The organism is Streptomyces sp. NPDC026394 (genome assembly GCF_055567735.1).
In genome coordinates this window covers 115344-229608 of the sequence record NZ_JBVHPX010000011.1, presented here as the reverse complement: position 1 = coordinate 229608, position 114265 = coordinate 115344, and the positions used below count along the sequence as shown (strand labels likewise).

The 114265-nt window shown below is 72.9% G+C and carries 101 protein-coding genes, 1 pseudogene and 2 riboswitches (2 of these 104 only partly in view); of the genes and pseudogenes, 58 read left to right on the top strand and 44 right to left on the bottom strand.

Annotation, left to right across the window (positions count from 1 at the left end; genetic code table 11):
* Both lpdA and ACZ4QV_RS25160 read right to left on the bottom strand, forming a co-directional pair.
* Positions 1–573, bottom strand: the 5' end (the start) of a protein-coding gene (gene lpdA / locus ACZ4QV_RS25165; RefSeq protein WP_031004163.1) for a dihydrolipoyl dehydrogenase. The gene continues 816 nt to the left of window position 1, outside the view; 573 of the gene's 1389 nt are visible here — the first part of the coding sequence; the start codon lies at positions 571–573; the stop codon falls past the left edge of the window.
* A gap of 331 nt (positions 574–904) precedes the next feature.
* A complete protein-coding gene (locus tag ACZ4QV_RS25160) occupies positions 905–2452 on the bottom strand; it encodes a leucyl aminopeptidase (protein WP_361143147.1) in 1548 nt (515 codons plus the stop codon).
* A 365-nt stretch (positions 2453–2817) separates the two neighbouring features.
* Here ACZ4QV_RS25160 and ACZ4QV_RS25155 point away from each other — a divergent pair, with 365 nt between their 5' ends.
* The 5 genes from ACZ4QV_RS25155 to ACZ4QV_RS25135 all read left to right on the top strand — a co-directional run bounded on the left by ACZ4QV_RS25155 (position 2818) and on the right by ACZ4QV_RS25135 (position 10458).
* Complete coding sequence (locus tag ACZ4QV_RS25155; protein WP_467763433.1) at positions 2818–4911, top strand: hypothetical protein; 2094 nt, start codon at positions 2818–2820, stop codon at positions 4909–4911.
* A gap of 705 nt (positions 4912–5616) precedes the next feature.
* Positions 5617–7194, top strand: a complete 1578-nt coding sequence (gene pelF, locus ACZ4QV_RS25150) for a GT4 family glycosyltransferase PelF (protein WP_467763432.1) — start codon at positions 5617–5619, stop codon at positions 7192–7194.
* Positions 7191–8657 carry a hypothetical protein gene (locus tag ACZ4QV_RS25145; protein ID WP_467763431.1) on the top strand — a complete coding sequence of 489 codons (1467 nt, stop codon included), beginning with the start codon at positions 7191–7193 and terminating at the stop codon, positions 8655–8657. Before pelF ends, ACZ4QV_RS25145 begins: the two co-directional genes overlap by 4 nt.
* Before the next feature lie 176 nt (positions 8658–8833).
* Complete coding sequence (locus ACZ4QV_RS25140; RefSeq protein ID WP_361143138.1) at positions 8834–9529, top strand: spherulation-specific family 4 protein; 696 nt, start codon at positions 8834–8836, stop codon at positions 9527–9529.
* Positions 9526–10458 (top strand): endo alpha-1,4 polygalactosaminidase, encoded by a 933-nt coding sequence (locus tag ACZ4QV_RS25135; protein ID WP_361638970.1) that lies wholly within the window; start codon positions 9526–9528, stop codon positions 10456–10458. Before ACZ4QV_RS25140 ends, ACZ4QV_RS25135 begins: the two co-directional genes overlap by 4 nt.
* A gap of 74 nt (positions 10459–10532) precedes the next feature.
* Here ACZ4QV_RS25135 and ACZ4QV_RS25130 read toward each other — a convergent pair whose 3' ends face one another.
* Positions 10533–11345 carry an adenosylcobinamide-GDP ribazoletransferase gene (locus tag ACZ4QV_RS25130; RefSeq protein ID WP_361143133.1) on the bottom strand — a complete coding sequence of 271 codons (813 nt, stop codon included), beginning with the start codon at positions 11343–11345 and terminating at the stop codon, positions 10533–10535.
* Between the two features lie 78 nt (positions 11346–11423).
* Here ACZ4QV_RS25130 and ACZ4QV_RS25125 point away from each other — a divergent pair, with 78 nt between their 5' ends.
* The gene (locus tag ACZ4QV_RS25125; RefSeq protein ID WP_361143130.1) at positions 11424–12161 is read left to right on the top strand and encodes a hypothetical protein; all 738 of its coding nucleotides are present in this window, start codon (positions 11424–11426) and stop codon (positions 12159–12161) included.
* 20 nt (positions 12162–12181) lie between these two features.
* Here the strand turns inward: ACZ4QV_RS25125 and ACZ4QV_RS25120 are convergent, their stop codons facing one another.
* The 5 genes from ACZ4QV_RS25120 to ACZ4QV_RS25100 all read right to left on the bottom strand — a co-directional run bounded on the left by ACZ4QV_RS25120 (position 12182) and on the right by ACZ4QV_RS25100 (position 17889).
* Entirely contained in the window at positions 12182–12880 is a 699-nt protein-coding gene (locus tag ACZ4QV_RS25120) for a hypothetical protein (protein WP_361143127.1), read from the bottom strand.
* Positions 12877–14646 carry a phosphatidylglycerol lysyltransferase domain-containing protein gene (locus ACZ4QV_RS25115; RefSeq protein ID WP_361638967.1) on the bottom strand — a complete coding sequence of 590 codons (1770 nt, stop codon included), beginning with the start codon at positions 14644–14646 and terminating at the stop codon, positions 12877–12879. Before ACZ4QV_RS25115 ends, ACZ4QV_RS25120 begins: the two co-directional genes overlap by 4 nt.
* A 90-nt stretch (positions 14647–14736) precedes the next feature.
* Positions 14737–15783: a nicotinate-nucleotide--dimethylbenzimidazole phosphoribosyltransferase gene (gene cobT / locus ACZ4QV_RS25110; RefSeq protein WP_361143120.1), complete on the bottom strand. Its 1047-nt coding sequence runs from the start codon at positions 15781–15783 to the stop codon at positions 14737–14739.
* A gap of 10 nt (positions 15784–15793) precedes the next feature.
* Entirely contained in the window at positions 15794–16540 is a 747-nt protein-coding gene (locus ACZ4QV_RS25105; RefSeq protein ID WP_467763430.1) for a class I SAM-dependent methyltransferase, read from the bottom strand.
* Between the two features lie 83 nt (positions 16541–16623).
* Complete coding sequence (locus tag ACZ4QV_RS25100; RefSeq protein WP_361143114.1) at positions 16624–17889, bottom strand: bifunctional adenosylcobinamide kinase/adenosylcobinamide-phosphate guanylyltransferase; 1266 nt, start codon at positions 17887–17889, stop codon at positions 16624–16626.
* A 224-nt stretch (positions 17890–18113) separates the two neighbouring features.
* Between ACZ4QV_RS25100 and ACZ4QV_RS25095 the strand changes: the two genes are divergently transcribed.
* Positions 18114–18320, top strand: a complete 207-nt coding sequence (locus ACZ4QV_RS25095; protein WP_361143111.1) for a hypothetical protein — start codon at positions 18114–18116, stop codon at positions 18318–18320.
* Between the two features lie 127 nt (positions 18321–18447).
* Here the strand turns inward: ACZ4QV_RS25095 and ACZ4QV_RS25090 are convergent, their stop codons facing one another.
* The 3 genes from ACZ4QV_RS25090 to ACZ4QV_RS25080 form a co-directional block, all read right to left on the bottom strand.
* Positions 18448–19113 (bottom strand): rhodanese-like domain-containing protein, encoded by a 666-nt coding sequence (locus ACZ4QV_RS25090; RefSeq protein WP_361143108.1) that lies wholly within the window; start codon positions 19111–19113, stop codon positions 18448–18450.
* Positions 19114–19242: 129 nt separating this feature from the next.
* Complete coding sequence (locus tag ACZ4QV_RS25085; RefSeq protein ID WP_361143105.1) at positions 19243–20349, bottom strand: S1C family serine protease; 1107 nt, start codon at positions 20347–20349, stop codon at positions 19243–19245.
* Between the two features lie 15 nt (positions 20350–20364).
* On the bottom strand, positions 20365–22245 hold the full coding sequence (locus ACZ4QV_RS25080; RefSeq protein ID WP_467763429.1) for an ABC transporter ATP-binding protein: 1881 nt from the start codon (positions 22243–22245) through the stop codon (positions 20365–20367).
* A 142-nt stretch (positions 22246–22387) separates the two neighbouring features.
* On the opposite strand from ACZ4QV_RS25080, the gene ACZ4QV_RS25075 reads away from it, so the two are divergent.
* Complete coding sequence (locus ACZ4QV_RS25075; RefSeq protein ID WP_361589539.1) at positions 22388–23515, top strand: hypothetical protein; 1128 nt, start codon at positions 22388–22390, stop codon at positions 23513–23515.
* Between the two features lie 15 nt (positions 23516–23530).
* Here ACZ4QV_RS25075 and ACZ4QV_RS25070 read toward each other — a convergent pair whose 3' ends face one another.
* Both ACZ4QV_RS25070 and ACZ4QV_RS25065 read right to left on the bottom strand, forming a co-directional pair.
* Entirely contained in the window at positions 23531–24268 is a 738-nt protein-coding gene (locus ACZ4QV_RS25070; RefSeq protein ID WP_361145169.1) for a class I SAM-dependent methyltransferase, read from the bottom strand.
* 86 nt (positions 24269–24354) lie between these two features.
* A complete protein-coding gene (locus ACZ4QV_RS25065) occupies positions 24355–24951 on the bottom strand; it encodes a DUF3043 domain-containing protein (protein WP_361143096.1) in 597 nt (198 codons plus the stop codon).
* Between the two features lie 304 nt (positions 24952–25255).
* On the opposite strand from ACZ4QV_RS25065, the gene ACZ4QV_RS25060 reads away from it, so the two are divergent.
* The 5 genes from ACZ4QV_RS25060 (at position 25256) to ACZ4QV_RS25040 (ending at position 31838) form a co-directional block, all read left to right on the top strand.
* On the top strand, positions 25256–26056 hold the full coding sequence (locus tag ACZ4QV_RS25060) for a PspA/IM30 family protein (RefSeq protein WP_361143093.1): 801 nt from the start codon (positions 25256–25258) through the stop codon (positions 26054–26056).
* 93 nt (positions 26057–26149) lie between these two features.
* A complete protein-coding gene (pspAA, locus tag ACZ4QV_RS25055) occupies positions 26150–26428 on the top strand; it encodes a PspA-associated protein PspAA (RefSeq protein ID WP_361143090.1) in 279 nt (92 codons plus the stop codon).
* A gap of 91 nt (positions 26429–26519) precedes the next feature.
* Positions 26520–27824, top strand: a complete 1305-nt coding sequence (locus tag ACZ4QV_RS25050) for a sensor histidine kinase (protein WP_467763428.1) — start codon at positions 26520–26522, stop codon at positions 27822–27824.
* Entirely contained in the window at positions 27821–28507 is a 687-nt protein-coding gene (locus ACZ4QV_RS25045) for a response regulator transcription factor (protein WP_361638949.1), read from the top strand. Before ACZ4QV_RS25050 ends, ACZ4QV_RS25045 begins: the two co-directional genes overlap by 4 nt.
* 157 nt (positions 28508–28664) lie before the next feature.
* Positions 28665–31838, top strand: coding sequence for an efflux RND transporter permease subunit (locus ACZ4QV_RS25040; RefSeq protein WP_361589548.1), 3174 nt, complete (start codon positions 28665–28667; stop codon positions 31836–31838).
* Positions 31839–31900: 62 nt separating this feature from the next.
* On the opposite strand, the gene ACZ4QV_RS25035 is transcribed toward ACZ4QV_RS25040, so the two are convergent.
* Positions 31901–32047: a DUF397 domain-containing protein gene (locus ACZ4QV_RS25035; RefSeq protein ID WP_361638946.1), complete on the bottom strand. Its 147-nt coding sequence runs from the start codon at positions 32045–32047 to the stop codon at positions 31901–31903.
* On the opposite strand from ACZ4QV_RS25035, the pseudogene ACZ4QV_RS25030 reads away from it, so the two are divergent.
* Positions 31993–32244: pseudogene (locus tag ACZ4QV_RS25030) on the top strand (Uma2 family endonuclease); the annotation flags it as partial. The gene ACZ4QV_RS25035 and the pseudogene ACZ4QV_RS25030 overlap by 55 nt on opposite strands.
* Positions 32245–32304: 60 nt before the next feature.
* Here ACZ4QV_RS25030 and nadA read toward each other — a convergent pair.
* Complete coding sequence (nadA, locus tag ACZ4QV_RS25025; RefSeq protein ID WP_361638943.1) at positions 32305–33492, bottom strand: quinolinate synthase NadA; 1188 nt, start codon at positions 33490–33492, stop codon at positions 32305–32307.
* 293 nt (positions 33493–33785) lie between these two features.
* On the opposite strand from nadA, the gene ACZ4QV_RS25020 reads away from it, so the two are divergent.
* Entirely contained in the window at positions 33786–34139 is a 354-nt protein-coding gene (locus ACZ4QV_RS25020) for a HesB/IscA family protein (RefSeq protein WP_031004115.1), read from the top strand.
* Between the two features lie 114 nt (positions 34140–34253).
* On the opposite strand, the gene ACZ4QV_RS25015 is transcribed toward ACZ4QV_RS25020, so the two are convergent.
* The gene (locus ACZ4QV_RS25015; protein WP_467763427.1) at positions 34254–35798 is read right to left on the bottom strand and encodes a hypothetical protein; all 1545 of its coding nucleotides are present in this window, start codon (positions 35796–35798) and stop codon (positions 34254–34256) included.
* Positions 35799–35920: 122 nt separating this feature from the next.
* Entirely contained in the window at positions 35921–36142 is a 222-nt protein-coding gene (locus ACZ4QV_RS25010; RefSeq protein WP_361143076.1) for a hypothetical protein, read from the bottom strand.
* Between the two features lie 141 nt (positions 36143–36283).
* On the opposite strand from ACZ4QV_RS25010, the gene ACZ4QV_RS25005 reads away from it, so the two are divergent.
* The gene (locus tag ACZ4QV_RS25005; RefSeq protein ID WP_467763426.1) at positions 36284–37258 is read left to right on the top strand and encodes a carbohydrate kinase family protein; all 975 of its coding nucleotides are present in this window, start codon (positions 36284–36286) and stop codon (positions 37256–37258) included.
* A 104-nt stretch (positions 37259–37362) separates the two neighbouring features.
* Here ACZ4QV_RS25005 and ACZ4QV_RS25000 read toward each other — a convergent pair whose 3' ends face one another.
* The gene (locus ACZ4QV_RS25000; protein ID WP_467763425.1) at positions 37363–38766 is read right to left on the bottom strand and encodes an aminotransferase class V-fold PLP-dependent enzyme; all 1404 of its coding nucleotides are present in this window, start codon (positions 38764–38766) and stop codon (positions 37363–37365) included.
* 279 nt (positions 38767–39045) lie between these two features.
* On the opposite strand from ACZ4QV_RS25000, the gene ctaC reads away from it, so the two are divergent.
* The 4 genes from ctaC (at position 39046) to ACZ4QV_RS24980 (ending at position 43515) form a co-directional block, all read left to right on the top strand.
* Complete coding sequence (ctaC, locus tag ACZ4QV_RS24995; protein ID WP_361143067.1) at positions 39046–40008, top strand: aa3-type cytochrome oxidase subunit II; 963 nt, start codon at positions 39046–39048, stop codon at positions 40006–40008.
* Complete coding sequence (gene ctaD, locus ACZ4QV_RS24990) at positions 40005–41735, top strand: aa3-type cytochrome oxidase subunit I (RefSeq protein WP_125047521.1); 1731 nt, start codon at positions 40005–40007, stop codon at positions 41733–41735. The genes ctaC and ctaD overlap by 4 nt, the downstream gene beginning before the upstream one ends.
* Positions 41732–42130, top strand: coding sequence for a cytochrome c oxidase subunit 4 (locus ACZ4QV_RS24985; RefSeq protein WP_030593216.1), 399 nt, complete (start codon positions 41732–41734; stop codon positions 42128–42130). The genes ctaD and ACZ4QV_RS24985 overlap by 4 nt, the downstream gene beginning before the upstream one ends.
* Before the next feature lie 110 nt (positions 42131–42240).
* Entirely contained in the window at positions 42241–43515 is a 1275-nt protein-coding gene (locus ACZ4QV_RS24980) for a L,D-transpeptidase (RefSeq protein WP_361143061.1), read from the top strand.
* Between the two features lie 31 nt (positions 43516–43546).
* On the opposite strand, the gene ACZ4QV_RS24975 is transcribed toward ACZ4QV_RS24980, so the two are convergent.
* Positions 43547–43948: a hypothetical protein gene (locus ACZ4QV_RS24975; RefSeq protein WP_031004098.1), complete on the bottom strand. Its 402-nt coding sequence runs from the start codon at positions 43946–43948 to the stop codon at positions 43547–43549.
* 298 nt (positions 43949–44246) lie between these two features.
* Here ACZ4QV_RS24975 and ctaE point away from each other — a divergent pair, with 298 nt between their 5' ends.
* The 6 genes from ctaE to ACZ4QV_RS24945 all read left to right on the top strand — a co-directional run bounded on the left by ctaE (position 44247) and on the right by ACZ4QV_RS24945 (position 51469).
* Entirely contained in the window at positions 44247–44867 is a 621-nt protein-coding gene (gene ctaE, locus ACZ4QV_RS24970) for an aa3-type cytochrome oxidase subunit III (RefSeq protein ID WP_030020850.1), read from the top strand.
* Between the two features lie 79 nt (positions 44868–44946).
* On the top strand, positions 44947–45756 hold the full coding sequence (qcrC, locus tag ACZ4QV_RS24965) for a cytochrome bc1 complex diheme cytochrome c subunit (RefSeq protein WP_030020851.1): 810 nt from the start codon (positions 44947–44949) through the stop codon (positions 45754–45756).
* Positions 45753–46817 carry a cytochrome bc1 complex Rieske iron-sulfur subunit gene (gene qcrA / locus ACZ4QV_RS24960; protein ID WP_238783199.1) on the top strand — a complete coding sequence of 355 codons (1065 nt, stop codon included), beginning with the start codon at positions 45753–45755 and terminating at the stop codon, positions 46815–46817. Before qcrC ends, qcrA begins: the two co-directional genes overlap by 4 nt.
* Positions 46814–48451, top strand: coding sequence for a cytochrome bc1 complex cytochrome b subunit (qcrB, locus tag ACZ4QV_RS24955; protein WP_361143056.1), 1638 nt, complete (start codon positions 46814–46816; stop codon positions 48449–48451). The genes qcrA and qcrB overlap by 4 nt, the downstream gene beginning before the upstream one ends.
* Before the next feature lie 177 nt (positions 48452–48628).
* Positions 48629–49693, top strand: a complete 1065-nt coding sequence (gene trpD / locus ACZ4QV_RS24950) for an anthranilate phosphoribosyltransferase (RefSeq protein WP_361143053.1) — start codon at positions 48629–48631, stop codon at positions 49691–49693.
* Between the two features lie 84 nt (positions 49694–49777).
* A riboswitch (SAM riboswitch) is annotated at positions 49778–49895 on the top strand.
* A 173-nt stretch (positions 49896–50068) separates the two neighbouring features.
* On the top strand, positions 50069–51469 hold the full coding sequence (locus ACZ4QV_RS24945) for an aminotransferase class V-fold PLP-dependent enzyme (RefSeq protein ID WP_361882370.1): 1401 nt from the start codon (positions 50069–50071) through the stop codon (positions 51467–51469).
* A 77-nt stretch (positions 51470–51546) separates the two neighbouring features.
* Here the strand turns inward: ACZ4QV_RS24945 and ACZ4QV_RS24940 are convergent, their stop codons facing one another.
* Both ACZ4QV_RS24940 and ACZ4QV_RS24935 read right to left on the bottom strand, forming a co-directional pair.
* A complete protein-coding gene (locus ACZ4QV_RS24940; protein ID WP_030020856.1) occupies positions 51547–51828 on the bottom strand; it encodes an Lrp/AsnC ligand binding domain-containing protein in 282 nt (93 codons plus the stop codon).
* Complete coding sequence (locus ACZ4QV_RS24935; protein WP_361145158.1) at positions 51825–52544, bottom strand: rhomboid family intramembrane serine protease; 720 nt, start codon at positions 52542–52544, stop codon at positions 51825–51827. The genes ACZ4QV_RS24940 and ACZ4QV_RS24935 overlap by 4 nt, the downstream gene beginning before the upstream one ends.
* 337 nt (positions 52545–52881) lie before the next feature.
* Between ACZ4QV_RS24935 and ACZ4QV_RS24930 the strand changes: the two genes are divergently transcribed.
* From ACZ4QV_RS24930 to ACZ4QV_RS24910, 5 genes are all read left to right on the top strand, one after another.
* Positions 52882–53121: a hypothetical protein gene (locus tag ACZ4QV_RS24930; RefSeq protein WP_030020858.1), complete on the top strand. Its 240-nt coding sequence runs from the start codon at positions 52882–52884 to the stop codon at positions 53119–53121.
* 31 nt (positions 53122–53152) lie between these two features.
* Positions 53153–54529: an NYN domain-containing protein gene (locus ACZ4QV_RS24925; protein WP_467763424.1), complete on the top strand. Its 1377-nt coding sequence runs from the start codon at positions 53153–53155 to the stop codon at positions 54527–54529.
* 420 nt (positions 54530–54949) lie between these two features.
* Entirely contained in the window at positions 54950–55993 is a 1044-nt protein-coding gene (locus ACZ4QV_RS24920; protein WP_361143046.1) for a C40 family peptidase, read from the top strand.
* Between the two features lie 264 nt (positions 55994–56257).
* A complete protein-coding gene (locus tag ACZ4QV_RS24915) occupies positions 56258–57286 on the top strand; it encodes a C40 family peptidase (protein ID WP_361143043.1) in 1029 nt (342 codons plus the stop codon).
* A 40-nt stretch (positions 57287–57326) separates the two neighbouring features.
* Positions 57327–58604, top strand: coding sequence for a hypothetical protein (locus ACZ4QV_RS24910; protein WP_361589578.1), 1278 nt, complete (start codon positions 57327–57329; stop codon positions 58602–58604).
* On the opposite strand, the gene ACZ4QV_RS24905 is transcribed toward ACZ4QV_RS24910, so the two are convergent.
* Complete coding sequence (locus ACZ4QV_RS24905) at positions 58561–59820, bottom strand: glycosyltransferase family 87 protein (protein ID WP_361143038.1); 1260 nt, start codon at positions 59818–59820, stop codon at positions 58561–58563. The two genes, ACZ4QV_RS24910 and ACZ4QV_RS24905, sit on opposite strands and share 44 nt — an antisense overlap.
* Before the next feature lie 146 nt (positions 59821–59966).
* Here ACZ4QV_RS24905 and ACZ4QV_RS24900 point away from each other — a divergent pair, with 146 nt between their 5' ends.
* Entirely contained in the window at positions 59967–61109 is a 1143-nt protein-coding gene (locus tag ACZ4QV_RS24900) for a glycosyltransferase family 4 protein (RefSeq protein ID WP_361143035.1), read from the top strand.
* A 74-nt stretch (positions 61110–61183) separates the two neighbouring features.
* Here ACZ4QV_RS24900 and ACZ4QV_RS24895 read toward each other — a convergent pair whose 3' ends face one another.
* Positions 61184–62980, bottom strand: a complete 1797-nt coding sequence (locus ACZ4QV_RS24895; RefSeq protein WP_361143033.1) for an AMP-dependent synthetase/ligase — start codon at positions 62978–62980, stop codon at positions 61184–61186.
* A gap of 313 nt (positions 62981–63293) precedes the next feature.
* Here ACZ4QV_RS24895 and ACZ4QV_RS24890 point away from each other — a divergent pair, with 313 nt between their 5' ends.
* From ACZ4QV_RS24890 to ACZ4QV_RS24865, 6 genes are all read left to right on the top strand, one after another.
* Positions 63294–64070 (top strand): metallophosphoesterase family protein, encoded by a 777-nt coding sequence (locus tag ACZ4QV_RS24890; RefSeq protein WP_361143030.1) that lies wholly within the window; start codon positions 63294–63296, stop codon positions 64068–64070.
* 175 nt (positions 64071–64245) lie between these two features.
* Positions 64246–64719, top strand: a complete 474-nt coding sequence (locus ACZ4QV_RS24885; RefSeq protein ID WP_467763423.1) for an SRPBCC family protein — start codon at positions 64246–64248, stop codon at positions 64717–64719.
* Between the two features lie 2 nt (positions 64720–64721).
* Positions 64722–65930, top strand: a complete 1209-nt coding sequence (locus ACZ4QV_RS24880; protein ID WP_467763422.1) for an ArsA family ATPase — start codon at positions 64722–64724, stop codon at positions 65928–65930.
* A 101-nt stretch (positions 65931–66031) separates the two neighbouring features.
* Entirely contained in the window at positions 66032–66571 is a 540-nt protein-coding gene (locus tag ACZ4QV_RS24875; RefSeq protein ID WP_467763421.1) for a DUF5304 domain-containing protein, read from the top strand.
* 89 nt (positions 66572–66660) lie between these two features.
* Positions 66661–67602, top strand: a complete 942-nt coding sequence (locus tag ACZ4QV_RS24870; RefSeq protein ID WP_030020869.1) for an ROK family glucokinase — start codon at positions 66661–66663, stop codon at positions 67600–67602.
* Between the two features lie 101 nt (positions 67603–67703).
* Positions 67704–68411 (top strand): endonuclease/exonuclease/phosphatase family protein, encoded by a 708-nt coding sequence (locus ACZ4QV_RS24865; protein ID WP_361589592.1) that lies wholly within the window; start codon positions 67704–67706, stop codon positions 68409–68411.
* A gap of 24 nt (positions 68412–68435) precedes the next feature.
* On the opposite strand, the gene ACZ4QV_RS24860 is transcribed toward ACZ4QV_RS24865, so the two are convergent.
* The 3 genes from ACZ4QV_RS24860 to ACZ4QV_RS24850 all read right to left on the bottom strand — a co-directional run bounded on the left by ACZ4QV_RS24860 (position 68436) and on the right by ACZ4QV_RS24850 (position 71423).
* A complete protein-coding gene (locus ACZ4QV_RS24860) occupies positions 68436–69662 on the bottom strand; it encodes an SGNH/GDSL hydrolase family protein (RefSeq protein ID WP_467763420.1) in 1227 nt (408 codons plus the stop codon).
* 197 nt (positions 69663–69859) lie between these two features.
* On the bottom strand, positions 69860–70639 hold the full coding sequence (locus ACZ4QV_RS24855) for a hypothetical protein (RefSeq protein ID WP_361143012.1): 780 nt from the start codon (positions 70637–70639) through the stop codon (positions 69860–69862).
* The gene (locus tag ACZ4QV_RS24850) at positions 70626–71423 is read right to left on the bottom strand and encodes an alpha/beta hydrolase (protein ID WP_361876048.1); all 798 of its coding nucleotides are present in this window, start codon (positions 71421–71423) and stop codon (positions 70626–70628) included. The genes ACZ4QV_RS24855 and ACZ4QV_RS24850 overlap by 14 nt, the downstream gene beginning before the upstream one ends.
* Before the next feature lie 291 nt (positions 71424–71714).
* Here ACZ4QV_RS24850 and ACZ4QV_RS24845 point away from each other — a divergent pair, with 291 nt between their 5' ends.
* From ACZ4QV_RS24845 to ACZ4QV_RS24825, 5 genes are all read left to right on the top strand, one after another.
* Positions 71715–72518 carry a lysophospholipid acyltransferase family protein gene (locus ACZ4QV_RS24845; RefSeq protein WP_361143007.1) on the top strand — a complete coding sequence of 268 codons (804 nt, stop codon included), beginning with the start codon at positions 71715–71717 and terminating at the stop codon, positions 72516–72518.
* A gap of 108 nt (positions 72519–72626) precedes the next feature.
* Positions 72627–73862: a MacS family sensor histidine kinase gene (macS, locus tag ACZ4QV_RS24840; protein WP_467763419.1), complete on the top strand. Its 1236-nt coding sequence runs from the start codon at positions 72627–72629 to the stop codon at positions 73860–73862.
* A 23-nt stretch (positions 73863–73885) separates the two neighbouring features.
* Positions 73886–74530 carry a response regulator gene (locus ACZ4QV_RS24835; protein WP_467763449.1) on the top strand — a complete coding sequence of 215 codons (645 nt, stop codon included), beginning with the start codon at positions 73886–73888 and terminating at the stop codon, positions 74528–74530.
* Between the two features lie 231 nt (positions 74531–74761).
* Positions 74762–75790, top strand: coding sequence for a 6-phosphofructokinase (locus ACZ4QV_RS24830; protein WP_361142999.1), 1029 nt, complete (start codon positions 74762–74764; stop codon positions 75788–75790).
* A 245-nt stretch (positions 75791–76035) separates the two neighbouring features.
* Positions 76036–77052: a 2-hydroxyacid dehydrogenase gene (locus ACZ4QV_RS24825; RefSeq protein WP_361142996.1), complete on the top strand. Its 1017-nt coding sequence runs from the start codon at positions 76036–76038 to the stop codon at positions 77050–77052.
* Here ACZ4QV_RS24825 and ACZ4QV_RS24820 read toward each other — a convergent pair.
* From ACZ4QV_RS24820 to ACZ4QV_RS24810, 3 genes are all read right to left on the bottom strand, one after another.
* Positions 77018–78976 carry an anthranilate synthase family protein gene (locus ACZ4QV_RS24820; RefSeq protein ID WP_467763418.1) on the bottom strand — a complete coding sequence of 653 codons (1959 nt, stop codon included), beginning with the start codon at positions 78974–78976 and terminating at the stop codon, positions 77018–77020. The genes ACZ4QV_RS24825 and ACZ4QV_RS24820 overlap by 35 nt on opposite strands.
* A gap of 93 nt (positions 78977–79069) precedes the next feature.
* Positions 79070–79132, bottom strand: a complete 63-nt coding sequence (locus ACZ4QV_RS24815) for a trp operon leader peptide (protein WP_361145153.1) — start codon at positions 79130–79132, stop codon at positions 79070–79072.
* Between the two features lie 10 nt (positions 79133–79142).
* A complete protein-coding gene (locus ACZ4QV_RS24810) occupies positions 79143–79964 on the bottom strand; it encodes an alpha/beta fold hydrolase (protein WP_361142990.1) in 822 nt (273 codons plus the stop codon).
* A 135-nt stretch (positions 79965–80099) separates the two neighbouring features.
* Here ACZ4QV_RS24810 and ACZ4QV_RS24805 point away from each other — a divergent pair, with 135 nt between their 5' ends.
* The 3 genes from ACZ4QV_RS24805 (at position 80100) to ACZ4QV_RS24795 (ending at position 83419) form a co-directional block, all read left to right on the top strand.
* Positions 80100–81605 carry an aminotransferase-like domain-containing protein gene (locus tag ACZ4QV_RS24805; RefSeq protein WP_467763417.1) on the top strand — a complete coding sequence of 502 codons (1506 nt, stop codon included), beginning with the start codon at positions 80100–80102 and terminating at the stop codon, positions 81603–81605.
* Entirely contained in the window at positions 81602–82951 is a 1350-nt protein-coding gene (locus tag ACZ4QV_RS24800; RefSeq protein WP_467763416.1) for a class II 3-deoxy-7-phosphoheptulonate synthase, read from the top strand. Before ACZ4QV_RS24805 ends, ACZ4QV_RS24800 begins: the two co-directional genes overlap by 4 nt.
* A 144-nt stretch (positions 82952–83095) precedes the next feature.
* Complete coding sequence (locus ACZ4QV_RS24795) at positions 83096–83419, top strand: (2Fe-2S)-binding protein (RefSeq protein WP_361145149.1); 324 nt, start codon at positions 83096–83098, stop codon at positions 83417–83419.
* A gap of 120 nt (positions 83420–83539) precedes the next feature.
* Here the strand turns inward: ACZ4QV_RS24795 and bfr are convergent, their stop codons facing one another.
* Positions 83540–84019 (bottom strand): bacterioferritin, encoded by a 480-nt coding sequence (gene bfr, locus ACZ4QV_RS24790; protein ID WP_030020883.1) that lies wholly within the window; start codon positions 84017–84019, stop codon positions 83540–83542.
* 155 nt (positions 84020–84174) lie between these two features.
* On the opposite strand from bfr, the gene ACZ4QV_RS24785 reads away from it, so the two are divergent.
* On the top strand, positions 84175–84798 hold the full coding sequence (locus ACZ4QV_RS24785; RefSeq protein WP_467763415.1) for a sulfite oxidase-like oxidoreductase: 624 nt from the start codon (positions 84175–84177) through the stop codon (positions 84796–84798).
* Positions 84799–84828: 30 nt separating this feature from the next.
* On the opposite strand, the gene ACZ4QV_RS24780 is transcribed toward ACZ4QV_RS24785, so the two are convergent.
* From ACZ4QV_RS24780 to thiO, 5 genes are all read right to left on the bottom strand, one after another.
* Positions 84829–85716: a deoxyribonuclease IV gene (locus ACZ4QV_RS24780; RefSeq protein WP_361145146.1), complete on the bottom strand. Its 888-nt coding sequence runs from the start codon at positions 85714–85716 to the stop codon at positions 84829–84831.
* Positions 85717–85855: 139 nt separating this feature from the next.
* Positions 85856–87865 carry a Stk1 family PASTA domain-containing Ser/Thr kinase gene (gene pknB / locus ACZ4QV_RS24775; RefSeq protein ID WP_361589624.1) on the bottom strand — a complete coding sequence of 670 codons (2010 nt, stop codon included), beginning with the start codon at positions 87863–87865 and terminating at the stop codon, positions 85856–85858.
* A 223-nt stretch (positions 87866–88088) separates the two neighbouring features.
* Positions 88089–88883, bottom strand: coding sequence for a thiazole synthase (locus ACZ4QV_RS24770; protein ID WP_361638376.1), 795 nt, complete (start codon positions 88881–88883; stop codon positions 88089–88091).
* Positions 88884–88893: 10 nt separating this feature from the next.
* Positions 88894–89112, bottom strand: a complete 219-nt coding sequence (thiS, locus tag ACZ4QV_RS24765) for a sulfur carrier protein ThiS (RefSeq protein ID WP_030020888.1) — start codon at positions 89110–89112, stop codon at positions 88894–88896.
* Positions 89109–90410 (bottom strand): glycine oxidase ThiO, encoded by a 1302-nt coding sequence (gene thiO, locus ACZ4QV_RS24760; RefSeq protein WP_361876159.1) that lies wholly within the window; start codon positions 90408–90410, stop codon positions 89109–89111. The genes thiS and thiO overlap by 4 nt, the downstream gene beginning before the upstream one ends.
* Before the next feature lie 84 nt (positions 90411–90494).
* Positions 90495–90610, bottom strand: a riboswitch (TPP riboswitch).
* 155 nt (positions 90611–90765) lie between these two features.
* Here thiO and ACZ4QV_RS24755 point away from each other — a divergent pair.
* The 5 genes from ACZ4QV_RS24755 to ACZ4QV_RS24735 all read left to right on the top strand — a co-directional run bounded on the left by ACZ4QV_RS24755 (position 90766) and on the right by ACZ4QV_RS24735 (position 95663).
* Entirely contained in the window at positions 90766–92046 is a 1281-nt protein-coding gene (locus ACZ4QV_RS24755) for an NAD(P)/FAD-dependent oxidoreductase (protein WP_467763414.1), read from the top strand.
* Between the two features lie 248 nt (positions 92047–92294).
* Positions 92295–92660 carry an Rv2175c family DNA-binding protein gene (locus ACZ4QV_RS24750; protein WP_030020891.1) on the top strand — a complete coding sequence of 122 codons (366 nt, stop codon included), beginning with the start codon at positions 92295–92297 and terminating at the stop codon, positions 92658–92660.
* A gap of 155 nt (positions 92661–92815) precedes the next feature.
* Positions 92816–93466, top strand: coding sequence for a thiamine phosphate synthase (thiE, locus tag ACZ4QV_RS24745; protein WP_361638378.1), 651 nt, complete (start codon positions 92816–92818; stop codon positions 93464–93466).
* A 126-nt stretch (positions 93467–93592) separates the two neighbouring features.
* Positions 93593–94510 carry a methylenetetrahydrofolate reductase [NAD(P)H] gene (gene metF / locus ACZ4QV_RS24740; RefSeq protein WP_361142973.1) on the top strand — a complete coding sequence of 306 codons (918 nt, stop codon included), beginning with the start codon at positions 93593–93595 and terminating at the stop codon, positions 94508–94510.
* A 52-nt stretch (positions 94511–94562) separates the two neighbouring features.
* Complete coding sequence (locus tag ACZ4QV_RS24735) at positions 94563–95663, top strand: hypothetical protein (RefSeq protein WP_467763413.1); 1101 nt, start codon at positions 94563–94565, stop codon at positions 95661–95663.
* Positions 95664–95706: 43 nt separating this feature from the next.
* Here the strand turns inward: ACZ4QV_RS24735 and ACZ4QV_RS24730 are convergent, their stop codons facing one another.
* From ACZ4QV_RS24730 to ACZ4QV_RS24710, 5 genes are all read right to left on the bottom strand, one after another.
* Positions 95707–97257: a phytoene desaturase family protein gene (locus ACZ4QV_RS24730; protein WP_361142968.1), complete on the bottom strand. Its 1551-nt coding sequence runs from the start codon at positions 97255–97257 to the stop codon at positions 95707–95709.
* A gap of 176 nt (positions 97258–97433) precedes the next feature.
* A complete protein-coding gene (locus tag ACZ4QV_RS24725) occupies positions 97434–98054 on the bottom strand; it encodes a DUF4126 domain-containing protein (RefSeq protein WP_361142965.1) in 621 nt (206 codons plus the stop codon).
* 599 nt (positions 98055–98653) lie between these two features.
* Positions 98654–99265: a TetR/AcrR family transcriptional regulator gene (locus tag ACZ4QV_RS24720; protein ID WP_361142962.1), complete on the bottom strand. Its 612-nt coding sequence runs from the start codon at positions 99263–99265 to the stop codon at positions 98654–98656.
* Between the two features lie 35 nt (positions 99266–99300).
* Entirely contained in the window at positions 99301–101508 is a 2208-nt protein-coding gene (locus ACZ4QV_RS24715; RefSeq protein WP_467763412.1) for a YhgE/Pip family protein, read from the bottom strand.
* Positions 101480–102304 carry an ATP-binding cassette domain-containing protein gene (locus ACZ4QV_RS24710; RefSeq protein WP_467763411.1) on the bottom strand — a complete coding sequence of 275 codons (825 nt, stop codon included), beginning with the start codon at positions 102302–102304 and terminating at the stop codon, positions 101480–101482. Before ACZ4QV_RS24710 ends, ACZ4QV_RS24715 begins: the two co-directional genes overlap by 29 nt.
* A gap of 227 nt (positions 102305–102531) precedes the next feature.
* Here ACZ4QV_RS24710 and ACZ4QV_RS24705 point away from each other — a divergent pair, with 227 nt between their 5' ends.
* From ACZ4QV_RS24705 to ACZ4QV_RS24695, 3 genes are all read left to right on the top strand, one after another.
* Positions 102532–103017 (top strand): SAV_6107 family HEPN domain-containing protein, encoded by a 486-nt coding sequence (locus ACZ4QV_RS24705; protein ID WP_361142955.1) that lies wholly within the window; start codon positions 102532–102534, stop codon positions 103015–103017.
* Positions 103018–103116: 99 nt separating this feature from the next.
* The gene (locus tag ACZ4QV_RS24700) at positions 103117–103872 is read left to right on the top strand and encodes a methyltransferase (protein ID WP_361142952.1); all 756 of its coding nucleotides are present in this window, start codon (positions 103117–103119) and stop codon (positions 103870–103872) included.
* A 256-nt stretch (positions 103873–104128) separates the two neighbouring features.
* Positions 104129–104551: a DUF3040 domain-containing protein gene (locus tag ACZ4QV_RS24695; RefSeq protein WP_361142949.1), complete on the top strand. Its 423-nt coding sequence runs from the start codon at positions 104129–104131 to the stop codon at positions 104549–104551.
* 972 nt (positions 104552–105523) lie between these two features.
* On the opposite strand, the gene ACZ4QV_RS24690 is transcribed toward ACZ4QV_RS24695, so the two are convergent.
* The 4 genes from ACZ4QV_RS24690 to ACZ4QV_RS24675 all read right to left on the bottom strand — a co-directional run bounded on the left by ACZ4QV_RS24690 (position 105524) and on the right by ACZ4QV_RS24675 (position 111384).
* Positions 105524–108064 carry a transglutaminase TgpA family protein gene (locus ACZ4QV_RS24690; protein WP_467763410.1) on the bottom strand — a complete coding sequence of 847 codons (2541 nt, stop codon included), beginning with the start codon at positions 108062–108064 and terminating at the stop codon, positions 105524–105526.
* Positions 108061–109497: a DUF58 domain-containing protein gene (locus ACZ4QV_RS24685; RefSeq protein WP_361142942.1), complete on the bottom strand. Its 1437-nt coding sequence runs from the start codon at positions 109495–109497 to the stop codon at positions 108061–108063. The genes ACZ4QV_RS24690 and ACZ4QV_RS24685 overlap by 4 nt, the downstream gene beginning before the upstream one ends.
* Positions 109497–110555, bottom strand: a complete 1059-nt coding sequence (locus tag ACZ4QV_RS24680; RefSeq protein ID WP_361142939.1) for an AAA family ATPase — start codon at positions 110553–110555, stop codon at positions 109497–109499. The genes ACZ4QV_RS24685 and ACZ4QV_RS24680 overlap by 1 nt, the downstream gene beginning before the upstream one ends.
* Before the next feature lie 271 nt (positions 110556–110826).
* Positions 110827–111384 carry a beta-class carbonic anhydrase gene (locus tag ACZ4QV_RS24675; RefSeq protein ID WP_361142936.1) on the bottom strand — a complete coding sequence of 186 codons (558 nt, stop codon included), beginning with the start codon at positions 111382–111384 and terminating at the stop codon, positions 110827–110829.
* A 493-nt stretch (positions 111385–111877) separates the two neighbouring features.
* Between ACZ4QV_RS24675 and rsmH the strand changes: the two genes are divergently transcribed.
* The 3 genes from rsmH to ACZ4QV_RS24660 form a co-directional block, all read left to right on the top strand.
* Positions 111878–112837, top strand: a complete 960-nt coding sequence (gene rsmH, locus ACZ4QV_RS24670; protein ID WP_361142933.1) for a 16S rRNA (cytosine(1402)-N(4))-methyltransferase RsmH — start codon at positions 111878–111880, stop codon at positions 112835–112837.
* The gene (gene ftsL, locus ACZ4QV_RS24665; RefSeq protein WP_467763409.1) at positions 112834–113514 is read left to right on the top strand and encodes a cell division protein FtsL; all 681 of its coding nucleotides are present in this window, start codon (positions 112834–112836) and stop codon (positions 113512–113514) included. The genes rsmH and ftsL overlap by 4 nt, the downstream gene beginning before the upstream one ends.
* A 515-nt stretch (positions 113515–114029) precedes the next feature.
* Positions 114030–114265 carry the start of a peptidoglycan D,D-transpeptidase FtsI family protein gene (locus ACZ4QV_RS24660; RefSeq protein WP_467763448.1) on the top strand. Its footprint extends 1786 nt past the window's final position, so the window shows 236 of its 2022 coding nt (coding positions 1–236); it begins with the start codon at positions 114030–114032; its stop codon lies off the right edge, out of view.

Genomic DNA, 114265 nt, shown 5'->3' with positions numbered 1-114265 from the left:
CCACGCGGAGGCGAACTCGACGCCGATGACGCCGCCGCCCAGCACGATCGCGGACTTCGGCACGCGGTCCAGCTTCAGCGCGTGGTCCGAGGAGATGATCCGGTCGCCGTCGATGGTCAGGCCCGGCAGGGACTTCGGCACGGAGCCGGTCGCCAGCAGGATGTGGCGGCCCTGGACACGCTGGCCGTTGACGTCGACGGAGGTGGGGGAGGACAGCCGGCCCTCTCCCTCGATGTAGGTCACCTTGCGGGAGGCGACCAGGCCCTGCAGCCCCTTGTACAGGCCCGAGATGACCTCGTCCTTGTACTTGTGGACGCCCTCGATGTCGATGCCGTCGAAGGTGGCCTTGACACCGAACTGCGCGGCTTCGCGGGCCTGGTCCGCGATCTCGCCGGCGTGCAGCAGGGCCTTGGTGGGGATGCAGCCGTTGTGCAGGCAGGTGCCGCCGAGCTTGTTCTTCTCGATCAGGGCGACGTCCAGGCCCAGCTGCGCCCCGCGCAGGGCAGCGGCGTAACCACCGCTACCGCCTCCGAGGATCACTAGGTCGAAAACGGTGCTGGCGTCGTTCGCCACGTCACGTCCTCCATGCATGGGTACGCCGGAGCCGGTCGTCGGTGACCGGGCGGCGGCTGTTGATCGGCCGCTTCTTGGATCGGCCCTGGGTAAGGGGGGCCCTGTCCTGCCAAGAACCCATCTTCGCACTTGTTGAACGCGACCGGGACGGCGGGCCGGGCCAGGGGACGGCACGACGGCCGTTCCGAGGGGTTGCGCGCGCGGTTACTCAGGCGTACGGGCGTACGGATTTCGTCGAGGGCGAACACGCGCGTACGGCCCCGGGCGCCGGGCCCGGGGCCGTACCGACGAATACGTCACCACCGCCATGAACGCGGCAACCGCGTCAGGGTCAGCCGAGGTCCCCGTCCGCGGTGTGCTCGGCCAGCCGCACCAGGGTGCGGACCGCGGAGCCGGTGCCACCCTTGGGGGTGTAACCGAACGGCGCGCTCTCGTGGAAGGCCGGGCCGGCGATGTCCAGGTGCGCCCAGGTGATGCCCTCGCCCACGAACTCCTGGAGGAAGACCCCGGCCAGCAGGCCGCTGCCCGCCCGCTCGCCGACGTTCTTCAGGTCGGCCACCGGGGAGTCCATGCTCCGGCGCAGCTCGGACGGCATCGGCATCGGCCAGGACGGCTCGCCGGCCGCCTCCGCGATCTCGTGCAGGCTCGCCCGGAAGGCGTCGTCGTTGGACATGATCCCGAAGGTCCGGTTGCCCAGCGCCATCACCATCGCGCCGGTCAGCGTCGCGACGTCCACGATCGCGTCGGGCTGCTCCTCCGAGGCGCGGGTCAGCGCGTCGGCCAGCACCAGGCGGCCCTCGGCGTCGGTGTTCAGCACCTCGACGGTCTTGCCGTTGTACATGGTCAGCACGTCGCCGGGGCGCATCGCGTTGCCCGAGGGCATGTTCTCGGCGAGCGCCAGCCAGCCGGTGACGTTGACCCGCAGGCCCAGGCGGGCGGCGGCCACGACCGCGGCGAACACCGCGGCGGCGCCGCTCATGTCGCACTTCATGGTCTCGTTGAAGCCGGCCGGCTTCAGGGAGATGCCGCCCGAGTCGTAGGTGATGCCCTTGCCGACGAGCGCCAGGGTCTTTTCGGCCTTCGGGTGGGTGTAGGCGATCCGCACCAGCCGCGGCGGGTTGTCCGAGCCCTGGCCGACGCCCATCAGGCCGCCGTAGCCGCCCTTCTTCAGGGCCTTCTCGTCCAGCACCTCGACCTTGAGGCCGAACTCCTTCGCGGCGGCCTGGGCCTGCGCGGCGAACGACTTCGGGGTGAGGTCGTTGGAGGGGGTGTTGATCAGGTCGCGGGCGCGGTTGACCTCGGCGGCCAGCGTCTCGGCGCGCTCGGCGGCGGCCTTGTAGGCCTTGTCGCGCGGCTTGCCGCCGAGGATCGCGATCTCGGCCAGCGGCGCCTTGCCGTTGCCCTCGGTCTTCTTGGTCCCGCGGGCGGTCTTCGCGTCGCCGCCGCTGCGGTACGCCGTGAAGGCGTACGCGCCGAGCAGCGCGCCCTCGGCGACCGCCGCGGTGTCCCCGGCGTCCCCGGCGGGCAGCGCGAAGGCCGCCTTCTTGGTGCCTGCCAGGGCACGGGCGGCGGCGCCGGCGCCGCGGCGCAGCACCTCGGGGTCGTACTCCTCGTCCTTGACCGGGGCGTCGCCCAGGCCGACCGCCAGGACGACCGCCGCCTTCAGGCCGGACCCGGCCGGCAGCTTGGTGACCTCGCCCTCGGCACCGCTCGCACCGAGGGTCTCCAGGACGGCGGCGAGCCCGCCGTCGAACGCCTTGTCCACGGCTTCGGCGCCGGGGGCCAGTACGACGCCCTTGGCGCCCTTGGCCACGCCGACGACAACGGTGTCCGCACGCAACGTCGCGGCGGAGGATGTGCTGAGGGTCAGTGCAGTCACGGTGATGAGAGTCCTGTTCCGTCCGGTTGTCCGTTCGCGCCGAGGGCGCTGCTGCGGCCGAGCCTACGCTCGGGGGCGCCGGACGTAACCGCTTGATGCCGTATCGGCCCGGCCTGTCACATCTTCACCACCTGTCGCAGGAGCCCCAACACTTCGGTGAATCGGGGGAGTTGGCGGTTCCGCGGGTCGCCCGGCCCGCCCGTACGCCGGGTCCCGCCGTCAATCTCCGTGCGCCGGATGAGACGTGCGTCACAGTAGTGGCGACTGCGGGATAGACGGACGCGAACCTTCGCATGATGTCCACGAGCCTGCCCGGTGCCGCTTCCGGAAGCAGGGGGGACTTCCGGGGGGAAGGGACTGCGCCCATGGGCAGTAACGGCACGCCGGTCACCGGACCGGCCAAGGTTTTGACCGCACTCGCCGCAGCGATGATCACGGCACTGCCGCTGGCGGTGAGCACCCCCGCCGCCGCACGGGACGCGCCCGCGGCGGCGGACCTGACACCCCGTATCGACCTGCGGGTCCTGGTCGTGAGCGACGGCGGCGAGTCCACCGACGCGATCGTCGCCGAACTGCGCGGCCAGGGCGTCCCGTACACCACCGTCGACCTGACGAGCCCCGGCCGCCCGGTGATCGACGCGGCGTTCCTCGGCGACACCGTGGACGGCCGGCCGCGCGCCAAGTTCCAGGGCGTCGTACTGCCGAACGACAACCCCTTCGGCACTGCCGCCTCCACCGAGCTGGCCGCCCTGAAGGCGTACGAGACCACGTACAAGATCCCGCAGGTGGACGCGTACACCTACGCCCGGCCCGACGTCGGCCTGCGCACGCCCGACGACGGCGGTTACGCCGGGGTGCTGGACGGTTTCGCCACCCGCACCACCGCTGCGGGCAAGGCGGGCCCCTTCGGCTACCTCAAGGGCGCGGTGCCCTTCGAGGACGCCGACCCGCAGGTCTCCGAGAGCTATGGCTACGTCGCGCAGCCGCTCGCCGACCCGCCCGCCGGGGCCACGTTCACGTCGTACCTGGACGCGGCGGTGCCGGGCACCTCAGCGCGCGGCTCGCTGATCGGCGAGTACGCCCGCGACGGCCGCCGCGAACTGGTCGTCACCTTCGCGCAGAACCGCTACCAACAGCAGTTCCGGCTGCTCGCCCGCGGCATCGTGGACTGGCTCACCCAGGGCGTCCACCTGGGTCGCAGCCGTAACTACTTCTCCGTCCAGGTCGACGACGTCTTCGCCCCGGACGCCCGCTGGGACGTCGAGAACAACTGCACCCCCGGCGACTTCGACTGCCCCTCCGGCGTCCCGGACACCACCCCGGTCCGGATGAGCGAGGCGGACGCCGCGTACGCCGCCCAGTGGCAGCGCGACAGCGGCTACCGGCTCGACATGGTCTACAACGCGGGCTCCGGCGAGGAGTGGAAGGCGGAGCACGGCGGGGTGGACGCGATGGCCGACCGGCTGCTCGCCGACAAGGGCGAGTACCGCTGGGTCAACCACACCTGGACCCACCCCTTCCTCGGCTGTGTCCAGGACACCTCGACCGTGCCCTGGCGCTGCGCCAAGGACTTCTTCGGCAACACCCGGTGGACCGGCCGCGGCGAGATCACCGCCGAGATCGAGAAGAACCACGCCTGGGGCGTGGCCAAGGGCCTGGACGTGGACCCCGCGGAGCTGGTCACCGGCGAGCACTCCGGCCTGAAGACCCTGCCGCAGCAGCCGCAGGACAACCCCAACCTCGGCCCCGCGCTCGCCGCCACCGGCGTCAAGTGGCTGGCGAGCGACAACTCGCGGGAGTCCGCGCAGCGCCCGGCCGGTGCGGCGCTGACCGTACCGCGCTACCCGATGAACGTGTACTACAACGTGGGCACGGCGGCCGAAGAGGTCGACGAGTACAACTGGATCTACACGAGCAAGGCCGACGGCGGCAGCGGGATCTGCGAGACCGACCCCCACTCCACCTGCATGCCGGCGCCGCTGCCGACGGACACCGGCTACGCCTCGTACATCGTCCCGCAGGAGGCGCGGACCGCCCTCGGACATGCACTGGCCAACGATCCGCGGCCGCACTACATCCACCAGTCGAACCTCGCCGAGGACCGGATCGCCTACCCGGTTCTGGACAAAGTTCTGGCCGACTATCGGGGGTTCTTCGAGGACAGCACCCCGGTCGTCAATCAGCGGCACCGGGACATCGGGCGCGAGATGCAGCAGCGTGCGGCCTGGCAGCAGGCCCTGGACGCCGGTTCGGTGACGGCGTACAGAATCGGTGACGTTGTCACCGTCACGTCGCCGGCCGGGGTGGCGGCTGCGGCTACGATGCCCGACGGAACCAGAAAGCAACTCGCCGACGGGACCGCGGAATTCGGCGAACGCTACGCCGGACGGGTATCGGAGTGGGCCACAGCGCAGTCGCCCGGAGCGGCCATCACGCTCAAGCTTCCGACGACCGCCTGACACGTCCCCGGCTCCGCCCGGCCCGCGCACCCGGCCGGGCGCGCCGGGACCGGGCGGCCGGTGACCGCCGCATCCCCTCACCGCCGCATCCCTCACCGCCACCGCCGATGTCCCGCACCGACCCCTGCCCGCCCGCCACCGTCCCCGAGGGCGCACGGCGGCCGTGCCCGCGCACCGCACACGCGCCCGGCCGCACCCGCGCCCGCACCCCAGCGCGTCGCACCACAGCACTCCCCACCACAGCACTCCCCACCACGGCACGCCGCGCCCGGTACGCAGCAGCACAGCAGGTCGCAGCACAGCACCGCGCACCACAGCTCCCGCACCGATGGACCCGCACGGAACCACCGCGCCCGCACCGAAGCACCGGTGCACGACGGCGCACCGCACCCGTACACCTGGACGGACGCGCAGGTACGGACGCGTCCGCACAGGCGTCCCGCGGCCGTGCCCGCACACCGGCGCCGGCCCACCGCACCCCCGCCCCCGCAGCACCGCACGCTCCCACGCCTCGCACCCGCACGTCCCCGCACGTCAGTACCGCACGTCAGCGCGTGCACGTCCCCGCAGTTCCGCACGCGCGCACCGCACCAGGCCGGCACGGCCGCCGGCCGCGCGACGCGCCCGCACGGTGCCCGCAGCACCCGCGCCGCCCGCGCTTTCCGTACCGCTCCAATCAGCACTCACTCCCGGGGGGAAATCGCCATGAACGCAACCCTGTACGAGGTCGGCAGCCCACATCGGCAGCCCGACGACGGGCCGCAGCCCGGCAGGCACGTCACCATGCTCACCGAGGGCACCTACCCGCACGTCCACGGCGGCGTCTCCACCTGGTGCGACCAGCTCGTACGGGGTATGCCCGAAGTCCGCTTCAACGTCATCGCGCTCACCGGCAGCGGCCGTGAGCCGGTGACCTGGGACCTGCCCGACAACGTCTACGCGCGCTCCTCCGTACCCATGTGGGGCCCGCCGCCGGGCCGGCGCACCGCCGGGCTCCTCCGGGGGCGCGACCGCCGCCGCTTCGTCGACACCTACGAGCGCTTCCTGCTGTCCATGCTGGACCCGCAGTCCTGCACCGACTTCGGCACCGAGCTGTACGCACTGGCCGCGCTGGCCCGCGAGGGGCGCCTGAGCGCCGCGCTGCGCACCGAGTCCGCGCTGCGTTCCCTGATGTGGATCTGGACGCTGCCGCACGTCGCCACGCGCGCGGCCGACCCCACCGTGCACGACGCGCTGACCGCCACCGACCTGCTCGAACACGCGCTGCGGCCGCTGTCCGTACGGGTGCCGGAGGACAGCGTCGCGCACGCGGTCAGCAACGGGCTGGCCTGTCTGCCCGCGCTCGCCGCCAAGGAGTTCGACGGCGTACCGTTCCTCCTCACCGAGCACGGCATATACCTGCGCGAGCGCTACCTCGGCTACCGCTCCGACGCCCAGCGCTGGCCCGTCAAGGCCCTGATGCTCGGCTTCTACCGGCAGCTCACCATCGAGAGCTACCGGGCCGCCGACCTCGTCACGCCGTGCAACAAGTACAACAAGCGCTGGGAGGAGCGCGGCGGCACCCCGCCCGAGAAGATCCGCACCGTCTACAACGGCGTCGACGTCCAGCAGTTCCCGCACGCCGAACAGGAGCCGGACACGCCGACGCTGAGCTGGGCCGGGCGGATCGACCCGATCAAGGACCTGGAAACCCTCGTCCGCGCCTACGCGCTGTGCCGCGCCGAGGTCCCCGACCTGCGGCTGCGCCTGTTCGGCGGGGTGCCGGCCGGCGGCGAGGCGTACCGGACCCGCTGCGAGAAGCTGGCCGCCTCGCTCGGCGTGACCGACGGGCTGAGCTGGGAGGGACGCATCGACGACGTGGCCCGCGCCTACGCGGCCGGCAGCGTCGTCATGCTCTCCAGCATCTCCGAGGGCTTCCCGTTCAGCCTGATAGAGGCCATGTCCTGCGGCCGCTCGACCGTCTCGACCGACGTCGGCGGGGTGCGCGAGGCGGTCGGTGACACCGGGCTCGTCGTACCGCCCCGCGAACCCGAGGCGATGGCCAAGGCCACCCTGGAACTGCTCAAGGGCGGCTGGGAGAAGCGCGCCGAACTGGGCAGCCGGGCCCGGCAGCGGGTCATCGACCAGTTCACGCTGCGCCGCTCCGTCGACGGCTTCCGCACCATCTACCGCGAACTCGACGGCGCGGGCCGACAGGCCGCCGAACAGCAGCAGGACGAGTGGACCCGCCAACTGCGCGGGCCCTGGAACGCCCCCCTCGCCGCCGACGGGGCCGGCTGGTGAGCGGATCCCTGTGGCTGGTGCCGGGGGAGGGCGGCACGGACCGGGTGGACGACCTGCCGGACGTACCGCGGCCCCGGCGCCCGCACTGGGCCGCCCCCGACCCGGTCGACGAACTCGCGGGACGGATGGGCGGCCTGATCGCCGCCGCCGTGCACCCCGACGAGATCGCCGCCATCATCGAGTCCGACGGCATGAGCGACGACCAGATCAAACTCACCTACGGGCGGGAGAACTCCTTCGCCCTCGCCGAGGATCTCTACGCACGGGTTCCGCGCAGCTACCCGGAGCCGGACCGCGCGGTCACCGACCCCTGGCGGGTCAGCCTGCTCGGCTGCCTGCTGCGCGCCCTGGTCTTCGCTCTGCCAGGACTCGCCTACGTCGTCGGCTCCCACCTGCTGTCCGGCCCGCCGGACGCCCGCGGGCTGCCCGCCGGAACGATGCCGCTGCTCGCCGGCGCCCTGGCCGGCTGGGTCTGGAACCAGGCGCTCGCCCACCGCGCGTACTCCTGGCTCGGCCTGGGCGCCCGGCGGGCCGCCGCCCGGGCCCTGGCCGTCGGCGCGCCGCTCGGCGCGCTGGCCGGTGCGGCGGTCGCCTGGGGCGTCGGCGCCGCCGACGCGGACGCGCCCGGTGCGGTGGCGTTCGCCGCGGGCCAGGCGGCCTACTTGGGCGCGGCCACCACCCTGCTCGTCTTCGGCCGGGAGCGGTGGCTGCTGTGCGCCCTGGCCCCGGTCGCGCTCGGCGCCGTGCTGATGGCGGTGTACGTGCCGCCGGACGCCGTACGGGCCGCGCTGCTCGTCCTGTCGCTCGGCGCGGCCGTCGCGCTGGCCGCCGTCACCGTCCTGCGCTGCCGCCGTGAGCCGCGGCAGGACGGGCCTGCGCCGCGGGCCGTGGCGTCCGTGCCGTACGGGGTCTTCGGGCTGGCCATCGGGGTGCTGGTGCTGCTCACGGCGCTCGGCGACGTGCTGCGGTACGGGGCCCACGCCGAGGTCGCGGCACCCGCGGCGGTGGCCCTCACGCTCAGCATGGGCCCGGCCGAATGGCTGCTGTACCGCTACCGCAGCCGGGCCGTCGCCGGGCTGCGCGCGAGCACCACCCCGGCCGGGTTCCGGCGCGCGACCTCCGGCGCGCTGGCCCGGTGCCTGGCCTGCTACCTCGCCGTGCTCGCCCTCCTCGGCGGCGTCGGCAGCCTGCTGTGGCGGCAGGGGCCGCCGATGGACGCGGCACACGGCCTGGGGCTGCTGTGCCTGGGCGTGGTGCTGTGGACCGCGCTGCTCCTCCAGGCGTTCGGGGCGGTGCCGGTCGCGGCGGCGGTGTGCGGGCCGGCCGCGGCCGTCCAGACCGTGGTCCTGGTGACCGGCCCGCTGTCCCCGGCCGTCGCCCAGTTGACGGTCTGCGGCGCCGCCGCGCTCGTCCTGGCCGCCGCGGGTTCGGTACTGCTGGGACGGGCCACGGCGCACCGCTGAGGGGGCCGGGGGAGGCACCGTAGAGCCGGGAGACGCCCGCCGAGGGGGCCGGGGCCGAAGGCCAACCCGCCCGGAAATTTCCCCCCTTGGCCGGTGACGGGTACCGGGTCGGGGTGCCGTCGTGGGTCCTCGTATGCTCAGCATCTCGTCCCATTTCCGACAGGAGCCACCGAACCATGACCCGGCCGTCCTCGCGGCAGCCCCGGCCGTCCTCCCGCCGCCTGCTGGTCCCGCTCTACGAGCACCCGGCCGAACGCCCGGACGTCTGGCGGCGGCTGATCGCGGCGGCGCCGGATCTCTACGGCGTGGTGCTCAACCCGGCCAGCGGCCCCGGTACCGCCCCCGATCCGGAATTCGCCGCGGTCGCCGGGCGGTTACGGGAAGCGGGCGTACGCGTCCTGGGCTACACCGACACCGCTTACGGGCGCCGCCCGCACGCGACCGTCGTCCAGGACCTGTTGCGGCACCGCGACTGGTACGGGGCCGACGGCGCGTTCTTCGACCAGGCCGCCGCCGAGGCCGGACTGCTCGCGCACTACCGTCGTCTGGCGGTCGCGGCGCGCGCCGCCGGGGCCGGCACCGTGGTCCTCAACCACGGTCTCCATCCGCACCCCGGTTACCTCGACTTCGCCGACCTCCTGGTCACCTTCGAGAACACCTGGGCGGCGTACGAGAACGCCGAGGTCCCGGAGTGGACGGCCCACCACCCGCCCGAACGGTTCTGCCATCTCGTCCACGGCCTCCCCGCGTCCTGCGCGGAGGCCGCATTCGAGCTGGCCCGGCAGCGTGGGGCCGCCGTGCACTGCGCCGTCACCGGCACCGCGCCGCACCCCTGGGACGCCCTACCCCCCTTCCTGGAGATCGCCCGATGACGCCCCCGCACCTCCGCAAGAACCCCCTGCGCAAGGGCCTTCTGCGCAAGAGACGCCCCGTCTCCCTCTCGCTCCTCCTCGGCTCGCTGCTGCTCGTCACCACCGCCTGCTCCCAGGCACCGGCCGGCTCGGGCGACCAGCCCGGCCACGGCGCGAGCACCGGCCCCACCAGCTCGAACAGCGCCAGCCAGGCGAGCAGTTCGGGCAGCTCAGGAGGGGGCAAGTCCCGCACCGTGTGGCACCCCGAGGTCGGCGTCGACTGGCAGTGGCAGCTCACCGGCACGTTCGACCCGTCCGTCGATGCGCCCGTCTACGACATCGACGGTTTCAAGCAGGACGCCTCCGTCGTCGCCGACCTCCACAAGCGCGGCCGCAAGGTCATCTGCTACATCAGCGTCGGCGCCCACGAGGACTTCCGCCCGGACGCGTCCCGCTTCCCCAAGGACGTCATCGGCGAGGAGAACGGCTGGGAGGGCGAGAAGTGGCTCGACATCCGCCGCCTGGACGTGCTGCGCCCGCTGATGGCCAAGCGCTTCGACATGTGCCGTGACAAGGGCTTCGACGCGGTCGAGCCGGACAACGTCGACGGCTACAAGAACGACACCGGCTTCGACCTGGACGAAGAGGACCAGCTCGCCTTCAACCGCATGATCGCCGAGCTGGCCCACGACCGCGGCATGTCCGTCGGCCTCAAGAACGACCTCGACCAGATCCCCCAGCTCGTCGGCGACTTCGACTTCGCCGTCAACGAACAGTGCGCCGAGTTCGACGAGTGCGCCAAGATGACCCCCTTCATCAAGGCCGGCAAGCCCGTCTTCCACGTCGAGTACAAACTCCAGGCCGCCCAGTTCTGCCCGGCGACGAAGCGCCTGCACTTCAGCTCGTTGCAGAAGCGGAAGGACCTGGACGCCTGGCGCAAGGCCTGCTGACCCTGACACCGGGCCGGAAGGCGTGAAGCGGGCCCCGCCCATGGCGCGGGGCCCGCTTTCTGCTGTGTGGGCCCTCAGCCCAGCGCCAGCACCACCACCGCCGTCAGCCCCGTCGTCTCCGCGACGGCGCCGAAGACGTCGCCGGTGATACCGCCGAAACGGTGGCGGCAGCGGCGCAGGGCCGCCTCTCCGACGGCGAGGGCGAGGAGGGCGGCCAGGGCGGTGTGGAGGGCGCCGTGGCCGCCGGTGCGAGCACCCAGGGCCGCGGCGAGGGCGACGACGGTGGCGGCCGCGACGGCCGCCGCGGGCAGCGGCACCGTGCCGGCCACGGCGGCGCCCAGTCCTTCGGGGCGGGCCGGGGGGACGCCGGGGCGGGCGGCGAGGGTGAGGGCGCAGCGGGCGGTCACCGCCGCGACCACGGCGGCCGTCGCGCCGTCGGCCCAGCCCTGTTCGTACAGACGGGCGAGGGCGGCCACCTGGGCCAGCAGGGTGAAGAGCAGGGTGATGACGCCGAACGGACCGATGTCGGACTGCTTCATGATGCGCAGCGCGTCCTCGGCGGGCTTGCCACTGCCCAGTCCGTCGGCGGTGTCGGCGAGCCCGTCCAGGTGGAGGCCGCGGGTGAGGACGGCGGGGACGGCCGCGGTGGCGACGGCGGCGAGGAGGGGGCCGCTGCCCAGGAGGAGGAGCCCGGTGCCCAGGGCGGCCGCGGCCAGGCCGATCACCAGCCCGGCGACCGGCGCGCACAGCATGCCGCCGCGTGCCGCCGGCCGGTCCCAGCGGCGGAGCCGTACGGGCAGCACGGTCAGCGTGCCGAAGGCGAAGCGCATGGCGTCCCCGAGGGTGGGGGAAGGCGAGGGGCCGGACGGGGCGGCGGCGTCGTTCATCGCGGCAGGCTAACCCGGCTGCCGTGGACCGGACGGCGCTAAATTGCCCCTATACGCGACAAATGGGGAGTACGTGGCATGGGTCACTGGTGGTTCCGCAACATCATCGAGCCGGGGAAGCTGCCCCTGCTGCTCGCGCTCGTCTCCTTCATGCTGACCTTCGTCGTGACCCGGATGATCACCCGGCTGATCCGGGCCGGGAAGGGCCCCTTCCGGAACATCTCGCCGGGCGGCCTGCACATCCACCACGTCGTGCCGGGCGTGGTGCTCATGGTGGTCGGCGGGTTCACCGCGCTGGCCGGCGGGCGCCACGGCTACGGGTCGGGCATAGCGGCGGTGCTGTTCGGGATGGGGGTCGGGCTGGTGCTGGACGAGTTCGCGCTGATCCTGCACCTGGACGACGTGTACTGGAGCGAGCAGGGCACCAAGAGCGTGGAGATCGTGATCGTCACGGCCGCGCTGGTGGCGCTGATCCTGGGCGGCGCCCTGCCGTTCGGGGTGAACGAACTGGGGCCCGACGAGTTCCACAACCGCTTCCGGGTGGTCCGGACGGTGGGGGTCAACTTCCTCTTCGCCCTGGTGGCGCTCTTCAAGGGGAAGGGCCGGATGGCGGTGATCGGGGTGTTCGTACCGTTCGTCGCGCTGTTCGGCGCCGTCCGGCTGGCCCGGCCGAACTCACCGTGGGCGAAACGGTTCTACCGGCGGCGCCCCAAGGCCCGCGCCAAGGCGAAGGTCCGTGCCTTCCGGCACGACCGGCGCTGGAACGGGCTGCGCCGCCGGGTGAACCACGTCATCGGCGGGGCGCCGACCCACTGAGGGCCGGCGCCCGCCCGCCGTCAGCCGCCGGCCCGCACCTGCTGCTCGCCCCGCGGCTTGCGGCGCCGGTGCAGCGCCTCCCAGACCCCGCACAGCGCCAGCACCGCCACGACCGCGGCGATGTGCTCCCGGCCCGCCAGGTTGTTCTTGATGAACACCACCTCGTAGATCATCGAGAGCACCACCAGCGCACAGGTGAACCACGCCCGGTAGACCCAGCACACGAAGATCCCGAGGCCGACCACCGCCGCCGACGGGCCGGTGTCGTGCACGAACGCGTCCGTCGGCGGCAGGCCGAGCGGATGGTCCGGGCCGAGCCAGATGCCGATCCGCGCGTACATCGTCCCGGCGAGCGTGGCCGCGTACGCGATCAGCAGCGTCCGGGCCCGGCCCAGACAGATCTCGCAGATCCCGAAGACGATCAGGAGCTGCGCCAGCGCGCCCCACACCGGCAGGTCCAGGGCGGGCACGAACAGCGACAGCGGCGTACGCAGCAGCGCCAGCCACAGGTGCTCGTGGGCCTGGACCGAACCGATGTCCTGGACGAACTGATACCCCCAGGACTGGTTCTGGACGATCTGGAAGAGGGAGGTGAGCAGGACCGCGGAGATCGTCATCGGGATCGCCAGCAGCTTCTTCCTGCGGAGCCCCGACCACACGGTCCGGAACAGCAGGCCCCACTCGGCACGCACGGCGCGGCGCAGGACCGGCTCGCTCATCTCTTCGTCTCCAGGTGTTTGCGGTTGAGCCACTTCGGCAGCCCGGGAGCCTCCAGGAAGCCCTCGGCGCGGGCACTGGCGAGGCCGATGCGCAGCAGGTCGGTGCTCTTTTCGAAGAGCATGTACCGGGGCTCCCAGATGGGCCGGTATTTCGCGTTGGCGCGATAGAGCGATTCGATCTGCCACCACCGGGAGAAGAAGCTGAGCAGCGAGCGCCACAGGCGCAGCACCGGGCCCGCGCCGAGCCGCGAACCGCGTTCGAAGACGGAGCGGAACATTGCGAAGTTCAGTGACACCTGAGTGACGTCCACCTCCTTCGCCCGCTGGATCAGCTCCAGCACCATGAACTCCATCAGCCCGTTCTCGGACTCCCGGTCGCGGCGCATCAGGTCCAGCGACAGGCCCTTGGCGCCCCACGGCACGAAGCTGAGCAGCGCGCGCAGCGCACCGTCGGCGTCGGTGCATTCGAGCATCACGCAGCGGCCGTCACCGGGGTCGCCGAGCCGGCCCAGCGCCATGGAGAAGCCGCGCTCGGTCTCGCCGTCGCGCCAGTCGTCGGCCAGTTCCAGCAGCCGGTCCATCTCGGCCTCGGGAATGTCCTCGTGGCGGCGGATGCGGACGGTGTAGCCGGCCCGCTTGACGCGGTTGTACGCCTGCCGGACGGTGCGCATGGCGCGCCCTTCCAGCGTGAACTCCCCGGTGTCCACGATCGCCTCGTCGCCCAGCTCCAGCGCGTCCAGGCCGTGCCGGGCGTAGATCGTGCCGCCCTCCTCGCTCGCGCCCATCACGGCCGGTGCCCAGCCGTGCGAGCGGGCCTCGGCGAGCCACAGGTCGATGGCGCCGGGCCACGCCTCCGGGTCGCCGATCGGGTCGGCGGAGGCGAGCGAGACCCCGCCGACGACGCGGTAGGTGACGGCGGCCTTGCCGGTGGGGGACCAGATGACGCTCTTGTCGCGGCGCAGCGCGAAGTAGCCCAGCGAGTCCCGGTCGCCCTGGCGGGCCAGCAGGCCGCGCAGCCGCTCCTCGTCCTCCGGGGTGATCGGGTCGGTGCTGCGTACGGAGCGGAAGGCGGCCCACAGCACGAGCAGCAGCAGGAGCGTGCTCATGACGTTGATGACGACGTTGGCCCAGTTCGGCGTGGCGATGCCGGGGAAACGGTCCTCCTCGGCGGCGATGGAGACCAGCCGCATGACGCCGTAGCGCCAGCGGTCCGCGAACGTCGAGTGGTGGCTGTCGTGCGCGGCGTTGGCGACGGTGACCAGCAGCGCCGCGAGCAGCGAGGTGACCAGCAGGCCGCCGAGCGCGACGGCCGCGGCCAGCTTGGGGTTGGAGCGGTCGCCCTTGGCGTAGAACTCCTTGCGGCCCACCAGCAGCGAGACGACGAACAGCAGCGTCACGACGAAGGAGAACCAGTTCTGCCCGTGCTGCCGGAACTCCGGCGCGGCCACCATCGCGAGCGCGAACAGCGCGAGGAACAGCCCGGACAGGATCAGGTTCAGTATCCACGCGGCGCGTTTGCGGCGCCGCATGGTGACCGCGAAGAACAGCGAGAAGACGCCGGACGCGAAACCCGCGGTGAGCAGGTAGGGGGTGAAGAACTCATCGACGTTGTGCCGGCGGATGTCCTGCCCGACCGACACCCACACGGCGCTGAGGACATTGATGAAGGTGACGGCACGCAGGTACCAGACGGCGTACGCGGCGCCGCGTCGTGACCACCGACCGCGGGTGCGGTCCTCATCCGGGCTCAAACGGACTTCTCCCATGAAGCTTGATCATATGGGGGCGCCGTCGACCCCCGGATCCACTGGAATCCGGTCGGCACAGGGCCGCGAGCCGTTGCCGGCCGGCGTCCCTCAGTCGCGTACGGGCAGGTCTGCCGCCAGGGCCGCGGCCGCCTGCACCAGTGGCAGAGCGAGCAGCGATCCCGTCCCCTCGCCAGCAGTGACGCCGTGATCGAGCAAAGGGTTGAGTGCGATCCGGTCCAATGCCTTGGACTGGGCGGGCTCGCCGCTGACCTGCCCGGCCAGCCACCAGTCCGGAGCCCGGAACGCCACCCGCTGCGCCACCAGCGCGCAGGCCGCCGAGACCACCCCGTCCAGGATCACCGGGGTGCGCCGGACCGCGCTCTGCAGCAGGAAACCGGTGATCGCGGCCAGGTCGGCGCCGCCGGTGGCGGCCAGCAGCTCCAACTGGTCGCCGAGGACCGGCCGGGCCCGGCGCAGCGCGTCGCGGATCGCCGCGCACTTGCGCATCCACGCCAGGTCGTCGATGCCCGCGCCGCCGCGCCCGGTGACCACCGAGGCGTCGGTGCCGCACAGGGCGGCGATCAGCGCGCTCGCCGGGGTGGTGCCGCCCACGCTCAGGTCGCCGAGCGCGACCAGGTCCGTACCGGCGTCCGCCTCCTCGTCGGCGACCGCCATGCCCGCCCGGAAGGCCCGCTCGGCCTCTTCGGGCGTCAGCGCGTCCTCGATGTCGATCCGGCCCGAGCCGCGCCGCACCCGGTGCCGGGTGACGTCCTCCGGCAGCTCCGCCGGGTCGCAGTCCACCGCTATGTCCACGACCCGCACCGGGACACCGGCCCGGCGCGCCAGCACCGCCGCCGGGCTGGCCCCGTCCAGCACGTCCCGCACGAGCTGGTGGGCGGTACCGGCCGGGCGGCCCGAGACGTCCAGCGACGCCACCCCGTGGTCGCCCGCGAACAGCACGGCCCGCGGCCGCCCGATCGGCCGTACCGGCACCTGCTGCTGCGCGGCGGCCAGCCACTCGCCCAGCTCGTCCAGCCGCCCCAGGGCCCCGGGCGGCACCGCCAGCCGCTGCCGGCGCTCCTCGGCATCGCGGCGGGCACCGCCGTCGGGGCGCTCGATCAGGTGGGCGAAGTCATCGAGGTTCAGGGCGCTCATTCGGCGCAGATTACCGGGAACCGTGCCCGGCGGCCCGCTCCGGGTCGGGCGGGGCGCCGCGGGTGCCGGGGCCCGCGGCGGTCCGGCCGCCTCCGGGGCCGGGACCCGGGGCGGGCCGCGGCCTGCCGAAGCGGATCTCCGTGACCGTGCGTGCCGGGGTGTGCAGCAGCGGTACGTGCTCCCGCCAGCGCGCCAGGCGCCCGGCGAGCGGTCCGCGGCCGGGCGGCGGCACCTCGCACACCGCGACGATGTTCGGGTGCGCACTCGCCACCCTGGGCCGGTCGGCGGCGTTCATGCCCCAGCGCAGCGGCGGAGCGCCGGGCGCCGCCCGTACGCCCGTACGCGGCCGGTCCCGGCCCACGCACCAGCGGGGCACCGCGTCGAAGACCAGCGCGCCACCGGGCAGCCGCTCCGCGCACGCCGCGAACAGCGCACGGACCTCGGGCGGCCGCAGGAACATCAGCAGCCCGCGCGCGGCCACCACCACCCCGCGCTCCGGCGAGCGGACCGCCTCCAGCCAGCCGGGGTCGGCCACCGGATGTGCGAGGGTCCGCCGCCGGGGCCCGTCCGGCAGCAGCATCCGGCGGACCGCGGCGGTCTCCGGCGGCTCCACGGCCAGCCAGTCCAGCCGCCCGTCGTCCAGCCGCCAGAAGGCGGTGCTCCCCGGCCCCTCGCCGAGCGCCACGACCGTGGCGAAGGGGTGCTGCCGTACATAAGCGCGTACGGCCGCGTCGAGGCGGCGCGAGGTGCTGGTCACCGGACCATCCGTTTCGGTCACCGGACCAGACCACCCGTCCCGGCGGGTCCGGGCAAGCGGACACGGGCGCGGCCCGGCCCGTGTCATCCGCGCAGCGCAAGCGCCTGCCCGGCGACGACCAGCAGGACGTGTTCGCACTCGGCGCCGAACATCGCGTTCAGCCGCCCCAGTTCGTCCCGGAAACGGCGGCCGGACGCGGTCGCCGGCACCACCCCGGAACCGACCTCGTTGCTCACCGCCACCACCGGGCGCAGGGTGCCGCGCACCGCCGCGACCAGCTCGTCCACCCGCGTACGCAGCTCCCGCTCACCGCCCGCCGCCCACTTCTCGTCGTCCCACGCGCCGACCTCGTCCATGGTGTGCGTCAGCCACAGGGCGAGGCAGTCGATCAGCAGCGGCGAGTCGTCCGGGGCGGCCTGTGCGGCGGGCCCGCCCGGCCGGTCCTCCGGCCGGGTGCCGCCTTCCAGGAGCGGCAGCAGGTCGCAGGTCTCCGTCGTACGCCAGGACGCCGGACGGCGCTCCCGGTGGGCCGAGACCCGCGCCGCCCACTCGGCGTCCCCGTCACGGGTGCCGCCGGTCGCGACGTACAGCACGTCCGGGAAGGCGGCCAGCCGCCGTTCGGCCTCCGCCGACTTGCCGCTGCGCGCGCCGCCCAGCACCAGCGTGCGGCGCGGCAGGTCGGGCACCGCGTGGTACTCGCCGACCAGCAGCGACGTGCCGTCCGGCACGGCGCGCGCCCCCGCCGCCGCCAGCCGGCGGTGCAGCTCGGGGCCGGGCGGGACGGTGTGGTCCAGGTGGACGCCCAGCACGTCCGTCGCGGCGTCCACCGCGCCGCTCGCCCGCAGCCGCGCCAGTGCGTCCGGCCGCCCCAGGACGTCCAGCAGGACCATGTCGTACGGGCGGACACCCCGGCCACCCTCGCCCTCGGCCGCACCGGCCGGCGCGGCGCCCGGCGGCAGGTACAGCAGCCGCTCGCCCTCGGCGCCGCCGACCTCGTAGCCGGTGCCCGGCACGTCCACGGCGACGGCCCGCACCCGGTGCCCGTCCAGCAGCGCCAGCTCCCGGCCGTCCGCGACCCGCCCCGGCTGCGGCAGCCCGGCCGGCACCTCCATGGCCGGACCGTCGTGCGGGTGCGAGAGCAGCACCTGCCGTACGGCGGTGAGCGAGTGCCCGGCGCGGGCGGCCGCGAAGGCCGGACCCGGCGTCAGGTCCAGCAGCAGCGCTCCGTCGACGAGCAGCGCGGTGGCCGCGCGCGCCTCGTCGCCGACGGCGGAGGCACAGGCGGCGCAGGGGCAGCCGGGGCGCGGCAGCCCGCGGGGGGCTCCGGTGCCGAGGAGAGTCAGTTCCACCCGCCGATTTTCCCCCGACGGTGCCGACCGGGCGCGCGGGGGCCCGTCTCGACACGGCCGTTAGGCTGCGGAACAGCACGTACGCGGGACGTACGCCGCGCGTTCGCGGGGAATACGCCGCTCGTACGGCGCTCGTACGGAGGACAGCAGCAGGACCGCGCCGCGGCACGCCGCGGCAGCGGTACGCGAACCAGCAGGCACTCGGTGGGACCCAGGAGGCGGACATGGCGTGGACGTGGCGGTTCGAGAAGGCCGACGGTACGGAGACGGAGCCCGCGGTGCAGCCCGAGGAATTCACCACCCAGGGGGACGCGGAGTCCTGGATCGGCGAGGTGTGGAAGGACCTCCTCGAAGGGGGCGCCGACAGGGTGACGCTCTTCGAGGACGGGACCGAGATCTACGCGATGAGCCTCCACGCCGACGTGGGCTGACCCGCGGACCGGCGCCGGCCGGGCCGGGTGGCCCGGCCGGCGCCGCGCCGGATGTTCCGGAACCTGTGCGATGCCGTCATCGGGCCCGGGGCCGGGACTCCCTGACCGCTCACCACGCCACTCGCACCTACCCGTCGTTCTCCGCGCCTTCGTGGCCGGGGAGAACGACCGGAAGCCCGGCGGCTTCCCATGCTTCGAGGCCGCCCGTCACGGTGTAGACGGAGGACCGGCCAGCGCGGATCGCCTGCGCGCCGCCTTGCACGCTGCGGGTGCCCGTGCGGCACACGAAGGCCAGCGGGCCGTCGGGCAGGTCCGACAGCGAAGCCGGCAGCGTGCCGAGCGCGGCGTGGACGGCGCCGGCCGGGTGGCGCGCTGCCCATTCATCGTCTTCCCGGACATCGACCAGCGTGATCTTGCCGTCCACGACGCGGCGATGTGTCTCGGCGGGAGACAGGCCGGCGGGCGGGTGACCGTCGCCGGAGTTCGGGCTCCGTGGCGTGGCGGGCAGGACCGTCCGGACCGCCTCGTAGTTCGAGGCATGGGCGACGGCCATCTGTTGCCCCATCATCGGGCAGACGTTCATCGCCTCTTCCCAATGAGCGGTGGACTCCCATTCCGCCACGTTGACGAGAGGGAAGGTGCTCCCCGGAACGATCGTGCGGAACATGTACGTCCGGATGAACCCGGGTTGCGTGGCCATCACCTCCGCCGCGTCCTGCCAGGCGTCGAGGTACGAACTCTCCTTCTCCTCGTCGACCTCGATCGGGATGATGACGACATGGCGGTTTTCCATCTGCTGTCTCCTCCGCTCCGCAAGGCGTCGCGCTGTCCGGCGTGCCGATTTCCGGACGCAGAGTGCGCGTGCGCACTGCGGAGCGGCAAGTAACATTGCTGAACCGGCAAGCCGGTGAGGGCCGGCGCCTCAGATCGTCCCGAGCGTCACCCGTACCGTCTTCCGCGAGCCGTCCCGGTCGACGGTGACGTCCACCTTGTCGCCCGGCTTGTGGCCCGCCAGCGCCTCCGAAAGGGCCTGCATCGTACGGACGTCCTTGCCGTCGAACTTCACCACGACGTCACCGGCCTCGATGCCCGCCCGGTCCGCCGGACCGCCTTCCTTGACGCTCGCGACGCTCACCCCGGCGCCCTCGAAATCCTGGCCGACCAGGGTGCGGCCGGTGATGCCGAGCGCCGCCCGGCCCGAGTTGGTGACCTTGCCGTCCTTGACGATCTGGTCGGCGATGTTGCGGACGGTGGACGCCGGGATCGCGAAGCCGATGCCGGGCGCCGCGCCCTCGCCCATCTGCGGGTCCGTGGCGGCCAGCGTCGGGATGCCGATGACCTGGTCGGAGAGGTTGACGAGCGCGCCGCCGCTGTTGCCGGGGTTGATGGCGGCGGAGGTCTGCACCATGTTGGCGAGGGTCGCGCCCGTGCCGCCGCCGCTGCTGGGCTCGCTGACGGTGCGTCCGGTCGCCGAGACGATGCCCTGCGTGACGCTGCCGGACAGCCCCAGCGGGCTGCCCATGGCGAGCACGATCTGCCCGATCTCGACCTTCGCGGAGTCGCCGAACGTCGCGGGCTTCAGGTCCTTCGGCGCGTCGTCGATCTTGATGACGGCGAGGTCCTGCTCCGGGTAGGAGGCGACCAGCGACGCGTCCAGGGAGCGGCTGCCGCGCGCCGTGGTGACCTTGAACTTCTTGTCCTCGCCGACGACGTGCGCGTTGGTGACGACATGGCCGCGCGCGTCGTACACCACCCCGGAGCCCAGCCCTTCCCCGGTGGTGATCTGGACGACCGACGGCAGGACGTCCTTGACCACCTTCTGGTACGCGTTCTGGAGGTCGGTGCTGACACTGGGGGCCGCCGCCTCGGCGGGGGAGGTGGCGGCGGCCGCGGAGGCCGGCGAGGAGACGTCCTTGCCGGGCCCGGCGGAGGAGTCGGAGCCGGAGCAGCCGGCCACCAGCGCGGTCGCGCACAGGGCGGCGGCCGCGGCGACCGCCGCCCGGTGGCGGGAAGTCAGTGAAGGCGTCATGGCTGAAGTGTCCCGTCAGGGCGCCCGGTCCGCCGCCTGATCGGGCGCCGTGGCGAGAAACTGCGTCGCCGCCAGCTCCCCGTACAACGGATCGTCCGCCACCAGCCGCGCATGCGTACCGACCGCCCGCACCCGTCCCGCCTCCATCACCACGATGCGGTCCGCGAGCGTCACGGTGGAGAGCCGGTGCGCCACCACCAGCACCGTCGTCGTACGGGCCGCCTCCGCGACGGTCTCCCGCAACGCCAGTTCGTTGACCGCGTCGAGCTGCGAGGTCGCCTCGTCCAGGAGCAGCAGCCGCGGCTCGCGCAGCAGCGCCCGTGCGATCGCCACTCTCTGCCGCTCGCCGCCGGACAGCTTGCTCCCGCGGTGTCCCACCGGCGTGTCCAGCCCCTCGGGCAGCCGTGCGACCAGGCCGTCCAGCCGGGTCCGCACGAGCACCCGGTCGAGCTGCGCGCCGGAGGCGTCCGGCGCCGCGAACAGCAGGTTCTCGCGCAGCGTGCCGGCCAGCACGGGAGCGTCCTGCTCGACGTAGCCGATCGTCGACCGCAACCGGTCCAGCGGCCAGTCCCGTACGTCCGTGCCGTCGACCAGCACCCGGCCGCCGTCCGCCTCGTAGAACCGCTCCAGCAGCCCGAAGACGGTGGTCTTCCCGGCGCCCGACGGCCCGACGAACGCGGTCATGCCGCCGCCGGGCACCGCGAAGTCCACGCCGTGGTGGACCGGCGGCAGATCGGGGCGGTAGCGGAAGGTCACCTGCTCGAAGGTGACGCTCGCGGGCGCCGTGGAAGCGTCGCGCACGGTGCCCGCCGCCTCCGGCTCCGGCTCCACCTCCATCGCCTCGGCCTCCGTCATCCGGGCGACCGCCGCCGACCCCACCTGATAGGCGGACGCCGCCTCCACCAGCCGGGATATCGGGTCGATGAGGTAGAAGAGGTACAGCAGGAACGCGACCAGGGTGGCGATGTCGGTGGCCCCGGACGCCACCCGCGCGCCGCCGACGCCCAGCACGGCCAGGAACGAGAGCTGGACCGCCAGCCCCACCGAGGACAGTGCGACCGACTGCCACTTCGCGGCGCGTACGCCGCCACGCCACGCCTCGCGCGCCGCCGACTCGACGGCCGCGGCCTCCCGCGGCTCCGCGCCCGACGCCTTGACCGTACGGAACGCCCCGAACGTCCGTTCCAGCGCGGTGGATATCGCCCCCACCGCCTCCTGGGCCCGCTTCGTCGCCTTCGCGATCTGCGGCATCACCAGCGCCAGCGAGCCGCCGATCAGCACGATCACACCGACCGTGACTCCGAGCAGCACCGGGTCCAGCAGCGCCATCAGCACGACCGAGCCGATCAGGGTGACACTGCCGGTGCCGGCCGAGACCAGCGACTGGGTGGTGATCGCGCGCAGCAGCGTGGTGTCCGCGGTGACCCGCGACATCAGGTCGCCCGGCCGGCTGCGGTCGACCTCGGACATCCGCAGCCGCAGCAGCCGCGCGACGAGCTGACGCCGGGCGGCGAGCACCACGGACTCCGCGGTCCGTTCCAGGATGTACGCGCCGAACGCCTCGACGGCCGTACCCGCCACCACCAGGACGGTCAGCAGCACCAGCAGCGCCGTGACGGACCCGCCCCCGCCCAACCGCTCGACCAGCACCTTCGCGGCCATCGGCTGGGCGAGGCCGGTGGCCGCGCCGATCAGGGTGAGCAGTCCGCCCAGGGCGATGGCCGGGCGGTGCGGCCGGACATGGCCGTACAGCACCTGCCAGGTCCTGCGGACGGGCAGCCGGGGCGGTGGTGGCTCTTCGGAGGCGGACTCGGGAGCGGGCTCGGGCGCGGGCGCGGCGGTCACAGAGGACAAGACGCGGGAGAGCGGCGGCCGCCTGACTCCCGTCCGGGCCATTTCGTCTCCGGTCCGAAACCGCCCTGCACCCAAGGGCGGCAGGGCTGCCCCTATGGCTCTTCCCGCGCGACTGCCGCCTGTCGTAGACAAGGAGGCCGAGGACATCGGCGTAAGGGCCCCTGGACCCCGACGGAGTGGACGTATGCACGCAGAGCGAGAGCGGGACCAGCGCGGTGCCGCCGGTCGGCCCGTACGACCGGCGAGGGACGCGTCGCACACGTCGGCCGCCCAGAAGGCTGTCGCGGAGCCGGGGCCGCTGACGGCAGCGCAGGTCGTGCGGCTTCAGCAGGCCGCGGGCAACGCCGCCGTCGTCCAGCGGCTCGCCCGGAGCCGGCAGGGTCAGGACCAGCACGCGGGGTGCGGCCACGCACCGCACGTACAGCGCATGCCCCGGCGCTCCGGCCGCGAACACACCCAGCGGGAATCCGAGCGCATCGAGGCCGAGAACGGGCCGCGTACCCACGCACGCACCCGCGCGGGCGCGGCTGCCGGCAGTAGCCGCCAGACGAGTCCCCTGGCGGCGGCCGAACGGGTCCCCCCGCCGCGCCGCGGGGAGGCGGGCCAGCGGCTCTGGGACGGCAGCCGCAAGCACCTCACCTGGCTGGAAGGCGCCGTGAACGCGGTCCTGGCGGTGACGCCGAGGCGCCTGAGTTCACGGACCGGAACGTACCGCTACGAATGCGGGAAGTGCGGAAAAATGGTCCTCAGCAAGGCGGAGGCGCGCGGTGCCGCCAAGGAGAGCAACTGGTACGAGATCGATCACGTGGAAGGCATCATCGCCAACGTGCACCGCTCGGTGGACCCCATGAACTGGACCGTGCAGGTGGGCGAGAACATCTACCGCGACGTCGAGGCGATCAGCCTGGACGACGCCAGGGCGGCGGCGAGCCACCCCGGGAACCTCCGCGTCCTGTGCAAGAAGTGCAACGGCGGCACCCGGGCGGCCAGGAGCGAGAGCCGCTACATGGACGGGTCGGGCGCGCGCTGGACCAGTCCCGCCTATTACGGGTCCGCGCCCGAGGGGTATGCGGGCCCCGCGGCCGCTGACCCCTCCTACGCGACCTACGGCGGCGCGGAGATCGTCACGGTCGGGCCCGGAGGCCAGTCGTACAGCGGCGGGGCGTACGGCGGCGCGAACGTCGTCACGGTCGAGCCCGGCGGCCAGTCGTACGGCGGGTACGGCGGCCAGGCGTACGGCGGGTACGGCGGCCAGGCGTCGGAGGACCAGGGCTACGACGTCGTCACCGTGGAACCCCGGCGCCGGCGCTGAGAGCCAGACGCCGGATCAGCCGCCCTGGCGCCCCTCGCCGCCCGTACCGCCCCGCACGCCGCACAGGTGCAGCAGCGCCGCCACCGCCCGGTACGGGTCGGTGCGTCCGGCCCGCGCCTCGGCGGCCAGCAGCCGTTCCAGCTCGCCGTCGGCGGGCAGCGGCGCGTCGTCCGGCGCGGTGTCGGTGAAGACCCGTACGCCGTACCAGGTCTCCAGCGGCGCGCCGATCCCGTCGAGCGTCGCGGTCAGCGCCGCCAGGCGGTCGGCGCGCGCCGTGAGGCCGAGGCGGTTGACGTACTCGGCCGTGTCGAAGGCGCCCAGGGCGCCGTCCCAGTCACCGGACAGGCCGGGCCGCATCGCGAGCGCGTCGGCGTTGCGCACCACCAGCGACAGCAGTCCGCCGGGCGCCAGGACACGGGCCAGCCCGGCCAGCATCGGGTCCGGTTCCGTCACGTACATCAGCACGCCGTGGCAGAGCACCACGTCGAAGGCGCCGGGGAGGAAGTGCACACCGGTGTCCCGGCCGTCCCCCTCGATCAGCTCCATCCGCTCCTGGATGCCGGCCGGCTCCTCCGCCAGCGCCGTACGGGCCGCCGCCAGCATCGCCGGGTCGGACTCCAGGCCGGTGACCTTGTGGCCGGCCCGGGCCAGCAGCAGCGCCTGGGTGCCCTGGCCCGCGCCCACGTCGAGCACCCGCAGCCGCTGTCCCACCGGGAAGCGGGCCGCGATCTGTTCCTCCAGCTGGCGGGCCACCAGCTCCTGGCGGACGGTGTTGCGCAGACCGTCCAGCCCGCCCAGCCACCGCTCGGCGCCGGGCGAGAAGCCCAAAGGGGTTGCGTTCAGGGCCGCTCTCCGCGCTTGACCTGCGGCTTCGGCAGACGCAGCCGGCGCATCTGGAGCGTGCGCATCAGGGCGTAGGGCTTGACGCCCTTGTGGTTCTCGTTCGGGAAGCGCTGCTTGAGGCGCTTGTTCAGCGAGAACCACAGCACGAAGGAGTCGACGACGATCAGCACGATGATGAACAGCCACAGCAGCAGCGCGATGTTCTGGATGCCCGGCTGGCGCAGCATCGTCAGCACCAGGATGATCACGGCCATCGGCAGGAAGAACTCCGCCACGCACCAGCGCGAGTCGACGAAGTCGCGGGCGAACCGCCGCACCGGACCCTTGTCGCGGATCGGCAGGAACCGCTCGTCACCGTTGGCCAGCGCCTCACGCTGCCGGGCCATGTCGGCGCGGCGCGCCTCACGCGACGCCTTCGTCGCCTCCTTGCGGTTGGCCGGCGTCTGCGCGCGCGTACGGCGCTGCGACTGCGCCTGGCTCCGCTTCGGCGTCGGGCGGCCCTTGGGGGCCTGCGGGTCGCGGGGCTGCTTCGGCTCGGACGCGGTCACCTTGGTGGTCGCGGCCTGCTCATCCTTCGAACGGCTTCGGAACACACAGGCAAGAGTACGGGTTGGCCGCGCATGGACCACAGTGGCATGGGGAACGATCCGGCAACGGCGCGGACCTCCGGGTGACGTCGCGCAGGGGACATTCGGCGCGAAAGGTGCGTGATGTGGGTTCCCGGGGCGGTCCCTACTCCCTGCGCCGGATGGCGGCGGCGTCCTGATCGTCCTGCAGGAGGAGCGCATCCGGGGCCGAACAGTGCGGTAATGGAACCGAGGCCCGTACTGTGGGGTCTGTAGATGTGCTGGAGCCGAAGCCCGATGTAACTCGGTCAGAAGGGGGCGCGCGAGGCCCATGAGCGGTGTCATGAAGCGGATGGGGATGATCTTCCGCGCGAAGGCCAACAAGGCCCTGGACCGGGCCGAGGATCCGCGCGAGACCCTTGACTACTCCTACCAGAAGCAGCTGGAGCTGCTGCAGAAGGTGCGCCGCGGCGTCGCCGACGTGGCGACCTCCCGCAAGCGCCTGGAGCTGCAGCTCAACCAGCTCCAGAACCAGTCCTCCAAGCTGGAGGACCAGGGCCGCAAGGCCCTCTCGCTCGGCCGTGAGGACCTCGCCCGGGAGGCGCTCTCCCGCCGGGCCGCCCTCCAGCAGCAGGTCACGGACCTGCAGACGCAGCACCAGACGCTGCAGGGCGAGGAGGAGAAGCTCACCCTCGCCGCCCAGCGCCTCCAGGCCAAGGTCGACGCCTTCCGTACGAAGAAGGAGACGATCAAGGCCACGTACACCGCCGCCCAGGCCCAGACCCGGATCGGCGAGGCCTTCTCCGGCATCTCCGAGGAGATGGGCGACGTCGGCATGGCCATCGAGCGTGCGGAGGACAAGACCGCGCAGATGCAGGCCAGGGCCGGCGCCATCGACGAGCTGCTCGCCTCCGGCGCGCTCGACGACCCGACCGGCATGGCCAAGGACGACATCACGGCGGAGCTGGACCGGCTCTCCGGCGGCAGCGACGTCGAGCTGGAGCTCCAGCGGATGAAGGCCGAGCTGGCCGGACCGGGCGCCGACAAGCAGGCCATCGAGGGCGGCCAGACGGGCCAGGGCCAGCAGGCCCCGCAGGCGCAGCCCGGGCAGCCGCGTTTCGACAAGCAGTGACGGCCGGCGGCGGCTAGCCTCGTCGGTACCGCCGCACCGGGCCCGGTCGTCGCATCGGACCGGGCCGTCGCACCGGACCAGAAGGAGACCGTCGTGATCGTACGGATCATGGGGGAGGGGCAGGTGAAGCTCGACGACGCGCACTTCGTCGAGCTGAACAAGCTGGACGACGAGCTGCTCGAGGAGATGGAGAGCGGTGACGAGCCCGGCTTCCGGCGCACCCTGAGCGCCCTTCTGGACGCGGTGCGCCGCCTCGGCGCCCCGCTGCCGGACGACTCCCTGGAACCGTCCGAGCTGATCCTGCCCTCCGAGGACGCCACCCTCGACGAGGTCCGGCAGATGCTCAGCGACGACGGCCTGATCCCGGGCTGACCCGCCGCCCGGTCCGCCGGGCGGCCCGTACCACCTCCAGCGCAGGCAGCGCCCCGGATCCCGCACGGGACCGGGGCGCTACCGTTTTCCCGTGACTCCCCTCGCCCCCGGGCAGCCCGGTCCGCGTCCGGGCGGCGGCCCGCTCGCCTGGATACGCGCCCACCCGTACGCGTTCGACGGCGCGCTGGCCCTCGCCGTCGTCGTGACGATCCTGGTCGGCGCGGTGGCCGGGCCGCACGGCCCGCACGGCCCGTACGGGCCCCGGTTCGGTCACCGCGAACTGACCGTCACCACCGTGGTCCTCGCCGTCGCCGCCGGCGGCGCCCTGGTACTGCGCCGCCGCTTCCCGCGCAGCGTGCTGGCGGTCACCGGCCTGTGCACCGTCCTCGAACTGCTCCTGGAGAGCGGTGTGCCACGCGCCCCGGTCTTCTGCGCCGTGGTCATCGCGCTGTGCACCCTCGCCGCCCGCACGGACCGCTCCACCACCTGGCGCGTCGGCGCGCTGACCGTCCTCGGGCTGACCGCCGCCGCGATGCTCCTCGGGGACCGCCCCTGGTACGCGCAGGAGAACCTCGCGATCTTCGCATGGACCGGCATGGCCGCCGCGGCCGGTGACGCGGTCCGCAGCCGCCGCGCCTTCGTGGCCGCCATACGGGAACGGGCCGAACGCGCCGAACGCACCCGCGAGGAGGAGGCCCGGCGCCGCGTCGCCGAGGAGCGGATGCGCATCGCCCGCGAACTGCACGACGTCGTCGCCCACCACATCGCCCTGGTCAACGTGCAGGCCGGAGTCGCCTCGCACGTCATGGACAGCCGCCCCGACCAGGCCAAGCAAGCCCTGGCGCACGTACGCGAGGCGTCCCGCTCCGCCCTCGACGAACTGCGCGCCACCGTCGGCCTGCTGCGCCAGTCCGACGACCCGCGGGCCCCCACCGAACCCGCCCCGGGCCTCGGCGTGCTGGACCAGCTCGTGGACGGCTTCGTCCGCGCCGGCCTGCCCGTCACACTCGACGTCCCGGAACCGGCGGGCCCGCTGCCCGCCGCCCTCGACCTCACCGCGTACCGCGTCGTCCAGGAAGCCCTGACCAACGTCCACAAGCACGCCGGTACGGGCGCCCGCGCCACGGTCCGCATCGCGCGGGACACCGACGTCCTGACCGTCACGGTCCTCGACGACGGCGGCACCCCCGGCCCGTCCCCCGACCCCCAGGAACCCGGCGGCGGCCACGGCCTGATCGGCATGCGCGAGCGGGTGGCGGCCCTGCGCGGCACAGCCGAAACCGGTCCCCGCCCGACCGGCGGCTTCCAGGTACACGTACGGCTGCCCCTCCAGACCCTCCAGCCCACCCGGGCCGAAGCGCCCACCCGCATCTGCCGTACGAGGGACACCGGATGACCATCAAAGTACTGCTCGCCGACGACCAGGCCCTGCTGCGCAGCGCGTTCCGCATCCTCGTCGACTCCGAGGCCGACATGGAGGTGGTGGGGGAGGCGTCCGACGGAGCCGAGGCGTACGAGCTGACGCGGGCCACGGGGGCCGACGTGGTGCTGATGGACATCCGGATGCCGGGGGTGGACGGGCTCGCCGCCACCCGCATGATCAGCGCCGATCCGGACCTGGCCGCGGTACGCGTGGTCATCCTGACCACCTTCGAGGTCGACGACTACGTGGTGCAGGCGCTGCGGGCCGGAGCCAGCGGGTTTCTCGGGAAGGGGGCCGAGCCGGACGAGCTGCTCAGTGCCATCCGGGTCGCGGCGGCCGGTGAGGCGCTGCTGTCGCCGGTCGCCACGAAGGGGCTGATCGCCAAGTTCCTCGCGCAGGGGGAGGGCCCGGCCGAGGGCGGTCCCGGACGGCCCGGGACCGCCGGGCTGGAGGCGCTGACCGGGCGGGAGCGCGAGGTGCTGGCGCTGGTCGCGGGCGGGCTGTCCAACGACGGGATCGCGGAGCAGCTCGCGGTCAGCCCGCTGACCGTCAAGACACACGTCAACCGGGCCATGGCCAAGCTCGGCGCGCGCGACCGGGCGCAGCTCGTGGTCATCGCGTACGAGTCGGGGCTGGTGCGCCCACGGGTGCAGTAGGGGGTGGAGACCGCCCTACTCCGAACGCTGTACGGCGGGTGGGGCGGAAACCGACCTGGGAGCGAGGAAAAGCGTCCGGGGCATGGCGGATCGTTTAGTCGGGCCCGTGGTGCCCGCCCGCCGGAACGCCGTACAGAACAGAAGAGAGACCCCACCCATGTCCTGGCTGTCCCGCCTCAGCCTCGTACAACGGGGCCTGGTAGCGCTGATGTCGATCGTCGCGATCGCCTTCGGCGCCATCGCGATCCCCCAGCTCAAACAGCAGCTCCTGCCCACCATCGAACTGCCCATGGTGTCCGTGCTGGCGCCCTACCAGGGTGCCTCGCCCGACGTCGTCGAGAAGCAGGTGATCGAACCGCTGGAGGACGGAATCCAGGCGGTCGACGGCATCAAGGGCGTCACCTCGACGGCGAGCGAGGGCTCGGCCGTCATCATGGCCCAGTTCGACTACGGCAACGACTCCAAGCGGCTGGTCGCCGACGTGCAGCAGGCCGTCAACCGGTCCAGGGCCAAGCTGCCGAAGGACGTGGACCCGCAGGTCGTGGCCGGTTCGACGGACGACATCCCGGCCGTCGTGCTCGCCGTGTCCGGCGGCAAGGGCGACCAGGCGCTGGCCGACCGGCTCGACCGCAGCGTGGTGCCCGGCCTGAAGAACATCGACGGCGTCGGCCAGGTCACCGTGGACGGCGTCCGGGACCGCGTCGTCGCCGTCACGCCCGACGACGCCAAGCTCGCGCAGGCCGGGACGACGGCCGCGGCGCTGGGCCAGGCCCTGGAGGCGGGCGGCGCGTCCGTGCCCGCCGGTTCGTTCGCCGAGAAGGGCCGCAGCAACACCGTCCAGGTCGGCTCCGGCTTCACCTCCGTGCAGCAGATCCGCGACCTGCCCCTCACCCCGGCGGCGGGCCCCGGCGGGTCCGGCGGCACGGGCGGCTCCGGGGGCGCCGCGGCGGGCAAGCCGGTACGCCTCGGAGACGTGGCCACCGTCAAGGAAGAGGCGGCCACCCCCACCTCCCTGACCCGCACCAACGGCAAGCCCAGCCTGGCCGTCATGGTGACCATGGGCCAGGACGGCAGCGCCGTCGACATCTCCGAGGCCGTCCGGGACAAGCTGCCGGAGATCCGTACGGCGCTCGGCAAGGGCACCGAGGTCACGGTCGTCTCCGACCAGGGCCCGGCGGTCTCCAAGTCCATCGAGTCGCTGACCACCGAAGGACTGCTCGGCCTGGTCATGGCCGTGATCGTGATCCTGGTCTTCCTGCTCAGCCTGCGCTCGACGCTGGTCACCGCGGTCTCCATCCCGCTGTCCGTCGTCATCACGCTGATCGTGCTGTGGACCGGCGACCTGTCGCTGAACATGCTCACCCTCGGCGCGCTGACCATCGCCATCGGACGCGTCGTGGACGACTCGATCGTCGTCCTGGAGAACATCAAACGCCACCTCGGCTACGGCGAGGAACGCCGCGCGGCGATCCTGACCGCGGTCCGCGAGGTGTCCGGCGCGATCACCTCCTCCACCCTGACCACGGTGGCGGTCTTCCTGCCCATCGGCGTGGTCGGCGGCATGGTCGGCGCCCTGTTCGGGTCCTTCTCCATCACCGTCACGGTCGCCCTCCTCGCCTCCCTCCTCGTCTCCCTGACCGTCGTCCCGGTCCTCTCCTACTGGTTCCTGCGCGCCCCGGAGATACCCGAGGGCACCGACCCCGAGGAACTGCGCCGGGCCGCCGAGGCCAAGGAGAGCGGCAGCCCGCTCCAGCGTCTGTACGTGCCCGTACTGCGCTTCGCCACCCGCCGCCGGGTGACCAGCGTCGTCATCGCCGTCGTCGTCCTCCTCGGCACCTTCGGCATGGCCCCCCTCCTCAAGACCAACTTCTTCGACCAGGGCGACCAGGACACCCTCAGCGTCAAGCAGGAACTGAAGCCCGGTACGAGCCTGACGGCCGCCGACGCGCAGGCGAAGCGCGTCGAGAAGATCCTCGGCGGCCTCGACGAGGTCGAGGACTACCAGGTCACCGTCGGTTCCTCCGGCTTCATGGCCGCCTTCGGGGGCGGCAGCGGCGCCAACCAGGCCACGTATCAGCTGAAGCTGAAGGACGCGGCGGACTCCGGGAAGGTCACCGACAAGCTCCGCGCCGCACTCGACAAGCTCGGCAAGGACATCGGCGAGACGACCGTCTCGTCCGGCGGTGGCGGCTTCGGCAACCAGGACCTGAGCGTCGTGGTCAAGGCCGCCGACGCGGACGTGCTGAAGAAGGCGTCCGAGCAGGTACGGGCCGCCGTCGCCGGGCTCGACCACGTCACCGACGTGCAGAGCGACCTCGCGCAGAGCGTGCCCCGCATCTCCGTCCAGGCCAACGAGAAGGCGGCGGCCGCCGGTTACAGCCAGGCCGCCCTCGGCCAGGTCGTCGCCCAGGCGGTACGTGGCACCACCAGCGGCAAGGCGATGATCGGCGACACCGAGCGGGACGTGGTCGTCAAGTCCGCCCACCCGGTCACCTCCGAGGCGGCGCTGCGCGCCCTCCCCGTCCCGACCCCGGCCGGCCCGGCCCAGCTCGGCGACCTCGCCACGATCCGTACGGTCGCGGGGCCCGTCCAGAGCACCCGCATCGACGGCGCCCGGTCCGCCACCGTCACCGCCAAGCCGACCGGCGACAACACCGGCGCGGTCACCGCCCAGCTCCAGTCCAAGATCAAGGACCTGAAGCTGCCGGAGGGCGCCACCGCCGAGATCGGCGGCGTCTCCGCCGACCAGTCCGACGCGTTCTCCTCGCTCGGCCTGGCCATGCTCGCCGCCATCGCGATCGTCTTCATGCTGCTGGTCGGCACCTTCCGGTCCCTCGTCCAGCCGCTGATCCTGCTCATCTCGATCCCCTTCGCGGCGACCGGCGCGATCGGCCTGCTGGTCGCGACGGGCACCCCGATGGGCGTCCCGGCGATGATCGGCATGCTGATGCTCATCGGCATCGTCGTCACCAACGCGATCGTGCTGATCGACTTGATCAACCAGTACCGGTCGCAGGGTTACGGCGTGGTGGAAGCCGTCATCGAGGGCGGCCGCCACCGCCTCCGCCCGATCCTGATGACGGCCCTCGCCACGATCATGGCCCTGCTCCCGATGGCCCTCTCCATCACCGGCGACGGCGGCTTCATCTCCCAGCCGCTGGCCGTGGTCGTCATCGGCGGCCTGATCACGTCGACGCTGCTGACGCTGCTGCTCGTACCGACGCTGTACGCGATGATCGAACTCCGCAAGGAACGGCGCGCGGCCAAACGGGCGGCGAAGCGGAGCGAGTCCACGGAGGAAACCCGGACGCCGGAGGCGGCGGGGGTCTGACCCTTCCGCCGCACACGGCTCAGCCCGTCCCAGGAGGTCTCGGGGACGGGCTGAGCTGCGCGTCAGGCCGACTTGAGCGCTGCGATGAACGCGGTCCAGGCGGTGGTCGGGAAGGTGAGTATGGGGCCGTGGGGCTGTCGCGTACGCGCCCGAAGACGTTGACCTGGTCGTCGAAGTCGTCTCGGAGGAATCCGCGGACGACAGGTCACTGAAGCCCTTCAAGTACGCACAGGCCAAGATCGCCCACTTCTGGCGCATCGAGGACGGGGGCGGAGTTCCCGCCGTGCACACCTACGAGCTCGACGGCATGACGGGCGCCTATGCGGCCACCGGCGTTCGCCGGGGCCGACTGAAGGTCTCCGTCCCGTTCCCCGTCGACATCGGCCTCGGCAGCCTCGTGCCCTGACCCCGGGTGCCGGGCGGCGCACAGCCGCACGTGGCCGTGGGGCTGCGCACCCAAGGCGCGCTACGGCAGCGCCAGCATCCGCTCCAACGCCAGCTTCGCGAAGCTCTCCGTTTCGCTGTCGACCTGGATGCGGTTGACGACCTTGCCCTCGGCCAGGGATTCCAGGGCCCAGACCAGGTGGGGGAGGTCGATGCGGTTCATGGTGGAGCAGAAGCAGACCGTCTTGTCGAGGAAGACGATCTCCTTGTCCTCGGCGGCGAAGCGGTTGGCCAGGCGGCGGACGAGGTTCAGTTCGGTGCCGATGGCCCACTTGGAGCCGGGCGGGGCGGCCTCCAGGGCCTTGATGATGTATTCCGTGGAGCCCACGTGGTCGGCGGCGGCGACGACCTCGTGCTTGCACTCGGGGTGGACGAGGACGTTGACGCCGGGTATGCGGGCGCGTACGTCCTCGACGGATTCGAGCGAGAACCGGCCGTGGACGGAGCAATGGCCCCGCCAGAGGATCATCTTGGCGGCGCGGAGCTCCTCGGCGGTGAGGCCGCCGTTCGGCTTGTGGGGGTTGTAGACGACGCAGTCGTCCAGGGACATGCCCATGTCGCGTACGGCGGTGTTGCGGCCCAGGTGCTGGTCGGGCAGGAACAGGACCTTCTCGCCCTGTTCGAAGGCCCAGTCCAGCGCGCGCTTGGCGTTGGAGGAGGTGCAGATGGTGCCGCCGTGCTTGCCGGTGAAGGCCTTGATGTCGGCGGAGGAGTTCATGTACGAGACCGGGACGACCTGCCCGGCCACGCCGGCCTCGGTGAGCACGTCCCAGCACTCCGCGACCTGCTCGGCCGTGGCCATGTCGGCCATGGAGCAGCCGGCGGCCAGGTCGGGCAGGACGACCTGCTGGTCGTCGGAGGTCAGGATGTCGGCGGACTCGGCCATGAAGTGGACGCCGCAGAAGACGATGTACTCGGCGTCGGGGCGGGCGGCCGCGTCGCGCGCCAGCTTGAAGGAGTCGCCGGTCACGTCCGCGAACTCGATGACCTCGTCGCGCTGGTAGTGGTGCCCGAGGACGAAGACCTTCTCGCCGAGCTTCGCCTTGGCGGCCCGGGCCCGCTCGACGAGACCGGGGTCGGACGGGGCCGGCAGGTCGCCGGGGCAGTCCACGCCGCGCTCGCTCTTGGGGTCGGCCTCGCGGCCGAGGAGGAGCAGCGCGAGCGGGGTCGGCTGGACGTCCAGGGGCTGGGCGGTGGTCACGACACGCACCCTCTCTTTTCGTCTGAGTACGGCCGACAGGGGCCGTACCGAGGGCCGGCGCGGGCACCGGAACCCTTTTCGTCTATTTGACGTTATCTATCATAACCGCTTCACGTCACTTTGACGATGGGCATCGCGTCGATGTGACGCATCCCCGCGCCCGGGCCGCCCGCGACGGATGCGCAGTGTGCGAGCATGAAAGACGAAAGAACGAGAACACGTCGCGCCAGCCGGAATGAATTCCGGGCCCCGTCGGTTGCAGCCGAGGGCAAGCGGTCCGTACCAACCCGGGAGAGATCTAGATGAGCGTTCAGGACGAGACCACCGTCAGCGACGGCATCATCCTGTCCGACGCGGCCGCGTCGAAGGTGAAGGCCCTGCTGGAGCAGGAAGGCCGCGACGACCTCGCGCTGCGGGTGGCTGTCCAGCCCGGCGGCTGCTCCGGACTGCGCTACCAGCTCTTCTTCGACGAGCGGTCGCTGGACGGCGATGTCGTCAAGGACTTCGACGGCGTCAAGGTCGTCACCGACCGGATGAGCGCCCCGTACCTGGGCGGCGCCTCCATCGACTTCGTCGACACCATCGAGAAGCAGGGCTTCACGATCGACAACCCGAACGCCACGGGCTCCTGCGCCTGCGGCGACTCCTTCAGCTGATCCGTCGGTGACGCCGGCGGAGCCGGTGCAGGACGGACGGCAGGACGTACGACGGCGGCGCCCCCTTCGCAGGGGGCGCCGCCGTCGTCGTATCCGTGCCCGGCGTGCCTACGGCTACTTCGCCGGCACCTCCTTGCCCGTCGACGCGTCGATCACGTCCCGCCCGGCCAGCGGCTGCTCCAGCGGCACCGTCCGCGTGAACTGCTTCGCCATCTTCACGCAGATCTGGTTCGGCTTCTTCTCCTTGCCGATGACCTCGGCCTTGACGCTCTTGCCGGTCTGCTCGGCGGTCGCCGAGTACGTGCTGCACACGCCGCCCCAGAAGTGCAGCTTCAGCGACTTGCCGTCCGCGCTGACCTCGTACGACTCCAGGCCCATCGCCCCGGCCCTGCCCGACGGCCCCGACGGCCGGCCGCTGCCGGGCGGCTGGGCGGGGTCGGACGGGGCGCCGCCGTCACCGTTCTTGACGTACTTCGGGTCGACGGCGGGGTGCGTGACCGTACCGCCGCCGGTCCGCTGGACCTTGTAGAGCCACGAGGGGACCAGCGCCTGACGGCCGTTGACGTACTGGGCCGAGAGGCCGAAGACCGCGCCGGTCACGTCGGCGGGCTTGCGCGCGGCGGCGTTGTCCGCGCACGGCTCGACGTTCGCGGCGTCGGTGCCCTGCTTCTTCTGCGGCTCGGCCGTCGCGCACCCGCCGGAGCCGGAGTTCGCGCCGCGGTGCGCGGCGTTGAGCCGCTCCAGCGTGTTCCCGGCGCTCTGCACCGGGTACGTGTCGCCCTTGACCGGCCGGGCCAACTGGCCGCTGCCGCCGACGACCTGGCCGTCCGAGCCGACCCGGATCTCGCTCTGCCAGCCGTACGTGGGCAGCCCGCCGATCACCGGGTTGGCGCTGACGGTCCGTACCGCGCCGGACAGGCCGCTCGCGTCCAGCTCGGCGTCCTTCTGGCCGAGCGCCTCCAGCACCGGCTGCGCCGCCTGCTTCGCCTTCTCCGGGGAGACGGCGTCCTTCGTGCCGCTGTCGTTCTGGGCGGAGGTGTCGCCGCCCGGGCAGCCGGGCCCGCTCGCCTGCGAGCCGCTGCCGCCGCCCTTCGGCGCGGTCTCCGCGCAGCCGGTCCCGCCGGGCGTGCCGTACTGCGAGTACGTCCACGCGCCCGAACCGCCCTTGGCCACCTCCAGCACGGGGCTGCGCGCGTCCCGCGTCAGGCCGCCCACCTTCCAGGAGTCGCCGTCCGAACGCACCTTGCCGGGCAGGTCCAGGGCCTTCGCCAGCCGGGCCACGGCTTCCTGGGAGACCTCGCCGCGCGGCTGGTAGACCGGCGCCGAGGAGGGGCCCTCGGGCAGTTTGGCCGCGGCCCGGTAACCCGCGCCCTGCGGGTCGGGCTCGCCGGGCGCGATTCCGCTGCGCGAGCCCGTCTCCTGCGCGTGACCGTCCAGGGCGAGCGGCGGCGGGCCGCCTTCCGGACGCGCGCCGGTACCGCTCTCCCCGCCACCGGAGGTGCTGGAGGCCCAGTAGGCCGCGCCGCCGCCGGCCAGCAGCACCGCCGCGGCCACCGAGGCCGCGATCAGCGGGCTGCGCCGGCGCCGGGCGGTCGTCTCCGGGCTGTGGTCGCTGGAATTCTCCCCGCCGGCCGCGGGGGGAGTGTCCTCGGTGCTCACCGCATCGCTCCTTCGGCTCCGCTGAACAACTGACGCGTCCTCCTCCGTGGGGAGGACGCGGGTTGGACGGAGCCGGTGCGTCCGCGGTTCCCCGGGCCCGGCGGCCGGGCCCGGGAGGGCGCTCAGTCCCCGTACTCGGACATGCCCCTGACCAGGGCCGCGGAGGAGGCGGGCACGCTGATCCCGTGCAGTTCGCGGGCGGGCGGCGCCGGTACCTGGCGGCCGCTGCGCCAGTGCGGTGCCATCCGCGCGCAGTCGCCCAGCAGCTGAGCCATGGATTCCGGTTCGAGCGTGGGACGAACTGCGGACGAATGCGGTGTGACGCCCTTCACATACTTGGTCATACACGCACCGTATGCATCCCGCATCGCGCGAAGAAAGCCCTACTATTGGGTAGTTTCTGCTGGTGGGCCGAGATCAGGACAGCCGGTACCGTTGACCAACGTCCGCCTCGTCCTTCCGCCTCCCGCAGGAGCAGACCCGTCGTGCGTATCGCAGTCACCGGCTCCATCGCCACCGACCACCTGATGACCTTCCCCGGCCGTTTCGCCGATCAGCTGGTCGCCGACCAGCTGCACACGATCTCCCTCTCCTTCCTGGTCGACGAACTCGACGTCCGGCGCGGGGGCGTGGGCCCCAACATCTGCTACGGCATGGGCCAGCTCGGCACCGCGCCGATCCTGGTCGGCGCCGCCGGCAACGACTTCGAGGAGTACCGGGCCTGGCTCGACCGGCACGGTGTGGACACCCGCTCGGTCCGCATCTCCGAGGTCAAGCACACCGCCCGCTTCGTGTGCACCACCGACGCCGACCACAACCAGATCGGCTCCTTCTACACCGGCGCGATGAGCGAGGCGCGGCTGATCGAGCTGCACGCCGTCGCCGAGCGCGTCGGCGGCCTCGACCTCGTCCTGATCGGCGCGGACGACCCGGAGGCCATGGTCCGTCACACCGAGGAGTGCCGTACCCGCGGCATCCCCTTCGCGGCCGACTTCTCCCAGCAGATCGCCCGGATGGACGGCGACGGCATCCGCACCCTCATGGACGGTGCCGCCTACCTGTTCAACAACGCGTACGAGGCGAGCCTCATCGAGTCCAAGACGGGTTGGACCGCCGAGGAGATCCTGGCCAAGGTCGGCACCCGGGTGACGACGCTGGGCGCCGACGGCGTCCGCATCGAGCGGGCCGGCGAGCCGGACATCGTCGTCGGCACCGCCGAGGAGAAGGCCAAGGCCGACCCGACCGGCGTGGGCGACGCGTTCCGCGCCGGCTTCCTGTCCGGTCTCTCCTGGGGCGTCGGCCTGGAGCGGGCCGCGCAGGTCGGCTGCATGCTGGCGACGCTGGTCATCGAGACCGTCGGCACCCAGGAGTACGAGCTGCACCGCAGCCACTTCATGGACCGCTTCACCAAGGCGTACGGACACGACGCGGCCGCCGACATCCGGGGCAACCTGGCCTGACCGGGCTGCCGTGCGGGGTGGTGGGTCGATCAGGCCCGCCGCCCCGGTTGCGTCCCGTGCCCGGCCCGGCTCCGTCCCGGCCCCGGGTTTCGGCCCGGCTCCGGTCACACGAGGCGCCGCACCACGTACGCGGTGCCCCGCCCGGCCGCCCGCTCGCCCACGTACTCCTGCCCCCGCATCCCGCACCACGCGGGAATGTCCAGCCGCGCCGCCTCGTCGTCCGCCAGGACGGTCAGCGTGGCGCCCACCGGCACGTCGCCGATCATCTTCGCCAGCTCGATGACGGGCACCGGGCAGCGCTTGCCGAGGGCGTCCACGACATGTTCCGCGGCTTCGTCTTCGGCGGCGGGGGAGAGGTCGGCTTCCGGCCGCGCGGCCGCCGGGGCGCCCAGCTTCTCCCGTACGGAGCGGACCGCCTCCGGCAGGACCTCCAGGAAGCGGTCCACGTCGGCCCCGGCGGTGCCCGCGGGCAGCGACACCCGGATGTTGCCCTCCGACAGCACGCCCATCGCCCGCAGCACATGGCTCGGCGTCAGGGTGCTGGACGTGCAGGACGAGCCGGACGAGACGGAGAAGCCCGCCCGGTCCAGCGCGTGCAGCAGGGTCTCCCCGTCGACATAGAGACACGAGAAGGTGACCAGGTGGGGGAGCCGGCGCACGGGGTCGCCGACGACCTCGGTGTCCGGCACCGCTTCGGCCACCCGCGCGCGGACACGGTCCACCAGCTCCCGCAGCCGTACCGCCTCGGCCGCCGCCTCCGCCCGCACGGCGCGCAGCGACGCCGCCGCCGCGACCACCGCGGGCAGGTTCCCGAAGCCCGGCACCCGGCCGGACTCCCGCTCGTCCTGGGGGCCCTGCGGCGCGAACCGGGTGCCCTTGCGGACGGCCAGCAGCCCCACGCCCGGCGGGCCGCCCCACTTGTGCGCGCTGGCCGTCAGCAGCGACCAGGCGCCGCCGACCGGCCCCCAGGGAAGCGACTGGGCGGCGTCCACCAGCAGCGGTACGCCCGCCTCCCGGCAGGCCGCGGCGGTCTCCTCCACCGGCTGCTCGGTGCCCACCTCGTGGTTCGCGGACTGCAGGGCCGCCAGCGCGGTGTCCGGGCGCAGCGCGGCGGCGAGGTCCCCGGCGGCCACCCGGCCCGTACGGTCCACGCCGACCTCGGTCACCGTGCCGCCCGCCGCCTCGTGGGCCGCGGCGGCGTGCAGCACGGAGGAGTGCTCCACCGCGGAGTGGACCAGATGGCGGCCGACACGCCGACGCGCGGCGAGCGTGCCGGACATGGCCGAATGCACCGCCTGCGTCCCCGATGGAGTGAAAACGAGCTCGTCGGGGCGGCAGCCGACGGCCTCCGCCGCGGCCTCCCGCGCGGCGTCCAGCAGGAGCCGGGCGCGGCGGCCCTCCCGGTAGGGGCGCGCCGGATCGGCCCAGCCCTCGTCGAGGGAGGCGAGCAGGGCTTCCCGGGCGACCGGGTGCAGCGGAACGGCCGAGGCGGCATCGAAGTAGGACACGCCACAGACGCTAGCGCGTCGTACGCGTGTCCGGGCGTGGCGTCAGATGGCTGCCGGAGCCCGGCATTCCGGGGCTCCGGGGGCTTCCCCCGGATGCCGCAGCCACCCCTTCGGGGAGCGGTGCGGCGCGTTGGGCACCCTCCCCGCGCGACCCCAAATAGCGTCCAGTAGGGTTTGGTCCGCATAAACATCCAAACCCCTGCCCGTGCCAGGGCCGGCGACCGACCAGCGAGACGGCCGCAGCCGGTCTCGCGGGCGAGACTCTCGGGAAGGCGCTACGTGAGTCCCAACGGCTCCGACCGCTCGTCGCGGCGCCCGATGCGGCGGAAGCTGCCGCAGGTGCTGGCTGCGGGACTGGTCCTGGCAACCGCGACCGGTTGCACATACAAGGACTTTCCCAACCTCGGCATGCCCAATCCGGCTACTGAAGAGGCGCCGCGGATCCTCTCCCTTTGGCAGGGCTCCTGGGCCGCCGCCCTCGCAGTGGGCGTGCTGGTGTGGGGCCTGATCATCTGGAGCTGGATCTTCCACCGCCGCAGCCGGACCAAGGTGGAGGTCCCCGCACAGACGCGGTACAACATGCCCATCGAGGCGTTGTACACCATCGTTCCGTTCATCATCATCGCGGTGCTCTTCTACTTCACCGCGCGCGATGAGAGCGAACTCCTCAAGACTTCGAAGAAGCCCGACCACGTCATCAACGTGGTGGGCTATCAGTGGAGCTGGGCGTTCAACTACCTGGAGAACGTGGACGGCAAGCCCGACACCACGAACATCAACTCCAAGGAACTCGACGCGATCCCGCGCAAGTGGAAGAAGAATGTCCCCGCCGGCGCCGACGGCGTGTACGACGAGGGCATTCCGGGAACGCGGAACCCGCAGACCGGCAACCCGGGTCCGACCCTGTGGCTGCCCAAGGGCGAGACGGTTCAGTTCGTCCTGACGTCGCGTGATGTCATCCACTCGTTCTGGGTGGTGCCGTTCCTGATGAAGCAGGACGTCATTCCCGGCCACACCAACGTCTTCGAGGTGACCCCCAACAAGGAGGGCACCTTCATGGGCAAGTGCGCCGAGCTCTGCGGCGTCGACCACTCCCGGATGCTCTTCAACGTCAAGGTCGTCTCCCCCGAGAAGTACCGGGAGCACCTGAAGGACCTGGCGAAGAAGGGCCAGACCGGTTACCTGCCGTCGGGCATCAAGCAGACGGATCACGCCAGGAACGCGGAGACCAACAACAAGTGAGCATCCTCAACGAACCTCAGGGTGCCGCCGCCGCAACGGCTCCGGCAGCACCACCCGCCCGAAAGAAGTCTCCCGGCTCCGTCGTGGTGAGCTGGCTGACGACCACTGACCACAAGACCATCGGTACGCTCTACCTGGTCACCTCGTTCGCGTTCTTCTGCATCGGCGGCCTGATGGCGCTGCTGATGCGCGCCGAGCTCGCTCGTCCCGGCACGCAGATCATGTCGAACGAGCAGTTCAACCAGGCGTTCACGATGCATGGCACGATCATGCTGCTGATGTTCGCGACGCCGCTGTTCTCCGGGTTCGCGAACTGGATCATGCCGCTGCAGATCGGCGCGCCCGACGTGGCGTTCCCGCGGCTGAACATGTTCGCGTACTGGCTGTACCTCTTCGGCTCGCTGATCGCGGTGGCCGGCTTCCTCACCCCGCAGGGTGCGGCGGACTTCGGCTGGTTCGCCTACTCGCCGCTGTCGGACGCGGTCCGCTCGCCGGGCGTCGGCGCCGACATGTGGATCATGGGTCTGGCCTTCTCCGGCTTCGGTACGATCCTCGGCTCGGTCAACTTCATCACCACGATCATCTGCATGCGCGCTCCCGGCATGACGATGTTCCGGATGCCGATCTTCACCTGGAACGTCCTGCTGACCGGTGTGCTGGTCCTGCTGGCCTTCCCGGTCCTGGCCGCCGCGCTGTTCGCCCTGGAGGCGGACCGTAAATTCGGGGCGCATGTATTCGATGCGGCCAATGGCGGCGCATTGCTGTGGCAGCACCTCTTCTGGTTCTTCGGCCACCCCGAGGTGTACATCATCGCGCTGCCGTTCTTCGGCATCATTTCCGAGGTCATTCCGGTCTTCTCCCGGAAGCCGATGTTCGGTTACATCGGTCTGATCGCGGCGACGATTTCGATCGCGGGTCTCTCGGTGACGGTGTGGGCGCACCACATGTACGTGACGGGCGGGGTACTCCTACCGTTCTTCTCGTTCATGACATTCCTCATCGCGGTACCGACCGGTGTGAAGTTCTTCAACTGGATCGGCACGATGTGGAAGGGCTCGCTGTCCTTCGAGACACCGATGCTGTGGGCGGTCGGCTTCCTGATCACCTTCACCTTCGGTGGTCTGACCGGCGTCATCCTGGCGTCGCCGCCGATGGACTTCCACGTCTCGGACTCGTACTTCGTCGTGGCGCACTTCCACTACGTCATCTTCGGCACGGTCGTCTTCGCGATGTTCGCCGGCTTCCACTTCTGGTGGCCGAAGTTCACCGGCAAGATGCTCGACGAGCGGCTCGGCAAGATCACGTTCTGGACGCTGTTCGTCGGCTTCCACGGCACCTTCCTCGTCCAGCACTGGCTGGGTGCCGAGGGCATGCCGCGGCGTTACGCGGACTACCTGAACGCGGACGGCTTCACCACGCTGAACACGATCTCGACGATCGCCTCGTTCCTGCTGGGCCTGTCGATGCTGCCGTTCATGTACAACGTCTGGAAGACGGCCAAGTACGGCAAGAAGGTCGAGGTCGACGACCCGTGGGGCTACGGCCGCTCGCTGGAGTGGGCGACCTCCTGCCCGCCGCCGCGGCACAACTTCCTCACGCTGCCGCGCATCCGCTCCGAATCCCCGGCGTTCGATCTGCACCACCCTGAGATCGCGGCGCTGGAAGCCGTCGAGAACGAGGGCCAGAAGGACACGGCGCTGTTCGGCGGCAAGGAGGTCGGCAAGTGAAGATCCAGGGCAAGATGTTCATCTGGCTCTCCGTCTTCGTCCTCGCCATGGCGATCGTCTATGGCGTCTGGTCGAAGGAGCCGGCGGGCACCACCGCGCTGTTCCTCGCCTTCGGCCTGTGCATCATGATCGGCTACTACCTGGCGTTCACCGCGCGCCGGGTGGACGCCGGAGCGCAGGACAACGACGAGGCCGAGGTCTCCGACGACGCCGGCGAGCTGGGCTTCTTCAGCCCGCACAGCTGGCAGCCGCTCTCCCTCGGCGTCGGCGGCGCGCTGGCCTTCCTGGGCGTCGTCTTCGGCTGGTGGCTGCTGTACTTCTCGGCCCCGGTCATCCTGATCGGCCTGTTCGGCTGGGTCTTCGAGTACTACCGCGGCGAGAACCGCACGCAGTAACGGCGGCTCCCGTACACCGGGCGGGCCCGGACACCTCTCCAGGTGTCCGGGCCCGCCCGTTTGCAGTCCTCCAGCGCGCCGCGGCCGGGGGATTTTCCTACTTTGGGGTCATGAGCCACAGACCACGACACCGGACGGCGCTCGGCTGCGCCTTCCTGCTGGCGCCCCTGGCGGCAGGCGCCACCGCCTGCGGCGGTTCGTCGTCGGACCCGCTCTCGGCCGCACCGTACGACGCCGCCGGGCAGATCTCGGCCAACGCGCCCGGAGACGGCCACAAGGCGGACCCGGACAAGCCGCTGGAGGTCTCCACCACCGGTGACGAGGCCCGGATCACGGACGTGACCGCCACCGACGCCTCCGGCCGCTACATCAGGGGCGAACTGGCCGCCGACGGCCGGCAGTGGCGCACCACCGTCCCGCTGGCCGCCGGCACCCGCTACACCGTGCGGGTGAGCACCGAGGACGAGGACGGCGCGCCGGGCCGCAAGGTCCTCCAGATCGACACCGAGGACACCGGCGACCGGCTGAACGTCAAGCTCGGGCCCGACAACGGCACGTACGGGGTCGGCCAGCCCGTCACCGCGGCGCTCAGCAAGCCCGTCAAGGACCCCAAGGCCAGGGCGATCGTGGAAGGTGCCCTCAAGGTCCGCTCCACCCCGCGGGTGGAGGGCTCCTGGCACTGGGTCGACAGCAAGACGCTGCACTTCCGCCCGCGCGAGTACTGGCCCACGCACGCCGACATCGAGGTGCGCAGCAACCTGGAGGGCCTGAAGATCACCGGCGGGCTGTACGGGGGCGCCGCCAAGCCCGTGAAGCTGCGTACGGGGGACCGGGTGGAGGCCGTCACGGACGCCGCGGCGCACACCATGACGGTCACCCGCAACGGTGAGGAGATCAACACCATCCCCGTCACCACCGGCAAGCCCGGCTACTCCACCCGCAACGGCACCAAGGTCATCCTGGGCAAGGAGGGCTTCGTACGGATGCGGGGGGAGAGCATCGGCATCCCGTCGGGCAGCTCGGACTCCTACGACCTGCCGGTCTACTGGGCCACCCGGGTGACCTGGAGCGGCGAGTACGTGCACGCGGCGCCCTGGTCCGTGGGGTCGCAGGGCGCCGACAACGTCAGCCACGGCTGCACCGGCATGTCCACCGGCAACGCCAAGTGGTTCTTCGACACCGTGCGGGTCGGCGACATCGTCAAGGTCGTCAACAGCGGCGGCGAGACCATGACGCCCTTCGACAACGGTTTCGGCGACTGGAACATGCCGTGGAAGCAGTGGCGCGAGGGCAGCGCGCTGGACAAGAACAAGCCCAGCACCACAGGTGAGCAGGATCAGCGGCCGGGACCCGAGAATGCCGCCCGGCTGCGCCCGCAGGCCTGAAGGCCCCTCAGAAGGCCCCTCAGGAGGCCGCTCATGCCTCCGTGAGCAGCCTGCGGCGCAGCAGCCCGGCCAGGGCGTCCGTGAACTCCACGGGGTCCACAGGGTGCGTCACAGCGGCGTCCGCGCGGCTCCACGTCGCCAGCCAGGCGTCCTGCGGGCGGCCGATGAGCAGCAGCACCGGCGGGCAGCGGAAGATCTCGTCCTTGATCTGCCGGCAGACGCCCATACCGCCCGCGGGCGCCGTCTCGCCGTCCAGGACGCACGCGTCGATGCCGCCCTGCTCCAGGGCCGCCAGAACGGCGGGCAGGGTCGCGCACTCCACGATCTCCACCGGCGGCACGTCGGCGGCAGGCCGGCGGCCCGTCGCGAGCCGTACCTGTTCGCGGGTGTCGGCGTTGTCGCTGTAGACCAGCACCGTGGCAGTCGCCTGCATCGTTCCTCCACGCTTCTCGGCGGTACGGCTTCGGGCGGGGCTCCGCCCGGCCGCCGCCGGGAAGTGCCTCCAGCGCGGATGCTACTGCTCGTACGGCGGCGCGCAGGAGGGTTCGGCACGATCCACGATCTGACCGACGGCCCGTCAGGACTGGTCGGAGCGGGGGCACGGGGCCGTACGGCGGGTCCCGGGTCCTCCCTTCGGGCGACTGCCGGAGTGGGCCGTACGAGCAGGGCATACGCCCTTGACACACCGAACGGCACCCCCCGGAGTGAGGGCGGGATAAGCGACCGACATAATGTCGGTCGTGGCGACAGCAACGACAGTAGAAACCGGGCACGCGCACCCGTCGGTCAATCGGCCGAACCTCACCAGCGTCGGAACCATCATCTGGCTGAGTTCCGAGCTGATGTTCTTCGCGGCCCTCTTCGCGATGTACTTCACCCTTCGATCGGTGACCGGGACCGAGTATTGGAAGGAATCCGCCGATGCGCTGAATCTTCCGTTCTCCGCGACGAACACCACGATCCTGGTGCTCAGCTCACTGACCTGCCAGCTCGGCGTGTTCGCGGCCGAGCGCGGCGATGTCAAGAAGCTCCGTACCTGGTTCGTGATCACCTTCATCATGGGTGCGATCTTCATCGGCGGTCAGGTCTTCGAGTACACCGATCTGGTCAAGGAAGAGGGCCTCTCGCTCTCGTCCGGCCCGTACGGCTCGGTGTTCTACCTGACCACCGGCTTCCACGGACTGCACGTGACAGGCGGTCTCATCGCCTTCCTGCTGGTCCTGGGCAGGACGTACGCGGCCAAGAGGTTCACCCACGAACAGGCCACCGCGGCCATCGTCGTGTCCTACTACTGGCACTTCGTCGATGTCGTCTGGATCGGCCTCTTCGCCACGATCTACCTGATCCGCTGACCGGTCCCGCACCGCGACCGCGCATCAGACAGACATAGCCAAAGCATCGACGCAGAAGATCCTGACACCGGGGTAATCCGTGAAAAAGCTCTCCGCACGACGGCGCCATCCGCTGGCGGCGCTCGTCGTCCTACTCTTCGCGCTGGCGGTCACTGGGGGGCTGTACGCCGCGTTCGCGCCTGCGGACAAGGCTCAGGCCGATGACACCGCCCAGTCTCTTGCCATCAAGGAGGGCAAGAAGCTCTTCGCCGTCGGCTGCGCCAGCTGCCACGGCACCGGCGGTCAGGGCACCTCCGACGGCCCGAGCCTGGTCGGCGTGGGCGCCGCCGCCGTCGACTTCCAGGTCGGCACCGGCCGGATGCCGGCGCAGCAGCCCGGCGCCCAGGTGCCGCGGAAGAAGAACATCTACAGCCAGGCCGAGATCGACCAGCTCGCGGCGTACGTCGCGTCGCTGGGTGCCGGTCCCAGCGTGCCGGGCAAGGAGCAGTACAGCAAGGACGGCGCGGACATCGCCAAGGGCGGTGAGCTGTTCCGTACGAACTGCGCGCAGTGCCACAACTTCACCGGTAAGGGCGGCGCCCTGACCAACGGCAAGTTCGCACCGACGCTCGAAGGCGTGGACCCGAAGCACATCTACGAGGCCATGGAGACCGGCCCGCAGAACATGCCTTCCTTCGGTGACGGTTCGCTGTCCCCGCAGAACAAGAAGGACATCGTGTCCTACCTCGGCGCCGTCAACAGCGACGACACCCCCAGCCCCGGTGGTCTGGGCCTGGGCGGTCTCGGCCCGGTCAGTGAGGGCCTCTTCGGTTGGATCGCCGGCCTGGGCGCGCTGATCGCGGTCGCCATCTGGGTCGCAGCCCGGACTACGAAGGCCAAGAAGTCATGAGTGAGACTGGACGACACGAAGACGTGCCAGAAAAGAACCTCCCCGGTGAGCGGGACACGGCTCACGGCGGCGCGGTCGAGACGGCGGACAACCCGTTCGCCGACCCGGGGCTGCCGCCCCACGAGCACCGCATCCAGGACATCGACGAGCGGGCCGCCAAGCGCTCCGAGCGCGCGGTCGCCTTCCTCTTCACCCTGTCGATGCTCGCGACGGTCGGCTTCATCGCCGCCTACGTGATCTTCCCGGTCGACGAGATCACCTACATCTGGCCGTTCGGCCACGTCAGCGCGCTGAACTTCTGGCTCGGCCTGACGCTCGGTGTGGCGCTCTTCTGCATCGGCGCGGGCGCGGTCCACTGGGCCCGCACGCTGATGTCGGACGAGGAGGTCGCCGACGACCGGCACCCGATCGAGGCGGCCCCCGAGGTCAAGGCCAAGGTCATGGAGGACTTCCGCGCAGGCGCGAAGGAATCCGCGATCGGCCGCCGCAAGCTGGTCCGCAACACCATGTTCGGCGCGCTGGCCCTGGTGCCGCTCTCCGGAGTGGTGCTGCTGCGCGACCTCGGTCCGCTGCCGGAGAAGAAGCTCCGTACGACCGGCTGGAAGAAGGGCATCCGCCTGGTCAACCAGTCGACCAACCTCCCGCTGCGTCCCGAGGACATCGCGGTCGGCTCGCTGACCTTCGCCAAGCCCGAGGGCCTGGAGGAGGACGACCACGAGTTCAACCAGAAGATCGCCAAGGACGCCCTGATGCTCGTGCGGATCCAGCCGCAGAACATCAAGGACAAGCAGGAACTGGACTGGTCGCACGAGGGCATCGTCGCCTACTCGAAGATCTGCACCCACGTGGGCTGCCCGATCAGCCTCTACGAGCAGCAGACGCACCACGTGCTGTGCCCCTGCCACCAGTCGACCTTCGACCTGGCCGACGGTGGACGCGTCATCTTCGGCCCCGCCGGACACGCCCTGCCGCAGCTGCACATCACGGTCAAGGACGGCTTCCTCGAAGCCGTCAGCGACTTCGCGGAGCCCGTCGGCCCGAGCTTCTGGGAGCGCGGATGAGTAACGAGACGAGCGCGACCACCACGCGCCGCGGCCAGGCGCCGCGGGGCGAGCGGATCGCCGACTGGGCGGACGGCCGGCTGGGCATCTACAGCCTCGCCAAGTCCAACATGCGCAAGATCTTCCCGGACCACTGGTCCTTCATGCTGGGTGAGATCTGCCTCTACAGCTTCATCATCATCATCCTGACCGGCGTCTACCTGACGCTGTTCTTCCACCCGAGCATGGCCGAGGTGACCTACCACGGCTCGTACGTGCCCATGCACGGGATCCGGATGACGCAGGCGTTCGAGTCGACGCTGGACATCAGCTTCGACGTGCGCGGCGGTCTGCTCATCCGGCAGATCCACCACTGGGCGGCCCTGGTCTTCCTGGGCGCCATGATGGTGCACATGATGCGGGTGTTCTTCACCGGCGCCTTCCGCAAGCCGCGCGAGGTCAACTGGCTGTTCGGCTTCCTGCTGCTGGTGCTCGGCATGTTCACCGGCTTCACCGGCTACTCGCTGCCGGACGACCTGCTCTCCGGCACCGGCGTCCGGTTCATCGAGGGTGTCATCCTGGCGATGCCGCTGGTCGGCTCGTACCTGCAGATGTTCATCTTCGGCGGGGAGTTCCCGGGGCACGACATCATCCCGAGGTTCTTCACGGTGCACGTCCTGCTGCTGCCCGGCATCATGCTGGGTCTGCTGGTGGCGCACCTGATCCTGGTCTTCTACCACAAGCACACGCAGTTCCCGGGTGCCGGCAAGACCAACAAGAACGTCGTCGGCATGCCGCTGCTGCCGGTCTACATGGCCAAGGCCGGAGGCTTCTTCTTCCTGGTCTTCGGCGTGATCTCGGTGATCGCGGCGGTCGCCAGCATCAACCCGGTCTGGGCCATCGGCCCGTACCGGCCCGACCAGGTGTCCACCGGCGCCCAGCCCGACTGGTACATGGGCTTCGCCGAGGGTCTGGTCCGTGTGATGCCCGGCTGGGAGTGGGACATCTGGGGCCACACCATCAACTTCGGTGTGCTGATCCCGATCCTCATCTTCCCGCTGGTGCTGGTCGCGATCGCGGTCTACCCGTTCGTCGAGTCCTGGGTCACCGGCGACAAGCGCGAGCACCACATCCTGGACCGCCCGCGCAACGCCCCGACCCGTACCGGCTTCGGTGTGGCCTGGCTGACCGCCTACCTCATCATGCTGATCGGCGGCGGCAACGACCTGTGGGCCACCCACTTCCACCTGTCGCTGAACTCGCTGACCTGGTTCGTCCGGATCGGCTTCTTCGTCGGCCCGGTGGTGGCCTTCATCGTCACCAAGCGGATCTGCCTGGGTCTCCAGCGCCGGGACCGCGACAAGGTGCTGCACGGACGCGAGTCCGGCATCATCAAGCGGCTGCCGCACGGTGAGTTCATCGAGGTGCACGAGCCGCTCAACCAGGAGCAGCTGCACACGCTCACCCAGCACGACCAGCCCAAGCCGTTCGAGATCGGCCCGGAGGTCGACGAGAACGGTGTCGAGCGGAAGGTCAAGCGGACGACCAAGCTCCGCGCCAAGCTCTCCAAGAGCTACTACGGCGAGGACAACGTCATCCCGAAGCCGACCCCGGAGGAGTACAAGGAGATCACCAGCGGCCACGGCCACCACTGATCTCCGCCGTGTGACCCACGGCAGCACCCCCGCGTAAGCACGCCACCCAGAGGGCCCCGTCCGATCAGGGTCTCCCCTGCTCTTCAAGAGCTGGGGGAACGGACGGGGCCCTTCGGCACGCCCGGCCGCCGGATAGGGTTTCGGCACCAGCAGGACACGAATCCAGGAGTGTGGACCATGAACGTTGCGACCCCGAACGGCGGCGACAGCGTGGCGGTCCGCACCTGGCCGGGCGTACTGGACGCCCTCCTCCAGGGCCGCGACCTGGGCGCCGACGACACCGCGTGGGCGATGGACCGGATCATGCGCGGCGAGGCCACCGACGCGCAGATCGCGGGCTTCGCGGTGGCGCTGCGCGCCAAGGGCGAGACGGTCGCCGAGATCACCGGTCTCGTACGGGCGATGTACGCGCACGCCAACCTCATCGACGTGCCGGGCCCGAGCGTGGACATCGTCGGCACCGGCGGTGACGGCGCCAAGACCGTCAACATCTCCACGATGTCCTCGATCGTGGTGGCCGGCACCGGCGCGAAGGTCGTCAAGCACGGCAACCGCGCCGCCTCGTCGGCCAGCGGCGCGTCCGACGTGCTGGAGAAGCTGGGCGTCAACCTGGACCTGACCCCGCGCCGGGTCGTCGAGGTCGCCGAGGAGGCCGGGATCACCTTCTGCTTCGCGGTCAAGTTCCACCCGTCGCTGCGGCACGTGGCGCCCGCCCGGCGCGAACTGGGCATCCGCACGACGTTCAACGTGCTGGGCCCGCTGACCAACCCGGCGCGGGTACGGGCGCAGGCCACCGGCGTCGCCGACGCGCGGATGGCGCCGATCCTGGCCGGCGTGCTGGCCGAACGCGGCTCCAGCGCGCTGGTCTTCCGCGGCGACGACGGGCTGGACGAACTGACGACCACCGCCACGTCGAAGGTCTGGGTCGTCCGGGACGGCGGCGTACGCGAGGAGACCTTCGACCCGCGGGACGTGGGCATCGGCCTGGTGCCCGTGGAGGCGCTGCGCGGCGCCGACGCCTCGTACAACGCGGACGTGGCGCGCCGCCTGCTGGGCGGCGAGCCCGGACCGGTGCGGGACGCGGTGCTGCTCAACTCGGCGGCGGCGCTGGTGGCCCTGGAGCCGACCGCGGCGCCGCTGAACGAGCAGATCGTGGCCGGCATCGAGCGGGCCGCCGAGGCGATCGACTCGGGGGCGGCCCGCCGGGCGTTGGAGCGCTGGGTGGCGGCCAGCAACGCCTGAGGCGGCTGTGGTGTGACGCGGGGCCCGGTCCGGGATACGGACCGGGCCTTGCGCGTTCCCGATCGTGTGGCATGATTCTGCCCAGGTCACGAGTGACAGCGACTACGGCCCCGGCCCGCTGTCCGGCAACCCTCCGTCCGTGGCGGGGTGCCCCGGGTGATGACCAGGTCGCAGGCAGCGAGGTCTGCGGCAAGCGCGGATCCCTCGTGCCAGGGATCCTGGTCCTTGAGGGAGATCTCTCATGATGCAGCGAATGCGTTAGGGCCGTACGGGCCCCTTTTCCGCACCCCCCTTTTTCCTTCACCGCTGTCGGCCGGCCCCGCTTCGGCGTGCGTGCCCCGCAGCGAATTCGCTCTGCCCTCACGGGAGTTCGCCATGCCTGTTTCCGCTGCCGCCACCACTGCCGCCACTGATGCCGTCTCCGCTGCCGCCGTCTGCGCCCCGTTGCCCGTGCTGGGCCGGGACGTGCTGGTCCCGCTCGTCACCGGCGGCGAGGTCGAGTATGCGGCGCTGGACATCGCCGCCAGCGCCCCGGCGCTCCAGCGCGTCTGGGACGACGTGGCCGCGTACGCCCCGTACTACGGCAGTGTCCACCGCGGCGCGGGCTACCTCTCGCAGTTGTCCACCGACCTGTTCGAGAACAGCCGGGCGGAGGTCTCCCGCTTCCTCGGGTGCCGGGAGGGGGACCAGGTGGTCTTCACCCGCTCCACCACCGACTCGCTGAACCTGCTGGCCGCCGTGCTGCCGGCCGGCACCCGGGTGTTCGTCTTCGAGACCGAGCACCACGCCTCGCTGCTGCCCTGGGAGCAGCGCGCCGGCGTCGAGGTGACGTACCTCGACGCGCCCCGTACGCCGCGGCAGGCGGTGGACACGCTGGAGCGGGCGCTGGCCGAGCGCGAGCCCTACAGCAACGCGCTGGTCTGCGTGACGGGTGCTTCCAATGTGACCGGTGAGCTGTGGCCCGTACGGGAGCTGGCCGCCGCGGCGCACGCGCACGGCGCGCGCATCGTGCTCGACGCCGCCCAGCTCGCCCCGCACCACCCGGTCGACATCGCCGAGCTGGACGTGGACTGGGTCGCCTTCTCCGGCCACAAGCTGTACGCGCCCTTCGGGGCCGGAGTGCTGGCCGGGCGCGCCGACTGGCTCCAGGCGGCCGAGCCGTACCTCGCGGGCGGCGGCGCCAGCCGTACGGTCGCGCGCCGCGCCGACGGCGGCGTGGACGTCGACTGGCACACCACCGCAGCCCGCCACGAGGCCGGTTCGCCCAACGTCATCGGCGTCTACGCCATCGCCGCCGCCTGCAAGGCCCTCACCGAGGCGGGCTTCGAGGGCCTGGTCGCCCGGGAGCAGCAACTGGTCGAGCGGGTACGGGCGGGCCTCGCCGAGGTGCCCGAGGTCACGGTGCTCTCGCTGTTCGGGGACGACGCCCCGCGGGTGGGCGTGCTGTCCTTCGTCGTCGAGGGCTGGAACAGCTCGCACTTCGCGGCGGCGCTCTCCGCGGAGTACGGCATCGGCGTGCGCGACGGGCTGTTCTGCGCGCATCCCCTCGTACGGACCCTGCTGGGCGCCGAGTCCGAGGCCCCGGGGGAATGCGGCGCGCCCGAAGGGGCACCGGGGGAGCGGAGCCTGAACGCCATCCGGGTGAGCTTCGGGGCCGGTACGCCCGACGAGCACGTGGAGCGTTTCGTCCGGGCCGTCAAGGAACTGGTGACGCAGGGCGCGCGGTGGAGCTACCGCACCGAGGACGGGCGCTGCGTGCCGGACACGGCGGCGTAGCCCCTTCGACCGCCCGCGTCGCGGCGCTCCGCTGTCCGGGCGCCGCGGCGCGGGTTCGTACGCGGCGGCGGTCCGGGTCAGGCGTCCAGGCCGATGGCGAAGGCCGCTTCCAGGTCGTGCTGGGAGTACGTACGGAAGGCGATGTGCGTCTCGGTGGAGGCCACGCCCGGCACCTTGCTGATCCGGCCCGGGATGACGTCCGCCAGGTCGTCGTGCCTGGCCACCCGCACCAGCGCGATCAGGTCGTGCGCACCGGTGACCGAGTAGACCTCGCTGACGCCCTCCAGCGCGGCGATCTTCTCCGCGATCTCCGGGATCTGGTCCACGCTGGTCTTGATGAGCACGATCGAAGTGATCACGGTTGGCTCTCTCCCTCGGCCGCCTGCTGCTTCGCCGTTCCGGCGGAGTCCACCCTACCGGTGGCCGCGGCCGTTTCCCCGGGCGGAGCGGGGCTCGGCCGGTACCGCACCCAGGCGTACAGGAAGCCCACCGCGAAGCCCACGACGTGGGCGAGGTAGGCCACACCCGGGCTGCTGGGGTCGCGCTGCGCGGCGATCCACTGGAGGACGAACCAGAACAGCAGCACGATCCACGCCGGGAAGCGGAGCGGCAGGAAGAAGAGGAACGGGTAGATGCTGGTGACCCGGGCCTTGGGGAAGAGGTAGAGGAACGCCCCCAGCACCCCGGAGATCGCCCCGGAGGCGCCGACCAGGGTCTGTCCCGAGGAGGCGTGCGCGGCCGCGTAGCCCATCAGGGCCAGATAGCCGGTCACGAGGTAGAAGAGGGTGAACGGCAGCCGGCCCATGCGGTCCTCGGCCATGCCGCCGAAGACGTACAGGAAGAGGACGTTGCCCAGCAGGTGCAGCCAGCTTCCGTGCACGAACAGAGCGGTCAGCGGGGTGAGCAGCGGGCCGGGCGAGCCGCTCCACAGGTCACGCGGGATGACGCCCCAGCGTTCGAAGTACGCGGTCTGCGCCTGGACGACGGCGTCGCCGGTGCCGTATATGCCGTTGAGGCCGGAGGCGGGCCCGACGACGAAGACCACGCAGCACAGGGCGATCAGGACGTTCGTCATGCGGGAGAACACGGTCAGCACCGAGCGGGCGCGGGGCGTCCGGGGGGTCAGGAACGGGGCCGTCATGAAGTGATCATGGCGTAATACGGGCAATCGGGACAGAGTGCCTCGCCGCGTCCCGCCTCCCGGGCGGGCCCGCGCCGTAGCGGCGTCAGGCCGTAGGGTAAGAGCCTGTGCCATCACCCCGGCCAGGCGACGGGAGCCTGGCCGGGGTGATGGCACAGGCTCTGACGGTCAGTACCCCGCGTACTTCCGCAGTCCGACGGCGCACCGCGGGAAGCCCCCGAACGACAGCACGAGCTCCGCTCGCCCGAGCGCGACGAAAGAGGACGACACCATGGCTGTTCCCCTGCCGACGGACGGGACCCGGTGGCGCTGCACCCTGTGCGGCAACCTGACGCGCTTCGACGTGACCCGCCGCTCCGAGGTCGTGGAGTACCTCCACCTCGACCTCGCCGGGGAGCCGAAGGTGGAGGAACGCGAGGTGCTCAGTGAGAGCATCGAGTCCGTGCGCTGCCGCTGGTGCAACGCGGTCGACCAGATCGAGCTGGTCGACCGGCCGGGCGCCGGTGCCTGAGTCGAGCGCCTGAGATCGGAGCGATGCAGCAGTGGTGGAGCGTCCAGAAAGGCCTGCGGGGGCGGAGCACGGTGCCGAGGCCGGTGCGGCCGAGGCGGAAGAGGTGCTCGACCGTCCGCTGCCCGAGGGCGTACGGCGCCGGGTCGTGGCGCTCACCGCGGAGTCCTTCGGCGGCCTGACGGTCGCCGAACTTCCGCCGCCGCTGCGCCAGTACGCCCGGTTCACCCCCAGCCGCCGGGCCAAATTCGCGGGCAACGCGATGGCGGCCGCGCTGGAGAACGACGCGGTCTTCCGGCAACGGATCGCGGGCCGGCTGCGCGAGGCCCAGCCGGAACTGGCCGAAGCGCTGGACAACGGCACCCCGCCCGCCGCCGCCGACCCGCTCGATGTCGCGGCGGCGGCCTATGTGCTGCGTCCCGAGGGCTGGGTCAAGCTGGTCGCGGCGGCCGGCGAGGAGGCGCAGCGCGCCCGCGCGGAACAGGCCGGCGAGGAGGCCGAACGCGAGCTGGCCGCGCTGCGCGAGGAGCTGGCGCAGTCCCGCGCGCAGGCCCGCGCCGAGGCCGAGCGCGCCCGCGACGACCTGGACGCGTTGCGCAAGGAGAACGAGTCGTTGCAGCGCAAGCTGCGCAGCGCGCTCAGCGACGTCAAGCGGGGCGAGGCGGCGGCGCGCAAGGCCGCGGCGGAGGTGGAGTCCGTACGGGCCGCCGCCGCGCAGGAGAAGACCGTGGCCGACAGCGAGGCGCGCCGCCTGAAGGCCCGTGTCGCGGAGGTCGAGGCGCTGCTGGAGGCCAGCCGCCGTGCCACGCGCGAGGGCCGCAGCGTCGAGGACATGCGGCTGCGGCTGCTGCTGGACACCGTCCTGGACGCGGCCCAGGGGCTGCGCCGGGAGCTGGCGCTGCCGCCCGCCGACACCCACCCGGCGGACACCGTCGACGCGGTGGCACCGGGCAAGATGACGCCCAAGGACATCGCCACGCGCGCGCTGTCGGAGACCGACCCCGCCCTGCTGGACCAGCTGCTGGCGCTGCCGCAGGCCCACCTGGTGGTGGACGGTTACAACGTCACCAAGACCGGTTATCCCACGATGCCGTTGGACAAGCAGCGGCTGCGGCTGCTGGGCGGCCTCGCGGTGCTGGCCGCCCAGACCGGCGCGGAGATGACGTGTGTCTTCGACGGTGCCGAGCTGGCCGCTCCGGTGCTGCTCGCGCCGCCGCGCGGGGTGAGGGTCCTCTTCAGCAAGCCGGGTGTGACGGCGGACGAGCTGATCCGCCAGCTCGTACGGGCCGAGCCGCCCGGCCGTCCGGTGGTGGTCGTCTCCACGGACCGTGAGGTGGCCGACGGGGTGGCCAAGGCGGGTGCGCGGCCGGTCGCATCGGCCCTGCTGCTGAAGCGACTTGCCCGTACCTGAGTCGTACGTTCCGTCCGTACGACTTGTCCGGGACGTGCTTCACGGAGGGGAGCGCGGGGCAGGTCTGGCCCGAGCGTCCGAGGGGGAGCCGGCGGAGCGCTGTGGTGCTCGCGACGGGGGTAAACGTGTACCCAACAACGAGGCGTCTCATGCCTGTCGTTCGTCTCTGAGTGTCAAGTGACCATTACTGCCTGTGTGATGTTGGTAAAGGATGAGGAGCATCCAGCAGTTTTTTCCGGTGAGGATTTGAAGCGATCACAACTCGGTTACTAAGGTCAGGCCTCAACCCTTCATGCAGTTGATCATCCACCCGGGATGAACAGTGAAGGAACCGCCGAGTCCGCGGTGTTCACACGCGGAGCCGGGGTCCCGTACCCCCCACGCCCGGTAGGCGGCTGAAGGAAGAAGGAGCTCGCCTCCGTGGCGTCCCACCGTCGACCCAAGCAGCCGAGCCGCACGCGCGTGACCGTCCTCACCGCGACCGCAGCGGCGGCCGTCGCCCTCTCGTCCCAGGCCGCCCATGCCGACCCGAAGCCGAAGAAGGAAGACGTCAAGTCCGAGGTCGACAAGCTCTACGAGCAGGCGGAGCAGGCCACCGAGAAGTACAACGGGGCCAAGGAGGACCAGGAGAAGCTCCAGAAGGAGGTCGACGCCCTCCAGGACAAGGTCGCCCGCGGCCAGGGCGAGCTGAACGAGCTCCGCAAGGGCCTCGGCGCCGTCGCCTCCGGCCAGTACCGCAGCGGCAGCATCGACCCGTCCGTGCAGCTCTTCCTCTCCGGCGACCCGGACACCTACCTCGACAAGGCCGCCACCCTCGACCAGCTGAGCGGCAAGCAGGCCGAGCAGCTGAAGACCATCGCGGACAAGCAGCGCCGGCTCGCGCAGGAGCGCGCGGAGGCCGCCGGCAAGATCAAGGACCTCTCGGACACCCGCAAGGCACTGGGTGACAAGAAGGACGAGATCAAGGGCAAGCTCGCCAAGGCGCAGGAACTCCTCAACACGCTGACCGCCAAGGAGAAGGAAGAGCTGCGGAAGGAGGAGGAGAAGAAGCAGAACCAGGGCCGTTCCAGCCGCGGCAACGAGCGCCCCGACCTGGGCAAGGACGTCCCGGCCTCGCAGCGCGGCGCCGCCGCCCTGGCCGCGGCCGCCTCGAAGATCGGCTCGCCCTACGTGTGGGGCGCCACCGGTCCCTCCTCCTTCGACTGCTCGGGCCTGACCTCTTGGGCGTACGCGCAGGCCGACCAGTCGCTGCCGCGCACCTCGCAGGCGCAGGCCAACGCCGGTACCCGGATCAGCTCGCAGAGCGCGCTCAAGCCGGGCGACCTGGTGCTCTTCTACGGCGACCTGCACCACATCGGCCTGTACGCGGGCAACGGCCAGGTGCTGCACGCGCCGAAGCCGGGCGCGTCCGTGCGCTACGAGTCGATCAACAACATGCCCTTCCAGTTCGGCGTCCGCGTCTGACGTCCCGTCGGCCGCGTCCCGCGCTCGCGGGACACTGCCGGACATGCCGCCCGATCGGGCGAATTGCGGTGTGCGCCGCTGACTTCCCGCCCCGCCGGTGACCTGCGCAGTCACCGGCGGGGCGGCTTTTTCCCTACCGGCGACGGGTGTTGCGGGTCTTTGGCCGCGGGCCACCGGCGCCGTTACTGTCTGCCCTCGCAGCTGCCGGTCAGTGTCCGCCCGCCCCGGGCGGCAGGGGCTGCACGGAAGGGAGTGCGGCCTCACGTGGCGTCCCACCGCCGTGTCTCACAGTCCGGCCTGGCCGGTGCGACCAGGGCCACCGTCCTGTCCGCCGCCGCGGTCACCGCAGCCGCCGCGCTGTCCGCCGGAGCGGCCAACGCCGTCCCGGCCCCGGCGCCCGCCGAGGTCACCTCGCGCGTCGACGCCCTCTACGAGCAGGCCGAGAAGGCCACCGAGCAGTTCAACGGGGCCAACGAGCGGGCGCGCAGGCTGCGGGCCGACGTGGCGGCCCTCCAGGACCGGGTGGCCCGCGGCCAGGAGCACGTCAACCGGCTGCGCGGCCGGCTCGGCGCCGTCGCCTCCGCCCAGTACCGCTCCGGCGGTCTGGACCCGGCCCTGAAGCTGCTCCTGTCCGAGGACCCGGCGCACTACCTCGACAAGGCCGCCGCCCTGGACCGCATCCACGGCGAACAGGCCGGGGAGCTGCGCGAACTCCAGGGAGCCCAGCGCGGTCTGGAGCAGGAGCGCCGGGAGGCGACGGGGAAGCTGGCCGCCCTGGAGGCGAGCCGGCGGGCCGTCGTGCGCCACAAGAAGGACGTCGAGGACAAACTGGCCGCGGCGCGGCGCCTGCTGAACTCGCTGACCGGCGCGGACCGGGCCGCCTACGACCGAGCCAACCGCGGAGTCGGACGGTCGATGCCCGACCTGTCCGGGCCGTCGCCCGCCTCCGGCCGGGCCGGGGCCGCCGTCCAGGCGGTGCGCGGGGCGATCGGCTCCCCGTACGCCTGGGGGCGGTCCGGCCCTTCCTCCTTCGACTGCTCCGGACTGATGCAGTGGGCCTACGCGCGGGCCGGAGTCTCCATCCCGCGCACCTCGCAAGCCCAGCGCGGCGCGGGGCGGCAGGTTCAGGTCAGTCAGGCCAGGCCCGGGGACCTGGTCATCTACCGGGACGACGCCAGTCATGTCGGTATGTATGTGGGCAACGGACAGGTGGTGCACGCGCCGTATCCGGGGGCCCGGGTGCGCTCGGACCCCGTCGGCATGATGCCCATCTCGTCCGTAACCCGACCCTGACCGCTGTCCGTACCCGCGGCCGGTGCTTACGATCAACCGCGTGGCAGGGCGACGGACAACGCGGCGGACGGCCCGGCGGATCAGGACGGCGCTCTGCGCGACCCTGCCGCTGGCGCTGCTGCCGCTGCTCACGGGCTGCCAGGACCCGGCGGGCGGGCAGGACCCCCCGCCGGGCATCCAGCGGATGCTGGACCGGCGCGCGGCGGCGGTGCGCGACCGGGACGCCGGGGCCTTCCTCGCCTCGGTCGACCCGCACGCGTCCGCGTACCGCGACCAGCAGCGGGCGGTGTTCGCCCACCTCGCGCAGGTGCCGCTGGGCGCCTGGTCGTACGAGCTGGTGAAGACCGACGCGTTCGGTCTGCCGGCGGTGGTCGGGGCGGAGGGCCGCCGGGTGGCCGCCGAGGTGCGGCTGCGCTACCGGCTGACCGGGTACGACAACGCGCCGGTCACCTCCGTGCAGTACCTGACGCTCACCGACCGCGGCGGCCGGTGGCTGATCAGCTCCGACTCGGACGGTGCCGGGAGCGGGCGGCGCAGCGCGCGCCAACTGTGGGACCAGGGGCCGGTCCAGGTCGTCAAGGGGCGCCACAGCCTGGTCCTCGGTGTCCGCCGCGGCAGCGCGGCACTGCGCGAACTGGCGGACCGTACGGACGCGGCCGTGCCCGCCGTCACCGAGGCGTGGCCCGGGAAGTGGGCCGGGCGGGTGGTCGTCGAGGCGCCGCAGTCGCTGGACGGGATGGCGGAGCTGCTGAACGCCGCCGACCCCTCCGGCTACCGGGGCATAGCGGCCGTCACGACCGGCGAGGCGGGCGCGGCGCCGGCGGCACCGGCCGACCGGGTCGTCGTCAATCCGGAGGCGTACGGCGAACTGTCCGCCGCCGGGCGCCAGACCGTACTGACCCACGAGGCCACCCACGTCGCGACGCGTACGGCCACCACCTCCGCCACCCCGCTCTGGCTCTCCGAGGGTTTCGCCGACTGGGCCGCCTACCGCGGCGACAGCCACCCGGCCGCCGCCACCGCCCCCGAACTCGCGCACGCCGTGGCCAAGGGCACCCCGCCGTCCCGGCTGCCGGCCGACGGCGACTTCCGCTTCGGCCGCAGCGCGCGGGAGCTGGCCCGCGCGTACGAGGGAGGCTGGCTGGCCTGCCGCATGATCGCCGACGACTGGGGCGAGCAGCGGCTCGGCGCGTTCTACCGGGCGGCGGGCCGGGGCGGCCCGGAGAGCGCCGGGCGGGCGATGCGCGACCAACTGGGCCTGAGCCCGGCGGAGTTCACCCGGCGGTGGCAGGCGTACGTGGTGCGGCAGTTGCGGTGACGCGCCGCGGCCCGGTGACCGTCGAGCGCCACAACCGGCGGCAGGCGGACAGCGAAGCGGCCACGAGCAGGACGTTGCGCACGGCCAGCAGGACGACGCCGCTCCCCTCGCTGGCCACGACGTCCACGAACCGGACGGGGAACTCCCACAGCGTCGCGCCGGTCGCGAGCAGGACCAGGACGGCGGGCAGTCCCATCCGGCTCGCCCGCAGCGTCATGCACACGGCCGCCGCGCCCACCAGCCAGATCATGTACTGCGGGCTGATCACCCGGCTGGTGGTGACGAAGAGCAGGACGGCGGTGAAGGCGGCGTCGGCGAGCGTGGCGGACGTGCACCGCCGCGCGCGCAGCCGCCACAGCAGCAGCCAGCCGAAGGCCGCCACGGTCAGGAGCAGCGCCAGGGAACTGACCAGCGGCACGTACGGGCCGACGAACTCCACCGAGCCGTAGTTCAGCAGCACCTCGCCGTCCCAGCCGAACTGCCGGGCGAGATGGAAGACGAGCCCGCCGAGCGACTCCACCTCCGTACCCCGGTCACGCTGGAAGGTGAGGAAGGCCAGCCCGCCAGGGGCCCAGGCGACGCAGAGCGCGGTGATCGCCAGCGCGCCGACGGCCGCCGCGCCCCACAGGTGCCGCGCGCGGCGGCCCCGCAGGGGAGCGCCGGTCAGCAGCAGCACCGGCCAGACCTTCAGCAGCGCGCCGAAAGCGATCAGGGCGCCGGAGACGCGCGGGCGCCGGGCGGCGGCGAAGAGCGCGGCGACGGCCACGGCGGTGACCATCAGGTCGTACCGGGCGTACGCGGTCGGGCCGAGCAGGGCGACCCCCGCGGTCCAGACCCAGGCACCGGTGAGACGTTTGCCCGGCCGGCGGCCCGCGTACAGGAGCAGCGCGAAGGTGACGGCGTCGGCGGCGCACGCCAGGACGAAGAACGCCGAGGCGTAGTCCAGGAAGGGCAGCAGCCCGGGCGAGAGGACGGCGAGCGCGGCGGCCGGCGGGTACTGCCAGGTCACGTCGTCCTGCGGGAACGCGCCGGACTTCAGGACCTCGGACCAGCCGGCGTAGATGCCCGAGATGTCGCTGGTGACGTCCGGGCCGGGCAGCACCAGCACCTTGAACACGCACAGCAGCAGGACCGCCCGGGTGGCGGCCCAGACCGCCGCCGGCGGCGCCGACGCGCGCACCGTGTCCCTCGGCTGCCGGCTGCCGGCCCCGCCCATCGCCACCTCGTCCTGTCGTCCGCCGCCGTCCGCGGCCGCCCGTCCGTCCCGGTGGACGGGGCCGTGTCACGACCGTAGACGAGTCACGCGCGTGCCGGGGCGGCCCCCGCCGGTCGTGTCCGGTGACCCGGTACTGTGCCAGGGCAATGGACAAGACGCTGATCGTCACGAACGACTTCCCGCCCCGCCCCGGCGGCATCCAGGCCTTCCTGCACAGCATGGCGCTGCGCCTGGACCCGGACCGGGTCGTGGTCTACGCCTCCACCTGGAAGCGCGGCCAGGAGGGCGTCGAGGCCACCGCCCGCTTCGACGCCGAGCAGCCCTTCCCGGTCGTACGCGACCGGACGACCATGCTGCTGCCGACGCCCCGGGTGACCCGGACGGCCACCGCCCTGCTGCGCCGGCACGGCTGCTCCTCGGTGTGGTTCGGCGCCGCGGCGCCGCTCGGCCTGATGGCGCCCGCGCTGCGCCGGGCGGGCGCGCGCCGGATCGTGGCCACCACGCACGGGCACGAGGCGGGCTGGGCGCAGCTCCCCGGCTCCCGTCACCTGTTGCGGCGGATCGGCGAGGACACCGACACGATCACCTATCTCGGTGAGTACACCCGCTCGCGGATCGCCGCCGCGCTGACGCCGGCCGCCGCCGGGCGGATGACGCAACTGCCGCCCGGCGTGGACGAGAAGACCTTCCACCCCGGTTCGGGCGGCGACGGGGTACGGGCCCGCCTCGGGCTCGCCGAGCGGCCGGTCGTCGTCTGCGTCTCCCGGCTGGTGCCGCGCAAGGGCCAGGACACCCTGATCGAGGCGATGCCGCGCATCCTGGCCGACGTGCCGGACGCGGTGCTGCTGATCGTGGGCGGCGGCCCGTACGAGAAGCAACTGCACGCGCTCGCCGTCGAGAAGGGCGTCGCCGACGCGGTGCGCTTCACCGGGGCCGTGCCGTGGGAGGAACTGCCCGCCCACTACGGCGCGGGCGACGTCTTCGCGATGCCGTGCCGTACCCGGCGCGGCGGGCTGGACGTGGAGGGTCTGGGCATCGTCTACCTGGAGGCGTCCGCCACCGGACTGCCGGTCGTGGCGGGGGACTCCGGCGGCGCGCCGGACGCCGTGCTGGACGGCGAGACGGGGTACGTCGTCCCGGGCGGCTCCCCGACGGTCACCGCCGAACGCGTCGTCGCGCTGCTGAAGGACCCCGCCGCCCGCCGCCGCATGGGCGAGCGCGGCCGCGCCTGGGTGGAGGAGAAGTGGCGCTGGGACCTGCTGGCGGAGCGGCTCAAGGAGCTGCTGTAGCCGGACGCGCGGACGCCGGGCGGCCGGGTGCACGGCCCGCCCGGCGTCCGGAAGGGTGTCGGTACGTCCGCGCGTCACGCGCGGTAGATCGCCTCGATCTCCTCGGCGAAGTCCTTCGCCACCACGTTGCGCTTGAGCTTCAGCGACGGCGTGACGTGCCCGGACTCCTCGGTGAACTGCGTCGGCAGGATGCGGAACTTGCGTACCGACTCGGCCTTGGAGACGGCCGCGTTGCCGTCGTCCACCGCCCGCTGCACCGCGGCCAGCAGCTCCGGGTCCTTGCTCAGCTCGGTGACGCTCTGCCCGGCCGGGCGGCCGTGCTCCGTCGCCCAGCGCGGCAGGAACTCCTCGTCGAGGGTGACCAGCGCGCCGACGAAGGGGCGGCCGTCGCCGACGACCATGCACTCGGCGATCAGCGCGTGCGCGCGGATGCGGTCCTCGATGACGGCCGGGGCGACGTTCTTGCCGCCCGCCGTCACCAGGATCTCCTTCTTGCGGCCGGTGATCGCGAGGTAGCCGTCCTCGTCGAGGGTGCCGATGTCACCGGTGTGGAACCAGCCGTCGGAGAGCGCTTCCTTGGTCGCCGACTCGTTGTTCCAGTACTCGGTGAACAGGTGCTCGCCGTGCAGCAGCACCTCGCCGTCGTCGGCGATGCGCACCACCGAGCCGGGCAGCGGCTGGCCGACCGTACCGATCTTCTGGCGGTCCCACGGGTTGAAGGCGGTGGCCGCGCAGGACTCCGTCAGGCCGTAGCCCTCCAGGGCGGTGAAGCCGATGCCCCGGTAGAAGTGGCCCAGGCGCTCGCCCAGCGGCGCGCCGCCGGAGATGGCGTGGGTGGCCCGGCCGCCGAGCACGGCGCGCAGCTTGCCGAAGACCAGCTTGTCGAAGAGCTTGTGCTTGATCCGCAGGCCGAGGGCGGGCCCGGCCTGGGTGTCCAGCGCGCGGCTGTAGGCGATGGCCGTCTCGGCGGCCCGGTCGAAGATCTTGCCTTTGCCCTCGGACTGCGCCTTGGCCCGCGCCGCGTTGTAGACCTTCTCGAAGACCCGGGGGACGCCGAGGATCAGTGTCGGGCGGAACGAGGCGAGGTCGTCGGTGAGGTTCTTGATGTCGGGGGCGTGGCCGAGCTTGATGGGGGCCATGACCGAGGCCACCTGCACCAGCCGTCCGAAGACGTGGGCCACCGGCAGGAAGAGCAGGACCGAGGAGTGGCCGGTGCGGAAGAGGGGCTTGAGGCGTTCGACGACGTTGCCGCACTCGGCGAAGAAGCTGCGGTGGGTGAGCACACAGCCCTTGGGCCGGCCGGTGGTGCCGGAGGTGTACACGATGGTGGCGGGCGAGTCGGCGTCGGCGAGGGCGCTGCGCTCGTCCACCTCCGCGTCGGTGACACCGGCGCCGGCCGCGCGCAGCCGGGCGACCGCGTCCCGCTCGATCTGCCAGATGTTCTCCAGCGCGGGCAGCCGGTCCCGTACGGACTCGACGGCGGCCTCCTGCGCGGGGGATTCGACCACGCAGGCCACCGCGCCGGAGTCGCCGAGGATCCACTGCACCTGTTCGGCGGAGCTGGTCTCGTAGACCGGGACGGTGACCGCGCCCGCGCTCCAGATCGCGAAGTCCAGCAGGGTCCACTCGTACCGGGTGCGCGACATCAGGCCGATCCGGTCGCCGGGCCGGATGCCGGCGGCCATCAGGCCCTTGGCGGCGGCCCGTACCTCGGCGAGGAAGACGGTGGCCGTCACGTCCTGCCACCGGCCGTCGACCTTGCGGCCCATGACGGCGACATCGGGGTGCTGCGCGGCATTGCGGCGGATCAGATCCGTCAGGTTGCCGTCCGCGGGGACCTCGTACAGGGCCGGAAGGCTGAACTCGCGCAAGACTGCTGCTCCTCTATGGCGCCGGCGTCACGACGCTGTGTGCTGGCCGGCTGCGGTCCATGATCAGGCAGGGGGGGGGTGGTGGACTGCCCGGACGTTACCCACCGGTATTGCTTTTGGGATAGGGGGTTACGCCCAGATGTTCGATGCGTCACACGCTGCGTGACGCGCGTCCGGACACGCCTTGGGACTGCTTCGCGCAGACTAGACCAGGCTTTCGGTGACCGGGAAGTAACCGCAGGTCGGACCCGTCTCCCGGCGGCACCTCCGGCCCCCCTCCCGGGCGTACGGCTTTCGATCTAGGGTGACCGGCATGCGAGTCCATGTGGTCAGCGACGTACACGGCAACGGGCGGGACCTCGCCACGGCGGGCGACGGGGCCGACGCCCTGGTCTGCCTGGGAGACCTGGTGCTCTTCCTCGACTACGCCGACCACTCCCGCGGCATCTTCCCCGACCTCTTCGGCACCGAGAACGCCCACCGGCTGGTCGAGCTGCGCACCGCCCGCCGCTTCGAGGAGGCCCGCGCGCTGGGCCGCCGCCTGTGGGGCGACATCGAGCGCGAGGGCGGCGGCCGGATGGCTGTGATCGAGGAGGCCGTCCGCCGCCAGTACGCCGAACTGTTCGCCGCCTTCCCGGAGCGGACGTACGCCACGTACGGCAACGTGGACCTCCCCCACCTGTGGCCCGAGTACGCCGGACCCGGCACCACCGTCCTGGACGGCGAGCGGGTGGAGATCGGCGGCCGCGTCTTCGGGTTCGTCGGCGGCGGGCTGACGACCCCCATGCGTACCCCGTACGAAATCAGCGACGAGGAGTACGCCGCCAAGGTCGAGGCCGTCGGCGAGGTGGACGTGCTGTGCACGCACATCCCGCCGGACGTCCCGGAGCTCTGCTACGACGTCGTCGCCCGCCGCTTCGAACGCGGCAGCGCCGCCCTCCTGGACGCGATCCGCCGGACCCGGCCCCGCTACGCGCTCTTCGGTCACGTGCATCAGCCGCTGGCCCGGCGGGTACGCGTCGGCGGCACCGAGTGCGTCAACGTGGGGCACTTCAACGCGACGGGAGCGCCGTACGTCCTGGAGTGGTGACGGCCTTCCGGGGCCTTCCCGGGGTCTTCCCGGAGGGCCCTCCCGGGGGCCGTCTCCGGGGCCGACCGGATCGGCCGGGAGGCCGGTCCGGCGCGCTTTCGCCGCGCGGTAGCCTTCAGCAGCAGGGATACGCGTCTGGCGGACCGGCACGAATCGGCATGGAGGAGTCACGGCGATGGCCGAACACACCAGCTCTAGCGTCACGATCGAGGCGGCACCCGCCGAGGTGATGGGAGTGATCGCCGACTTCGACCGCTATCCGGACTGGACCGGCGAGGTCAAGGAAGCCGAGATCCTCAGCAAGGACGACCAGGGCCGCGCCGAGCAGGTCCGCCTGCTGCTGGACGCCGGCGCGATCAAGGACGACCACACCCTCGCCTACACCTGGATCAGCGACCACGAGGTCAACTGGTCACTGGTGAAGTCCCAGATGCTGCGCACCCTCGACGGCTCCTACCGGCTGGTACCGCTGGCCGGCGGCGCGCACACCGAAGTGACGTATCAGCTCACCGTGGACGTCAAGATCCCGATGCTGGGCATGATCAAGCGCAAGGCGGAGAAGGTCATCATCGACCGCGCGCTGGACGGGCTGAAGAAGCGCGTCGAGAGCGGCCCCGTGGGCCCCGCCGGCGAGGCCAAGAGCCGCTGACCATGCGTACCGTCCTCGTCACCGGCCCCGGCGGCGCCGGCCGTACCACCATCGCCGCCGCCACCGCCCTGGCCGGTGCCCGGCGCGGTGAGCGCGTCCTGCTGCTCACCGCCCGCGGCGGCGCGGCGGAACGCGCCCTGGGCACCCGCCCGGGCCGCCCCGGTGACGGCCCGGTGCCCTTCGTGCCCGGCCTGCACACCCGGCGCGTAGACGCCGGCGACCACTTCCGCCGGGAGGTCCTCGCCTTCCAGGAGCGCGCGGGCGCCGCCCTCGACCTGCTGGGCGCCGCACCCCTGGACGAGGACGAACTGACCGAACTGCCCGGCGCGGAGGCGTTCGCGCTGCTCCACGAGCTGCGCGCGGCCCACGAAGCGGCCGGCGGGCCCGACGGCCCGCAGACGGTCGTCGTCGACATGCCGCCCGCCGCCGACACCGTCGCCCTGCTCGCCCTGCCCGAACAGGCCCGCCGCTACCTCCGCCGCCTGCTGCCGCCCGAACGCCAGGCCGCCCGCGCGCTGCGGCCGGTGCTGGCCCAACTGGCGGGTGTGCAGATGCCCACCCAGAAGCTGTACGAGGCCGCGGAGCGCTGGGAGCACGAACTCGCCGCCGTGCAACGGATCATCGACCACCCGGGCACGACCGTACGGATCGTCACCGACGCGGGCCCGGCCGCCGTCGCGGACCTGCGGGAGGTGCGCTCGGGCCTCGCCCTGTACGGGCACCGCACCGACGCCGTCGTCGCGAACCGGCTGCTGCCCACCGGGTCGGCCGACCCGTTCCTGGCCGCGCTCTCCGGACAGCAGCAGAGCGCGCTCAAGGCGCTCCGCGAGGAGTTCCCCGAGGCGCCGGTCGTCGAGGTGCCGCACCTGGGCCGCGACCCCGAGGGCACCGAGGACCTGGACGAGCTCTGCCGCGGCACGGTCGGGGAGCCGGCCGCGCCCGGCGGCGCCGACGACCCGTGGACCGTGGAGGACCGGCTGGCCCCGGACGGCATCCTGGTGTGGCGGGTGCCGCTGCCGGGCGCCGAACGCGACGGGCTGGGCCTGCTGCGGCGCGGCGACGAGGTCGTCGTCACCGCCGGCCGCTTCCGGCGGATACGCACCCTGCCCTCCGCGCTGCGCCGCTGTTCGGTCTCCGGCGCCGGGCTGCGCGACGGCGCGCTGCACATCCGCTTCACCCCCGACCCGGACCTCTGGCCCCGCGGACACTGAACGGCACACCGCCGTTCGGGTAACGTCGGGAGAAGCAGCACCGCCGCGCACCCGCCGCCCACGCGGGTCCAGATCCGCCTCGCCGCAGGAGTGAGTCCGCCATGAGCGATGCCACCGAGCGCCCCGCCGACCGTACGGACCGGTTCGACGCCGATGCCTGGGAAACGGCCTGCGCCGAGGACCTGGCGGCCGAGAAGGCCCGCCGCCGCGCGCAGTACGGCCCGCCGCCGGGCAGCGCCGCCGAGGAACTGCGCCGCCTCGCGGAGGCCGTCACCGACAAGCTCGCCGGCATCCAGTTGCCGGGCGCGCTCGCCGGTATGGCCGCGCAGGGCGCCGTGCAGCAGCTCTTCCGGCAGGCCAAGGCCGTCGTCGAGCCGGTCGTCGAACGCAACCCGGAGGTCTTCGACCACCTCGCCGCCGCCGGGTCCGAGCTGCTGGCCGCCTACCGTTCGGCCGTCGAGAGCAGCGAGCGCCGCTGGACCCGCGAGGCCGCCGACGAGGCCGTGCAGGCCGACCCGCGGGAGGCCGCCGGGCCGGGCGCCGGCCGCGACGGCGGCGACACCCGCGACAAGCGTGACGACCCGGGCGCCCGCCGGGACGACGAAGGACCGACGGGCACCGAGCGGATCGACCTCGACTGACCCTCGTCCCGCGGCCGGAGGGCACGGGCGCCGCCCCGCACTCCGGTACGGTTGTACGCGGCGGGGTACGACCAATAACTGAGGGACACATGGGACTCACCATCGGCGTCGACATCGGCGGCACGAAGATCGCGGCCGGCGTGGTCGACGAAGAGGGCACGATCCTCGAAACGTGCAAGGTGCCGACCCCGCAGGCCACCGACGAGCTGACGGAGGCCATCGCCGACGCCGTCCGCACCGTCGGCGCCGACCACCAGGTCGAGGCCGTCGGCATCGGTGCCGCCGGTTATGTGGACGAGAAGCGGGCCACCGTCCTGTTCGCGCCCAACATCGACTGGCGCCACGAGCCGCTGAAGGACAAGGTCGAACAGCGCGTCGGCCTGCCCGTCGTCGTCGAGAACGACGCCAACGCGGCGGCCTGGGGCGAGTACCGCTTCGGCGCCGGCCAGGGCCACAGCGACGTCATCTGCATCACCCTGGGCACCGGCCTGGGCGGCGGCATCATCATCGGCAACAAGCTGCGCCGCGGCCGGTTCGGCGTCGCCGCCGAGTTCGGCCACATCCGCGTCGTACCGGACGGCCTGCTGTGCGGCTGCGGCAGCCAGGGCTGCTGGGAGCAGTACGCCTCGGGCCGCGCCCTGCTGCGCTACGCCCGCCAGCGCGCCTTCGCCACCCCCGAGAACGCCGAGGTGCTGCTGTCGCTGGGCGACGGCACCTCCGAGGGCATCGAGGGCCGGCACATCAGCGAGGCCGCCCGCCAGGGCGACCCGGTCGCCGTCGACTCCTTCCGCGAGCTGGCCCGCTGGGCCGGCGCGGGCCTCGCCGACCTGGCCTCGCTCTTCGACCCGTCCGCCTTCATCGTCGGCGGCGGCGTCTCGGACGAGGGCGAACTGGTCCTCGACCCGATCCGCAAGTCCTTCCGCCGCTGGCTGGTGGGCAACCAGTGGCGTCCGCACGCCCAGGTGCTCGCCGCCCAGCTCGGCGGCAAGGCCGGACTGGTCGGCGCCGCCGACCTGGCACGCCAGGGCTGACCCCGGTGCCGGCCGCGCTGCCCGCCTCCCGTACCGAGCCGGGCTCCGCTCCCGAGGACTTCGCATCGAGCGGAGGCGGAACGGAGCGGAGCGGCTCGGCCGTGCTCCGTGTGCTCAGCTACAACGTCCGCTCCCTGCGCGACGACCGCGCGGCGCTGGCCCGGGTGATCCGGGCCTGCGCCCCGGACGTCGTGCTCGTGCAGGAGGCGCCGCGGTTCTTCCGCTGGCGCAAGAGCGTGGCCAGGCTGTGCCGGGCGACGGACCTGGTGCACGTGACGGGCGGCGCCACCGCCGCCGGCCCGATGATCCTGTCCTCGCTGCGCGCCCACGTGGAACGCACCGAGGACGTCCTGCTGCCCCGCACCCCCGGCCTGCACCAGCGCGGTTTCGCGACCGCGGTGGTACGGATCGGGGGCGCCCGGGTCGGCCTGCTCAGCTGCCACCTCAGCCTTCAGGCCGACGAGCGGTACGGCCAGGCGGGCCTGCTGCTGGAGCGGCTGCGCGCGTTGGACACCCCGTACGCCGTCGCGGCCGGTGATCTGAACGACCGGCCGGACGGGCGTGCCTTCCGGCGGCTGGCGGGCTCGCTCACCGACGCCTGGACGGCGGCGCCGTGGGGCGGCGAGTACACCTCCACGCCCCACGACCCGCACCAGCGCATCGACGCCGTCTTCACGACCGACGGCGTCGAGGTGCTGGGCTGCGGTGTACCGCGCGACCTGCCGGGCCTCGCCCACGGCGACCTGCTCGCCGCCACCGATCACCTGCCGGTACTGGCCGTGCTGCGGGTGCCGGCCACCGGGCCCTGAGCACCGCTCCGGACCCGGCTCCGCTCAGGACAGCGTCATCCTCGGTTCGCCCCGCCCGTTGAGGCCGGGACCGCCGCCGGTGCAGGTCAGACGGCTCTTGGGGGCCTTGTCGCTGTTGAGTGAGGTGTACGCCTGCCGCAGGCAGTTCCGCAGGGCGAGCTGGCCCCAGTGGTTCGGGTGCAGCGCCTCCTGCACCTGGAACGGCGGCAGCACCGCGGTGACCGTCCGCACCCAGCTGATCCACTCGGTCTTGTCGGCCGCGCCCGGGTCGGTCCACCGCTTCACCGTGCCGCGCACCGGGTCGACCAGCCCGACGCCGCGCTCGCACAGCCGGTGCCCGTCGAAGCTGTGCGTGAGGTCGAGGAAGCGGACATTGTCCAGCCCGCTCTTGTCGATGCCCCGCTGCACGGCCCGGCCGACGGCCGGCAGCACGCTGTCCACCGCCCAGTCGGCGTCCCGGTCGTTGAACGCGCAGCCGCCCAGGGTCTGGCGCGCGCCCAGCGGCGCGGGGTAGCGGAAGTCGCGGCCGTGCGGGATGGGCGCCGGGTAGTTCTGCACGATCACGTCGTACTCGTCGGTCTCGTGCCCGGCCCGCAGCATCGCCTGCTTGACGTTGCGCAGCCCGCCCGCGATGTCGTCCGCCCGCTGCTCCACCGCCTGGTCGGTGAACCGGGCCCGGTTGGCCGGGTCCTGGCTGCACGACTTCGGCAGCGGACTGAGGTAGGCCAGGACGCAGGACTTGACGACGTCGCCGAAGCGGAAGTCGTTGCCGCCGACCGAGACGGCGACCATGTCCACCGGGTGGTCGCGCGCGTACTCCTCCAGCTGCTTGGCCTGGCCGGGCACCCCGGCCGCGTCCGAGAAGTCCAGCCCCGGCTTGGCGACGCCGTTCGAGGCCCGGAAGGAGTCGGTACGGGCACCGGAGCAGGCCAGGTTCTCGCTCTCGGTGCCGGGCAGCCCGAGGTGGATCTCGGCGGAGCGCGAGCGGTGGCACTTCGGGGTGCGCTCGGCGGTGCGGCCCGCGTTGTCGAAGTACGCGGTCGGGCCCAGCGCGTCGATGCGGGGGAAGTTGGCCGGGTTGGCGTCGCTGTTGCCGGCCCAGCGCCCGGCCTCGCCGGAGATGTAGGAGTCGCCGACGGAGACCACCGCGCCAGGACCGGGAGCCTGCCGCTGCTGCGGCGGACTGGCGGCGGCGGGCACGGTGGCCAGCAGGCCCGTCACCGCGGCGGCCGTCGCGGCGGCGGCCGCCACCCGGACGCGACGACGTGGACGGGGGCATGACGACGAGAGCGGATGGCGCACGGGGGTCCTCCCGGGAACACGGCCGGATACTCGGCGTGATCCTCCCCGTTCGCGGCGTCAACGTCGGTCAGGACACCTGGCGCGCGAGGGTGAATCCCGGGGCGTGCGGGGGACGGCGGTACGGCCGTGGGCGGCGGCCGGTGCGGTCATACGACCGCGCCGCCGCCCGGCAGCTCCTCGTCGTCCTCGTCGTCGTGCTTCATCCGGGCCACCAGCGTCGCGAAGCCGCCCAGGAAGCCGCCGATGCCCAGCAACGTCATCCACCAGGTGACGGGCTGCTGCAACAGCACCATGAGCACCAGCAGCAGCGGCCCGCCGAGCACCGCGATCCAGGCGAACTTGGTCGTCACGTCGGCCTTGGGCAGCGGAGGCGGCTCGGGCGGCACGAAGTGCCCCTCGTCCGTCCCGTCGGGCTCGTCGTCGGACGCCTCGGCCGCCGACCAGTCGCGCGGGCCGACGCCGGGCGCGAAGACCACGAAGCTGCCCACGCCGTTCGCGCCGGGCCTGTCCGGGGCGCCGGGGGAGGGCTCGCTGCGCGGCCGCTCCTCGACCGTCAGGCCGCCGTCGTCCCGGTCGGTGCGGTCCGCTGGGTCCGGACGGTCGGTGTGATCAGCGCGTTCCGTACGGTCCGGGCGTCCCGGGCCGGTCTTCTCGGGAGGCTTGCCGTCGGACCGCCGCCCGCCGTCGGCGCGGTCCTCACCCGTCCTGCCCAGGCCGGCACGGTCTTCACCTGCCCCGCCCACGTCGGCGCGGTCCGGCCCGCTGTCCGTGCCGCCGCTGTCGGACGGCCCGCCGGCCGTCTTCGGGCCCGTGCTGGAGACCGGCCCGTCCTCGTCCGGGAAGGCGGGCGCCTTGCCGTACCCGGCCACGATCTCGGCCCAGGCGGCTTCCTCGTCCAGCGGGTCGCGGGGGCTACGCTCCTCCACCGGTGGCCGTCTCCTCACTCTCCACGCCCGTGCGCACGCTCGGTGCCAGACGGGCGATGAAGTCGTAGGTGTCCTCGAAGATCCGCTCGGCGTCGTGGTCGAGCGTGGCGACGTGGTAGCTGCGCTCCAGCAGCGTCTGCCGTACATCCTTGGAGGACACCCGGCTCAGGATGCGCTCGGAGTCGGCGGGCGGCACGACGTGGTCCTGCGGGCTGGTCAGTACCAGCAACGGCTGGGTGACCCGGGGCAGTTCGGCGTCGACGAGCTGGAAGAGACGGCGCAGCGAGTGCGCGGCGTGCAGTGGCACCCGGCCGTAACCGGTCTCGACGGACCCCGGCTTGGCGATGTCGTTCGCCACGCCCTTGGTCGTACGGATCAGGTGCCGCAGCACCGGCAGCAGCGGGGCGGCCGCGTCGTGCACCTTGTTGCCCGGATTGACCAGCACCAGGCCGCTGACGGCGGGGCCGTGCACCTCGGCCAGCCGCAGTGCCAGCGCGCCGCCCATCGACAGGCCGCAGACGAAGACCTGCTCGCACCGTTCGGACAGCGACCGCAGCTCGCGGTCGACCTCGGCGTACCAGTCCTGCCAGGTGGTGAGCTGCATGTCCTGCCAGCGGGTGCCGTGTCCTGGCAGCAGGGGGAGCGAGACCGTCAGGCCGCGGTCGGCCAGGTACTCGGCCCAGGGGCGTACGGACTGGGGGGAGCCGGTGAAACCGTGGCAGACGAGGACGCCGGTCCGGCCGCCGTCGCGGCGGAACGGCTCGGCTCCGGGAAGCAGCGGCACCGGGGGACTCCGATCGGTGAGGGGCCGGGCGGCAACGGGTTGCGCGGGTTACTGGAAGCCTACGCGGAGCGGCGCCGGGCGGATAGGTCCGAAGGCCCCCGCGGAGCCCGCTCGTGCGCCCCGCGCGCGCGGTGACCGTGCGCTCCGTACGGGTGCCCCGGCGTACGGAGCCGCCGGGAGGGCGGGCCGGGTGGAGCCGTCGGCGGGCGGGCCGCCGAGAAGAGGGGGGCGCCGGGGCAGGTTAAGGTCTTTGCGTCACACACAGGAGGCAGTGGGTTGATCTACGGCGCAATGAAGTTTTCCATCGGCGGATCGCTGAAGCTGGCTTTCCGTCCCTGGGTGGAGGGCCTGGAGAACATCCCCGCAACGGGACCCGCGATCCTGGCGAGCAACCATCTCTCCTTCTCGGACTCCTTCTTCCTGCCCGCGGTGCTCGACCGCAAGGTCACCTTCATCGCCAAGGCCGAGTACTTCACCTCGCCGGGCGTCAAGGGCAAGCTGACCGCCGCCTTCTTCAAGGGCGTGGGCCAGCTGCCGGTGGACCGCTCGGGCGCGCGGGGCGCGGGCGAGGCGGCGATCAAGAGCGGCATCGAGGTGCTGGAGCGCGGTGAGCTGTTCGGCATCTACCCGGAGGGCACCCGCTCGCCGGACGGCCGGCTCTACCGCGGCAAGCCCGGCGGCCTGGCCCGGGTGGCGCTGGCCACCGGCGCCCCGGTCATCCCCGTCGCGATGATCGACACGGAGAAGGTGCAGCCGCCCGGCAAGGTGATGCCGAAGATGATCCGGCCCGGTATCCGGATCGGCAAGCCGCTGGACTTCAGCCGGTACCACGGCATGGAGGGCGACCGCTTCATCCTGCGCTCGGTGACCGACGAGGTCATGTACGAGATCATGAAGCTGTCGGGCCAGGAGTACGTGGACATCTACGCGACCGCCGCCAAGCGGCAGATCGCGGACGCGGCCAAGAAGAAGGCCGAGGCGGAGAAGGCCGAGAAAGCCGAGAAGGCCGAGAAAGCAGGGACGGCGGCCAGGACCGGCAAGCGGCGGGCCGCGCCGGCCGCGGACCGGCAGGGCAGGACCGGCACCGGGGCGTAGGCGCGCCCCGGCACAGGGGTGGGGGGCGAAATGGCAGAGGCAGAGATACGGCCCGCGGCCGGCGCGGCGGCGGGCCAGGGTAAAGGGCGGCCGCAACGGGTGGTCCGGATGTCGGTGGAGCTCCCGCTGTGGCGGGCGCTGACCGGGTACCGCGTCCTGACCCTGGCCTACGTCCTGGTCCTGTTCGTGTTCTCCTACAAGAAGTACGCGCATCCCCTCGTCGCCGCCGCCTACATGACGGCGCTGACCGTGTGGATGGCCTTCACCTGGCGCCGTACGACCTCGGCGGAGCGCTGCACCCGCGCCTTCCTCATCGGCGACCTGTCCTTCGCGCTCGGCGGCATCCTGCTCACCCTGGTGGCGGACAGCCACGAGCGGATCATGGACGGCGCGGCGACCCTGCCCTCCATCTGGACGGCGGGCGCGGTGCTCGGCTTCGCCATCAAGGGCGGCTGGCGCTGGGCCGCGGTGGCCTCCGCGCTGGTCGCCGTCGTCAATCTGGTCGAACGCCAGGAACTCGCCCGCGACACCATCCACAACGTCGTCCTGGTGTGGGTGGCGAGCGTCGCCATCGGTTACGTGGTCGAGGTGGCCCGCGCCAGTGAGCGCACCCTCGCCCGCGCCCTCCAGATCGAGGCCGCCACCCGTGAGCGGGAGCGGCTGGCCCGGGACATCCACGACAGCGTCCTGCAGGTCCTGGCGATGGTGCAGCGGCGCGGTGCCGCGATCGGCGGCGAGGCCGCCGAACTGGGCCGGATGGCGGGGGAGCAGGAGGTCGCGCTGCGCACGCTGGTCTCCAGCGGGCTGACCCCGCCGTCCGGTACGGCCGTCCCCGCCGCCGGGGAGGAGGCGGTCCGCACCCCTCAGGAGGCACTGGCCGCGCCGGTGCCGTGCGCCGAGGACGGCCCCGACGCCGGGCCGTGCGACGTACGGGCCCTGCTCGCGCCGCACGCCGGTGCGCGCGTCACGTTCTCCGAGCCGGGCGGTCCGGTCGTGCTCCCGGCGGTGGCCGCCGCGGAGCTGGCGGCCGCTGTCAGTGCCGCGTTGGACAATGTCAGGGTGCACGCGGGGGCCGAGGCACAGGCGTGGATCCTGGTGGAGGACGAGCCGGACGAGGTGGTCGTGACGGTGCGGGACGACGGCCCCGGCATTCCCGAAGGCCGCCTCGCGGACGCCGAGCGCGAGGGCCGGCTGGGGGTGGCCCTGTCGATCCGCGGCCGGCTGCGGGACCTGGGCGGCAGCGCCGACTGGATCTCGGTCCCCGGCCAGGGCACGGAAGTGGAGCTGAAAGTCCCCAAGGGCGGCGTGCCCGAGGGCCGGAAACGGGGGAGGAGCACGGCGTGAGCGAGCCGCAGGACGTGAAGGTGATGGTGGTCGACGACCACCCGATGTGGCGGGACGCGGTCGCCCGCGATCTGGCCGAGGCCGGGTACGACGTGGTGGCGACGGCCGGGGACGGGCCGCAGGCGGTGCGCCGCGCGCAGGCCGCGGCACCCGACGTCCTCGTCCTGGACCTGAACCTGCCGGGCCTGCCCGGCGTGGAGGTCTGCCGGGAGGTGGTCGGCACCCACCCCGCCCTGCGGGTGCTGGTGCTCTCCGCCAGCGGCGAGCACGCCGACGTGCTGGAGGCCGTCAAGTCCGGCGCGACGGGCTACCTGCTCAAGTCGGCCAGTACCGAGGAGCTGTTGGACGCGGTGCGCCGTACGGCGGCCGGCGACCCGGTGTTCACGCCGGGCCTGGCCGGGCTGGTGCTGGGGGAGTACCGCCGGCTGGCGACCGAGCCCGTCCCGGCCGCCGAGGACGAGCCGGGCGCGCCGCGGCTGACCGAGCGGGAGACCGAGGTGCTGCGCCTGGTCGCCAAGGGCCTGTCGTACAAGCAGATCGCCGACCGGCTGGTCATCTCGCACCGCACGGTCCAGAACCACGTGCAGAACACCCTGGGCAAGCTCCAGCTCCACAACCGCGTCGAACTGGTCCGGTATGCGATAGAACGGGGCCTGGACGAGGTCTAGAAGCCCGGCCCTCGCCGTCCGGGGGGTCGCGAGGGCACCGGCCCCGTAGGCGCAATGCGCTCGTACGAGTGAACGCATTGCGTCAAGTCCCCGGCATTTCCGGGGAATTCGCTTTCCTCCCCATCCCGGGGTGACGTGCATCACCATTAGCGTGACCGGCGTCGGCACAGCACGGCCGCGCGCGGCCACCGGCGGGTGCGCGGCCCCTCACGGGATGAAGGTGAAGAAGCGATGCGGGTCGGAGTACTGACCGGCGGCGGTGACTGCCCCGGTCTCAACGCGGTCATCCGAGGCGTGGTGCGCAAGGGTGTCCAGGAGTACGGCTACGACTTCGTCGGCTTCCGGGACGGCTGGCGCGGGCCCCTGGAAGGCGACACGGTACCGCTCGACATCCCCGCCGTACGCGGCATCCTGCCCCGCGGCGGCACGGTCCTCGGCTCCTCGCGGACCAACCCCCTCAAGCAGCAGGACGGCATCCGCCGGATCAAGGACACCCTCGCCAAGGAGGAGGTCGAGGCACTGATCACGATCGGCGGCGAGGACACCCTCGGCGTCGCGGCCCGGCTCTCCGGCGAGTACGGCGTGCCCTGCGTCGGCGTGCCCAAGACGATCGACAACGACCTGTCCGCCACCGACTACACCTTCGGCTTCGACACCGCCGTCGGCGTCGCCACCGAGGCCATCGACCGGCTGCACACCACCGCCGAGTCGCACATGCGGGTGTTGGTCGTCGAGGTCATGGGCCGGCACGCGGGCTGGATCGCGCTCCACTCCGGCCTGGCCGGCGGCGCCAACGTCATCCTCATTCCCGAGCAGCGCTTCGACATCGACCAGGTCTGCGCCTGGATCGAGTCCCGCTTCAAGGTGCGGTACGCGCCGATCGTGGTGATCGCCGAGGGGGCCATGCCCAAGGACGGCCAGATGGTCCTCAAGGACGGGTCGACGGACTCGTTCGGGCATGTGCGGCTGTCGGGCGTGGGCGAGTGGCTGGCCAAGGAGATCGAGGACCGTACGGGCAAGGAGGCCCGTACGACGGTGCTCGGCCACACCCAGCGCGGCGGCACGCCCAGCGCCTTCGACCGCTGGCTGGCCACCCGCTTCGGCCTGCACGCGATCGACGCGGTGCGGGACGGCGACTTCGGCACGATGGTCGCCCTGCGCGGCACGGACATCGTCCGGGTGCCGCTGGCGGAGGCGACCGCGAAGCTCAAGACCGTCGATCCGAAGCTGTACGCGGAGGCCGGGGTCTTCTTCGGCTGAGCCCGGCCGGTGGGTGGCGCGCGGCCGGGGCCGGTGGCGGGGCCGGGGGAGCGGCAGGTCCCGCCGTACGGCGCCGTACGCGCCCGTACGTCCTCGTGCGCGCCCGTCCGCGCCCGTACGTCGCCGTACGCGTCGGACGGGCGGCCGGGGCGCGCCCCGCGCCGTATATTCGGCCCTGTCACCGTAAATGCCCCGAAACGGGCGGCGGTGACCGGACCGCATGACCGGCAACGTCGGGAGACACCGTGGAGATCATCGCGTTCGGCGTGCAGGCGGACGAGCGGCCGCTGCTGGTACGGGCCTTCGACGGCCGTCACCAGGTCCGCTGCCTCGACGTCTTCCTCAACCGTGACACCGCCCCCATCGCCGCGGGCCACGAGGTCGTCAGCGTCAGCGTCAACGCCGACCTGAACGCCGAGGTGCTCCAGTCGCTGGCGGTCGGCGGCACGAAGATGATCGCCCAGCGCGCCACCGGCTACAACAACATCGACCTGGAGGCCGCGGCCGACCTCGGACTGACCGTCGGCCGGGTCTCCGCCTACTCGCCGTACTCGGTCGCGGAGTTCGCCTGGGGCCTGGCCCTGGCCGTCGACCGCCGGATCGTACGGGCCGCCAACCGCACCCGGAACTTCGACTTCCGCCTCGACGGGCTGATGGGCCGCGACCTGCACGGCCGCACCGCCGGCGTGCTCGGCACCGGCAAGATCGGCGAGGCGTTCACCCGGATCGCCCACGGCTTCGGCATGAAGCTGCTGGGCTGGGACCTCGTCGAGAACCCCCGCTGCGCCGAACTGGGCATGACGTACGTCGGCCAGGACCGGCTGTTCGCCGAGTCGGACCTGATCAGCCTGCACGTACCGCTCATGGAGTCGACCCGCCACCTCGTCGACGCCGCCGCGCTGGCCGCCATGAAGGACGACGCGATCCTGGTCAACTCCAGCCGCGGCGGCCTCGTCGACACCGCGGCGCTGGTGGAGACCCTCAAGGCCGGCCGGCTCGGCGGTGTCGGTCTGGACGTCTACGAGGAGGAGGCCGGGCTCTTCTTCTTCGACAAGTCCCTCGAAGTCGTCCACGACGACACCCTCGCCCGCCTGATGACCTTCGGGAACGTGCTCGTCACCTCGCACCAGGCGTACTTCACCGGGGACGCGGTCGGCCAGATCCTCGACGCCACCGTACGCAACGTCGAGGACTACCTGGCCGGCCGCACCAACGAGAACCTCCTGGTCACACCAGGACAGCGGCCAGCAACTGGGCGGTGATCGCCGCCCCGTCCAGCGTCAGCACGGACTCCGGGTGGAACTGCACGCCCGCGAACCCGGGACCGCGCAGCGCATGCACCTCGCCGGAGTCCGTGTCCCGGCTCAGCTCGACCCGGTGCATGGCCAGTTCGGCCACCGCCGCCTCGTCGCAGCGGGCCGTGAAGGTGTTGTAGAAACCGACGGTCTCCGGACGGCCGAAGAAGTCGATGCGCTCCTGCGCGCCCTGGAACGGCACCTCCTTGCGCACGATCTCCAGACCCAGCTCCGCGGCGATCAGCTCGTGCCCGAGGCAGACGCCGAGCAGCCCGTGCCGGTGGTCGCGGACGAGCTGCGCGGTCAGGGCGCGCAGCAGCCGCATCTTCGGGTCGGCGGCGTCCGACGGGTCGCCGGGGCCGGGGCCGAGCACGACCGGCCCCTCGTGGGCCGCCGCGGCCTCCCGCAGCCCCGGCTCGTCGTACCGGCGCACGGTCACCGTCAGCCCCGAGGTGCGCAGCAGGTGCGCCAGCATCGCGGTGAAGGTGTCCTCCGCGTCGATCACCAGCGCGTGGCCGGACAGCGCGGCGGTCGGCGCGGTGCTCTGCATCCGCAGCCAGAAGGGTGCGAGGTCCGCGCGGCGGGCGTCGAGCGCGGCCCGCACCCGCGGGTCGTCGGCCAGCCGGGGCCGCCCGGCGGTCTCCTCCGTGCGGTCCGGCGCGGGGCGCACGCCGAGGGCGGTCAGCACCCCGGCGGCCTTGGCGTGCGTCTCGGCGACCTCGGCGTGCGGATCGGAGGCCCGTACGAGGGTGGCGCCGACCGCCACCCGCAGTCCGCCGTCCGCGTCGATGTCCGCCGTACGGATCAGGATCGGCGAGTCCAGCGTCTGCGCGCCGCCCGCGTCCCGCCCGATCAGTGCCAGCGCCCCCGCGTAGTAGCCGCGCCCGTCGGCCTCGTGGCGTTCGATCACCCGGCAGGCGTTCTGCACCGGCGAACCGACGACGGTCGCGGCGAACATCGTCTCCTTCAGCACCTGACGCACGTCGAGCGAGGAGCGCCCGCGCAGCTCGTACTCCGTGTGCGCGAGGTGCGCCATCTCCTTGAGGCGCGGCCCGACCACCACACCGCCCTTGTCGCCGACGGTGCACATCATCTTCAGCTCCTCGTCCACGACCATGGACAGCTCCTCCACCTCCTTGCGGTCGCCCAGGAACTCCAGCAGGTGCTCCGCGCTCGGGCCCCCGTCCGGGTAGCGGTAGGTGCCGCTGATCGGGTTCATCACGACCGTCCCGCCGGACATCCGTACGTGCACCTCGGGGCTGGCGCCGACCAGCGTGCGCACGCCCGGCCGGTGCACGACGTACGTCCAGTACGCGCCGCGCTCACCGGCCAGCAGCCGCCGGAACAGGGCCAGCGCGTCGGCCGTGCCGAAGTCCGGGATGCCGCCCTGGAAGGTGCGCCGGATGACGAAGTTGGCGCCCTCGCCGGTCCCGATCTCGTCCCGCAGGACCCGCTCGACGGTCCCGGCGTACGCGTCGTCGGAGACGTCGAAGGCGCCGTCCGTCACCCGCACCGCGTGGGCGGGGAGTTCCGCCAGCACCTCGTCCAGCGGCAGCTCGTACGCCTCGTCCGGGCGCAGCACCGCCAGGGGGGTGCCGTCGTCGCGGACATCGAACCCGCGCTCGCGGATCTGCCGGAACGGGACGAGTGCGAGGGCGTCGGTGACCGCGGTGCCGCTGTCCGGCACGCCGTCGCCGAGCGGGATGCCGTCCAGCCGTGACACCTCGGTCACCTCGCCGACCAGTACTTCGACGGTGCCGACGGTGCCGGCGGTGTCGGCGGCGGGACGGCCGGGTGTACGGCGGTGCAGCAGGGCGAACGGCGGGCAGCCGGGGGACAGCAGGCGGCGCAGGACGTCGGTGGTGCCGGCGTCGGTGGTGGAGCGAGGCATGTCGGCGGTTCCTTCCGGGAGGGAGGAACGGCCCGTACACCACGGAAGGCCGCCCCTCGGGGCGGCCTTCGCGATGTCAGTGGTTACGCGCGATCAGTGGGCCGCCGGATGAGCGGTCCACCACCAGTTCATGGTCCTGGCCGGTTGCGCGTGCATGGGCGTCACCCTACCCGACGCGCTCCGGCAGCGCCGCGAGGAAGGCGGTGAGCGCGGAGGTGAAGGCGTCGGGCTGTTCGAGGTTGGGCAGGTGGGCGGCGTCCTCGATGACGGCCAGGCGCGCGTCCGGGATGCGGTCGCGCAGGAACTCGGCATCGGGGACCGGGGTGTAGGTGTCGTCGCGGCCGGTCAGGACGAGGGCCGGTACGGCGAGGCGGGCCAAGGAGGCGGCGTAGTCGGGGCGTTCCGCGCGCCCGCGCAGTGCGGCGGCGGCGCCCTCGGGCGGCGCGCCGAGCATCATGCGCCGTACGTGCTCCGCGACGGCGGGCCGGATGGCGAGGGTGCGCGGCGAGACCATCTTGTCCAGGACCTCTTCCGTGTAACCGCGCATCCCTTCGCGCAGCAGCCGGTCGGCCATGGCGTTGCGGGCCCGGCGGCCCTCGGGGGTCTCGGCGCGGGCGAAGGTGTCGGCGAGGACGAGGGCGCGCAGCCGTTCCGGGAAGCGGCGGGCGCACTCCATGGCGATCTGGCCGCCCATGGACAGGCCGCCGAGGACGATCCGGTCCGTCACCCCGAGGTGGTCCAGGAGCGCGGCGAGGTCGGTGGCGAAGGTCTCCAGGCGGGTCGTGCCCGGTACGACCCGAGTGGCGCCGTAGCCGCGCAGGTCCGGTACGAGGACGCGGTGGCCGGCGGCGGCCAGCGCGGTGGTCTGCGGGGTCCACATCGTGTGGTCGAAGGGGTGCCCATGGATCAGAAGGATCGTTTCTCCGGCCGCTTCGCCGGTGTCCTCGTACGTGGTGGTGATGCCGTTGACGATGGCTGTACACAGCACAACTCGCCCCTGTCCGTAGGTTCTTGGCGGCCGGCCTGTTGACAGCTCGATGCTAGGGCGGGCACCATCTCGGTGCAATAAAAACATTGCACTCGGTGCAATGGTCGACGCCAGGAGTGACGGCCGGGAGGGCCCGTGGAGGACTACCGGCGCATCGCCGACGCCGTCGCGGCCGACCTCGCCGCCGGGCGCCTGCGCCCCGGCGACCGGCTCGCCACCCAGCGCGCCTTCGCCCGCGCCCACGGCATCGCCGCCTCCACCGCCGCCCGCGTCTACCGCGAACTGGCCCGCCGCGGGCTGACCGTCGGCGAGGTCGGGCGCGGCACGTACGTACGCGCCGCCCAGCACGCCCCCGGACCCGCGCTCGCCGAACCCGCCGACCCCGCCCGCCGCACCCGCGTCAACCTCGAACTCAACTACCCCGAGGTCCCCGGGCAGGCCGCCCTCCTGGCCCGCGGACTGGAGCCCCTGCTGCGTCCCGACGTGCTGAGCGCGGCCCTGGCCGTCGCCCCCGCGACCGGCTCCGCGCCCGCCCGCGAAGGCTTCGCCGCCCTCCTCACCCGCGGGGACTTCCGCCCCGACCCCGCCGGCCTGCTGTTCGCGGGCAACGGCCGCCAGGCCATCGCGGGCGCGCTCGCCGCGCTGGTGCCGCCCGGCGGCCGCCTCGGCGTCGAAGCGCTCACCTATCCGCTGGTCAAGTCCGTCGCCGCCCGCCTCGGTGTCACCCTCGTACCGCTCGCCGGGGACGCGTACGGACTGCACCCGGACGCCGTACGCGCGGCCCACCGCGGCGCCCCGCTGCATGCCCTCTACCTCCAGCCGACGCTGCACAACCCGCTCGGCGTGACCATGCCCGCCGGGCGCCGCGCCGAGCTGGCCGAAACGCTGCGCGCCCTGGACCTGTGGGCCGTCGAGGACGCCGTGTGGTCCTTCCTCCTGGACGACGGTCGGCAGGCCGGTCTTCCGCCGCTGGCCGCCCTGGCCCCCGAGCGCACCCTCCTGGTAGACAGCCTTTCCAAGCGCCTGGCGCCCGGCCTGACCGCCGGACTGGTCCTCGCGCCGCCCGCGTCCGCCGACCGGGTCGCGGCCGCCCTGCGCTCCGGGGGCTGGACGGCCGGGGGCTTCGCCCTGGAGGCCACCGTCCGCTGGCTGCTGGACGGCGTGGTGACCACGGTCGTCGAGGCCAAGCGCCGGGACGCCGCGGCCCGGCAGGCACTGCTGCGCGAGCATCTCGACGGCTACCGGGTACGGGCCGACCCGGCCTCCTACTTCGCCTGGTGGGAGCTGCCCGAGGGGTGGCGGGCCGAGACGTTCCTCGCGGCCGCCGCCCGGCACGGCATCGCCGTCACCCCGGCCGCCGCGTTCGCCGTCGGCGCGGGGGGCACGCACGGCGCCGCGCCCGCCCCCAACGCCGTCCGGGTCGCCCTCGCCGCCCCGGCCCCCGACGACCTGGCGTACGCGCTGCGCACACTGGCCGCCCTCGCCCGCGGCGCCCCGGAGGACTCGGTACCGGACCGAGTCGCGCGGGCGCACCACCGGGCCGGGCGCGAGCCCCCGGCGGTCCACGGGAGTGGGACCTTCGTCTCACATCCCGGTCGGCGAGATGGACCCCCGTCCGGACCCCGTAAAGTTGACGCGTGACCGTGAACGCTGAAATCCACGCCGGTGGCAACACCTGGCGAGACCTGCCCGCGGCGCAGCAGCCCGAATGGCCGGACCAAGAGGCTCTGCGCGATGTGATCGCCGAGCTGGAGTCCTATCCGCCGCTCGTCTTCGCCGGCGAGTGCGACCAGCTGCGCGAGCGCCTGGGAGCGGTCGCCCGCGGCGAGGCGTTCCTGCTGCAGGGCGGCGACTGCGCGGAAGCGTTCGACGCCGTCTCCGCCGAGCACATCCGCAACAAGCTCAAGACCCTGCTCCAGATGGGCGCGGTCCTCACGTACGCCGGGTCGGTCCCGGTCGTCAAGGTCGGCCGGATCGCGGGCCAGTACAGCAAGCCGCGCTCCAAGCCCACCGAGACCCGCGACGGGGTGACGCTGCCGACCTACCGCGGCGACTCCGTCAACGGCTTCGAGTTCACCGAGGCGGCCCGCATCCCGGACCCGCAGCGCCTGAAGCGGATGTACCACGCCTCCGCCGCGACGCTGAACCTGGTACGGGCCTTCACCACCGGCGGCTACGCCGACCTGCGCCAGGTGCACGCCTGGAACCAGGACTTCGTGAAGTCCTCCCCGTCCGGGCAGCGGTACGAGGCGCTGGCGCGCGAGATCGACCGGGCGATGAACTTCATGAACGCCTGCGGGGTGGACCCGGAGGAGTTCAAGACGGTCGAGTTCTACGCCTCCCACGAGGCGCTGGTGCTGGACTACGAGTCCGCGCTGACCCGTACCGACTCGCGTACCGGCGACCTCTACGACGTCTCCGGCCACATGGTCTGGATCGGCGAGCGCACCCGGCAACTGGACGGCGCGCACATCGAGTTCGCCTCCCGTATCCGCAACCCGATCGGCGTCAAGCTGGGCCCGACGACGACCGCCGAGGACGCGCTCACGCTCATCGAGCGCCTCGACCCGGAGCGGGAGCCGGGCCGGCTGACCTTCATCACCCGCATGGGCGCGGACAAGATCCGCGGCAAGCTGCCCGAGCTGGTCGAGAAGGTCACCGCCTCCGGCGCGCAGGTCGCCTGGATCTGCGACCCGATGCACGGCAACACCTTCGAGGCCGCCTCCGGGCACAAGACCCGGCGCTTCGACGACGTGCTGGACGAGGTCAAGGGCTTCTTCGAGGTGCACAAGAGCCTCGGTACGCACCCGGGCGGCATCCACGTCGAGCTGACCGGCGACGACGTCACCGAGTGCGTGGGCGGCGGCGACGAGATCTTCGTCGACGACCTGCACCAGCGCTACGAGACCGCCTGCGACCCGCGGCTCAACCGCAGCCAGTCGCTGGACCTTGCGTTCCTGGTGGCGGAGATGTACCGGGACCAGTGAGCCACCGGCCCGGCCGGGCCGTACGTACGCACCGATGGGGCGCGGATCACAGGATCCGCGCCCCATCGGCGTTGTTAGCGGACTTTCGTCCCGGGTAAGGTAAGGGTAACCTCACTGCGGAACAGATCGACGGAGGTGACCCGCGTGTACGTCTGCTCGTGCTTCGGCATCACGGAGCAGCAGGTCCGTGAGCACGCGGAGTCCGGTGCCTGCACCCCGCGCCAGATCGCCTCCGCCAGCAAGGCCGGCACCGACTGCGGCGGCTGCGTCCGCCGCATCCAGGCGCTGCTCGGCCGGGGCACGTGCCCCCGGCGCGAGCTGATCGACCGGGGCGCCCCCGAACCGCTCGGCGCCGAGCCGTCCGGCGAGGCGGCCGCGGGTACGGCAGCCGGGACGCGCGGTCCGTACGACATCACGCCGCAGGCGGCACCCGACGCGGCCCCCGGCGCCCTGCCGGAAGCAGCCTGAAGCCACCCCGGGGCACGGCAGGCCGACGCGGCGCCGCCCGGACTGCCTTTCCGTGCGGCCCGTCCGTACGGCCCGGCTGAAGGAACGGTTCGCTTGAGCGGACCGTTTCAGCAGACCGCCTCAGCCCTCCGGCTGCTCGATCACCTGGGCGAGGTACAGCGGCTCACCGAGCTTCTCGATCAGGTCCAGCTGGGTGTCCAGATAGTCGATGTGGTGCTCCTCGTCGGCCAGGATGGACTCGAAGATGTTGGCCGAGGTGATGTCCCCCTTGGTCCGCATCACGTCGATGCCCCGCTTGAGGCGGTCGATGGCCTCCACCTCGATCTGCCGGTCCGCCTGGAACATCTCGGTGACGGTCTGGCCCACCCGGACGTGGAAGAGTCGCTGGTAGTTGGGCAGGCCGTCCAGGAAGAGGATGCGATCCGTGAGGATCTCCGCATGCTTCATCTCGTCGAACGACTCGTGCCGGGTGTACTTGGCCAGCTTGGTCCAGCCGAAGTTCTCCTGCATCTTCGCGTGCAGGAAGTACTGGTTGATGGCGGTCAGCTCGGCGGTCAGCTGCTCGTTGAGGAATTCGATGACCTCGGGGTCGCCCTGCATGACAGCGGGCTCCTTCCACGCGAGTACTGGCAGGTGCCGCGCATCCTTGCACCGTCGTGAGCTGGGCGTCCAGTAAGTGCACGCTTAGTACGAGTTGCCCGAATCGCTGCCGCCCTGGTCACCGGCACACCCGAGGGTCTGACACCATGGACGGCATGGGTCAGCCCGAAAGCCGCGAAGCGGAGCATCCTCAGCTGCCTCCGGGGCAGCGACTGCAACGGGGATGGCCGGTCACGCACTACGGCCCGGTGCCGAAATTCCGGCCCGAACGCTGGGAGTTCCGCGCTTTCGGCGCCACCGCGGACGGCGACAAGCACTGCTGGACGCACGAGGAATTCGCCGCGCTGCCTTATACGACCGTTGTGGCCGACATGCACTGCGTCACGAAATTCAGCATGCTCGGCGCCGAATGGGGCGGGGTCTCCACCCGGACGATCCTCGACCTCGCGCCGCCGGCCCCGGATGTCACCCATGTGATGGTGTGGGCCGAATACGGATTCAGTTCGAACCTCAAGCTGGCCGATTTCGCCGACGCCAAGTCCCTGTTCGCCACCCACCGCTCCGGTGAGCTGCTCACCGCCGAGCACGGCTTCCCGGTCCGTCTGATCGTCCCGCACCTGTACGCCTGGAAAGGGCCCAAGTGGGTGCGGGGAATCGAATACATGACGGCGGACCGCCGCGGCTTCTGGGAGGAGCGCGGCTACCACAACCTCGGCGACCCGTGGCGCGAACAGCGCTACTCCTACCAGGAGGGGCCGGGGGACGGGCCGGAGCTGTAGCCGCGCCGGACGGCCCGGCCCGCCCGCGCCTCAGGCCGGGTGGCGCAGATCCTTCAGGCGGGCCACGTCCGCCGCGTGCCCCTCCTTGCCGCCCGGCGTCTCGATCACCAGCGGTACGCCCAGGGTGGCCGGGTGCCGGAACAGCTCACCGAACGGGCCGGCGCCGATGTGCCCCGCGCCGATGTTCTCGTGGCGGTCCTTGTGCGCGCCGACGACGTCCTTGGAGTCGTTGGCGTGGATCAGTTTCAGCCGACCTTCGCCCGCGACGTCGACCAGCTCGTCCAGCAGCGCCTTCATGCCGCCGGGCGCCGCCATGTCGTGCCCGGCCGCGAAGGCGTGGCAGGTGTCCAGGCAGATGCCCAGTTTCGGGTGCCGGTCCAGCGCGTCGAAGTACGGGCCGAGATCCTCCGCCAGCGCGCACAGCGACGCGCCCTGCCCCGCCGTCGGCTCCAGCAGCAGCCACGGGTCGTCGTCGTGCGTCAGCTCCTCCAGCAGCGGACGCATCCGTTCCCGTACCTGTGTCAGGGCCTCGGAGCGGGGCCGCCCGCCGGTCGCCGAGCCGGTGTGCACCACCACGCCCCGCGCGCCGATCGCCCGGCCGCGCCGCAGCGAGTGGCGCAGCGAGAGCACGGACTTCTCCACGGTCTCCGCGGTGTGCGAGCCGAAGTTGATCAGGTAGGGGGCGTGCACGTACGCCGGGAGCGACTCCCGCTCGCACGCCTCCCGGAACGCCTCGTCCTGCTGCGGGCTGCCGGGCGGCGTCGCCCAGCCGCGCGGGTTGGCGACGAAGACCTGTACGGCCTCGCCGCCGATGTCACGGGCGTACGGGACGCCGACCTTGGCCAGGCCGCCGGCCACCGGCACATGGCCGCCGACCGGGTTGCGCTCCCGGGCGCGCTGCCGGGAGTCCTGCGAAATGTTCTGTGGAGAATTCTGCGGGGAAGGGGAGGTGCTCACCCGTCAAGGGTGCCAGGTGCCGGGCGCCCGTCCCGGCGTGCGGGCGGGCGTCCTTGCTCACAGCGGGCCCGGGAGGCGGCACCGGAGGCGCCGCCTCGGCTCACAGCACGCTCTCCAGCCGGATGGTGATCCTGCTGCCCTTCGCCGCCTGCCCGCCGCCCGCGACCGACTGGCTCTCGACCTTGTCCCTCGGGAACAGGAACGGCTTCTTGACCTCGACCTCGAAGCCCGCGTCGGACAGTGCCTGCTCGGCGTCGGCGGCGGTCTTGCCCGTCACGTCCGGCACGGTGACCATCTCGGGGCCCGCGGAGAGCGTGAGCGTCACGGTGTCGCCGCGGCCCAGCTTGCCGCCCGCCCCCGGCGCCTGCCGGGCGATCCTGCCCTTGTCGTGCGGGGAGTGCACCGTACCGTCCGCGATCTTCACCTCGAAGCCCGCGCCGCGCAGCGTCGCCTCCGCGTCCGCCCGGTCCCGGCCGGTCACGTCCGGCACGTCGACCTCGGCGCCGCGGCTGACCGTGAGCGCGACGGCGGTCTCCGGGCGCCGCTTGCTGCCCGCCGCCGGATCGGTGCCGATCACCGACCCCTTGGCGACCTCGTCGGAGAACTTCTTGTGCACCGTGCCGACGGTCAGCCCCAGGTCGCGCAGCTTGCGCTTGGCGTCGGCGACCGGGGTGCCCGCCAGGTCGGGCACCTGGACGATCTCCGGGCCCTTGGACAGGGTGATGGTGACCGTGCCCGTACCGCGGATGCGCTTGCCGTTCTCCGGCTCCGTGGCCATGACGTGGCCGCGCTCCACGTTCGGGCTGAAGGCGCGTTTCACCCGCACCTCCAGGCCCTCGGCGCGCAGCGTCTGCTCCGCCTTGGCCTGCGTCATGTCCAGTACGGCCGGGACGGTGGTGAACTGTCCGGAGTTGATGTACCAGACGCCCGCGCCCACCACCAGCACGAGCAGCACGGCCGCGATCACCGAGGCCGTCCTACGCCGGGTCCGCAGCAGCCCGGCCCGCACCCCGGTCCATGTCCCGGACCGCGGGGCGGCCGCCGCCGGGCGCAGCCGGGTGGTCGGCTCGGCCGCCGACGCCGGGTCCGGTGGCGGGGTCTCCAGCCTGCTGGTGTGGTTCAGCGGCTCCTCCAGCGGCAGCGGCGGCTGTACGGCCGACCGCGGCAGCACGCTCGTACGGTCCTCGGAGCCCGCCGCCGCGCCGTCCGCCGGTGCCTCGTTGGCCTGCGGCGGCACCGCGTCCAGCTGCGCGTCGGTCAGCTCGGCCCGTACCGTGCGGGTCTGCGCGAGCAGCGTCACCGCGTCCTGCGGGCGCAGCTCGGGGCGGCGCGCGGTGGCCGCGGCGACCAGGTCGTCGAGCTGCGGCGCCAGCTCGGGCGCGTACGTGGAAGGGGCCGGCACGTCCTCGTGCAGGTGCTGGTAGAGCACCTGGGCGGCGCTGCCGCCGGAGTGCGGCTTGCCGCCGGTCAGCATCTCGAACAGCACGACACCGCACGCGTAGACGTCCGCGGGCGGCCCCGCCGCACCGTCCGTACTGTCTTCGATGCGCTCGGGTGCCAGGTAGGAGACCGTGCCCAGGACCGAGCCGGTCGAGGCGGTGCTGTTCGTGCCCACGGTCCGTACGAGGCCGAAGTCGGCGACCTTGACCCGGCCGTCGTCGCCGATCAGGACGTTCTCCGGCTTCATGTCGCGGTGCACCAGCCCGGCCCGGTGGGCGGCGCCCAGCGCGGCCAGGATCGGTTCCGCGATGTCCAGCGCCGCCCGCGGCTGGAGGGCGCCGCGCTCGCGCAGGACGTCGCGCAGCGTGCACCCGGCGACGTACTCCATGGCCAGGTACACGTACGTGCCGTCGGTGCCCTGGTCGTAGACGCCCACCACGTTGGGGTGGTCGAGCCGGGCTGCGGACTTGGCCTCGCGGATGAAGCGGTCGACGAACGCGGCGTCGGCCGCCAGCGACGGGTGCATCACCTTCAGGGCGAGCACCCGGTCCAGCCGGGTGTCCACGGCCCGGTAGACCGTGGCCATGCCGCCGGCGGCGACGCGCGCCTGCACCTGGTACCGGCCGTCGAGCAGCTGCCCGACCAGCGGGTCCTGAAGGGTCGTATCCACGGCAGACGAGTCTACGAGCCGCCGCGGCGGTGCCGGACGCCCTGCCCGGAACCGTGGGCCATTGCATCCGAACAGTGACAGGGGCGGGCCGTCGGCCGGGCCGGGATGTGCCGGATGCCCGTTTCGCGGGGCGGGTGGTGGCGGGCGATGGCGGGCGGCGGCCGATCAGGGGCGCCACCCGCCGTGCCTCGGGTGTCCGCCGTACCCCGAGAGGCCCGGTGGCTCAGAAGGCCGGGCGCTCCGGGTCCAGCGCGGCGACGCCCTCCGCCGGGGAGGAAGCCTCCGCGTAGTGGCGGCGCGGGATGCGCCCGGCCCGGTACGCCAGCCGGCCGCCCTCGACCGCGTGCCGCATCGCCTCCGCCATCAGGACGGGCTCCTGCGCACGGGTCACCGCCGACGCCAGCATCACCGCGGCGCAGCCCAGCTCCATGGCCAGGGCGGCGTCGGAGGCGGTGCCGGCGCCCGCGTCCAGGATCACCGGGACCCCGGCCCGCTCGGTGATCAGTTGGAAGTTGTGCGGATTGCGGATGCCGAGTCCGGAGCCGATGGGGGAGCCCAGCGGCATGATCGCGGCGCAGCCCACGTCCTCCAGCTTGCGGGCCAGCACCGGGTCGTCGTTGGTGTACGGCAGGACGGTGAAGCCGTCGTCCACCAGGGTCTCCGCGGCGTCCAGCAGCTCGACCGGGTCGGGCAGCAGCGTGCGCTCGTCCGCGACCACCTCCAGCTTGACCCAGTCGGTGCCCAGCGCCTCCCGGGCCAGCCGGGCGGTCAGCACCGCCTCGCCCGCGGTGAAGCAGCCCGCGGTGTTCGGCAGCACACGGATGCCGTGCCGTTCCAGTACGGACAGCACCGAACCCTGCACGCTCGGGTCCAGGCGGCGCATGGCGACCGTCGTCAGCTCCGTACCGGAGGCGAGCAGCGCCCGCTCCAGGACGTCGAGACTGGGCGCCCCGCCCGTCCCCATGATGAGACGGGAGTGGAAGGTGGTGTCGGCGATGGTGAGGAGATCGTCGGCCATGACGTACGGATCAGCCTCCCTGTACTGCGGTGAGGACCTCGACGCGGTCGCCGTCGCCGAGCGCGGTGGCGGGCCACTGGCCGCGCGGCACCACGGCCTCGTTGACGGCGGCGGCCACGCCGCCCGGTGCCGTGGTCAGACCGGCGACGAGCCGGTCCAGTGTCAGCCCGCCGGGGAACTCCCGGGGCTCGCCGTTCACGGAGACGGTGATGGGCGTGGTGACGGTCATACGGACTGCTCCTGAGGGGCGGGGGCGGCCGTGGGGCCCTGGTCGGTGCCGTTCGCGGGAGCCTGAGGGGGACCGGACGACGGGACGGGGCCCGGCGACGGCACGGGACCGGACGGCGGGACGGGGCCGGACGGCGGCACGGAGCCGGACGAGGTCGGGAGGCCGGGCGCGTCCGGCGCGAAGCGGTCCGGGGTGAACGCCCGGGCCTCCTCCGGCAGCGGGCCGCCGGTCAGCGCCGCCGCCATCACGTCGCCCGTGACCGGCGTCAGCAGCACCCCGTTGCGGTGGTGGCCGGTCGCCACCAGCAGGCCGGGCAGCGCGGTCGGGCCGAGCAGCGGCGCGTTGTCGGGCGAGCCGGGGCGCAGGCCGGCGCGGGACTCGACCAGGGGCAGTTCGGTGATGCCGGGGACCAGCTCATGGGCGTCCCGCAGCAGCTCGTAGACCCCGCCCGCGGTGACTGTGGTGTCCCAGCCCAGCTCCTCGCTGGTGGCGCCGACGACCAGCTCGCCGTTCTCGCGCGGTACGAGGTAGAGCGGGCCGCCGCGCACCACGGCCCGTACGGTGCGGGACAGAAACGGTACGCCGCCGGGCAGGCCGTCCGGCATCCGCAACCGCAGCACCTGGCCCTTGACCGGGCGGACCGGCGGCAGCACGTCCTCCGGGACGCCCGCCAGCAGCCCGCTCCGGCTGCCCGCCGCGAGGACCACCTGCCCGGCCGTGATCCGAGTGCCGTCGGCCAGTTCGGCGCCGGTGGCGCGGCCCCGCACGACGGTCAGCCGCTCGGCGGCGGCGCGGTGGAGGACGACCCCGGCCCGCTCGCAGGCGGCGAGCAGCGCGGCGGCCAGCCGCCGCGGGTCGACCTGGTGGTCCCCGTCCACGCGCAGGCCCCCGCGCACGCCCGGCGCGAGCAACGGCTCCAGGCGCCGGCACTCGCGCCCCGTCAGCCACTCGGACTCCAGGCCGCTGCGGAGCTGGAGGGCGTGCAGGTCGCGCAGGTGGGCGCGGTCGTCGGCGTCCAGCGCGACGGCCAGGGTGCCGCACCGGCGGTAGCCGAGGTCCAGCCCGCTCGCCTCGGTCAGCTCGGCGGCGAACTCGGGGTAGCGGCGCGCGGAGGCGAGGTTGAGGCCGAGCAGCGTCTGCTCGCCGTAGTGCAGCTCGGTGACGGCGGCCAGCATCCCCGCCGCGACCTGGGCGGCGCCGCCGCCGGGGTCCGGATCGGCGACGGCGGTCCGCAGCCCGAGCCGGGCCGCCCGCCATGCGGTGACCAGGCCGATGACGCCGCCGCCGATGACGAGCACGTCGGGGCTCGCGCCGGGGGCGGAGGCCGCCCCGGGGGGTGTCGGTTTCCGTGCGGGTGGATGCGTGTTCCGTACGGGTGGATGCATGGGCGTCCAGCCCCTCCCTTCGCCGGCATGACCCGGATCAGGTTCGTACGGTCGGAGGCCGCGTCAGCCTCCCTCTCAGCCCGGTCGCGTCCGGGCTCCCGCGTGTGCGTTCACCGGCAACCCTAGTACGGGCCGCCGACGCGCCGTAAGGGAGCGCCGGGAGCGGGGAGCGGGGCCGGCGCCGGCGGGTCACGGACCGTGACGTTGTGTCATAGATCTCGTTGCGCGGTGCTCCAGGTCGCGAGACACACCGTCTTACAGTGATCGGGTGAGCGAGCAGACCCAGCCCCAGGACCCTGACCGCGCGCGCCAGGACCGCGAATCCGCCGAGCGCGCGGCCGAACGCAACCGGCGCGCCGTCATCGTCGGCGCCGGACTGGCCGGTGTGCAGACCGCCGTCGCCCTGCGCGAACAGGGCTGGCGCGGAGCGGTCACGGTGCTCGGCGAAGAGCCGCACCAGCCGTACGACCGCCCGCCGCTGTCCAAGGCCGTGCTGCTCGGCAAGGCCGACGGGTCCGCCTTCGACGTGGACTTCGAGGCGCTCGGCATCGAACTGCTGCTGGGCCGCCGCGCCATAGGGCTCGCGGCCGGCTCGCGGGTACTGGAGACGGACGCCGGGCCGCTGCCGTACGACCACCTGGTGATCGCCACCGGCGCCGAACCGGTCACGCTGCCCGGCTGCGACGGGCTGCCGGACGTCCACGTCCTGCGCACCCTCGACGATGTCGAGCGGCTGCGGCCCGTACTGACCGGGCAGCGCGAGGTCGTGGTCGTCGGCGCGGGCTGGATCGGCGCGGAGTTCACCACGGCGGCGCGCGAGGCGGGCTGCCGGGTGACGGTCGTCGAGGCCGCCGACCGGCCGCTGGCCGGCGCGCTGCCCGCCGAGGTCGCCGCTCCCATGGCGGCCTGGTACGAGGACAGCGGCGCCCGGCTGCGGACCGGCGCCCGGGTCGCCGCGGTCACCGAGGGCGCGGTGACGCTCGCCGACGGCGCGGTGCTCACCGCCGACGCGGTCGTCGTGGGCATCGGCGCCCGCCCCGCGACCTCCTGGCTGGCCGGTTCCGGCGTCGAGCTGTCGCCCGAGGACCGCTCCGTCCTGGCCGACGAACGGCTGCGCACCACGCAGCCCGACGTGTACGCGGTCGGCGACTGCGTCTCCTTCCCGTCCGCCCGCTACGGCAGCCGCCTGCTGGTCCACCACTGGGACAACGCCCTGCACGGGCCGCGCACGGTGGCCGCCACCATCGTCCGCGGCGCCGCCGAGGGGCCGGTGTACGACCCGGTCCCGTACTTCTGGTCCGAGCAGTTCGGCCGTTTCGTGCAGTACGCCGGGCACCACGCGGGCGCCGACGAGACGGTGTGGCGCGGCGACCCGGAGAGCGCCGCCTGGTCGGTGGTCTGGCTGCGCGAGGGCGTGCTCGTCGCGCTGCTGGCGGTCGGCCGGCCCCGTGACCTGGCCCAGGGACGCAGGCTCATCGAGCGGGGCGCGGTGCTGGACCGGCGGATGGCGGCGGACGCGTCCGTACCGCTGAAGTCGGCGGCGGTCTGAGGCGACGCGGGGCGGCCCGGGGTGATCTGGGGCGGCTTGGGACGGCCTGAGGCGGCCTGGGGGGCGTGGGGCGACCCGAGGCGGCGTGGGGCGGAACCCGGTGCCGGAGCCGGGCCCGTGGCTCCGGCGGGTGGTGCGTCCGGTGGCGTTGCCCGGTGGCGCGTCCGGCGGTGCGTTCGGGTGCTGTGGGCTGCGCCGATGGCGATGCCCGGCTACCGGCTGTCAGCGCGAGGTGGCAGGCTTGTCCCGTGACCGAGATTGACGCAAAGATCGATGGACTCGTCCCCGCCTGGCTCACCCTCCCCGACATCGCCGAGATGATCGGTGTCGAGGTGACGCGTGTGCGGCAGCTGGTGAAGGAGGGCCAGCTGATCGCGGTGCGCCGTGGCGAGAACCGTGCCCTGCATGTGCCGGCCGACTTCATCAAGGACGGCAAGGTCGTCAAGGGCCTCGTCGGGACGCTGACGCTCCTCCGGGACGACGGCTTCGCCGACGAGGAGATGCTGGAATGGCTCTTCACCGCCGACGAGACCCTGCCGGGCACCCCCGCCCAGGCCCTGCGGGAGAATCGCGGTACGGAGGTGAAGCGCCGGGCCCAGGCGCTCGCCGTCTAGGCCCGCTCCCTGCTGCGGGGCGCACCCGTGCGCCGAGTGCGTCCGCAGCCGTACCACCGTCGTGACCGCACCCGTGGCCGCGACCGTCTTCGCACCACTGGCGTACGGGCCGGAAGGCCCGGTCCGTACGCCGCAGACCTGGGGGGACCCGCTCGATGAGCACCGCACGCCATGCCCTGTCCGACGCCCGGCTCTACCTGTGCACGGACGCCCGCAAGCGCCAGGGCGACCTGGTGCCCTTCCTGGACGCGGTGCTCACGTCGGGCGTGGACATCGTGCAACTGCGCGACAAGGGCATGGAGGCCGCCGAAGAGCTGGCCCACCTGGAGACCTTCGCGGACGCCTGCCGCCGGCACGGCAAGCTGCTCGCGGTCAACGACCGCGCCGACGTCGCCCACGCCATCGGCTCGGACGTCCTGCACCTGGGCCAGGGCGACCTGCCGGTGCCCGCCGCCCGTGCCGTCCTCGGCGACGACGTGCTGATCGGCCGGTCCACCCACGCCGAGGCGGAGGTGGACGCCGCGCTGGCCGAGCCCGGCGTGGACTACTTCTGCACCGGACCCTGCTGGCCCACCCCGACCAAGCCCGGCCGCCACGCCCCCGGCCTGGACCTGGTCCGCTACGCCGCCGCGCGGCGGCCCGAACGCCCCTGGTTCGCCATCGGGGGGATCGACGCGTCCAACCTGGACCAGGTGCTGGACGCGGGCGCCCGCCGGGTGGTCGTCGTCCGGGCGATCACCGAGGCCGAGGACCCGGCGGCCGCGGCCGCCGATCTGGCGAAGCGGGTGCGCGCTCGCGGGGAGTGACCGTCGCCGCGGGTCGCTGGACGGGAGATGGCCGGGCGGTGTCCACGGTGTGGACCGGAACGCGGCTATCCGGGCATTTCACCGGAGCCGGTTGGTGAGCGGGAAGCCCGTGGATAATCTGCACGTATGGCCCTAGGCACAGCTTCCACCAGGACTGATCGCGCACGGACCGTGCGCGACCTGCTCGCTTCCGGCAAGCAGTCGTATTCGTTCGAGTTCGCCGCCCCGAAGACGGAGAAGGGCGAGCGGACGTTGTGGAACGCCATTCGCCGGATCGAGGCGGTCGCGCCGACCTTCGTGTCCGTGACGTACGGGGCGGGCGGCACCTCCCGCGAGGGCACGGTACGGGCGACCGAACGGATCGCCACCGACACCACCCTCACCCCGGTCGCCCACCTGACCGCCGTCAACCACTCCCTCGCCGACCTGCGCAACATCATCGGGCAGTACGCCGACGCCGGTATCCGCAACATGCTCGCGCTGCGCGGCGACCCGCCCGGCGACCCGATGGGCGACTGGATCCAGCACCCCGAAGGTGTCCTGTACGCCGCCGAACTGGTCCGCCTCATCAAGGAGTCGGGCGACTTCTGCGTCGGCGTGGCGGCCTTCCCGGAGATGCACCCGCGTTCGACGGACTGGGACACCGACGTACGGCACTTCGTCGACAAGTGCCGGGCCGGCGCGGACTTCGCGATCACCCAGATGTTCTTCTACGCCGAGGACTACCTCCGGCTGCGCGACCGGGTCGCCGCGGCGGGTTGCGAGACGCCCATCATCCCGGAGATCATGCCGGTCACCAACGTCCGCCAGATCGAACGGTTCGCGCAGCTCAGCAACGCCGCCTTCCCGCCCGAGCTGGCCGAGCGCATCCTCGCCGTCAAGGACGATCCGGCGGCTGTACGCTCCATTGGCATCGAGTATGCGACGGAGCTGTGTGCGCGCTTGATGGCCGAGGGAAGTCCCGGGTTGCACTTCATTACCCTGAACCACTCCACGGCGACGCTGGAAATCTACGAGAATCTGGGTCTGCACCAGCAGTCCTGACGGCGGTTTGCCGTACCACGGCGGTCTGTGGCGCGGCGGAAGAGGGGCGTACATGGGCTGGGTGGTCCTCTACATCGCATTCGGCTGTGTCGCCCTCTGGCTCCTCAGTGAAGTGCTGCTCCAGTACAAGGCCAGACTGCGGTGGCGGCTGCTGGCCTTCACCGGCTTCCTCGGTGTGGTCGTCGGTGTCGTCATCCCGTCGGTGATCGTGATAGCGGCCGGCGCCATCGCCTTCGCCGTCGGACAGACCTACGTCACGCTCTCCTTCCGGAGCGGTTTCCAGTCCGGCTGGGCGCTGCGCGGCAAGCGCCGGGACAGCGGCAAGCGCGGTGACAACCGGCGCCGCCGGGCCAAGGGCGGCGGCCGGGCCCCCGCCGCCGGACCGACCCTCCAGGTCAGCGGCCTGGAGGCGGTCCCCGCGGCGGAGGAAGCAGACACCGGCACGGCGGTCTATGACGGCACGGCGGCGTTCGACAGCACAGCGGCGTTCGACGGCACGGACCCCTTCGCGGGCGTCGAGAGCACTCCGAACGGCTACGGAGGCGGCGACGCCACCGAGGTGTACGCCCCGCAGCCGGTCCCCGAGGAGACCGGCCAGTACGGCATATACAGCCCCGACGCGCGCTCGCAGCAGCCCGGCTATGCCGCATACGACGGCTACGGGGGATACGGGCAGGACGCCTACGGCTACGACGGTGGTTACGGCACCGCCGCCCAGAGCGGGCAGGACGCCTACCCCGACCACTACAGCGCTTACGGCACGGACCAGGGCCACGGCCAGGGACAGAGCCACGGCCAGGGACAGAGCCACGGTCAGGGGCAGGGCCAGGGTGGGCTGCACGGCCAGGAGCAGGGCGGCCAGGCGCCCTACGCCGACCCGTACGCCGGCGCGCAGCAGTACGCCGGGCAGTACGACCCGTACGACCAGCCCGACGCCTTCGGCGGCACCCAGGCATACCCGGCGCAGCAGTACACCGGTGTGCAGGACCCGTCGCAGGCCCAGGCGCAGCCCTCCTACGGGGACACTCCGCCCGGCGGGGTATGGGTCCCCCAGCAGCGCGGCAACGAGCCCGGCGCCGACCAGCCGTACCCGCCCTACCAGCCCCCGCAGAACCAGAACCAGGGTTACGACGAGCAGCAGTACCGCTACTGAGGGGCCCGCGGGCGCCGTCGGCCCACCCGCGGGCGGGGTCGGCTCACTCGGAGCCGCGCCAGTCGTCCCCGTTCACGATCAGGCCCGCGACGAGGGCGCCCGACATTCCGGCGTGCGCCAGTCCGCCGCCCGGATGCGTCCAGCCGCCGACGGCGTACAGCCCCGGTATGCGCGTGCGATTGCCGGGACGCAGGAAGCGGCCGCCGGCCCCGGCCAGCGCCGGACCCGGTATCGCCGCGCCCTCGGCGGGCGGCAGCACGGCCCGCCACAGCACCCGCTCCCGCAGCCCCGGTATCGCCGCCTCGGCGGCCGCCATCAGCCGGTCGGCGGCCGCCGCCTGCGCGGCCGTCTCCCCGGCGGACGCGGAGCCCGCGTCGGGAGCGGTGGGCGGCAGGGCCAGTTCTCCGTACGGGGCGACGGCGGCGCTCAGCGTCGCGGCCTCGTGCCCGTCGTCCGGCCGGGACGTCGGATCGTCCGGGCGCAGCACCGTCACCGTCGGACGCTCGCACAGCGCTCCCGGGCCGTCCGGCCCGAAGAGCGTTTCCCACTCCGCCGCCCGGTCGGCCGCGTGGACCACCGTGCGGTGGACCGCGTCCGCCGGCCGGGGGCCGCGCAGTGCGAGGGCGACCGTGAACCGTCCCGGCGTCCGGCGGTGTGCGTCGGCGTCGGGCCGTACGTCGTCCGCGCCCCACGGCTGCGCGCCCTTCAGAAGGGCCGTCAGCCGCTGCGGAGCCACGCCCGCGACGACCGTGTCCGCCTCGGCACACCCGCCGTCGCGCAACTCCACGCCCGCCGCCCGGCCGTCCGCCTCGACGACGCGCGTCACCTCGGCGCCGAAGGTGAACTCCACCTTCCGGGCCAGGCAACGCTCGTACAGCGCGTCGGCCAGCGCCCGGATGCCGCCGCGTGGATACCAACTTCCGAAAGTCTGCTCCATGTACGGAAGAACCGCGGCGCTCGCCGGGACGGTGCGCGGGTCGAAGCCGTACGCCAGGGCGTAGCTCTCCAGGAGGGCGGTCAGCCGCGGGTCCTTCAGCTCGTGGGCGGCGATGCCGGCGAGGGAGGCGTCCGGCACCGGCTTGCGGCGCCCGAACAGCCCGCGTTTGGGCAGCGCCGGGTACGGGTCACGCCCGAGCACCTGCCAGTCGGGCCACAGCGGCTCCTCCAGCAGCGGGCGGCGGGTACGGTCCCAGGCATCGCGGGCGCGGCCCAGGAACGCGCTCCAGCGCTCACCGGCGCCCTCACCGAGCGCGCCGTCCAGCGCCGCGAGGACACCGGCCCGTGACGCGTTCGGCAGGGAGACGGCCGTGCCGTCGGCGAAGACGTGCCGGGCGGCCGGGTCGACCTGGGACAGCTCGACGACGCTCTCCAGCGGCTCGCGGCCGGTCTTGACGAACAGGTCGCGGTAGACGGCGGGCAGATGCAGCAGCCCGGGGCCGGTGTCGAAGCCGAAACCCGCGCGCTCGAACCGGCGCACCGCGCCGCCGTACGTCGCCTCACGCTCGTACACCGCCACCCGGTGGCCCGCGACGGCCAGCCGGGCGGCGGCCGCCATCGCGCCCATCCCGGCGCCGATCACCGCAATCCGTGCCATGCCTGCGACTTTATCCGGCGCCACTGACAACGCCGCTCCCGCCCGGCACCGGCGGCCGCGCCCGGGCCCGTACCGCGTCGGCCGGACAGCCCGCCCAGGCCGTACGGCGCTGTCCGTACGGCCCGCCCGGAGCCGTGCCGCGCGGGCCGGACAGCCCGGCCCGCGGCCTCCCCGGCTCAGCCCACCGGCGTCGAGCCCTCCCGCGCCGCCGCCAGGTGCCGCTCCTCCCGCCGCTGCCGCCTGCGCCGCAGGAAGCGCCGTACCCGCGACCACAGGAACGCCACCAGCACGATCCCGCCGGCCAGCAGCACACCGGCGACGACCGCCGCGGCCACCGGATGGAACACCGCGAAGACCACGATGCCCGCGACCCCGAGGTCCTCCAGGGTGCTCAGCACGAAGTTGCTGGCCGGTTCCGGCGAGGTGTTGACCGCCATCCGCGTGCCCGCCTTGACCAGATGGCTGACCAGCGCGCTGGTGCCGCCCACCGCGCCCGCCGCCAGCTCGGGCAGCGACCCGTCGTGGCCCGCCAGCAGCGCCGCCACGACCCCGCCGGACACCGGCCGCACGACCGTGTGCACGGCGTCCCAGACCGAGTCCACGTACGGGATCTTGTCGGCGACCGCCTCGATCAGGAAGAGCACCCCCGCCACGATCAGCACATCGGTGCGCTGCAAGGAGGCGGGCACCTCGTCGGCGACTCCGGTGGCACCGAGCACGCCGAGGAGCAGGACCACGGCATAGGCGTTGATTCCGCTGGCCCATCCGCTGGTGAAGACAAGGGGGAGTACCGACACGCAGGAGATCGTAACCAGCCGCTGCGCGCCGGTGCTCAGGTTTGAGTATCCGTACTCAGTCACCGAGATGAGTAGGTACGCGGATGGGCTGCGACCTGCGCGGACGGAAGAGTGTGCAGCACGGAAGGGACGCCGGGCCGGCACCGCCGGCACGGGGCGGCGGAACGGCACGGCAGCCCGGACGTGACGGGGGAGTACGGGGGAAGATAGGGGGCTCCACGGGGGAAAGTACGGGGGTACGGGGCCCCACGGGGGAAGCGCTGTCCTGGACGGATCGCCGGGGGAACGATCCGGCCCGGGGCAGCGCGCCTGGTACGGAACAGCGGCGGGGGGGGGGGGCGGCGCGCCCCCCCCCCCCCCCCCGGGGGGGGGGGGGCGCGCCCGCGCCCCCCCCCCCCGCGCGGGGGGGGGGCCCCCCCGCCCCCCCCGCGCCGCCCGCCGGCCGGCCCCCCCCCCCGCCCCCGCCCCCCCCCCCCCGCCCCCCCCCCGCCCCCCCCCCCCCCCCCCCCCCCCCCCCCCCCCCGCCGCTGTGTGCGCCCCGGGGCGCACGGACAGGCGCTCCGAGGGCGTGCCGGGCACCCGGGAGCGCCCACGGGCGCCTACGGGTGCCCGCTCACCCGTCCCTGAAGGAGCCGGGACAGCGAGGCGTGCACGTCGTCGATCGACCGGTGCGGCTGGTAGGACTGCCAGTCCAGCGCCGCCACCAGCACCATCCCGAACAGCGCGGACGCCGTCAGCGGGATGTCGATGTCCTCGCTCAGCTCACCGCCCGCCACCGCCTCCCGGAGCACGCCCTCCACGACCGTGATGGCCCGCTCCCGCACCACCATCAGCGTCGACTGCCAGGCCCGGTTGGTGCGCCACAGCTCGGCGACGTAGAGCTGGGTCAGCGCCGGATAGCGGGCGATGAAGTCCAGCCCCGCCCGGATCATCGCGTCCAGCGCGTCCACCCGGCTGCCGCCGCGGTCCGCCGACGCGTCGGCCGCCTCCTGGAGGGAGGTGGCCAGCAGCTCGATGCCGTGCCGCAGCAACTCCTCGAAGAGTTCGTTCTTGCTCGCGAAGTTGTAGTACACGGTGCCCTTCGCGACACCCGCGCGCTCGGCGATCTCGTCCACCGTCGTCGAGGAGAAGCCCTGTTCGGCAATGAGCGTGACGGCGGCCTCGAAGAGCTTGCGCCGGGTGGTCTGGCGGCGCGTGCTGGAGCTGTCCATGGGGGAGATTGTGCCGCTCCCGGCGGCCCGCGCGCTCACAGGCTCAGCTCCGGGTGGAGGTCCTTCATCCGGAGGACCTGCTTCCCGCGCGCCGCCCAGGCGGTCAGCGCGAGCGCGGCGGCGGTGAAGGCGAGCAGGACGGCACTGCCCTGCCACACGGGCGCGAGGTCACCGCCCGTGATGAGCCGTCGCAGCCCCTCGACGATGTAACTCATCGGCAGGTACGGATGGATGGCGTTGAAGAAACCGGGACTGGTCTGCACCGGGTACGTACCGCCCGCCGACGTCAACTGGAGCATCAGCAGCGCCAGCACCAGAATGCGTCCGGCCGGCCCGAAGCGGGCGTTCAGCCACTGCACGATCGCCGCGAAGCAGGCCGTGGCCAGCAGCAGGAAGCCGATCGTGCCGGCCGGCCGCTCCATCCGGAGGCCGAGACCGTAGTGCAGGACGGACATCAGCGCGGCCGTCTGGAGCACCCCGAGGGCGAACACCGGCAGCCATCCGGACACCGCGATCCGCCAGGCGCCCGCGCCCATGACGAGCGCGCGCCGGTTGAGCGGCGGAATCAGCATGTACGCGACCATCGCGCCGACCCAGAGGGAGAGCGGGATGAAGTACGGGGCGAAGCCGGTGCCGTAGTTGGGCGCGCGGTGCGCCGCCTGGGAGGCGAGCTGCACCGGGTCGGACATCACGCGCGTACGGGCGTCCCGGTCCTGCTTGCCGTAGTCGGGGATCTGCCGCACACCGTCGCGCAGCCCGCCCGCCAGCTTCTCGGAACCGTCGGAGAGCTTGAACATGCCGCCGTACAGGGTCTGCGCGCCGTCCTCCAGCTTGCCGACCCCCTGGTCGAGTTCGCCCGCGCCGGACGCGGCGCGGCCCGCGCCGTCGTGCAGTTTCCGGGCCCCGTCGGCCGCCCGGCCCGCGCCGTCCGCCAGCTTCCCGGTCCCGGAGGCCAGCTTGCCGGCGCCCGCGGAGACCTGGTGGGCGCCCGCGTTGAGCTGGTTGATCTTCGCGACCGCGGCGTCCATGTCGGCGCCGAGGGTCGGGCCGCGCCGCGCCAGTTCGCCTGCCAGCCGGTGCAGCGAGTCGAGGTCGCGGCCCAACTGGTCGAGGTTCTTCCGGTCGTGGACGTAGCCGCTGATCTCCTCGGCCTTGGCCGCGGCGGCCGCCGCCTGCTCCTTGAGCTGCTTCAGCTCGGCGCAGGAGGCGTCGGGCCGCGCCCCGGCGCCGCACCGCTGCCGGTAGAACTCCGCGAGGTGGTCGGACATCCCCCGGGAGAGCCGGGCGCCCGCGTCGGCCGCGCGTGGCAGCTTGTCCAGGTTGTCGCGTACGGCCTGCGAACCGTCGGCGACCGCCTGGGCGATCCGCCCGATCTCCTTGCCGTGCGCCCGTATGAAGGGCCCCACTTCGCCCACCACGCCGTTGACCTTGTCGGCCAGTTGCTGGGTGCCCTGGGCGACCTGGCCGGAACCGGAAGCCAGCCGGTCCGCTCCCCGGGACGCGGCGGACGCGCCCTTGGAGAGGTCGGCGGTGCCGGTGGCGAGCCGGCCGGCGCCCGCGTCGAGGTCCTTCAGGCCGGCGGCCAGCGTGCCGCTGCCGTCCTTGGCGGTACCCAGCCCGTCCTTGAGTTCGCCGGTGCCGTCCTGGGCCTGCCCGATGCCGTCCTTGAGCTTCCCGGCGCCGTCCGCGGCCTCCTGCGTCTTGTCGTGCAGTGTCGAGAAGGAGACGAAGATGTTGTCGTAGAAGCTGCGCGAGGACTTCACCGAGGCCGCCGAGCGCACCTCGGAGAAGACCGTGCGGGAGATCTGTCCGACGATGTAGTTGTTCGCGTCGTTCGTGCGGACCTGGAGGGCGCCGGTCTCCGGATGGTCGCCCGCACTGGACGCGATCCGCTTGCTGAAGTCCTCGGGAACGGTCAGCGACAGGTAGTACGAGCCGTCCTCGACGCCCTGGTCGGCCTCTTCGGCGCTCACCTCGTGCCAGTCGAAGGTGTGACTGTCGCGCAGACCGTCCACGATGCTGTCGCCGGCCGTGACCTTCTTGCCCTTGGCCTCGGCACCCGCGTCCTCGTTGACGAGCGCGACGGGGATCTTGTCCAGGCGCCCGTACGGGTCCCAGAAGGAGAACAGGTACAGCGCGCCGTACAGGAGCGGCAGCAGGAGCAGGGCGATCAGCGCCGCCATCGGCAGCTTGCCCCTCCCGAACCGCTTCAGCTCAAGCGCGGCCAGTCTCGGCGAGCGCATCCGCCGCCCCCTTCTCGTCGTCGGGGGTGCCCGTGCCGTCGGCGCCGGAGGCTTCGGCGCCCCTTACGCCGCCTCGCGGGGCGGTGCGCGCCACGACCGCGCCGCCCGGCGCCTGGCTGCACACCGCGAGCACGGTCGTGCCGGACTCCGCGAGGGAGTGCAGCGTCGCCCAGAGATCTGCGCGTTCGGCGTCGGAGAGCTTCATGTCGGTGTCGTCGACGGCGAGCAGGCGGGGCCGGCCGATCAGCGCCAGGGCCATCGACAGGCGCAGCGCCTCCGGCCGTTCCAGGTCGCGTATGGACGTCCGGTCGCCCTTGGGCAGGGTGGCCAGGTCCAGGCCGGCCGCTTCCAGGGCCGCGTCGATCCGGGCGCGGGCTGCTGCTGTACGCTCCCGGCGCGGACGCAGCAGCGCGCTGAGGGTGCCCCCGGCGGTAGCTGGGGGAGAGTCGCCGAACCGGCGCTGTAGCAGGACGCGTTCGCGCAGTTGCTCGGCCACGGTCAGCGCGGGTTCGAGATCGGTGACACCGGGTACGTGAGCGAGGGCGGTGACCGCTCGTACCGCTGCCTTCTTCTTCGGCAGCGGCAGGCCCGCGACCTCGGCCGTACCGGCGGTGGTCGCCATCCGGCCGGTGAGCGCGAGCAGCAGGCAGGTGCGTCCGGAGCCGGACGGGCCTTCCACGGCGATCAGCGAACCCGGCTGCGCCGCGAGGCCGACGTCCCGGAAGGCCCAGCCGCGCGGGCCCCGGAGGCCGTAGCCCGTGGCGGTGACGGCCGCCCCGTGCGGGGTGCTGTGCACGATCCCCTCCCTTGAACTGACCAGTCAGTACAAAAAAGTATGCGCAGCCTTGTCATGTCTCCGCAAGAGGGTCCGCGGGGCCCGCCCGCTTTCCGCGGAAAGAAAGGATCTCTTCGCATTGCCCCTGTCTTCCGGGGAAAGAGCAGGTCAGAGCCGATTGTCAGTGGTGTGCCGCACGATGGCCCCATAACGGTCCTGAACCGTCATGCGACGACAGGAGGTTCGTCATGGCAGCCAGTTCGGCCGCGGGCAGCTCCGCGGCGTACGGCCCTCCGGGCGATGTCCACCCCGTCCTGCGCCGGGCGGCCGCGCCGCCCGCCGCCCTCGACCTGCTCGCCCAGGCGCAGCGCGGCGTCGACGAGGCCCGCAGCCTGGAAACCCCCAACGAGCGCTACGCCACCGCCCACCTCGCCGCGCTGCGTACGGCCGCCGCCGTCCTCGCCGTGCGCGGCCGCCCGGAGACCAGCCTCCGCCGCCGGCAGCGCATCCGCAGCGCCTGGGAGGTCCTGCCCGAGGTCGCTCCCGAACTCGCCGAGTGGAGCGCGCTGTTCGCCTCCGGAGCCCAGCGCCGCGCCCGGGCCGAGGCGGGCATAGCCGGCGCGGCCGGCCCGCGCGACGCTGACGACCTGATCCGCGACGTGGCGATGTTCCTGCGTCTGGTGGAACGGATGCTGCTCCTCCAGCCGGTACTGCCCTCGCAGCGGGCGGGGTGAGGAGGAGGGGCGGGCGGCAGCGGGGCTGCCGGGCCGTCCTCGCAGGTCCCATTAGGGTGGTACCCATCAGTTCATGCCCCCGCCGAGGAGCCACCCGCCGTGTCTGACCCGCTGCGCCCGCGCGCATCCCTTCGTACCGCCGTGGTCTGGGAGGTTCTCAAAGACGCCCTGGAGCACCGGGCCGAAGCCGCCGGGCGGGACGCCCTCGACGTCCTGGACACCGGCGGCGGCACGGGCAACTTCGCCGTGCCGGTCGCGCGTCTGGGACACCGCGTCACGGTGGTGGACCCCAGCCCCAACGCCCTGTTCGCCCTGGAGCGGCGGGCCGCCGAGGCGGGCGTCGCCGACCGGGTGCGCGCGGTGCAGGGTGACGCCCACGGACTGTTCGACGTGGTCGAGCCCGGCGGCTACGACGCGGTGCTCTGCCACGGCGTACTGGAGTACGTCGACGACCCGGCCGAGGGCGTGCGCAACGCCGTCGGCGCGCTGCGCCCGGCCGGCACCCTGAGCCTGCTCGCGGCCGGACTCGGCGGCGCCGTCCTCGCCCGCGCCCTGGCGGGCCACTTCACCGAGGCCAAGAACGCCCTGTCGGACCCGGCGGGCCGCTGGGGCGACGGCGACCCGGTGCCCCGGCGCTTCACCGCCGAGCAGCTCACCGAGCTGGTCGCGGACACCGGCCTGCGGGTCGGCGCCGTGCACGGCGTACGGGTCTTCGCCGACCTGGTGCCCGGCGTGCTCGTGGACACCGAGCCCGGCGCCATGGACGCCCTGCTCAAACTGGAGGCAGCCGCCGCCGAGCAGCCCGCCTTCCACTCGGTCGCCACCCAGCTGCACGTCCTCGCCGAGCGCGGCTGACACCGCCGGCCCGCTTTCCCGCACGTGCAGTCGGCCACAGGCCACCCGATCAGCCGCTTCGCCCCGTATGATCGGGGTACAGCGTCCGGCATGACGGATCGGAGGGTGGGGAATGCAGCCTGCAAGCACCACCGACCGCCGTGGCGGCCCGGACAGTGAATTGGCGTAGAGGGGCGGGTTTCACGGGGGCGATTCCCTGCCTATCCTGAAAGGGTCGCACCCGGTCGCCCCCGCGACCGACGAGTAGGAGGACTCCGTGCCGCTCTCGGAGCACGAGCAGCGAATGCTCGAGCAAATGGAGCGAGCGCTGTACGCCGAAGATCCCAAGTTCGCGACAGCGCTTGAGGGAAGCGGGCTGCGTACGTACACCCGGCGACGGGTCTACCAAGCGGTCGCGGGCTTCCTGGTAGGTATCGCGCTCCTCATGGCCGGAATGGTCGCACAGCAGATCTGGGTCAGCGTGGTGGGCTTCCTTGTCATGCTGGGCTGCGCGGTGCTCGCGGTCACCGGATGGCGCAAGGCCCCCAAGCCGGGCGAGCAGCAGGCCACGACTGGCGGCCGCGCGGGACCCGGCGGCTCCGGCGGCACCTCGGCCCGTCGTCAGGCCAGGCAGCGCCGATCGATGATGGACCGGATCGAGAGCCGCTGGCAGCGCCGCCGCGACGAACAGGGCCACTGAAACACCCCGCGGACTTCCTCCTCGTCCGCGTCCCCGCCTCACGATGCGGCCGTCCGAACCCGGACGGCCGCTTTTCGTGCGCCCAGCGCCCGCACCGAGCCGAGCGGCCCGCGCCCGGCCGGTAGCCACGCTCCCGCAGCCGAGTACGGGCCCGGTCCTCCGGACTCCGTCCTACGGCCCGCCCCCTCCTGTTGTACGGCGACTGTCGGCCGGTGGGGGCAGGCGTCCTCCCACCTGCGCCGTGATAGCCGAACGTGTACGGGAGGGTGCGGGACCGGAGGACGAAGTCTGTAGGGCCCGGGCCCGCGCCACGGTCGAGTTGCCCGTAGTCCGGACGGAGTTTCGGTGCCCGACGGCGACCGGGCTCCGTGGCCGACTGGCTGTCTGTGCCGGGTGGCGCTCTCTTCGGTCCGGTCACGGGAGCGGTCCTCCGGACTCCGTCCTACGGCCCGCCCCCTCCCGCGGTATGGCGACGAACGGGCCGGTGGGGGCAGGCGTCCTCCCACCTGCGCCGTGATAGCCGAACGTGTACGGGAGGGTGCGGGACCGGAGGACGAAGTCTGTAGGGCCCGGGCCCGCGCCACGGTCGAGCTGCCCGCGGTCCGGCGGCGTTTCGGTGCCCGACGGCGGGCCGGAGTCCGTGGCCGACTGGCAGGCCGTGTCGGGTGGCGCCGCCGCAGCCCGGACACGGGGCCGGGCCTCCAGACTTCGTCCTACGGTCCGCCCCCTCCCCGCCGTATGGCGACCGTCGGCCGGTTGGGGCAGACGTCCTCCCATCCACGCCGCGGTGGCCGAACGCGTACGGGAGGGTTCGGGACCGGAGGACGGAGTCTGGAGGGCCCGGGCCCGCGTCACCGTCGAGCTGTCCGTAGTCCGGACGGAGATTCGGTCCGACGGCGGGCCCAGGCCGTTGTTGCTCTTTGCGACCGTGAGGGGGGAGACGGCCTCATTTCCCTCACCTGATGGCCGGGACTACGGCCTGCCCCTTGAGAGCCCCACCGCGCCTGCCGCGCGGCGCGCCGCCGTGGCCGGTGGGCTTGTTGTGCAGCGGGTCACGAAGGCGGACCAGCGGGACGAGAGGGTCCACAGGGCCCGGGCGGCCGAGCGGGGCGCCAGCAGGGCGCGTAGGCGCAGGCGGTGGGAGGCGCCGTCTCGTAGGCCGGCGCGGACGCGCTGCACCTCGTCGGCGAGGCCGGCTGCCGGACGCGGGTCCGGCGCGTAGAGGACCTGTTCCACCGAGGCCGCGACGCGACGGGCCGCTGCCGCCGCCGTGCCGTCCAGCTCACCTAGGCGTACGATGCGCTCCGCCGCCTTGCGCGGGGTCAGGGACTCGTCCGGCAGGATGCCGTAGTCCCAGCCGGAGTCGACCAGTTCCCGCCAGGCCGCGAGCGTACGGGCGGTGCCGTACGGCCCGGGGCGCGCGCTGCCCTGCGGCTCCGGTGGCCCGCCGTGACCCCGGGAGGCGGCGTCGACCGCCTCCGCACGGGCCGTGAACGCCCCGGCCGGGCCGTCCTGACCCGGGCGGCCGCCGCGCAGACGTCGCGAGCGGACCCGCAGCCGCCACAGCAGCGGCAGTACCGGCACCAGGAGCAGGACCACCGCGCCAACGCCGACGGCCGTGACCGCCCAGGGCGAGGGCCCGTCGTCCGCCGGGCCGCTCGTCGACTGCGCGGGCGGTGTCCAGCAGGGGCCCACGCGCCGCTCGGCAGGAGCGCAGCTCTGCGAGGGCGACGGCCCCACGGGCGCCGCCGCCGAACGCGACGGCTGCGGCGCCGGGGCGCTCGTCCCGCCGGTGGACGGGGTGTCCGCGAGGGTGTAGTCGGGCGGCGTGCCACGGCTCGGCGTCGGCTCGAAGCGCGTCCACCCCGTCCCCTCGAAGTACAGCTCGGGCCACGCGTGCGCGTCCTTGAGGCCCACCGAGGTCGATCCGTCGCTCTGCCGGGTGCCGGGGGTGAACCCGACCGCGACCCGGGCCGGTATGCCCAGCGTGCGTGCCATCGCCGCCATCGAGAAGGCGAAGTGCACGCAGAAACCCTCCTTCTGCTCCAGGAACCGGGCGATGGCCTCCGTGCCGCTGCCGGCCCGCACCTCCGTGTTGTAGGTGAAGCCGCCGTCGAGCGAGAACCAGTCCTGGAGGCGGACCGCCTTGTCGTACGCCGACCCGGCGTCCCGCGTCACCCGCCGCGCGGTCTCGCGCACCACCGGGGGCAGCGAGTCCGGCACCTTCGTGTATTCCCGCGTCAGTTCGGCGGGCGGCGCGGGCGCGGTGTCCAGTTGCCGTGCGGTGGGCCGCACGAGCAGGCTCTCGACCTGGTACTGCACACCACGGGTGTTCTGCCCGCGGTCGCCGACCAGCGTGCGGCCCTCCGGTTCGAAACGCCAGCGGCCGGCGATGTCCACGCGGGAGGCGGGGTAGGGCAGCGGCAGCCAGTTCTGCGCGTACCAAGGAGCGGCGGAGACGGAGGTGTTGACGGTGGTGACATCCACCGTCGGGCTCAGCCCCGTAGGGTCGGGCAGCCGGTCGGGCACGTCCTTGACGGCGCGCTCGGACGGCTTCCACGCCGTACCGTCGAACTGGTCGAGCGCGACGATCCGCAGATACAGGTCACGGGTGTCCGAAGCGGTGGTGCGGTAGTTGAGGACCTGCCGGTCCTCCGGCTGGTTCAGGCTGTTCTGCAGGGAGACCAGCGGGTTCACCGCGGAGATCGTGCCGCCGCCGCCCGTCCCGCGGCCGGCCACGGCCGGGCCCAGCAGCCCGCCGCCGAGGGACGGCAGCACCGCGGGCACCACCAGGGCGACGCCCAGCACCAGCGCGCCGATCCGGCGGCCCGTACGGACCGGGGCGTACGCCGGGCCGCCCCCGGCGGAGGCATAGCTCTGCCCCTTGGCGACCGGTGGCCGTCCGACGCCAGGGGCCCGGCCGCCGAACACCCGGCCCCACTGCGAGAGCCGGTCCCGGCCCTCGGCCAGGAGCAGCAGCAGATAGCCGGCCCCCGCGATCAGGAACCACAGCCAGCCGGCGCCGCCCTGGGAGAGGCCCGCCGCCACCGAATACAGCGCGAGCAGCGGCAGCCCGGCGGGCGCCGCGCTGCGGTACGTCACGGCCAGTGTGTCCACCACGAGGCCGACCAGCAGCACCCCGCCGACCAGCAGCAGGCGGATGCCCGCCGTCACCGGCGCCGGTATGGCGTAGCGGCCGACGTCGGCGACGCCCTCCTGCGTCAGTTCGCCGAGTTCCCGGAACGCGTCGGGCCCCGGCAGCACCCCGCCGATCGCCTGGTCGTTGGCGAAGAGCACGGTGAGCAGCAGCAGTGCCACCACGGCCTGCGCCGCGACGGTCAGCGGCCGTGCCAGCGGTACCCGGCGGGCCAGCGCGCCCGCGCCGGACACGATCACCAGCAGGACGGCCGCCTGCATCATCCAGCCGACCGGTTCCACCAGCGGCAGCAGCGCACTGGACGCGGACAGCGTCGCCACCGCCGCGCACACCGTCAGCCGCGCCCGCCCGCTCATGTCGTCACTCCGCTTCCCGGTGCCGCGACCGGCCCGGCGGACCCGGGGCCGGCGGAAGGCCCGTACGCCGTGGCCGGGCCGCCGCCACCCGAGGGGCCTTGCCGTACGCCGGCCACTTGGTCCGCCTGCCGCCACAGTGCCGTCAGCGCATCGCCCGGCGACACCGGCAACGCCTTCCAGCCCGCTTCACGGAGCATCCGCAGGCGCTCGGCGAGCGGCCGCCCGGCCTCGCCGGTGCCGGCCCGCGGCCCGTCCGCGCCCCGCGACCAGGCGTCGCCGTCCAGGACGAACGCGACCGCCGCCCCGCTGCGCTGCCGCATCCGCCCGGCCACCGCGGCCTGTTCCTCGTCCAGGTCGCCGAAGAACGCGACCAGCAGCCCTTCGTTGCCGCCGCGCAGCACGTCGTACGCCCGGGCCAGGCCCGGTTCGGCGGAGTGCTCCACCACGGCGAGGGTGTCCAGCAGCAGCCCCGCGGTGTCGGCGGACTCGGTGCCGCCCGCCCAGCCGCCGGCCCCGTCCGGGCCCGGTACGGACGTGCCCGTGTCGGTCAGGAAGCGCACCGAGAAGCCGCGCTCCAGCAGGTGGACCGCGGTCGACGCGGCGCCCGACACGGCCCATTCGAACGCGGAGTCCGGGCCGGAGCCCTGGTGGGCCGTGCGCCGTGTGTCCAGGAGGACCGTGCAGCGCGCCTTCTGCGGCTGTTCCTCCCGGCGGACCATCAGCTCGCCGTAGCGCGCGGTGGAACGCCAGTGGACACGGCGCAGGTCGTCGCCGTGGCGGTAGCCGCGGGGGATGACGTCGTCCTCGCCGGCCAGCGCGAGCGCCCGCTGCCGCCCGTCGCCGTACCCGGAAGCCTCACCGGTGAGCCGCACCGGCGGCAGCGGCTCGATCCTCGGCACCACCGTCAGGGTGTCCTGGTCGCTGAAGGAGCGGGTCAGCTCGCACATGCCGAAAGGGTCGGACAGCCGCAGCTGCAGCGGCCCCAGCGGATACCGTCCCCGCAGGTCGGAGCGGACCCGGTAGGACACCTCGCGACGGCCGCCCGCCTCCACCCGGTCCAGGACGAACCGGGGCCGCGGCCCGAGCACGTACGGCACCCGGTCCTGGAGCATCAGCACCCCGGTGGGCAGCCGCGAGACGTTCTCCACCCGCAGCAGCACCCGCGACTCGGCGGCGGCCGGCACCCGGGCGGGGGAGAGGGTCCGGCTTCCCGCGACGCGGTAGCGGGTGCGGTGCAGCACGAACGCGCACACCAGGGGCAGCGCGGCCAGCAGCAGCCCGACCCGGAGCAGGTCCGTCTGCCCGAGGGCGTACGCGCACACGGCGGCGGCCACACCCGCCGCCAGGAAGGACCGGCCGCGCGTCGTCAGCCCCGCGAAGGCGGCCCGCAGCCCGCCGGGCTCCGGAGCTTCCCCGGTCCCCCCGCCCGCCATCAGTACCCCCGGGCGCCGGGCGGCTGCTGCGCGTGCGGTCGGGGCCACTGCTGTGCCGAGGGGTCGGGGACCGACGTACGGCGCAGGATCTCGACGACGACCTGCTCGGCCGTACGGCGGTTCAACTGGGCCTGAGCGGTCGGCAGCAGCCGGTGCGCCAGCACCGCCACCGCGAGCGCCTGCACGTCGTCGGGGAGGGCGTACTCCCGGCCGGCCAGCGCCGCCGACGCCTTCGCCGCGCGCAGCAGGTGCAGCGTCGCCCGCGGCGAGGCCCCCAGCCGCAGCTCGGGGTGGTTGCGGGTGGCGGCCACCAGGTCCACCGCGTATCGGCGGACCGGCGCGGCGACGTGGACCGCGCGCACCGCGTCGATCAGCTTCAGTATCTCGTCGGCGTGCGCGACCGGCTGGAGCTCCTCCAGGGGCGAGGCGGCACCGTGCACGTCGAGCATCTGCAGCTCGGCCTCCGGGCTCGGGTACCCGATCGAGACCCGCGCCATGAAACGGTCCCGCTGGGCCTCCGGAAGGGGGTAGGTGCCCTCCATCTCGACCGGGTTCTGGGTGGCGACGACCATGAAGGGCGCGGGCAGCTCGTAGGTCTGCCCGTCCATCGTGACCTGGCGCTCCTCCATCGACTCCAGCAGCGCGGACTGGGTCTTGGGCGAGGCGCGGTTGATCTCGTCACCGATCACGATCTGGGCGAAGACCGCGCCGGGCTTGAACTCGAAGTCCCGCCGCTGCTGGTCGTAGACGCTCACGCCGGTGATGTCCGACGGCAGCAGGTCGGGGGTGAACTGGATGCGCCGCACCGAGCAGTCGATGGACCGGGCCAGCGCCTTGGCGAGCATCGTCTTGCCCACGCCCGGCACGTCCTCGATGAGCAGATGGCCCTCGGCGAGCAGCACGGTCAGCGAGAGCCGTACGACCTCGGGCTTGCCCTCGATCACGGCCTCCACCGACCTGCGGACCCGCTCCGCCGTGGTGGTCAGATCCCCCCGCGCGCCCGGCTCCGGCCGCGCGGGGTGACCTCCAAGGCTCGCCTGCTCGTCATAGGTCGTCACCCGGCCCTCCTCGGCCTTGCCCCGCGCTCCGGGGAGCGCGGGATACCCCATTGCGGGCACCCGTCCTCCGTACGGACCGGCCCTCCCCGCCCTGCGCCGCCCCGGCCGCACGGCCGCGACGACGTCACTCACGCATTCTCGCCGCCCACGCCGCTTCGCGTCATGGCCTGTGGATAACTCACCCGACGGGCCGCGCCACCACGGTCCCGGACACGGCACCACGGCCGCGGAGCAGGGCCCCGCGGCCGTGGACTTCCCGTATTGCTGGTCCCTACCGCGGGTCGATCTCCCGCAGCAGACCCGTCGTCACATCGAAGACGAATCCCCGCACATCGTCCGTGTGCAGCAGGAACGGCGAGGTCCGGACCCGCTGCATGGACTGCCGGACGTCCTCGTCGAGGTCCTTGAACGCCTCGACCGCCCAGTTGGGGCGCTGTCCGACCTCGGCCGCCAGGTCGTGGCGGAAGTCCTCGGTCAGGCTGAGCAGCCCGCAGCCCGTGTGGTGGATGAGGACGACCGAGCGGGTGCCCAGCGCCCGCTGGCTGATCGTCAGGGAGCGGATGATGTCGTCGGTGACGACGCCGCCCGCGTTGCGGATGGTGTGGCAGTCGCCGAGCTCCAGGCCCAGCGCGTCGTGGAGGTCGAGGCGCGCGTCCATGCACGCCACGACGGCGACCTTGAGGACGGGCCGGGCGTCCATGCCGGGATCGGTGAAGGCGGCGGCGTACTTCCTGTTGGCCTCGACGAGGCGGTCGGTGACCGTGCCGCCCGCGGGGGCCACGGCGCTGTCGGCGGAAGGGGGCAGCGGCTGCGAGGCAGGTATCGACATAGCAACACGGTAAAGGGCATCGGCCGGTAAGGCTGCACGTGGGGACGGGCATAGGGGGCACTGAGGCGTCGTGTGAGGTTTTCCACACGCCCCCGCGGGGTGCCGCCGATCGGGTGAAAGCGGCCTTTTCGCCCGTGCCGCGGGCCTCGGGACGGGGGGTCCCACGGCTCTCCGGGGCCGCTCGAAAACGCGTCGAAAACCTCCGGACGGGCGGTGCGGGACGCGCGGAACCGGTTGATTGACCCCGCGCGGCAGTGGACTAAAGTGGCGCGAAGTGGGAGGCGTGACGCTCTCCTTGGATCCCGAATCTTTCGCGTGCGATCTGCACGTACGGCTCGGCCTCCTCCCGCTCCAACCGGTCCGCCGACGGCACTTCCCCGTCGTCGGAGGGCCACTTCCCCTTCAGAGCGGGCGGGGACCAAGCGGTACGTGCGGCATTCCCCCAGCCAGCGGCCGGGGGGACCCACCTGCCGCCCACCCCATCGGAAGGCGCATGAGCAGCAACGATCGCCACGTACCCGTCATGCTCCAGCGGTGTCTGGACATGCTCGCCCCCGCGCTCGCCGAGCCCGGCGCGGTCGTCGTCGACTGCACGCTCGGCCTCGGAGGGCACAGCGAGGCGCTGCTCGCCACGTTCCCGGCAGCACGTCTGATCGCCCTCGACCGCGACCCGGCGGCCCTGAAGCTGGCGGGGGAGCGCCTGGCGCCCTACGGGGACCGCGCCACCCTCGTGCACGCCGTCTACGACGAGCTGCCGCGGGTCCTGGCCCGCCTCGGCGTCCCGCGCGTCCAGGGCGTCCTGTTCGACCTCGGGGTCTCCTCGATGCAGCTCGACGAGGCCGACCGCGGCTTCGCGTACGCGCAGGACGCGCCGCTCGACATGCGCATGGACCAGACGACCGGCATGAGCGCCGCCGAGGTCCTCAACACCTACCCGCCCGGCGAGCTGGTCCGCATCCTGCGCGCGTACGGCGAGGAGAAGCAGGCCAAGCGGATCGTCGAGGCCGTCGTGAAGGAGCGCGCCAAGGAGCCCTTCACCCGCAGCGCACGCCTGGTGGAGCTGATCCGCGACGCCCTGCCGCAGGCCGCCAAGCGCACCGGCGGCAACCCCGCCAAGCGCACGTTCCAGGCGCTGCGCATCGAGGTCAACGCCGAACTGGCCGCCGTCGAGAGCGCCGTGCCGGCCGCCGTACGGGCCCTCGCGGTGGGCGGCCGGATCGCCGTGCTGTCGTACCAGTCCCTGGAGGACCGGATCGTCAAGCAGGTCTTCGCGGCGGGCGCGGCCAACACCGCGCCGCCCGGCCTGCCCGTCGTCCCCGAGCAGTACCAGCCGCGTCTGAAGCTGCTCACCCGTGGCGCCGAGCTGCCGACCGAGGAGGAGATCGCCGAGAACCGGCGTGCGGCCCCCGCCCGGCTGCGCGGCGTCGAGCGCATCCGCGAGGACATCGCGTGAACCGGCCGGGGCGCACGCGCTCGGGGCCGGGACGGCTCTCGGGCCTGTTCGCCTCCGGAGCGGGGGGCACGGCGGCGCGTACGCCGTTCGTGCTCCTCGTGGTCGTGCTCCTCGGCTCCGGCCTGATCACGCTGCTGCTGCTGAATTCCGCGCTCAACCAGGGCTCCTTCGAGCTGAGCAAGCTGGAGAAGCGCACCAACGAGCTGACGGACGAGCAGCAGGCGCTCCAGCAGGAGGTGGACGCCTACTCGGCGCCGGGCGCGCTGGACGAGCGCGCCCGCGAGCTGGGCATGGTCCCGGGCGGCAGCCCGGCGTTCCTGGAGCCGGACGGCACGGTACGCGGCAAGCCGAGCGCGGCCCCGGGCGGTACGGGGCCGATGAGCGCGCGCACCCCGTCGCGGTTCACCGTGCCGGGCCCCCGGACGGCGCCGGGCCACGCCGCCGCGCCGGTCCCCGGGCCCCGGCCGTCCGCCGGACCGCAGCCGTCCGCGGCTCCCGCCGCCCCGGGCGCGCGGCTGCCCGACCAGCCGCTGCCCGACCACCCGTTCCCCGTTCTCACCGCCCCCGGCCGTCCTCTGCCCGGCGCCCCGGGGGCCGACGGCCGGAGGGCGGCCGGACCGGTGCGCCCGGCCCCCGGCGCGGCAGCCGGTTCCGCTCCGACGACTTCCGGCAGGTGACCCGTGACGTACGAGAACGCCGAAGCCCTGCCCGGGGCCGCAGCCTTGCCCGCAGTCGCAGTCGCAGTCGCAGTCGCAGTCGCAGTCGCAGCCGAAGCCCTGCCCGGGGCCGCGCCCCTGCCCGCCTACGGGTGCGCCCCCCTCGCCCGTAGGACCGCACCGGAGGAGGGTGTCGCATGACCGACCCCAAAGGCCCGCGATCCGGCAGCGGCTCCGGCTCCGGTGCGAGAGGTTCCGGCCCCCGTGCCTCCGGGCCCAGGGCCTCCGGCCCCAAACCCCCCGGCGCCAAGACCACCGGAGCCAAGTCCACCGGCCCCGCCAAATCCTCCGCGGCGAAGCCCTCCGGCCCCCAGGCGCCCGGCTCCAAGACCCCGAACCCCAAGATCTCCGGCCCCGAGCCCGCCGGACCGAAGGCCGCTCCCCGGTCCTCCCGCAAGACCGGCAGCGACTCCGGCGCACGCCCGGCCTCCAGCGCCCGCTCCCGTACCGGCTCCGGCTCCGGCGCGGGCTCCAAGGTGCCCAGCCCCCCGGACCCCCGCCGCCGCGTCCCCCGCCCCACCCCGGCCGGCGGCCGCACCGGCCAGGCCCGTGGCGGCCCGGGCCAGAGCGGCGGGAGCGGCCGGTCCCAGCGCGCGACGGCCCAGAGCCGTCCCGCCTCCGCGCGCCCCACCACCACCAAGCGCGCCCCCCGCCCCCGCACGCCCACCCTGCGCCTGGGCAGCCCGCGCCCCCGGCTGCGCCTGGTCTCCCT

What these genes read in the sequence shown, in the direction of transcription:
- ACZ4QV_RS25155 (WP_467763433.1), top strand. Translation starts at nt 2,818, where the DNA reads ATGGGCAGTAACGGCACGCCGGTCACCGGACCGGCCAAGGTTTTGACC.
- pelF (WP_467763432.1), top strand. Translation starts at nt 5,617, where the DNA reads ATGAACGCAACCCTGTACGAGGTCGGCAGCCCACATCGGCAGCCCGAC.
- ACZ4QV_RS25140 (WP_361143138.1), top strand. Translation starts at nt 8,834, where the DNA reads ATGACCCGGCCGTCCTCGCGGCAGCCCCGGCCGTCCTCCCGCCGCCTG.
- ACZ4QV_RS25135 (WP_361638970.1), top strand. Translation starts at nt 9,526, where the DNA reads ATGACGCCCCCGCACCTCCGCAAGAACCCCCTGCGCAAGGGCCTTCTG.
- ACZ4QV_RS25130 (WP_361143133.1), bottom strand. Translation starts at nt 11,345, where the DNA reads ATGAACGACGCCGCCGCCCCGTCCGGCCCCTCGCCTTCCCCCACCCTC.
- ACZ4QV_RS25125 (WP_361143130.1), top strand. Translation starts at nt 11,424, where the DNA reads ATGGGTCACTGGTGGTTCCGCAACATCATCGAGCCGGGGAAGCTGCCC.
- ACZ4QV_RS25120 (WP_361143127.1), bottom strand. Translation starts at nt 12,880, where the DNA reads ATGAGCGAGCCGGTCCTGCGCCGCGCCGTGCGTGCCGAGTGGGGCCTG.
- ACZ4QV_RS25115 (WP_361638967.1), bottom strand. Translation starts at nt 14,646, where the DNA reads ATGGGAGAAGTCCGTTTGAGCCCGGATGAGGACCGCACCCGCGGTCGG.
- cobT (WP_361143120.1), bottom strand. Translation starts at nt 15,783, where the DNA reads ATGAGCGCCCTGAACCTCGATGACTTCGCCCACCTGATCGAGCGCCCC.
- ACZ4QV_RS25095 (WP_361143111.1), top strand. Translation starts at nt 18,114, where the DNA reads ATGGCGTGGACGTGGCGGTTCGAGAAGGCCGACGGTACGGAGACGGAG.
- ACZ4QV_RS25090 (WP_361143108.1), bottom strand. Translation starts at nt 19,113, where the DNA reads ATGGAAAACCGCCATGTCGTCATCATCCCGATCGAGGTCGACGAGGAG.
- ACZ4QV_RS25085 (WP_361143105.1), bottom strand. Translation starts at nt 20,349, where the DNA reads ATGACGCCTTCACTGACTTCCCGCCACCGGGCGGCGGTCGCCGCGGCC.
- ACZ4QV_RS25080 (WP_467763429.1), bottom strand. Translation starts at nt 22,245, where the DNA reads ATGGCCCGGACGGGAGTCAGGCGGCCGCCGCTCTCCCGCGTCTTGTCC.
- ACZ4QV_RS25075 (WP_361589539.1), top strand. Translation starts at nt 22,388, where the DNA reads ATGCACGCAGAGCGAGAGCGGGACCAGCGCGGTGCCGCCGGTCGGCCC.
- ACZ4QV_RS25060 (WP_361143093.1), top strand. Translation starts at nt 25,256, where the DNA reads ATGAGCGGTGTCATGAAGCGGATGGGGATGATCTTCCGCGCGAAGGCC.
- ACZ4QV_RS25045 (WP_361638949.1), top strand. Translation starts at nt 27,821, where the DNA reads ATGACCATCAAAGTACTGCTCGCCGACGACCAGGCCCTGCTGCGCAGC.
- ACZ4QV_RS25040 (WP_361589548.1), top strand. Translation starts at nt 28,665, where the DNA reads ATGTCCTGGCTGTCCCGCCTCAGCCTCGTACAACGGGGCCTGGTAGCG.
- ACZ4QV_RS25020 (WP_031004115.1), top strand. Translation starts at nt 33,786, where the DNA reads ATGAGCGTTCAGGACGAGACCACCGTCAGCGACGGCATCATCCTGTCC.
- ACZ4QV_RS25010 (WP_361143076.1), bottom strand. Translation starts at nt 36,142, where the DNA reads ATGACCAAGTATGTGAAGGGCGTCACACCGCATTCGTCCGCAGTTCGT.
- ACZ4QV_RS24980 (WP_361143061.1), top strand. Translation starts at nt 42,241, where the DNA reads ATGAGCCACAGACCACGACACCGGACGGCGCTCGGCTGCGCCTTCCTG.
- ACZ4QV_RS24975 (WP_031004098.1), bottom strand. Translation starts at nt 43,948, where the DNA reads ATGCAGGCGACTGCCACGGTGCTGGTCTACAGCGACAACGCCGACACC.
- ctaE (WP_030020850.1), top strand. Translation starts at nt 44,247, where the DNA reads ATGTCGGTCGTGGCGACAGCAACGACAGTAGAAACCGGGCACGCGCAC.
- qcrA (WP_238783199.1), top strand. Translation starts at nt 45,753, where the DNA reads ATGAGTGAGACTGGACGACACGAAGACGTGCCAGAAAAGAACCTCCCC.
- qcrB (WP_361143056.1), top strand. Translation starts at nt 46,814, where the DNA reads ATGAGTAACGAGACGAGCGCGACCACCACGCGCCGCGGCCAGGCGCCG.
- trpD (WP_361143053.1), top strand. Translation starts at nt 48,629, where the DNA reads ATGAACGTTGCGACCCCGAACGGCGGCGACAGCGTGGCGGTCCGCACC.
- ACZ4QV_RS24945 (WP_361882370.1), top strand. Translation starts at nt 50,069, where the DNA reads ATGCCTGTTTCCGCTGCCGCCACCACTGCCGCCACTGATGCCGTCTCC.
- ACZ4QV_RS24935 (WP_361145158.1), bottom strand. Translation starts at nt 52,544, where the DNA reads ATGACGAACGTCCTGATCGCCCTGTGCTGCGTGGTCTTCGTCGTCGGG.
- ACZ4QV_RS24930 (WP_030020858.1), top strand. Translation starts at nt 52,882, where the DNA reads ATGGCTGTTCCCCTGCCGACGGACGGGACCCGGTGGCGCTGCACCCTG.
- ACZ4QV_RS24905 (WP_361143038.1), bottom strand. Translation starts at nt 59,820, where the DNA reads ATGGGCGGGGCCGGCAGCCGGCAGCCGAGGGACACGGTGCGCGCGTCG.
- ACZ4QV_RS24900 (WP_361143035.1), top strand. Translation starts at nt 59,967, where the DNA reads ATGGACAAGACGCTGATCGTCACGAACGACTTCCCGCCCCGCCCCGGC.
- ACZ4QV_RS24890 (WP_361143030.1), top strand. Translation starts at nt 63,294, where the DNA reads ATGCGAGTCCATGTGGTCAGCGACGTACACGGCAACGGGCGGGACCTC.
- ACZ4QV_RS24885 (WP_467763423.1), top strand. Translation starts at nt 64,246, where the DNA reads ATGGCCGAACACACCAGCTCTAGCGTCACGATCGAGGCGGCACCCGCC.
- ACZ4QV_RS24880 (WP_467763422.1), top strand. Translation starts at nt 64,722, where the DNA reads ATGCGTACCGTCCTCGTCACCGGCCCCGGCGGCGCCGGCCGTACCACC.
- ACZ4QV_RS24875 (WP_467763421.1), top strand. Translation starts at nt 66,032, where the DNA reads ATGAGCGATGCCACCGAGCGCCCCGCCGACCGTACGGACCGGTTCGAC.
- ACZ4QV_RS24870 (WP_030020869.1), top strand. Translation starts at nt 66,661, where the DNA reads ATGGGACTCACCATCGGCGTCGACATCGGCGGCACGAAGATCGCGGCC.
- ACZ4QV_RS24845 (WP_361143007.1), top strand. Translation starts at nt 71,715, where the DNA reads ATGAAGTTTTCCATCGGCGGATCGCTGAAGCTGGCTTTCCGTCCCTGG.
- macS (WP_467763419.1), top strand. Translation starts at nt 72,627, where the DNA reads ATGTCGGTGGAGCTCCCGCTGTGGCGGGCGCTGACCGGGTACCGCGTC.
- ACZ4QV_RS24835 (WP_467763449.1), top strand. Translation starts at nt 73,886, where the DNA reads ATGGTGGTCGACGACCACCCGATGTGGCGGGACGCGGTCGCCCGCGAT.
- ACZ4QV_RS24830 (WP_361142999.1), top strand. Translation starts at nt 74,762, where the DNA reads ATGCGGGTCGGAGTACTGACCGGCGGCGGTGACTGCCCCGGTCTCAAC.
- ACZ4QV_RS24820 (WP_467763418.1), bottom strand. Translation starts at nt 78,976, where the DNA reads ATGCCTCGCTCCACCACCGACGCCGGCACCACCGACGTCCTGCGCCGC.
- bfr (WP_030020883.1), bottom strand. Translation starts at nt 84,019, where the DNA reads ATGCAGGGCGACCCCGAGGTCATCGAATTCCTCAACGAGCAGCTGACC.
- ACZ4QV_RS24785 (WP_467763415.1), top strand. Translation starts at nt 84,175, where the DNA reads ATGGGTCAGCCCGAAAGCCGCGAAGCGGAGCATCCTCAGCTGCCTCCG.
- ACZ4QV_RS24770 (WP_361638376.1), bottom strand. Translation starts at nt 88,883, where the DNA reads ATGGCCGACGATCTCCTCACCATCGCCGACACCACCTTCCACTCCCGT.
- thiS (WP_030020888.1), bottom strand. Translation starts at nt 89,112, where the DNA reads ATGACCGTCACCACGCCCATCACCGTCTCCGTGAACGGCGAGCCCCGG.
- thiE (WP_361638378.1), top strand. Translation starts at nt 92,816, where the DNA reads ATGAGCACCGCACGCCATGCCCTGTCCGACGCCCGGCTCTACCTGTGC.
- metF (WP_361142973.1), top strand. Translation starts at nt 93,593, where the DNA reads ATGGCCCTAGGCACAGCTTCCACCAGGACTGATCGCGCACGGACCGTG.
- ACZ4QV_RS24735 (WP_467763413.1), top strand. Translation starts at nt 94,563, where the DNA reads ATGGGCTGGGTGGTCCTCTACATCGCATTCGGCTGTGTCGCCCTCTGG.
- ACZ4QV_RS24730 (WP_361142968.1), bottom strand. Translation starts at nt 97,257, where the DNA reads ATGGCACGGATTGCGGTGATCGGCGCCGGGATGGGCGCGATGGCGGCC.
- ACZ4QV_RS24720 (WP_361142962.1), bottom strand. Translation starts at nt 99,265, where the DNA reads ATGGACAGCTCCAGCACGCGCCGCCAGACCACCCGGCGCAAGCTCTTC.
- ACZ4QV_RS24715 (WP_467763412.1), bottom strand. Translation starts at nt 101,508, where the DNA reads ATGCGCTCGCCGAGACTGGCCGCGCTTGAGCTGAAGCGGTTCGGGAGG.
- ACZ4QV_RS24705 (WP_361142955.1), top strand. Translation starts at nt 102,532, where the DNA reads ATGGCAGCCAGTTCGGCCGCGGGCAGCTCCGCGGCGTACGGCCCTCCG.
- ACZ4QV_RS24690 (WP_467763410.1), bottom strand. Translation starts at nt 108,064, where the DNA reads ATGAGCGGGCGGGCGCGGCTGACGGTGTGCGCGGCGGTGGCGACGCTG.
- ACZ4QV_RS24685 (WP_361142942.1), bottom strand. Translation starts at nt 109,497, where the DNA reads ATGGCGGGCGGGGGGACCGGGGAAGCTCCGGAGCCCGGCGGGCTGCGG.
- ACZ4QV_RS24675 (WP_361142936.1), bottom strand. Translation starts at nt 111,384, where the DNA reads ATGTCGATACCTGCCTCGCAGCCGCTGCCCCCTTCCGCCGACAGCGCC.
- rsmH (WP_361142933.1), top strand. Translation starts at nt 111,878, where the DNA reads ATGAGCAGCAACGATCGCCACGTACCCGTCATGCTCCAGCGGTGTCTG.